At 43.7% G+C, this 115,343-nt stretch carries 103 protein-coding genes, 5 pseudogenes and 1 other annotated feature (1 of these 109 cut by a window edge); of the genes and pseudogenes, 31 read left to right on the forward strand and 77 right to left on the reverse strand.

From position 1 onward, the window contains the following. Positions 1-37: 37 nt before the first annotated feature. The 6 genes from NST16_RS16355 to dptF all read right to left on the reverse strand — a co-directional run bounded on the left by NST16_RS16355 (position 38) and on the right by dptF (position 11,787). Positions 38-919, reverse strand: a complete 882-nt coding sequence (locus NST16_RS16355) for a glycine betaine ABC transporter substrate-binding protein (RefSeq protein ID WP_010332939.1) — start codon at positions 917-919, stop codon at positions 38-40. Beyond that, positions 919-1,767 (reverse strand): glycine/proline betaine ABC transporter permease subunit OpuAB, encoded by an 849-nt coding sequence (opuAB, locus tag NST16_RS16360; protein WP_010332937.1) that lies wholly within the window; start codon positions 1,765-1,767, stop codon positions 919-921. The genes NST16_RS16355 and opuAB overlap by 1 nt, the downstream gene beginning before the upstream one ends. 1 nt (position 1,768) lies before the next feature. Then, complete coding sequence (gene opuAA / locus NST16_RS16365; protein ID WP_229149674.1) at positions 1,769-3,025, reverse strand: glycine/proline betaine ABC transporter ATP-binding protein OpuAA; 1,257 nt, start codon at positions 3,023-3,025, stop codon at positions 1,769-1,771. A gap of 495 nt (positions 3,026-3,520) precedes the next feature. Then, on the reverse strand, positions 3,521-8,647 hold the full coding sequence (dptH, locus tag NST16_RS16370; protein ID WP_340887589.1) for a DNA phosphorothioation-dependent restriction protein DptH: 5,127 nt from the start codon (positions 8,645-8,647) through the stop codon (positions 3,521-3,523). Then, positions 8,628-10,031: a DNA phosphorothioation-dependent restriction protein DptG gene (gene dptG / locus NST16_RS16375; protein ID WP_340887591.1), complete on the reverse strand. Its 1,404-nt coding sequence runs from the start codon at positions 10,029-10,031 to the stop codon at positions 8,628-8,630. Before dptG ends, dptH begins: the two co-directional genes overlap by 20 nt. Before the next feature lies 1 nt (position 10,032). Next, positions 10,033-11,787, reverse strand: a complete 1,755-nt coding sequence (gene dptF, locus NST16_RS16380) for a DNA phosphorothioation-dependent restriction protein DptF (RefSeq protein WP_103031521.1) — start codon at positions 11,785-11,787, stop codon at positions 10,033-10,035. Positions 11,788-11,977: 190 nt separating this feature from the next. Between dptF and dndB the strand changes: the two genes are divergently transcribed. Genes dndB through dndA form a run of 5 tightly spaced genes read left to right on the forward strand, consistent with a single transcriptional unit; the run spans position 11,978 to position 18,162 of the window. After that, the gene (dndB, locus tag NST16_RS16385) at positions 11,978-13,072 is read left to right on the forward strand and encodes a DNA sulfur modification protein DndB (protein ID WP_103031520.1); all 1,095 of its coding nucleotides are present in this window, start codon (positions 11,978-11,980) and stop codon (positions 13,070-13,072) included. Positions 13,073-13,074: 2 nt separating this feature from the next. Continuing rightward, entirely contained in the window at positions 13,075-14,646 is a 1,572-nt protein-coding gene (gene dndC / locus NST16_RS16390) for a DNA phosphorothioation system sulfurtransferase DndC (RefSeq protein ID WP_340887594.1), read from the forward strand. Positions 14,647-14,664: 18 nt separating this feature from the next. Next, on the forward strand, positions 14,665-16,659 hold the full coding sequence (gene dndD, locus NST16_RS16395) for a DNA sulfur modification protein DndD (RefSeq protein ID WP_340887595.1): 1,995 nt from the start codon (positions 14,665-14,667) through the stop codon (positions 16,657-16,659). Next, a complete protein-coding gene (dndE, locus tag NST16_RS16400; protein ID WP_095714462.1) occupies positions 16,656-17,036 on the forward strand; it encodes a DNA sulfur modification protein DndE in 381 nt (126 codons plus the stop codon). The genes dndD and dndE overlap by 4 nt, the downstream gene beginning before the upstream one ends. Before the next feature lie 4 nt (positions 17,037-17,040). After that, on the forward strand, positions 17,041-18,162 hold the full coding sequence (gene dndA, locus NST16_RS16405; protein ID WP_340887597.1) for a cysteine desulfurase DndA: 1,122 nt from the start codon (positions 17,041-17,043) through the stop codon (positions 18,160-18,162). A 184-nt stretch (positions 18,163-18,346) separates the two neighbouring features. Here the strand turns inward: dndA and NST16_RS20895 are convergent, their stop codons facing one another. Together NST16_RS20895 and NST16_RS16410 are read right to left on the reverse strand one after the other, a co-directional pair. After that, positions 18,347-18,529, reverse strand: coding sequence for a hypothetical protein (locus tag NST16_RS20895; RefSeq protein WP_445684612.1), 183 nt, complete (start codon positions 18,527-18,529; stop codon positions 18,347-18,349). A gap of 404 nt (positions 18,530-18,933) precedes the next feature. Further along, entirely contained in the window at positions 18,934-19,092 is a 159-nt protein-coding gene (locus NST16_RS16410) for a hypothetical protein (protein ID WP_340887598.1), read from the reverse strand. Between the two features lie 1,020 nt (positions 19,093-20,112). On the opposite strand from NST16_RS16410, the pseudogene NST16_RS16415 reads away from it, so the two are divergent. After that, positions 20,113-20,898: pseudogene (locus NST16_RS16415) on the forward strand (MFS transporter); the annotation flags it as partial. A gap of 14 nt (positions 20,899-20,912) precedes the next feature. Here NST16_RS16415 and niaP read toward each other — a convergent pair. The 11 genes from niaP to NST16_RS16470 form a co-directional block, all read right to left on the reverse strand. Beyond that, a complete protein-coding gene (niaP, locus tag NST16_RS16420) occupies positions 20,913-22,115 on the reverse strand; it encodes a niacin permease NiaP (RefSeq protein ID WP_229149673.1) in 1,203 nt (400 codons plus the stop codon). Between the two features lie 121 nt (positions 22,116-22,236). Continuing rightward, on the reverse strand, positions 22,237-23,328 hold the full coding sequence (locus tag NST16_RS16425) for a toxic anion resistance protein (RefSeq protein ID WP_010332934.1): 1,092 nt from the start codon (positions 23,326-23,328) through the stop codon (positions 22,237-22,239). A gap of 15 nt (positions 23,329-23,343) precedes the next feature. After that, positions 23,344-24,957, reverse strand: a complete 1,614-nt coding sequence (locus NST16_RS16430; protein ID WP_010332933.1) for a YceG family protein — start codon at positions 24,955-24,957, stop codon at positions 23,344-23,346. 31 nt (positions 24,958-24,988) lie between these two features. Continuing rightward, complete coding sequence (locus NST16_RS16435; RefSeq protein WP_340887600.1) at positions 24,989-25,789, reverse strand: HAD family hydrolase; 801 nt, start codon at positions 25,787-25,789, stop codon at positions 24,989-24,991. Beyond that, complete coding sequence (locus NST16_RS16440) at positions 25,786-26,895, reverse strand: cysteine protease StiP family protein (RefSeq protein ID WP_340887601.1); 1,110 nt, start codon at positions 26,893-26,895, stop codon at positions 25,786-25,788. The genes NST16_RS16435 and NST16_RS16440 overlap by 4 nt, the downstream gene beginning before the upstream one ends. 6 nt (positions 26,896-26,901) lie before the next feature. Continuing rightward, positions 26,902-28,212, reverse strand: a complete 1,311-nt coding sequence (locus NST16_RS16445; RefSeq protein WP_340888402.1) for a phosphoribosyltransferase family protein — start codon at positions 28,210-28,212, stop codon at positions 26,902-26,904. Continuing rightward, on the reverse strand, positions 28,202-29,362 hold the full coding sequence (locus NST16_RS16450; protein WP_340887603.1) for an HpcH/HpaI aldolase/citrate lyase family protein: 1,161 nt from the start codon (positions 29,360-29,362) through the stop codon (positions 28,202-28,204). Before NST16_RS16450 ends, NST16_RS16445 begins: the two co-directional genes overlap by 11 nt. Positions 29,363-29,424: 62 nt before the next feature. Next, complete coding sequence (locus tag NST16_RS16455) at positions 29,425-30,198, reverse strand: TerC family protein (protein WP_010332928.1); 774 nt, start codon at positions 30,196-30,198, stop codon at positions 29,425-29,427. Between the two features lie 51 nt (positions 30,199-30,249). Next, complete coding sequence (locus NST16_RS16460) at positions 30,250-30,828, reverse strand: TerD family protein (RefSeq protein WP_010332927.1); 579 nt, start codon at positions 30,826-30,828, stop codon at positions 30,250-30,252. Between the two features lie 35 nt (positions 30,829-30,863). Then, on the reverse strand, positions 30,864-31,445 hold the full coding sequence (locus NST16_RS16465) for a TerD family protein (RefSeq protein ID WP_010332926.1): 582 nt from the start codon (positions 31,443-31,445) through the stop codon (positions 30,864-30,866). Positions 31,446-31,467: 22 nt separating this feature from the next. Continuing rightward, positions 31,468-32,067, reverse strand: coding sequence for a TerD family protein (locus NST16_RS16470; protein ID WP_010332925.1), 600 nt, complete (start codon positions 32,065-32,067; stop codon positions 31,468-31,470). Positions 32,068-32,352: 285 nt separating this feature from the next. Here NST16_RS16470 and NST16_RS16475 point away from each other — a divergent pair, with 285 nt between their 5' ends. After that, entirely contained in the window at positions 32,353-33,348 is a 996-nt protein-coding gene (locus NST16_RS16475) for an LLM class flavin-dependent oxidoreductase (protein ID WP_010332924.1), read from the forward strand. A 40-nt stretch (positions 33,349-33,388) separates the two neighbouring features. On the opposite strand, the gene znuB is transcribed toward NST16_RS16475, so the two are convergent. The 6 genes from znuB to NST16_RS16505 all read right to left on the reverse strand — a co-directional run bounded on the left by znuB (position 33,389) and on the right by NST16_RS16505 (position 39,826). Next, on the reverse strand, positions 33,389-34,231 hold the full coding sequence (znuB, locus tag NST16_RS16480; RefSeq protein ID WP_010332923.1) for a zinc ABC transporter permease ZnuB: 843 nt from the start codon (positions 34,229-34,231) through the stop codon (positions 33,389-33,391). Next, complete coding sequence (gene znuC / locus NST16_RS16485) at positions 34,189-34,884, reverse strand: zinc ABC transporter ATP-binding protein ZnuC (RefSeq protein ID WP_010332922.1); 696 nt, start codon at positions 34,882-34,884, stop codon at positions 34,189-34,191. The genes znuB and znuC overlap by 43 nt, the downstream gene beginning before the upstream one ends. 57 nt (positions 34,885-34,941) lie before the next feature. Beyond that, positions 34,942-35,916 carry a metal ABC transporter substrate-binding protein gene (locus NST16_RS16490; protein ID WP_340887606.1) on the reverse strand — a complete coding sequence of 325 codons (975 nt, stop codon included), beginning with the start codon at positions 35,914-35,916 and terminating at the stop codon, positions 34,942-34,944. A 192-nt stretch (positions 35,917-36,108) separates the two neighbouring features. Beyond that, positions 36,109-37,794, reverse strand: coding sequence for a glycoside hydrolase family 13 protein (locus tag NST16_RS16495; RefSeq protein WP_340887607.1), 1,686 nt, complete (start codon positions 37,792-37,794; stop codon positions 36,109-36,111). A 24-nt stretch (positions 37,795-37,818) separates the two neighbouring features. Continuing rightward, a complete protein-coding gene (locus tag NST16_RS16500; RefSeq protein ID WP_268506241.1) occupies positions 37,819-38,595 on the reverse strand; it encodes an SDR family oxidoreductase in 777 nt (258 codons plus the stop codon). Between the two features lie 109 nt (positions 38,596-38,704). Then, positions 38,705-39,826: a Rap family tetratricopeptide repeat protein gene (locus NST16_RS16505; protein ID WP_010332918.1), complete on the reverse strand. Its 1,122-nt coding sequence runs from the start codon at positions 39,824-39,826 to the stop codon at positions 38,705-38,707. A 120-nt stretch (positions 39,827-39,946) separates the two neighbouring features. Here NST16_RS16505 and NST16_RS16510 point away from each other — a divergent pair, with 120 nt between their 5' ends. Continuing rightward, a complete protein-coding gene (locus NST16_RS16510; RefSeq protein ID WP_340887610.1) occupies positions 39,947-40,450 on the forward strand; it encodes a M15 family metallopeptidase in 504 nt (167 codons plus the stop codon). Between the two features lie 6 nt (positions 40,451-40,456). Here NST16_RS16510 and NST16_RS16515 read toward each other — a convergent pair whose 3' ends face one another. Together NST16_RS16515 and NST16_RS16520 are read right to left on the reverse strand one after the other, a co-directional pair. Beyond that, positions 40,457-41,818, reverse strand: a complete 1,362-nt coding sequence (locus NST16_RS16515) for a YcdB/YcdC domain-containing protein (protein ID WP_168746868.1) — start codon at positions 41,816-41,818, stop codon at positions 40,457-40,459. 185 nt (positions 41,819-42,003) lie between these two features. After that, entirely contained in the window at positions 42,004-43,395 is a 1,392-nt protein-coding gene (locus NST16_RS16520; RefSeq protein ID WP_340887612.1) for a YcdB/YcdC domain-containing protein, read from the reverse strand. A gap of 345 nt (positions 43,396-43,740) precedes the next feature. Between NST16_RS16520 and NST16_RS16525 the strand changes: the two genes are divergently transcribed. Next, on the forward strand, positions 43,741-44,805 hold the full coding sequence (locus NST16_RS16525) for a DUF4352 domain-containing protein (protein WP_326217629.1): 1,065 nt from the start codon (positions 43,741-43,743) through the stop codon (positions 44,803-44,805). Between the two features lie 37 nt (positions 44,806-44,842). On the opposite strand, the gene NST16_RS16530 is transcribed toward NST16_RS16525, so the two are convergent. The 3 genes from NST16_RS16530 to natA form a co-directional block, all read right to left on the reverse strand. Continuing rightward, positions 44,843-45,775: an aldo/keto reductase gene (locus NST16_RS16530; protein WP_340887615.1), complete on the reverse strand. Its 933-nt coding sequence runs from the start codon at positions 45,773-45,775 to the stop codon at positions 44,843-44,845. A gap of 134 nt (positions 45,776-45,909) precedes the next feature. Then, complete coding sequence (locus NST16_RS16535; RefSeq protein WP_340887616.1) at positions 45,910-47,070, reverse strand: ABC transporter permease; 1,161 nt, start codon at positions 47,068-47,070, stop codon at positions 45,910-45,912. Beyond that, on the reverse strand, positions 47,071-47,811 hold the full coding sequence (natA, locus tag NST16_RS16540) for a sodium ABC transporter ATP-binding protein NatA (protein WP_059292022.1): 741 nt from the start codon (positions 47,809-47,811) through the stop codon (positions 47,071-47,073). It abuts the gene before it with no gap. Positions 47,812-47,954: 143 nt separating this feature from the next. On the opposite strand from natA, the gene NST16_RS16545 reads away from it, so the two are divergent. Further along, positions 47,955-48,656 (forward strand): LytR/AlgR family response regulator transcription factor, encoded by a 702-nt coding sequence (locus NST16_RS16545; RefSeq protein WP_340887618.1) that lies wholly within the window; start codon positions 47,955-47,957, stop codon positions 48,654-48,656. Between the two features lie 12 nt (positions 48,657-48,668). Then, positions 48,669-49,625 carry a sensor histidine kinase gene (locus NST16_RS16550; protein WP_340887619.1) on the forward strand — a complete coding sequence of 319 codons (957 nt, stop codon included), beginning with the start codon at positions 48,669-48,671 and terminating at the stop codon, positions 49,623-49,625. Positions 49,626-49,668: 43 nt separating this feature from the next. Here NST16_RS16550 and NST16_RS16555 read toward each other — a convergent pair whose 3' ends face one another. Beyond that, the gene (locus NST16_RS16555; RefSeq protein ID WP_340887621.1) at positions 49,669-50,748 is read right to left on the reverse strand and encodes a helix-turn-helix domain-containing protein; all 1,080 of its coding nucleotides are present in this window, start codon (positions 50,746-50,748) and stop codon (positions 49,669-49,671) included. A 235-nt stretch (positions 50,749-50,983) separates the two neighbouring features. Here NST16_RS16555 and NST16_RS16560 point away from each other — a divergent pair, with 235 nt between their 5' ends. Next, positions 50,984-51,367: an RDD family protein gene (locus tag NST16_RS16560; RefSeq protein ID WP_340888405.1), complete on the forward strand. Its 384-nt coding sequence runs from the start codon at positions 50,984-50,986 to the stop codon at positions 51,365-51,367. Between the two features lie 37 nt (positions 51,368-51,404). Here NST16_RS16560 and NST16_RS16565 read toward each other — a convergent pair whose 3' ends face one another. Then, positions 51,405-52,043 (reverse strand): esterase/lipase family protein, encoded by a 639-nt coding sequence (locus tag NST16_RS16565; RefSeq protein ID WP_229149638.1) that lies wholly within the window; start codon positions 52,041-52,043, stop codon positions 51,405-51,407. 169 nt (positions 52,044-52,212) lie between these two features. Further along, the gene (locus NST16_RS16570) at positions 52,213-53,346 is read right to left on the reverse strand and encodes a type II asparaginase (protein WP_340887623.1); all 1,134 of its coding nucleotides are present in this window, start codon (positions 53,344-53,346) and stop codon (positions 52,213-52,215) included. A 217-nt stretch (positions 53,347-53,563) separates the two neighbouring features. Here NST16_RS16570 and NST16_RS16575 point away from each other — a divergent pair, with 217 nt between their 5' ends. Together NST16_RS16575 and lmr(B) are read left to right on the forward strand one after the other, a co-directional pair. After that, positions 53,564-54,130 carry a TetR/AcrR family transcriptional regulator gene (locus NST16_RS16575; RefSeq protein WP_340887625.1) on the forward strand — a complete coding sequence of 189 codons (567 nt, stop codon included), beginning with the start codon at positions 53,564-53,566 and terminating at the stop codon, positions 54,128-54,130. Positions 54,131-54,187: 57 nt separating this feature from the next. Next, positions 54,188-55,627 (forward strand): lincomycin efflux MFS transporter Lmr(B), encoded by a 1,440-nt coding sequence (gene lmr(B), locus NST16_RS16580; RefSeq protein ID WP_081720880.1) that lies wholly within the window; start codon positions 54,188-54,190, stop codon positions 55,625-55,627. Between the two features lie 115 nt (positions 55,628-55,742). Here the strand turns inward: lmr(B) and NST16_RS16585 are convergent, their stop codons facing one another. Next, the gene (locus tag NST16_RS16585) at positions 55,743-56,858 is read right to left on the reverse strand and encodes an aminotransferase class V-fold PLP-dependent enzyme (protein WP_268448932.1); all 1,116 of its coding nucleotides are present in this window, start codon (positions 56,856-56,858) and stop codon (positions 55,743-55,745) included. Between the two features lie 80 nt (positions 56,859-56,938). On the opposite strand from NST16_RS16585, the gene pcp reads away from it, so the two are divergent. Then, entirely contained in the window at positions 56,939-57,586 is a 648-nt protein-coding gene (gene pcp, locus NST16_RS16590; protein WP_268448929.1) for a pyroglutamyl-peptidase I, read from the forward strand. Here pcp and tatC read toward each other — a convergent pair. From tatC to NST16_RS16620, 6 genes and pseudogenes are all read right to left on the reverse strand, one after another. Continuing rightward, positions 57,583-58,308 carry a twin-arginine translocase subunit TatC gene (tatC, locus tag NST16_RS16595; RefSeq protein ID WP_010332900.1) on the reverse strand — a complete coding sequence of 242 codons (726 nt, stop codon included), beginning with the start codon at positions 58,306-58,308 and terminating at the stop codon, positions 57,583-57,585. The genes pcp and tatC overlap by 4 nt on opposite strands. A 61-nt stretch (positions 58,309-58,369) precedes the next feature. After that, on the reverse strand, positions 58,370-58,582 hold the full coding sequence (tatAD, locus tag NST16_RS16600) for a sec-independent protein translocase protein TatAD (RefSeq protein WP_010332899.1): 213 nt from the start codon (positions 58,580-58,582) through the stop codon (positions 58,370-58,372). A gap of 13 nt (positions 58,583-58,595) precedes the next feature. Continuing rightward, on the reverse strand, positions 58,596-60,347 hold the full coding sequence (gene phoD / locus NST16_RS16605) for an alkaline phosphatase PhoD (RefSeq protein ID WP_010332898.1): 1,752 nt from the start codon (positions 60,345-60,347) through the stop codon (positions 58,596-58,598). A 54-nt stretch (positions 60,348-60,401) separates the two neighbouring features. Continuing rightward, positions 60,402-60,551: pseudogene (locus NST16_RS16610) on the reverse strand (hypothetical protein). A gap of 78 nt (positions 60,552-60,629) precedes the next feature. Then, positions 60,630-61,361 (reverse strand): vWA domain-containing protein, encoded by a 732-nt coding sequence (locus NST16_RS16615; RefSeq protein ID WP_326226445.1) that lies wholly within the window; start codon positions 61,359-61,361, stop codon positions 60,630-60,632. Positions 61,362-61,455: 94 nt separating this feature from the next. Beyond that, complete coding sequence (locus tag NST16_RS16620) at positions 61,456-61,884, reverse strand: cell wall hydrolase (RefSeq protein WP_010332896.1); 429 nt, start codon at positions 61,882-61,884, stop codon at positions 61,456-61,458. Positions 61,885-62,187: 303 nt separating this feature from the next. On the opposite strand from NST16_RS16620, the gene NST16_RS16625 reads away from it, so the two are divergent. Further along, positions 62,188-62,574: a YndM family protein gene (locus tag NST16_RS16625; RefSeq protein WP_010332895.1), complete on the forward strand. Its 387-nt coding sequence runs from the start codon at positions 62,188-62,190 to the stop codon at positions 62,572-62,574. Further along, positions 62,546-62,608, forward strand: a pseudogene (locus NST16_RS16630) (hypothetical protein); the annotation flags it as partial. The gene NST16_RS16625 and the pseudogene NST16_RS16630, both read left to right, overlap by 29 nt. Here the strand turns inward: NST16_RS16630 and NST16_RS16635 are convergent. The 15 genes from NST16_RS16635 to NST16_RS16705 all read right to left on the reverse strand — a co-directional run bounded on the left by NST16_RS16635 (position 62,606) and on the right by NST16_RS16705 (position 78,663). Further along, entirely contained in the window at positions 62,606-63,301 is a 696-nt protein-coding gene (locus NST16_RS16635) for an ABC transporter permease (RefSeq protein WP_326194431.1), read from the reverse strand. The pseudogene NST16_RS16630 and the gene NST16_RS16635 sit on opposite strands and share 3 nt — an antisense overlap. An 18-nt stretch (positions 63,302-63,319) precedes the next feature. Continuing rightward, positions 63,320-64,009 carry an ABC transporter permease gene (locus NST16_RS16640; RefSeq protein ID WP_340887633.1) on the reverse strand — a complete coding sequence of 230 codons (690 nt, stop codon included), beginning with the start codon at positions 64,007-64,009 and terminating at the stop codon, positions 63,320-63,322. A 14-nt stretch (positions 64,010-64,023) separates the two neighbouring features. Further along, positions 64,024-64,947 (reverse strand): ABC transporter ATP-binding protein, encoded by a 924-nt coding sequence (locus NST16_RS16645; RefSeq protein ID WP_010332892.1) that lies wholly within the window; start codon positions 64,945-64,947, stop codon positions 64,024-64,026. Positions 64,948-65,040: 93 nt separating this feature from the next. After that, a complete protein-coding gene (locus tag NST16_RS16650; RefSeq protein WP_340887635.1) occupies positions 65,041-65,976 on the reverse strand; it encodes a HAMP domain-containing histidine kinase in 936 nt (311 codons plus the stop codon). 1 nt (position 65,977) lies between these two features. After that, positions 65,978-66,658 carry a response regulator transcription factor gene (locus NST16_RS16655; RefSeq protein WP_340888408.1) on the reverse strand — a complete coding sequence of 227 codons (681 nt, stop codon included), beginning with the start codon at positions 66,656-66,658 and terminating at the stop codon, positions 65,978-65,980. 166 nt (positions 66,659-66,824) lie between these two features. Then, positions 66,825-66,986 (reverse strand): tryptophan RNA-binding attenuator protein inhibitory protein, encoded by a 162-nt coding sequence (locus tag NST16_RS16660; RefSeq protein WP_010332889.1) that lies wholly within the window; start codon positions 66,984-66,986, stop codon positions 66,825-66,827. 94 nt (positions 66,987-67,080) lie between these two features. Continuing rightward, positions 67,081-67,330, reverse strand: a binding site (T-box leader). A 56-nt stretch (positions 67,331-67,386) separates the two neighbouring features. Continuing rightward, positions 67,387-68,310: a macrolide 2'-phosphotransferase MphK gene (mphK, locus tag NST16_RS16665; protein ID WP_340887636.1), complete on the reverse strand. Its 924-nt coding sequence runs from the start codon at positions 68,308-68,310 to the stop codon at positions 67,387-67,389. A gap of 278 nt (positions 68,311-68,588) precedes the next feature. After that, positions 68,589-70,121 (reverse strand): galactarate dehydratase, encoded by a 1,533-nt coding sequence (garD, locus tag NST16_RS16670; RefSeq protein ID WP_340887637.1) that lies wholly within the window; start codon positions 70,119-70,121, stop codon positions 68,589-68,591. 93 nt (positions 70,122-70,214) lie between these two features. Next, entirely contained in the window at positions 70,215-70,916 is a 702-nt protein-coding gene (locus NST16_RS16675) for a FadR/GntR family transcriptional regulator (protein WP_340887639.1), read from the reverse strand. A 69-nt stretch (positions 70,917-70,985) separates the two neighbouring features. After that, entirely contained in the window at positions 70,986-72,353 is a 1,368-nt protein-coding gene (gudD, locus tag NST16_RS16680) for a glucarate dehydratase (protein ID WP_326203771.1), read from the reverse strand. Positions 72,354-72,387: 34 nt separating this feature from the next. Continuing rightward, positions 72,388-73,755, reverse strand: coding sequence for a glucarate transporter GudP (gene gudP, locus NST16_RS16685; protein WP_340887643.1), 1,368 nt, complete (start codon positions 73,753-73,755; stop codon positions 72,388-72,390). 84 nt (positions 73,756-73,839) lie between these two features. Continuing rightward, the gene (gucD, locus tag NST16_RS16690) at positions 73,840-75,306 is read right to left on the reverse strand and encodes an alpha-ketoglutaric semialdehyde dehydrogenase GucD (RefSeq protein WP_229149617.1); all 1,467 of its coding nucleotides are present in this window, start codon (positions 75,304-75,306) and stop codon (positions 73,840-73,842) included. 31 nt (positions 75,307-75,337) lie between these two features. Continuing rightward, positions 75,338-76,264, reverse strand: coding sequence for a 5-dehydro-4-deoxyglucarate dehydratase (gene kdgD, locus NST16_RS16695; protein WP_340887649.1), 927 nt, complete (start codon positions 76,262-76,264; stop codon positions 75,338-75,340). Positions 76,265-76,476: 212 nt separating this feature from the next. Next, on the reverse strand, positions 76,477-77,421 hold the full coding sequence (locus tag NST16_RS16700) for a DNA-binding domain-containing protein (protein ID WP_010332880.1): 945 nt from the start codon (positions 77,419-77,421) through the stop codon (positions 76,477-76,479). Positions 77,422-77,430: 9 nt separating this feature from the next. Beyond that, positions 77,431-78,663, reverse strand: coding sequence for a sensor histidine kinase (locus NST16_RS16705; RefSeq protein WP_168749344.1), 1,233 nt, complete (start codon positions 78,661-78,663; stop codon positions 77,431-77,433). A 301-nt stretch (positions 78,664-78,964) separates the two neighbouring features. On the opposite strand from NST16_RS16705, the gene NST16_RS16710 reads away from it, so the two are divergent. From NST16_RS16710 to mmuP, 4 genes are all read left to right on the forward strand, one after another. Then, a complete protein-coding gene (locus tag NST16_RS16710) occupies positions 78,965-79,948 on the forward strand; it encodes a glutaminase (RefSeq protein ID WP_010332879.1) in 984 nt (327 codons plus the stop codon). A gap of 21 nt (positions 79,949-79,969) precedes the next feature. Further along, a complete protein-coding gene (locus tag NST16_RS16715; RefSeq protein WP_168746845.1) occupies positions 79,970-81,406 on the forward strand; it encodes an alanine/glycine:cation symporter family protein in 1,437 nt (478 codons plus the stop codon). Between the two features lie 130 nt (positions 81,407-81,536). Next, positions 81,537-82,484 (forward strand): homocysteine S-methyltransferase, encoded by a 948-nt coding sequence (gene mmuM, locus NST16_RS16720; RefSeq protein ID WP_340887650.1) that lies wholly within the window; start codon positions 81,537-81,539, stop codon positions 82,482-82,484. Positions 82,485-82,606: 122 nt separating this feature from the next. Next, positions 82,607-84,019, forward strand: a complete 1,413-nt coding sequence (gene mmuP / locus NST16_RS16725) for an S-methylmethionine permease (RefSeq protein ID WP_340887651.1) — start codon at positions 82,607-82,609, stop codon at positions 84,017-84,019. Between the two features lie 35 nt (positions 84,020-84,054). Here the strand turns inward: mmuP and NST16_RS16730 are convergent, their stop codons facing one another. The 3 genes from NST16_RS16730 to gamR all read right to left on the reverse strand — a co-directional run bounded on the left by NST16_RS16730 (position 84,055) and on the right by gamR (position 86,401). Continuing rightward, positions 84,055-85,122: a branched-chain amino acid aminotransferase gene (locus NST16_RS16730; RefSeq protein ID WP_168746842.1), complete on the reverse strand. Its 1,068-nt coding sequence runs from the start codon at positions 85,120-85,122 to the stop codon at positions 84,055-84,057. Positions 85,123-85,357: 235 nt separating this feature from the next. Continuing rightward, positions 85,358-85,633, reverse strand: a complete 276-nt coding sequence (locus NST16_RS16735; RefSeq protein WP_286059115.1) for a DUF1648 domain-containing protein — start codon at positions 85,631-85,633, stop codon at positions 85,358-85,360. Between the two features lie 60 nt (positions 85,634-85,693). Then, positions 85,694-86,401 carry a transcriptional regulator GamR gene (gamR, locus tag NST16_RS16740; protein WP_010332873.1) on the reverse strand — a complete coding sequence of 236 codons (708 nt, stop codon included), beginning with the start codon at positions 86,399-86,401 and terminating at the stop codon, positions 85,694-85,696. Between the two features lie 217 nt (positions 86,402-86,618). Between gamR and nagB the strand changes: the two genes are divergently transcribed. From nagB to gltP, 3 genes are all read left to right on the forward strand, one after another. Further along, a complete protein-coding gene (gene nagB / locus NST16_RS16745) occupies positions 86,619-87,377 on the forward strand; it encodes a glucosamine-6-phosphate deaminase (protein WP_340887655.1) in 759 nt (252 codons plus the stop codon). A gap of 12 nt (positions 87,378-87,389) precedes the next feature. Beyond that, positions 87,390-89,285, forward strand: a complete 1,896-nt coding sequence (gene ptsG / locus NST16_RS16750) for a glucose-specific PTS transporter subunit IIBC (RefSeq protein WP_340887656.1) — start codon at positions 87,390-87,392, stop codon at positions 89,283-89,285. 139 nt (positions 89,286-89,424) lie between these two features. After that, a complete protein-coding gene (gene gltP / locus NST16_RS16755; protein WP_340887659.1) occupies positions 89,425-90,669 on the forward strand; it encodes a glutamate-aspartate/proton symporter GltP in 1,245 nt (414 codons plus the stop codon). 38 nt (positions 90,670-90,707) lie between these two features. Here the strand turns inward: gltP and trhO are convergent, their stop codons facing one another. The 12 genes and pseudogenes from trhO to NST16_RS16815 all read right to left on the reverse strand — a co-directional run bounded on the left by trhO (position 90,708) and on the right by NST16_RS16815 (position 100,766). Beyond that, complete coding sequence (trhO, locus tag NST16_RS16760) at positions 90,708-91,676, reverse strand: oxygen-dependent tRNA uridine(34) hydroxylase TrhO (RefSeq protein WP_010332869.1); 969 nt, start codon at positions 91,674-91,676, stop codon at positions 90,708-90,710. Between the two features lie 266 nt (positions 91,677-91,942). Further along, positions 91,943-92,047 (reverse strand): annotated as a pseudogene (locus NST16_RS16765) (AraC family transcriptional regulator); the annotation flags it as partial. Between the two features lie 114 nt (positions 92,048-92,161). After that, on the reverse strand, positions 92,162-93,502 hold the full coding sequence (locus tag NST16_RS16770; protein WP_340887662.1) for an erythromycin esterase family protein: 1,341 nt from the start codon (positions 93,500-93,502) through the stop codon (positions 92,162-92,164). Between the two features lie 102 nt (positions 93,503-93,604). Beyond that, positions 93,605-93,880 carry a hypothetical protein gene (locus NST16_RS16775; RefSeq protein WP_268444155.1) on the reverse strand — a complete coding sequence of 92 codons (276 nt, stop codon included), beginning with the start codon at positions 93,878-93,880 and terminating at the stop codon, positions 93,605-93,607. 57 nt (positions 93,881-93,937) lie between these two features. Further along, positions 93,938-94,729, reverse strand: coding sequence for a phosphatidylserine decarboxylase (locus NST16_RS16780; RefSeq protein WP_340887666.1), 792 nt, complete (start codon positions 94,727-94,729; stop codon positions 93,938-93,940). Next, complete coding sequence (locus NST16_RS16785; protein ID WP_340887667.1) at positions 94,722-95,210, reverse strand: DedA family protein; 489 nt, start codon at positions 95,208-95,210, stop codon at positions 94,722-94,724. Before NST16_RS16785 ends, NST16_RS16780 begins: the two co-directional genes overlap by 8 nt. Further along, entirely contained in the window at positions 95,201-95,740 is a 540-nt protein-coding gene (gene pssA / locus NST16_RS16790) for a CDP-diacylglycerol--serine O-phosphatidyltransferase (RefSeq protein ID WP_010332863.1), read from the reverse strand. The genes NST16_RS16785 and pssA overlap by 10 nt, the downstream gene beginning before the upstream one ends. 187 nt (positions 95,741-95,927) lie before the next feature. Next, complete coding sequence (locus NST16_RS16795; RefSeq protein WP_340887668.1) at positions 95,928-96,824, reverse strand: alpha/beta fold hydrolase; 897 nt, start codon at positions 96,822-96,824, stop codon at positions 95,928-95,930. A gap of 173 nt (positions 96,825-96,997) precedes the next feature. Continuing rightward, positions 96,998-97,402 (reverse strand): DUF2606 family protein, encoded by a 405-nt coding sequence (locus NST16_RS16800; protein ID WP_326196227.1) that lies wholly within the window; start codon positions 97,400-97,402, stop codon positions 96,998-97,000. Then, positions 97,365-98,303 carry a trypsin-like serine peptidase gene (locus NST16_RS16805; RefSeq protein WP_268448861.1) on the reverse strand — a complete coding sequence of 313 codons (939 nt, stop codon included), beginning with the start codon at positions 98,301-98,303 and terminating at the stop codon, positions 97,365-97,367. Before NST16_RS16805 ends, NST16_RS16800 begins: the two co-directional genes overlap by 38 nt. Positions 98,304-98,453: 150 nt before the next feature. Next, the gene (gene purT, locus NST16_RS16810; protein WP_340887669.1) at positions 98,454-99,608 is read right to left on the reverse strand and encodes a phosphoribosylglycinamide formyltransferase 2; all 1,155 of its coding nucleotides are present in this window, start codon (positions 99,606-99,608) and stop codon (positions 98,454-98,456) included. Positions 99,609-99,707: 99 nt separating this feature from the next. Next, complete coding sequence (locus tag NST16_RS16815) at positions 99,708-100,766, reverse strand: iron-containing alcohol dehydrogenase family protein (RefSeq protein ID WP_340887672.1); 1,059 nt, start codon at positions 100,764-100,766, stop codon at positions 99,708-99,710. A 201-nt stretch (positions 100,767-100,967) separates the two neighbouring features. Here NST16_RS16815 and NST16_RS16820 point away from each other — a divergent pair. The 3 genes and pseudogenes from NST16_RS16820 to NST16_RS16830 form a co-directional block, all read left to right on the forward strand. Beyond that, a pseudogene (locus NST16_RS16820) lies at positions 100,968-101,164 on the forward strand (EamA family transporter); the annotation flags it as partial. 58 nt (positions 101,165-101,222) lie between these two features. Then, on the forward strand, positions 101,223-103,400 hold the full coding sequence (locus NST16_RS16825) for a glycoside hydrolase domain-containing protein (RefSeq protein ID WP_340887675.1): 2,178 nt from the start codon (positions 101,223-101,225) through the stop codon (positions 103,398-103,400). 60 nt (positions 103,401-103,460) lie between these two features. Next, positions 103,461-103,889, forward strand: a complete 429-nt coding sequence (locus NST16_RS16830) for a hypothetical protein (protein ID WP_268506184.1) — start codon at positions 103,461-103,463, stop codon at positions 103,887-103,889. A gap of 26 nt (positions 103,890-103,915) precedes the next feature. On the opposite strand, the gene NST16_RS16835 is transcribed toward NST16_RS16830, so the two are convergent. The 3 genes from NST16_RS16835 to NST16_RS16845 all read right to left on the reverse strand — a co-directional run bounded on the left by NST16_RS16835 (position 103,916) and on the right by NST16_RS16845 (position 106,424). Continuing rightward, positions 103,916-105,169: an MFS transporter gene (locus NST16_RS16835; protein WP_340888412.1), complete on the reverse strand. Its 1,254-nt coding sequence runs from the start codon at positions 105,167-105,169 to the stop codon at positions 103,916-103,918. After that, positions 105,166-106,083, reverse strand: a complete 918-nt coding sequence (locus NST16_RS16840) for a bifunctional helix-turn-helix transcriptional regulator/GNAT family N-acetyltransferase (protein ID WP_340887680.1) — start codon at positions 106,081-106,083, stop codon at positions 105,166-105,168. Before NST16_RS16840 ends, NST16_RS16835 begins: the two co-directional genes overlap by 4 nt. Before the next feature lie 92 nt (positions 106,084-106,175). After that, complete coding sequence (locus NST16_RS16845; RefSeq protein ID WP_268444146.1) at positions 106,176-106,424, reverse strand: YbeF family protein; 249 nt, start codon at positions 106,422-106,424, stop codon at positions 106,176-106,178. A gap of 287 nt (positions 106,425-106,711) precedes the next feature. On the opposite strand from NST16_RS16845, the gene glpT reads away from it, so the two are divergent. After that, on the forward strand, positions 106,712-108,046 hold the full coding sequence (gene glpT / locus NST16_RS16850; RefSeq protein WP_286059130.1) for a glycerol-3-phosphate transporter: 1,335 nt from the start codon (positions 106,712-106,714) through the stop codon (positions 108,044-108,046). A 98-nt stretch (positions 108,047-108,144) separates the two neighbouring features. Further along, complete coding sequence (locus tag NST16_RS16855; RefSeq protein ID WP_340887685.1) at positions 108,145-109,044, forward strand: glycerophosphodiester phosphodiesterase; 900 nt, start codon at positions 108,145-108,147, stop codon at positions 109,042-109,044. 19 nt (positions 109,045-109,063) lie between these two features. On the opposite strand, the gene NST16_RS16860 is transcribed toward NST16_RS16855, so the two are convergent. Together NST16_RS16860 and NST16_RS16865 are read right to left on the reverse strand one after the other, a co-directional pair. After that, positions 109,064-110,689: a Na/Pi cotransporter family protein gene (locus tag NST16_RS16860; protein ID WP_340887687.1), complete on the reverse strand. Its 1,626-nt coding sequence runs from the start codon at positions 110,687-110,689 to the stop codon at positions 109,064-109,066. Between the two features lie 215 nt (positions 110,690-110,904). Beyond that, positions 110,905-112,524, reverse strand: coding sequence for an APC family permease (locus NST16_RS16865; protein WP_286059133.1), 1,620 nt, complete (start codon positions 112,522-112,524; stop codon positions 110,905-110,907). Positions 112,525-112,785: 261 nt separating this feature from the next. Here NST16_RS16865 and NST16_RS16870 point away from each other — a divergent pair, with 261 nt between their 5' ends. Then, positions 112,786-113,046 carry a hypothetical protein gene (locus NST16_RS16870; RefSeq protein WP_010332845.1) on the forward strand — a complete coding sequence of 87 codons (261 nt, stop codon included), beginning with the start codon at positions 112,786-112,788 and terminating at the stop codon, positions 113,044-113,046. 40 nt (positions 113,047-113,086) lie between these two features. On the opposite strand, the gene NST16_RS16875 is transcribed toward NST16_RS16870, so the two are convergent. Next, on the reverse strand, positions 113,087-114,340 hold the full coding sequence (locus NST16_RS16875) for a cytochrome P450 (RefSeq protein ID WP_340887690.1): 1,254 nt from the start codon (positions 114,338-114,340) through the stop codon (positions 113,087-113,089). A gap of 159 nt (positions 114,341-114,499) precedes the next feature. Here NST16_RS16875 and blaOXA point away from each other — a divergent pair, with 159 nt between their 5' ends. Then, positions 114,500-115,309 carry a class D beta-lactamase gene (gene blaOXA / locus NST16_RS16880; protein WP_168746819.1) on the forward strand — a complete coding sequence of 270 codons (810 nt, stop codon included), beginning with the start codon at positions 114,500-114,502 and terminating at the stop codon, positions 115,307-115,309. Between the two features lie 30 nt (positions 115,310-115,339). Here blaOXA and NST16_RS16885 read toward each other — a convergent pair whose 3' ends face one another. Next, positions 115,340-115,343, reverse strand: partial view of a YbxH family protein gene (locus NST16_RS16885; RefSeq protein ID WP_168746818.1) — the 3' portion only. Its footprint extends 188 nt past the window's final position; the window shows 4 of its 192 coding nt (coding positions 189-192); its start codon lies off the right edge, out of view; it ends in the stop codon at positions 115,340-115,342.

Below are 115,343 nucleotides of genomic sequence, written 5' to 3' on the forward strand. Positions count from 1 at the left end.
ATCAAAAAAGCAGCCTGCGAACAGGCTGCTTTCTTCATTATTTCTTCAGATCTTCAATTGAGTTGACGTTTTTCATATATTGAGGCACAACAAGACCCATCTTCACGCCAGTGATACTGACGCCTACATCATCATATTTGCCTTTATATTTGACAGCGTATGGTTTATGGGTATTCGGCAGCCATGCGGAAAGAGATGCGTCCGCGCTTCCCGTCGCAATCGCCGTCCACATCGGACCAGCTTCTACCTGAGTGAGTTTCACGTCATAGCCCAAGTCTTCTAAGACTTTGCCCATAACGTTTGTACTTGCAATCTCACTGTCCCACGCCACATAGGCAAGGTTGATTTTGTCTCCCTTCACCTTTTGCACGCCTTTGGTCCACTCCGCGATTTGATCCTTGTGCTTCTTCACATAATCAGCAGCGGCTTTGGAAGGTTTCTCGCCTTCTTCCACCTTGATCATCACTTCACCCATGTCGTCTTGCGTCCATTTAAACTGGCTCAGAAGCTTAACGGCATTCGGCTGTTCTTTGCTGAAGCCTTTTCTGGTGATCGTATGAATCTCCTCAGCACTGCCGTAAGTTTTTTTCGGATCATCAAGATATTTTAATTTATATCTGGAGAACATCCAGTGCGGAGTCCATCCTGTGATAATAATTGGTTTCTTCCGGTCGTATGACTTTTTGAGCGTAGCAGTCATAGCAGCGCTTGACGATGAAATCAGTGTCCAGTCGTTCAGGTTATAATCCTTCAACGCTTGATCAGTCAGGCTCATAATACCTGAACCGGGGTCAATCCCGATGATCGTCTTGTTCACCTGTTCAGCTGCGGACGCATTTTCGTCGTTTTCTGATCCGCAAGCCGCAAGTGAGAGTGCCAGCATGGCGGAAACACCGATACCGATGATTTTTTTAAACATCAGGCATTCCCCCTGCTTTTCTTCTTCACTTTAATATTTTGTGTAATACGGTCGAGCGTAATCGCAACGATAACGATAGCGATACCTGCTTCTACACCGACCCCTGTTTTCAGCTGTGTAACGGCGCTGTATACTTCTGAACCTAGTCCAGGCGCACCGACCATTGCTGCGATAACAACCATTGATAATGCAAGCATGATACTTTGGTTGATCCCGGCAAGAATGGTTTTTGTGGCAAGCGGAAGCTGAACCTTAATCAAACGCTGAGCTGTTGTAGAACCAAACGCTTCAGTTGCTTCAATCAGATCCGCAGGCACTTGTTTAATACCGAGAACCGTCATACGGATTGTCGGCGGCATTGCGAAGATAACAGACGCAACAACACCCGGCACAACACCGATATTAAAGAAGAAAATTGCCGGCAAAAGATATACGAAAGCAGGCATTGTCTGCATTAAATCAAGGATAGGCGTTACGATACGGCGAACCGTTTCTTTTTGAGATGCCCAAATTCCGATCGGCACACCGACCACAATCGAAATAATGACGGACGTGACAACCAGCGCTAACGTTTGCAGCATTGGGTCCCAATATCCTAAATAATCAATAACGAGAAAGCCAATTAAAGTAAACAGCGCAATTCCTCTCGTACTGATCCACCATGCAAGAGCTGCGAAAATAATCGTTAACAAAATAGAAGGAATAAATCCAAGCCCGGTTACAATCCCGTTTACAAAAATGGCCAAGCCATTTGCGATTCCATCGAGGAATCCGCCAAACGTTATCGTAATCCAGTCAACAAAACGGTCAATGATGTCTGCTAAAGGTATTCTAGGCAGTCTATCCAATTTACTTCACCTCCCGTACAGAAGGATCTTGTGTTTGCTCAGCAGTGCCTTCAACATTGATATAATCGTTATTGCCCGCAAGTGCGCCAATCAGCGCGCCTCTTACGACAATCCCTTTCATTCTTTGCTTTTCATCCACAACCGCAATTGGAATATTCGCGTCAGAAACAACGTCAAAAATCTCAGTCAGATACGTATTCTCTGGTACAGTCGTAAATTCCTTATTCAAGATATCCTGAAGGGATAAATCAGACTCGGCTGCTTTTTTCGCATCAGCCGCATAAATGACACCTAACAATTGTTTTTGTTTATCGACTGCATAAATAGATGAAATTCCTAGGTTTTTCATCAGTGTTAATGCAACGCGCGGCCCTTTATCAATCCGCACCGTTTCAGCGCGCTTCATAATGTGGCCGGCAGTTAATACTTTAGACAAATCAACGTCCTCAACGAATTTCTCAACATATTCGTTGGATGGATTCATGAGGATTTCTTCCGGCGTGCCGATCTGAACGATGTTTCCGTCCTTCATCAGCGCGATTCTGTCGCCGATGCGAAGCGCTTCATCCAGGTCGTGCGTAATAAAAATAATCGTTTTTCCGACATTATCATGCAGATCCAAAAGTTCATCCTGCATATCTTTACGGATTAATGGATCAAGCGCACTAAACGCTTCGTCCATCAGAAGGATGTCCGGATTATTCGTCAAAGCGCGGGCAAGGCCGACACGCTGCTGCATCCCGCCTGAAAGCTGGTCAGGGTATTGGTGTTCAAATCCTTCAAGCCCGACAAGTTTAAGCGACTCAAGCGCTTTTTGCTGGCGCTCCTGTTTGTCTACACCTTGAAGCTCCAGTCCGTATTCTGTGTTTTCAAGTATCGTTCTGTGCGGGAACAAAGCGAACTTTTGGAAGACCATACTGATTTTTTTCCGGCGGACTTCCCGGAGCTGGTCTTTAGACATATTTGTTATCATGTCACCATCAATGTAAATTTTTCCGGCAGTCGGTTCAATAAGCCGGTTTAACAGCCGTACTAAAGTTGATTTACCGCTCCCTGATAGACCCATGATGACAAATATCTCACCATCATATACATCAAAATCTGCTTGGTTAACCCCAACGGTTGATCCGGTTGCTTTCAGGATCTCTTTTTTATTTTTTCCGTCGGCAAGCATTTGAACTGCTTTCTTGGTTTGTTTCCCAAAAATCTTAGAGACTTTCTCGACTTTTATCTTAATCGGTTTCTCATCTACACTCATATTTTCCCTCCATATTAAGCAATCTTTATTACCGTAACACTTATGTAACAACACACACAAACCGCATATTCTCTTTTATTCTGTACCATTTCATGATAAACATCCCTGTGACCCCAAGACCTTAATTATGCTTCTAAATACTCTGTAATCCTCCTTTATTATTATATTTTACAGGTAAAATTAAGCCTTTTTTATTGAAAACGCTTTTATTAAATCGAAAATCCTTCTTCCTCTTATGACTTCAAGCTCCTTTACTGGAAAAATAAGTTGCTTTTTCATCTCTATGTATGTATGAAGGTTGCCCGATTGCTGAGCACCAAATATCCTTTATGTGCTGAAACTCCATCCAAGCCGCGCACCTTTTGACCAGTCACAGTAATTTTCATCTGGTCCCATCGCATACATGCATGCTGAGCTAATCATAGTCAGCTGAGACTTTTAAACGAATAAAAACAGCACTGAACAAAGTGTAATACATTTGTTCAGTGCTGTTTTTTAATTTATAAGCTTCCAAAAAGCCATGTCATCCATAAGTTCATACCTATTTTTAGTAACAGAAGTGACTAGACTTTTATGTTTTTGAAGCTGTGCAATCTTGTTTACGATCTGCTCTCCTTCTGCTTGGCTCTCAGGATTAAAGATCGCCTGTACCTCTTTTTTCTTAATTGTAGGCACTCTGTGTATGACCCAAGTTAAGATATACTGTGCATAGTCGTTGTCCGTAGTTGCAAAGTGGTCTAAGAATTGAGTGGACAGAATTACTCCAACACCATATTCCCTTCCCTCTTTCATGATTTTCTTTAAGGAAGAAAAATTTTGACTTAGGAAGTTATCTGCTTCATCAACAAGGATCATTTTTGTTAATTCACGATAATCACCCTGAATCGTACTGTGACCCTTAGTGGACATTTGGGAATAAAAAGTATCTAATGTAATGCCAACGATAAGGTTTTGAATGTTTGGATCGTATCCTGCCAAATGTACTACAGTGACTCCCTGAACCATATCATACAATGATTTTGTATTTTCACTATCTGGTGAAAAAATTTCAAAATCATATATTTGTTTTAAAGCCGCATACATGCTGTCTTCTTTAACATCTTCTCGGTCCATTAGCCGCTCAAAAACACTATTCATAGTAGGAGGCACCATGTCCCAGGTAGACATATTTGCCTTATGAATACCGGCACGTGCATAAGCTTCAATAATTAGGTCATTCAATAATTGTTGTTGTTTTATACCCAAATTAAATGCATTGGCTATTGTTTCTTTTATCGTATTAGCTGTATGAAGAGGCAGTAACGGTTTCGCCTGCTTTCCTCTGTATAAGGCCAATGGATTGAATGGAAGGTGGTAAGGAGCATAAATAGTAGCATTTGTTGCTGCCACAAAGTCATCTTTAATATAGTCACCCTTGTAATCAAAAATCAATATATCAATAGGTGTACCGTTCACGTTAGCGGCTGCACCATCATGCAGCTGTTTGATAAGGGCTTTCGTAAACTGTGTTTTACCCGTTCCCATTGTTCCAATAATCCCCGTATTTGTATGCATGATTTTACTTGTTGTCGTAGGATACCAATTCAATGGTTCATTGTTACTTATAGAGCTTCCAAACAAGATCCTTAAAGGTTCTTCTTCAGGAGGTGGATCAAGTACAGGGATTGGTGGTACAGCTTCAGGTTCTGTCTCCTCCTCCCTATCTTTCTCTAGGTTTGTTATATTTTCTCCAACCTCGATAATGTCCTCTAGAAATGTTTTCAATAAGAGCGTTTCTGGGTGATAGTCTTCTTGAGATTCATGGATTCTGCTAAATAATTTATCCATAGGAAGTGTTAAATATTCATACCCATCTTGTTCGGTCAATTTGATAAGCAAAGTGTCCGATTCTCTTCCCGATTTTCTAAAGTGATTATCTGTTTCAAATGATATAACTGCTCCATTTCCAATATAAGATGATAGTTCATTTGAAAATGTATATTCTTCATTTAGTAACTTCGTTAGTACTTTTTCGCTTAGAAAAACATCCCATTCTTGATGCTCTAATACTCCGTAAATCTTCATCTTCTTTACATTCGTAATCGCTAATTGTACTAAGAAATCTTTGTATACAGAACTTTTAAATCTATTTTCTGATAAGTAGGTTTCTAAAGCATCGGCAGTTTGAGACACTTGTTCCTTGGCTTTCTCAATAATTCCTGTCTTATTTTTACCAATTTTAACTTCTATTGGATATAGATGAATTTTAATTTCCCCATCTAGAATCTCAAAACCCATTAATAGTAAATCATCATTTACTGATCCTTTAATACCTAAATTTTTTGCTGAGAATAAACCGTCTTTTTGATTTAACCCTACAGCACCAGAAACCCTTAAAATTTCTTCTAATGATAGTGGTACCCATATAATATTGCTATGTTGTAAATAGGCGAGTGAGAATTTTACAGCAGACAAAATACTGATCTTCTCACGTGGAAACTGTGAGCGGCTTCCAATCATTCGTAGTAACCAATCACCGTTTATGGTATTAAACAAGTTAATAATGTCTCTTGTTGTTTCCGAACTAACTTCCACTGATTTACTTTTCAGCATTTCTTCAATGATTAGTTTAAATTGATCCGACTTTTTTGTAACCGTGATAGCATCGTAACTACTAGAAGGTGTGTATTGATCACTATAATGAATAATTAATACGTCTTCTCCCCCTTTTGCACCAAAATAGTTTAAGTCAAATTTCGGTTCAATGAATGTAACCCAGTAAGAGGATTCGTATAAATGCTTTAGTTTTTTCTCACCTTGATTTGAGAAAGCTGTAACAATAGCTTTCCCTCTTTCAAAGGTATTTTGTCTTCCTGATGCTAATACTAAACTGTTATATAGCTTAACTACATCTAAACAAACGTTTCCTTCTTCTTTTAAATACTTTGTTCCGAAACCTGTACGATAAGAATCTCCTAAATATGTTGAAGTTAAAGAGGCAAACAGTCCAGATAAAGATAGACCTGTTCCAATCTTATCTGTTTGATCAATTGTCTCGTCTACATTTTCATCTGATTCAAAGAAAGAAATATGACAATAGTCGAATTCAGAGTCATGGTAACTTTTTTTATAAAATTCAACTTTAGTTCTGAAAGCATTTAAAATATCTTCTGCAGCGTAGTTATCGTTTTGGAACTTTAAGCCAAAGTACGATTCAATTTCTTGTATATCATCATAAAATGATAATTCCTCGAAAGCATTAACAGTATTGAAATTATCATAAATAGTAATTTCAATTGGGGTTAAATCTTCCAAACCGCTTTTTTTCAACTCTACCATGTAATAATTAAAAATCCCTAGTAAGACCTCTTTGCAATCTCCTAAATTAATAATATTAATTTTTAAAGGAGCGTTTTTATTTAACATAAATAAGTAATGATAATGCTGTTTAAACTCTTTTATTTTGTCTGTCACAAGCTTAGAAACAAAAGAAGAAGAAAGATTATTTCGAGGCCCTTTGTAATCGTAATAATAAATCCATTCAGGTGAATGTCCTTGATTGACAGCTTTATATATTTTGTTTTCATGATAAATATAAGGAACCAAGTATGTCGCAGATAACCGTCTTAATATTTCTGGTGGAATTTCTGGATCTGTGACCCGCTTCACCAGAAGATATTTGTGAACTACATTAATTGGATGAAGTGGTGAACACTTCACAGCATGTAAGCTGTCTCTATTTTCCAATACACCTAGCTTACTTAAATCTTGATGGCCAGTTGAGAGAGAAAAACCTTCTTCGATCTCATTTAAAATTTCAAAAAACGTCTCAATATATACTCTTGCTAATTCTGTAATTTCATCGTTCCAATAGGTTAAGCTAGGCAGAAGATTCCTTGCTTTGAAATAGCTTAAGTAGTTTAAATAAGCCTTTTCCAATTTTGCCGGTGCGTCTAATCGTTTTTTTGAATATAGTCCATTTTCCTGTTCTAGGCATAAGGCTTCTTCTTCTATGAAGCGCTTTTCCTCTTCTAGGTTACGGAAAAATTCTAGGTCATCAATTATATATTCATCATTCCCTAAAATTACTTTCTTTGTTTCTTGTAAGTAGAAATGTTGCTTCTGTTTCCATTTTAACTGAAAAGCTTTGTTTCCATTAATTTTCTTTGATTCGACTTTCTCACCAAGAAAAGCGATAGGAAATTCTACGTTGTCCACTTTTAACAAGACAATTTCATTATCTCTTTGGAAGTAATCTTCAAGAATATTAAATCTAACTTGTTCATTCAAATTGGTCCGTACCTCTTCGCCTTCACCATCAGCATCCACTTGAATTTCTTTTTCTTGTTCTGCTCCATTATTAAGAACAAGCTTTTCTCCACTGTATAATACTTTAATACACTGTATGTTTCTTTTTGTATCAATTTCAACTAAATAATTTAATCGGATAGAATCTAAAAAATCGCTAGTAAAAGGTACTACTGCTATTTTAAATTCAAAACTTGCTCCCGATTCTTTGTATAGAACTGAAATGAAATTTACTCTTTCAGATTCAAATCGGTGGGAAATTTTGATTTTCTTTCCAGAAATAACTCCAGCATTACCGAGGACATTCTCCAAATTATCTTTCTTTAAGTACCTATCGAAACTAAAACTCAGCGAGATGTCCGTCACTTGAGAAGGGTTGAAAACAATAATATGTCTTTTTCTTTTCTTGGCTTTGCTCTCTCCTTTTCCTCTCTCCCAATACGCTAAGCCCTCTTCTGTTTCTTTGTTGCTTTCTTCTATATATTCCGGCGGTACGACTTTCTTTTTGTTATCATGAAATTGCTTAATCTCTTTAAATTCAATTTTTCTCCAATCATTATTGAGGATTTTATTTATTCCTTCATCATCAAACTCTTTCTCTAAGTCATTAGACAAGTCTCCAAAACTCTCTGTTTCTTGAATAAATTTAAAAAGCTTATAGTTCTCACTTAATCTTTCTTCACGTGCTTTTTGGTCATAGCCCTCTAACGCTGCATCGTAAAATAATCCTAAATCTTGATAAGATTCCGGTTTAACACCAGCCGAAATAGCCGATAGTATATCTTCATATTCAAATATTGAGTAATGAAGATGGTTTATTATCTCTTCAATTTTACTAAAGGCAAACGACAGAACCGATTTCGCAACGTCATCTAAATCAGATTCACTGATCGCTTTTGAAATAATTGATTCAATTGCTTTTCTTGATAAAGGCATACCAGCACGTTGAAGGTCGACTGATCCGCCCACAATGCTATCTAATGTTGTGTGATGGATAAAAAGGATACATGTTTTTTCAAAGTTGTTTTCCGATGTTCCCACTAAATTCCGTAACTTAGTCAAAAAATCTGGAGTGACCCCATTTAGAGTGCTTGCCACAATGACATTAACCTCGTTTGTATGTATAGAAAATGATTGATACGGTTCATCTTCACCCCATACAAACTCATTATAAAGACCTTTTTCAGCTACAACTTTTTTTAATTCATTATATAGGTGTTCTACCTCGCTTAAATGTTCAAACTGTACATGGAACTTATCACCCGGGTTCAATGAGTTATTTTGAAAATAACTAACAATTTGATTCGAAATAAGTTTATAAAATATATTTGACATATTGCGCATCACCACTATCTGATTTTTTCTCTAAAATATTTAAACGCTCATACAGTAAAACTACTTGCTTTCTGGTATCACGATCAAAGTAAATTCCTCTTCTTTGAAGCTCTTTAAATAATTCCTTCAGAGACAGTTTCTCTTTATCCTTTATACAAATTCGAGTCAACAAAATTACAAAGTCTTGTGTTAAATTCAGTGTATATCCTAGAGAACCGCTTTTTTTTAAAAAATATGTTTTAGCTAATTCTTCATACCCTTCGTAATAACCTTCAGCAGCACGACTGCGGTTAGACGCTTTGAATTGGTAAGAAATAGAATGTTGAAGCTTCCTAACTTCTCTTAGTACAGATGACTCTCCTTCTAAGAAAGGCAGCGGGGGCATCTGCTCCCAAATCACGTCACCTATATAACTTTTATAATCATTATGCCAAGCTTCTATATGGTCTTTTAATTTCTCTTGCTGTTCAACCGTTAGCTCCTGTAAAGAACGCTTAAACGATGTATAAGAGACAGGATAGTCATTTAAACCATTTACATGATTTAACATAATCGTACAGTTAATATGAGAAAATAAATTAGGCAGTTTTGATGAAATCATTTTCCACCCTTGCTTAAAACTATCTCTCGTTTTAGAACGTTTCTCCCACTCTAGGTTGTAATAGACTGGAATCACTTGATCATGGCTATTTTTAAATAACTGATCAAGATTTAAAATAACTTGAGTCGTATAAAAAAAGTAATAGTACAGCAGTAAATTTTTAAATGATTTTATAAGTAAATCCTCATGTTTTAATAAAAATAATAAATCCTCTTCAAAAACTTCCACAATTTCTTTCATGTATTTCACATAGCTTCCAGACTTATTATGTTCTTGTTTTAGATCTGGTAAACACTCATAAATAAGTCTTAACAGTACATTCTCAGGTTGCTTTTCAAATGCTTTTTGAAATCCTTCTGTTATATTTTCACTTGAAAAAATAATGCTTAAAAACTCTCCGACTTTTCGTTCAGCATTATCCCCTTCTGGGAGATGGTTAAAGAATGAGGGGTGCGATAATACTAATTGATTATTTTCATCAAAAAACAATTCATTTATGATTACATTCAATTTTTCAATAGAGTCCGTTGTCACTTTTGTCTGGATTTTCCGGAAAAGTTCTTCCTTTTCAAAGACAGTATAGCCTTTATCAGTAATAGACCTTGAATAATTACCTAGGACAGCATCGAAGTTAGAAATCTTATTATTTTTTGTTGAGTAAGGAAAAATTCTATAAGGACTTTGAACTTTTGCATGAGTTAGTCTTACCTTTTTTTCTTCATCCTTTTTTACTGCAAATTCTTTCTCAATACTTTCTCTGTTAAGGTTAACTGTTTCAATCATTTTACTTCTCCTTAAATTCATATCCAAACTCGTCCACTGTTAGGATATACTGTTTGGAATCTTGACTGACTTTTTCTCGAATTACAACATTATCTTGTTGTACGTTTTCTTTTATCATGCGGTCAGCAAAATTGGCGAAATTGATAAAGTTGTTTTTGTCCCTGCTATTTGGACGATAACCATTTTTCATTTTGACAATTAACTCAAAAAGATTAAAATCTATACTTATTGAATAAATTTGATCTGACCCCTCCACTTTAAATTTCAATACCATATAATTCAAGAACCTAGATAATCTTTCATCTAAATCCACTTCTTTTTGTTCTAAATGAGGTTTTATAACAATTTTTTGGCTGATGGCATACTTTAGCTGATTTCTTCCAACAAACATATTGATTCTTTCTGTTTCCGTTTTTCCGTTCCAGTTGTAAATGGCCTCTATAACGTCATAATATAGTGTTCTTAGTTCTTTTACGTTGTGGGTATTCCAATAGAATAAATACGTTAAAAACTTAGGAAATAAAGTACTCTGTTCATCTTCTCTCGCAACTCCAGAAATTGCCCTTAAACGCAGCAGTGTTTTCAGTATTAGTTCTCGACCTTCTTGTTTCTTATCAAATCCACCTACTGAATTGTTTAAATTTAGTTGTTCAAGAAGGCTTTCTGGTACAATATCTTTAGTTAAAGAGCTAATGTTATCTGTAATGAAAAATGAAATGATCCATTTATCTGATAGCTGGTTTCTCTTAGCCAAGGACCCTAAAGTTTCTATAGGTAGAAAAGCTTCCGACCGTTTTCCAAGGTCAAATAATAAATTAGGCAACAAACTTTTGAGATAGCGTTCTCTTATTTCATCTTTGTTTTTATTATCTAACGCTTTACTAATAGCAGAGTCTTGTATATAATCAGGTACCAAAATGCGATAAATAAAGTCTAGAAACATACGTGGTGAAACGATCATTTTATACTTAATCATTAGCTCTGCAAGTAAGTAAACAATACTTTTTTGAACATCGCGATTCATCAATAATTCATAGTTTTTTACAACTGGACATTCATCTTTTAATGACGCTTCCTGACTGCATACCAATTTATATTTTTCATAAAACGGATTGTCTGGTGATTCAGCTGTGATTTTCTCAAATAACGCCTCTAAAAATCCTGATTGGACGCCATCCTTTGCTAATTCATACAAATGGTAATCACTCAAGTTAACAAATTGAAAACGCTCCTCGGATTCTTCACCACTTGAAGTCACACCTTCTTCTAAAATCTTCTTATCTTCAACGTATCTCTGTAATTCCATAAATTCCGAGCCGTACTCCGAGTGCAGAAAATTGTTTAGCGTTCCTAAGTTAATAGCCACAACAACATGATTCATATCATTTTGATCAATTGATAAATTATCATCCGTAAAGGGATTCAGTATGTTACGTAATGTTTCAATAGACGTTTTAGTTGGTGAAAAACTTTCTGTTGCATCATTATGAATAGTCACGTTATGAAATAGGCCTGGATAGTTGTTTTTCAGATATGAAATAAGATGGGACTTCCCATCTCCAACACTGCCACACACCATTACCAAATGTGGACGTTTTTGTTCTCTTATTCTTTCCATTATATGAATAAGGCTTCTTTCAAATGGCCTTTCCACATGCATATATTGTTTAAATTTATTATATGACTCTATATTTTCAACTGCCTCTTTTGACGACTGCTTTAAACGACCTAATTCCTTAATTAGAGAATTCCCCATAAAGCCCACCTTATTATCATTTTAGATAGAAATTTAATAACAAAATTTTATTAGTTTAATAATAACAAACTTATTTGTGAGTCATAAACAAGAAAACCCAGCCACATGCTTTTTTAATATATTTTTCATAGAATTTCTGTTATTCTTTATATAACGCATTAATATTACGTACGTAAAAAGGAGAATGGACGTGGAATTTGGGTTTAGTTACAACTTTCCGGCCTTGAGGGGAAAACAGGGTGGGAGTGAATATTATGTGGTCATGTGTCCTTTGCGTCTTATTCCAAAAATATTTCTATTCGATGAAGAAGAAATCTCACCTGAATATAGAGCACAACGCATTTTAAATAAGATAAGGATTCCCGAAATCACAAACTACATTGTTGAAAATCCGAACGATTACGTATTTTCATCTTTAACAGCATCTATTGATGGAGATATTGAGTTTCATCCTTTTAGTAATAACCTTACAATGCAAGATTTGGGTCAACTCCAGATTTCGTTGGATGCTAAGTTTTTGATTAATGATGGTCAACACCGCCGTGCTGCCATTGAAGAAGCCATTAAGTTATCACCGGAATTAGGAAATGAGACAATATCTGTCGTTTTTTATCACGATTTAGGACTTAAAAAATCCCAACAAATCTTCTCCGATCTTAATCGTCACGCGGTCAATACTACTTCTTCCATTGGGATTTTGTATGATCATCGAGACCATTTAGCACTCGTGACGAAACAGATTGTAGCTGAAAATGAATTACTGACTCGGTATACAGATAAAGAAAGAGTTACGTTGTCAAAGAACTCACCAAAGATCCTAGCTCTTAACCATATATTCAATACCAATTGCCGCTTACTTGGAAAAGTAAAAGGAGACTCTCTGTCTGAAGACGAGATAAGCTTTTTAAAGGAATTTTGGAGTATGCTGTGTGCTACAATTATCGAATGGCAAAGAGTCTTTAACAAAGAACTAAGCCCGAAAGATTTGCGAGAAAATTACATCGTAGGTCATGGTGTCTTTATAGAATCTCTAGGTGTATTAGGCAGATATTTACGTGAATATCATCCTGATGAGTGGAAAGTCTACCTTAAAAATCTTGCGCAGATCGATTATAGCCGGACCAACATAAAAGATTGGCGCGGTAGAGCATTTGGCGCAAACGGCAGAATTCATAAGACGAAAGAGACGGTAACGTTAACTTCAAATAAATTAAAAGAATTTTTAGGTCTTCCACTTACAGAGGCAGAACAAAAAACGGAAGAAAAATTTCAGTTAGGAGTCTGAATATGCTTGATAATTTAATTGGAAATTTATTCGAACAACAAAGTAACCAAATAGAGGAAACAAAAAAGCTTATTAAGGAAGTATACCTTTCTGATAATCGTCCTTGGGTAGTAGGATATAGCGGCGGGAAAGATTCAACCGTTGTTGTTCAACTTGTGTTCGAAACTTTAAGCGAACTTTCTGTTGAGGAGTTACATAAAAAAGTGTATGTGATTTCATCAGATACTCTTGTCGAAACTCCCTTAATTATTAATTCGATTGATACAACTTTGAGACGTATACAAGAAGAAGCCTTAAAACGTGATTTACCTATTGAAACGCACAAAGTAAAACCACAGTACGAGCAGTCTTTCTGGTCAAATATTATTGGGAAAGGATATCCTTCTCCAAATCAGTCATTTCGCTGGTGTACGGACCGCTTAAAGATTGAACCGGCTAATGCATTTATTATGGACAAGGTTTCAAAGTTTGGAGAAGTTGTCATGGTCCTAGGTGTTCGTGAAAATGAAAGCCAAAGCCGTGATAATGTTTTAAAGTCTCATACAGTAGAAGGAAAAGAATTAATGAGACATACATCTTTAACCAACGCTTTTGTATTTGCACCGATCCGCAAGTTTAGTGTCAACGATGTTTGGGACTACTTGCTCTCTTATCCTTCACCATGGGGAAACGATAACCATGAATTAAATAAATTGTATCAAGATTCTAGCAGTGGTGAATGCCCTCTTGTTGTTGACAAAAACATTAAGGAAAGTGCTGGTTCTTGTGGCAATAGTCGTTTCGGCTGCTGGGTATGCACTGTGGTAAATGAGGATAAAGCATTAAACGGCTTTATTATTAGCGGTTCAGAATGGTTAAAACCATTATTAGCTTTCAGAAATTGGTTAGCTTCTATCCGAGATGATCGAGAAATGAGAATGAAGTATCGCATGGGTGGACAAATTTATTTTAATCCGATTAAAACAGAAATTGGAGATGACGGACAAGAGTATGTCGTTATCCCAAAGAAATCACAACGTCCTAAACAATATATTGCTCTAGATAAATACACTATTGTGAAAAAAGAGAATTTAAAATCATATCTCGATGAGAATAATATTGATTTAAGCTCTTCATACGATCCAGCTATCTTAATCGAGGATGAGAACGGAGCTTACGGACAATTAGGTCTTGGCCCGTACACAATGGAAGCAAGAAAAGAAATTTTAAAGAGACTTCTAGAAGTTCAAAAAAACTTGCAACATCCTGAAGAAGAAAATTTTGAACTAATTAAAGAAGAAGAATTGCGCGTCATCCGACGCTATTGGCTTGAAAACGGAGATTGGGAAGATTCTCTTCCACCGATCTTCGAGGAAGTAATGGGTTACACCTTAGACTGGGAACAAGATGATCGGCCTTTATTTGATTCTGAACAACTCACGGATTTAGAGAGCTTATGTCAAAAACATAATGTGGATTTTAAATCGTTAAAAAAGCTTATTTCGTTAGAAAAAAACTATGCAGGATACAAAGTACGACGCGGTCTTATGCAGGATATTGAAAAAGTATTAAAACAGGATTACTTACACCTGTAATGCATCTGGGGGAAACTTATGTTAATTAAGGAATTACATCTAGAAAATATCGGGTCTTACAAGGACCAAAATCATTTTGATCTCTCACACCAATCATCCCAAAAGAATGTCACGTTAATAGGTGGAGAAAACGGAGCCGGCAAAACAACGTTTCTTAATTCGATTAAACTAGGCTTATTTGGATGTTATAGCTATGGTTATAAGACGGAAAACGATGAATATTACAGACGTGTTTATTCTTATCTTAATGCCCAAGCTAGAAAGCAAGAGCAATCCAGCTTTTCGATTACAATTGTATTTAGCGAAACCGAAAATTATATTACCCATACGTACAAATTTAAGCGTTCTTGGAAAACGAAAGGACAAGCTGTAAAAGAATATTTTGAAATTATGAAAGATGGACGCTTTTTGAACGAAGCTGAAACGGACATACAACGTTCCCGTCTTAGAGAACTATTTCCTCCAAAGTTATTTGATTTATGCTTGTTTGACGGTGAAGAAATCTCTAGAATTATTATTGAAAACAAATTGGCATCTTACCTTCGAGAATTGTCTACAGTGGTTTTTAACCTAGACTTGTTTAATAGTTTGGAAGGAGATTTATTATCTTACTTAAAGCAGGAAATTGATGAAAAACAACTTTCTGCTCTAGAACAAGAGATTTTCAATTTACAAAATGAAAAAAAAGAAAAAACGCTATACAATATAAAATTAAAAGAACAAATAAATAAAAGTTTGTTAAGAATAGAAAAACTCCAAGAAACCTACGCTTCTATTAAGAAAGATTTTGAAACACACGGTGGGCTGGTAAAAGAAGAAAGAGACAAACTGAATGAGCAAATGCGTGCAATCGAAGCAGTACGCAAACAAAATTCAGAGAAGATCCGAGATTTTATTCAGACACTGTTACCATTGTATCTAAATAAAGATCTTTTAATGGCAGCAAAACAGCAAATTGAAGAAGAAGAAAAACTAGCCTTATATAATCAACTAGAACAAAAATTGACTGTTGAACGCCTTACTGAAGCGCTCCAAAATTCATCAAATAGTTTAATCAAAGAGCAATCTGCTACAGATTTACAGGAATTACTCCTTAATATGTTGAAACCAAATCAATCTGATGTCATTTATATTCATCGGGTCTCCCCTTCTCAACGGGCTGAAGTGGAAATGGTGCTCAATGCGATTGAAAAAGAAACATCAGAAAAATATATTGACCTAATCGACCAAAATAAAGAAATGCTTGTGAAATCACAGTTATTACGACAACGGATGAATATAAATGACTCAGCTAATGAATTTATCGAAATGTTAAACCGGATGGAACAAATAAAAGCTGAAATCTTCACACTGGAAAAAGCGATCGAAGAAAGTAGAAGTGAATTAGAAGATAAAGAAAAAGAACTCTTAACACTATCACAATTAATCGAAGCAAAACAAAAGGTAGAAGAACAAGGTAATAAAAAACGAAACTCGTTTACCATTGCTCAAAATCTTATGAAGCTAAGTACAGAGTTTCAAAAGTTGCAACACCAAAAGAAATTACAGCAAGTTCAAATAGAAGCGACTCAAATGCTGAACAAATTAATGCGTAAACATCAATATATACCGGTTATCCGAATTAATCCTGAAACATTTGAAGTTACTCTTTATGATCAGGACCGGGAAATAATTTCGAAAGAAACCCTATCAGCTGGCGAGAAGCAGATTCTGTTACTTTCTTTAATCTGGGCTATGTTCAAATGTTCAGGACGGCGTGTACCTTTTATCTTTGACACTCTTCTTGGCCGCTTAGATAAAACACATAAACGAAATGTGTTAGTAGACTTTATTCCTTCTTGTGGAGAGCAAGTTCTCATTCTATCCACCAACTCTGAAGTAGACGAAGATCATTATAAATTACTGAAAAACCACGTATCACATCGCTATCTATTAGAATTTAATACTGAAAAGAGAAAAACAGAGATTTCTCATCAATACTTTAAGTTTCAAGGTGAGGAGCAAATGATATGAGTAATCGTTTAAAGATTTCAAAGAAAACATCTGATAAATTGGCCGAGCTGCAGAGTTATACAAATCATACCCGTAATGTATTAGTTCGCTTAGCTGTAGGGCTATCAACTAGAGAAGCATCAATGCCAGATTTGCCTAATGATAAAGCAGGTGGGGGATTTGAAATAGATCGAAGTGTGTTAACAGGAGATTTTGATTTTGCCTATAAAACGCTTATTGCACAGCACGCTAAAAGAGAAATTTCAGATGAAGAATACTTCCCTATCCTATTTAACGCTCACCTTGAAAGAGGGATCGTTCTTCTTGAAAACGAATATAAACACGCTGGAAATAATGAAAAATTTCAAGTGAATTTACTTCGCTACAACGAGGAGTGAAAAGATGCTTTATTTGGATAACAGTGCTACTACGCAAGTATTACCTGAAGTAAAAGAAGCGATGTTGCCATTTTTACTTGAAGAGTTTGGAAACCCTTCAAGCAAATACTACTCCTTAGCTATCAATGCAAAAACCGCTGTTGAGACAGCACGTCAAAACGTCTCTCGACTCGTTGGCTGCGATGAAGACGAAGTGATTTTTACAAGCGGAGCTACAGAAAGCAATAATTTTATACTAAAGGGTGTTGCCCACTCCTTCAAAGAAAATGGAAACCATATTGTCACGTCAAAGGTCGAACATCCTTCTGTTCTCGAAACATGTAAATATTTAGAAAGCATTGGATTTAAAATAACGTACTTAGACGTTGATGCTTTTGGAAGAGTAAGTACCGAACAGATACAGGATATTATCTTGAATGAGAAACCAATCCTTATTTCGATTATGTGGGGCAATAATGAACTCGGTTCTTTGAACCCCATTTCAGATATAGCAGCGATTTGTAAAGAACATGGCGTATTTTTTCATACTGATGCAACACAAGTAATCGGTAAAGTTGCTATAGATTTATCTGAAATTGAAGGGATTAACTTTGTATCGTTCTCTGCTCACAAATTTCATGGTCCTAAAGGAGTTGGGGTATCAGTTTTACGTAAAGATGATCTTGGTTTACCTATTCAGATCACTCCCCTCCTCCATGGAGGTGGGCAGGAACGTGATATTCGAAGTGGAACTCTGCCGGTCCACAATATTGTCGGTATGGGGAAAGCAGCCGAGCTTGCAACAAAAACTTTAAAGCAAAACATTGAGCAATTACAAAAATTAGAGCAAGAGTTAACTTCTATCCTTTCAAGTAAGTTTGAAGATAAAATAAAGTTTAACAATGATACTAAAGACAAGATTCCAGGCATCTTAAGCATTCAATTTAAAGGGATTAATAATGAAACGTTAGTACGTAATCTTGCACCGGTTGCAGCTGTTTCAACTGGTTCAGCTTGCAGCTCCAGTAAACCAAGTCATGTTTTACAGAATATTGGCTTATCACTTGAAGAAGTACGATCTACTATACGTTTTTCTCTATCCTCCACTATATCACTAGATGAATTAGAAATATTTAAAAGCTTGTAATACACACAGGACATTCTTTCTATTTAGATGAGATGTCCTTTTTTTTAGATATAAGTATCCCTAACTTGAAAAAAAATACACTGAAATTTCTTTTTGAATCAATACCTTATCCTATATCTCTCAAAGTTTATTTTAAGACTTCAACGTCAAATAAAAAGCTGTATTGCTGTTTTTAAAATCTGATTTAATATGGTGTTCTCGAGAAATTCATTATACGGCAAACCATACTCCGCATCATGAGCGTATTTTGCTCCACAGAACCCGTTACATTAATTTTCCCCCGCAAACTGCTCGTAGCTTCCGTTTGAACAAAATAATCTTTGTGTATACCGTTTTTACTTACGCCTTTAATAAAGGTAGCTGCCATCAAGTCATGAAGATTTTTAAACTCTTCCACCTGAATGCTTTTAAAACCTGTTTCATTTAATGTTTAATTAGCATAAACCATTATTATAGATATTTTTAATTTTTATCACAAACAGCATCACAGTTTGCCAGCCCAGTGTTCTAGTTTCGATGGTTAATTGAAACAATATTATTGAACAACGGTATTAATTCATATTCTACAACGTCTGACAGCCAGTCATCTTCCACATCCCCGCTGGTAGAAAAATAACTGTGACCAATGAAGAACCCCCTTTCCTAATGAAGGATCTTCTTCAATAACGTTATTCAAAGCCATTACGGTATTTATCAAGCGATCAAACTTTTCATTCGCTAGACTTGCTTGATATTGCTTAAATCCTTAACTTTCAAAAGCAGGTTCAAACTCTAAAAAAGCGAACCGGCGGCGCAGTGCGTAATTAAGTAGGGCAAGACTTCTGTCTGCTTCATCATGCCGATAATATAGACGTTGTCAGGAACGGAAAACTGCTCACCTGAATACAGCAAACAGAGTTCTTTTCCGCGTTTGTCGTTTTCAATTAACATTGATAATTTACCAAAGATCTAGCTCAGGTTACCGCGGTTTACTTCATCAATAAAAAAGAAATAGGGCCGGTCATCAAGCTTTGTGTCTTTGCAAAATTGATAGAAAGTGCCGTTGAATAAAGAAAATCCTTTTTCGGTAGGGCGGTTCCCCTTCAAAAAAACTTCATAACTATAACTCTAGTGAAACTGAACCACCATTACGCGGCTTTTATCTTTATCACCCATCAAAAATCCAACGCCAGGTACACCCAGCAAGATAAGATTTTTCTTTTTAAGTAGCAAGTTCTTAAGCCTGTTGTATTTATCTTTATTCAAGTATACATCAGATAAAAAACTTCTGCCGTATAGCTTTCATAAGACACATCTTTGTCGTCTGGAACAAGGGCTTGATTATTCACTTTACTTTGATTACGAACAGCAACTTACCTGTTCGTAGCTGCCGTTTAAGATACTTTCAATCACCGCTTCTTCCTCTTTTTCCACTCGAAAATTGGTTGCACCTAGATATGTTAAGATCTCCATTCGTTCGCTCGCCTGTAAGCAGGGTGGTTCTTTTTATAATATCATCCAGAAGTTTTACCTGAAGTTCAATCTCAACTGTTAAATAAGATTCAGTGTTTAAAGCACCCTTTTAGTAATAAAGATCATCAGGATTCGAATGCATCATTTCGGGATCATTAAGAACCTTGCCGGAAGCAATGACGCCTCCATCTGAACCTAAAAGCCAGATATAGGCTTTGTCCCCTTTTTAATTTGTTACTTATACTGGTTTACAGCCCATGTAATGGCCCAGATCTCTTACAGCATTAATTACATCATAGTAATTCAGATCCTGAAAAGAAATCCAACAGGAGGGTTCGTCAATTCTTTTAAAAACGTAAAATAATACTCCAGATCTATAAAATACGCGCCATTTCCATTAGACAAATCTATGCCTTTAAAATTAGGTGCAGATCAAATAGTCTGATAGACAGCATCCGTTTGTTAAAAATAGAAGGGGGGGAATGACGTCATTTCCCCGCAAGATTAGCTGCTTCACAAATGCTCGGGCTTCCGATCGGCGGATTTTTGGCTTCCTTTACTTGGCACACACCCTTTTTTGTACTGTCAGCAGGCTCGCTGGTTCTCCTGTTCATTTTGGCGGCGGCCATGCCAGACATTCATCCTGCAAAATCGGCAGCACACCGTTCATCTATATTCAGCCCTTATCGTGAACTGTTTTCACTGCCAAAGACATCAATGATCCTGCTTGCCTATTTTCTCTTTCAAACAGGAAATTTCGCCTCGTTCAGCTTTCTCGGCACCTGGCTTTCTGCAGATTATCATTTAACCGTAGCCCAAATCGGGGCCGCTATGCTTGTACTGGGGCTGGGAAATATGCTTGGAAGCCTTATAGGAAACAAAATTGCATCAAAGCTCGGAACGTGTAAGACATTAATGAGCGGCATGCTGCTGATGGGTGTGCTCTATTTTTCTCTTCCTTTCTTCCCTACCTTATTTATTGTAGAAACCAGCTTTTTTCTGACTTTCTTTACAGCAGGGATCATTTTCCCGTTAATGATGGGGATATTCCAATCCATTTCACCGAACGCACGCGGAACAATTGCATCTCTTTCCAATGCGGCTATGTATGCAGGAACCACTGTCGGCACATGCCTTGCCGGACTTTTATATCAAAACACGCATCATTTTGGAGCTGTTACGGCGTTTACAGCGATTTTATTTGTCCTGTCTATGGCCCTTTATCAAACAAGCAGAAAAAACAAACCGAAAGCTGCCGGTTTCCATGTAAAAAGCACCTCATGATGAGGTGCTTTTGTTTATTCAAGCTCAGTTTGTTTCGTTTCTTTCCCCATAATCAAAATACACACGACCGCCAGTAAAATGGCAATGCAAAAGATTGAAAAAATCACTGAAAACGAAATATGGCGGGCGGCGAGTGTTCCGACGAGCAGCGGGCCGAAAATGCCGCCGATTCTTCCAAACGCCGCTGTGGTTCCTGAGCCTGTCGCGCGAATCGCTGTTGGGTATTGCTCCGGTGTATAGGCATACAGCACGCCCCACGCGCCAAGATTAAAAAAGGATAACAGCATTCCAGCCGTCAGCAGCAGACCTAAGGAATCTGCCGTTCCGAAGAAATACGCGCTTCCCGCTGTTCCAATCAAATAAATGACCAGTATCCATTTCCGGCCCGCCTTTTCGATCAGCCACGCAGCCGAAAAATAGCCCGGAAGCTGAGCAAGCGTCATCAGCAGAACATATTCAAAGCTTTGAATCATACTGAATCCTTTTAACAGCATCACACTCGGCAGCCATAAAAACATGCCATAATAAGAAAAGACAACGCAGAACCAGACGATCGACAGCATCACAGTCGGCCGTACATACTGTTTCGCCCAAACGCTTTTAACGTTCTCCCACACCGATTTCTTTTTCATAGAAAGCGATTCGTACTTTGGCGAATCAGGCAATCCTGTCCGCAAGTACAGCGCATAAAACGCCGAAAGTGCGGTTAAAAGCAAAGCCGCCTGCCAGCCGAAGCTTGGAATGACAAAATAGGAAATAAGCGCCGCTGCCAGCCAGCCCACAGCCCAAAAGCTTTCGAGAAGCACAATGACCCGGCCCCGCTTTTCAGGCACAACCGCTTCCGAAACAAGTGTTGAAGCGACAGGCAGTTCGCCGCCAAGTCCCATCCCAATCACAAAACGGAGAATGAGAAATGCCGATAAGCTTGTGACGAAAGCTGATATCCCGCTTCCGATTGAAAAGCATAAAAGGGTAATGATAAATACTTTTTTACGGCCGATTCGATCAGCCAGCAATCCAAATAAAAACGCACCCACAGCCATGCCGATGGAATTCACGCTTCCGATCCATTTCATTTCTTCGGGCGAAAGATTCCACTCCACGTGGAGCGCGGCGATAATAAACGATAATATTCCGACATCCATTGCATCAAACAGCCACCCTAAACCGGCGACACCCAGCAGCTTACGCTGGGATATAGGCTGTTGTTTTCCCATAGCCAACACCTCTGATATGCAAAATGATTACCGTTTAAGTTTACACCTGTCTTTACACATTGTCATTACCTAATTGATGTCAATCAAAAACCCCGCTTATGATTCACAAGCGGGGGTCTTTTTATTGCTGTAATGCTGCTTTTTTAATATTATCCTGCAGCTGGGCAATTCGTCTTGCGCCCTCTTCCCGGAGGCGTTTGTTTTCTTCTTCGATTTGTTTTGTTTCCTGCATGCCGCTGACAATCGTGTTCCAAGAGGATTCGATCGTTTCTATATCAATGCTCGGTCTGCCGGCCATTCTGGCAATTTCAACACTCTGATTCGAGATGTTCTCCGCATTGCGTTTCAGCATCTCGTTTGTCCGGCGGTCAAGCTCGCTCATAGAGTCAGCCACAAGCTTTTGGCGTTTCACTGTAACGGCCTGAATAATGCCATTTTTGAAAATCGGAATCGTGATAATAAAAGCAGAGTTGATCTTGCCGATCAGCTTAGCATTACCGCGCTGAAGGAGACGGATCTGCGGTGCGGTTTGAAGCGCCACCATTCGCGCCATATCAAGATCATACACGCGTTCCTCAAGCGCCTGAATGCCGTTGCGCAGCGTATCGAGCTGCATTTGCGCAAGCTGGTTTCCGCTTGCCGCTTTTTCTTCATAGGAAGGAAGGATTGACTGCATCTCTTCCAGCTTCATTTGACCGGCAACAACGTATTTTTCAAGCTCCATGTAGTAGTTGATATTGTTTTCATACATTTCATCGAGCGTGTAGTTTGTTTTTGTCATCTCATCTTTATATTTAGAAATCTCAACGTTGATTTTTTCAATTTCTCCGCCAAGCGTCTGATACTTTTTAAAGATTTTCTCAATCATGCTGCCGCCGCGTTTAAAGATTTTGGCCATCAGTCCCTTGGGTTCGTCAAAATCATTTTTGTCAAAGCGGTCCATGATTTTTCCAAGCTGAGTCAGCATCGTGCCTGAATCTGTCACGCTTGTTGTTTTCATCATCCCCAAGATGCGGTCAGAGAACTTGGAAATTTCAACAGCCGGCTCCTTTCCGTACTCCAGCAGCTCCATTTGGTTTTTCACGTCAATTTGCTGGGCGAGGCGCTGCACCTCTGGTTCCTGGCGGAGCTGCAGGCGGATATCGTCTGCCTTTTGCTGAGAAATTTCTTCGTTTTTATCGAGAACAAGCGGATTTTGATTTTCTGTTGTCATGCTTTTTTTCTCTCCTTACTTTTGGGTAATCGTTCTGAACAGCCTTTTCACGAGCGAGGGCTCTTTATAGTCCTGCTGAAACACCATGTCGTCCAGCCAGTGAATATCATACTGATCCTCTTCGATATAATGCTCAATGTCTTGATGTCCGGGAGGATTATAAATGACGATATCAATGCCGATTTCATTCAAAAACAGCAGGGCTGCGGCGTCTGAGCGTGTGAGCTCACCGTTCATTTCCGTATGATACAGCACCAGTTTCGGAACGGTCTGCGCATAGTCGAACATTTGAATCAATTTCAGCAGGTTAGCAGGAAGGTTTGTTGTTTGTTTAAACAAGTAGATCTGAACATCCTTGACCTGTTCCTGATGCAATGCCTTCAGCCGCGGGTGTCTGCACATTCTCGAGATCGTTTTGGCGATCGCGGTCTGAATGCCTGCCGGAAGCTGTTTGTACTGCCATACATTGCTTGCGATCAGCTTTTCCGGATCAATGTTTCCTTCATGATCAAGCGCGTGGCTGTAATGAAATTGATAGTTCGATCTGATTTCTTCTGTAAGCGGAAAGCTTCGAACCATTTCTGTTTCCGGATAATCCGCCATTGTATGAAGTCTGTTCCAATATTCTTTATTGTCCTTCGACACGCCCATAATTTTGGCAAACACATTCGGAATGTCGATTGAATGTTTATCGGCTTTGAAATTCGGGCGAATAAACGCACGTTCTTTCGCAATTAAAAACAATTCATCATAGGTCGTTTTCAGCGTCACGGAAACCGGTGTGTGATCTCTGAACTGCCAAGGCTTGTACAGCATGGATTCCTCGTGATTCAGCACATGCTCAAATTCCTTTGTCGATCGATACGCCACCGTTGATTTACGGTCAGGTTTTTCTTTCGGGAATGGCTGAAGGTCTGAGACATCCGGAAGCTTTTCCGTGAAGCTTAGCTCCTGCTTAGGATCAACGAGCGTCAGCTGATCGGTTCCCGCGGGATGGAACAATAGGACATCACAGCCGACAAGCATCAAGTAATATAAGAAATACAGCTGACTTTTCGTCGCGTCTCCATACCAGACCACCTTCGGCATCTCCCGCTCTATATCGGCTTTTTCCAGCCAAGGATTCAGGTGGTTCAAGGAAAACTTTGAAACATCAAGAAGCACTCTGCGAAAATCAGGGTGATTCAGTCCCTGCTCATGATTTTCGGCAAAGGTATGTAACAGCGTCATCAGTGCTTTTCTTAAATGGCGGTGCAACATGGGATTGGAATGCTTCGCAATCAGCTGTTCCCCGTCCAGAAAGGCGACAAAGCGGCTGACCGAAAGGCCTTTTTCCTGCTGATTGATGGAATGAATATGCTGAAGCGCCTGAAAAGTTTCAGGTGCAATTGTTTTATCAAGCGTTTCGCTCAGGACATAAATATGATCGTTTACAGAAAGATCATACAGCTCGTTAAAGTAGTCGGTCTCATCAATGGGCGTGCCCAGTATTTGCCCGGCAAGCCGCGAAAAAGAAAGACCTTGTTCATTCTCATAGTGATCCCGCTCCGGCAATGGCTGAAACAGCATACTTTTCCAATCGCCATGAGCCGGAACAGCTTTATGGATGGTTAACTCTTCTTGTCTCATCATATCCTCCTTTCTGGTTTTTTTTTGTGTTTTATACGTGTTTTAATTTGGATATTTGCGATAAAACTAACGCTGTGATTTCTTCTCCCGCCAGCATGCCGCTTGCAGCCGTTTTGTGAAGTTTCGGATCGTGACTTAATACCTCGCCGTGCGCGGGTGCGATGCCAAAATCGGCTTCCCGGATCAGTTCAAGGTCAAGCAGAGAATCTCCAGCCGTATAGATTTCATCAAGAGAGAGCCTGGATTTCAGGTATTCGACCGCTTTCCACTTATTAAGCGGATTGGGAATAAAGTAAAGCTTTCGCCCCTGCAGGGATACTTGCCAGCCCTTATCGGCTCCCCACTTTTTCACAGCGGATATATCGATGTACGGTATTTTTTCCTCATGTAAAATGAGATACACAAAATAGTGATGGGCGATTCGGGTTCTTTTTACCGCATCTGATAACGAGAGACCTGCAATTTCCCGCAGCATGGCCTCGATCGGCAGACACGACGCCAGCTCCTCTTTCATCAGCTCGTCCCACTCTTTCAGAGGCTCGCCGTCCTTTAAGATGCATCCGCCATTTGTTGTCACCGCATATTCCGGCACAATGTCCTGCTGGAAACATAGGATTCTCTTATACTGTTCGTTTGTACGCGTGGTGACGGGAATAAAATAGTGATCCTTCTGAATCTGATTTATATGTTCTTTTACGGCTGAGGAAATATAAGAAAGCTCCCGCCCATTTAATGTTTCAATCAGCTCAATCCCGGCCTCCTTATCGGGCGTGCCGATCATGCGCCTTGAATAAATTAATGTTCTGTCTAAATCGCTGGCAAACGCGTTCATAGGCTTTTCTCCGCCGGACGAATCAGCCCGCAGCAGCTGTAAGACATGTTCTCGTATTCTTCTACAGGCACTCCCCGATCCTTTGCCAGTAAAAGAATATGTTTCAGCGTTTCTTCAGCGCCAGGCTGAATTAGTATTTTCCAAGGCACTCTGCGAAGAAGCACACGGGTCGTTTCTCCGACTCCCGGTTTGATCAGGTTCGTATTGTTGATGCCAAATTGCTCTCGGATCGTCTCAATGGAAACCAAGCCGCTCCAATCCGGTTTCATACGTGCGCGCTGCAAGCCAATCGCCAGGCGTTCTGCTTCTTTAAAAATAGACGGAAATTGCTCGGCTATCGTTTCAATATAGAATACAGAAACATCCTCTTCGCTCAGCTCACGGTAATATTTCGCCCCGTGAAAATCATCCGGCCCGATCCATTTTTCATTTAAGACCGTGCGGCTGACAAGGCCCGATACTGTAGAGTTCAAGCAGGCACTCGGAATCAGAAAATCCTCCTTCGTTCCGTAGATGTCCGCGCAATCACCCGGATCGGCAAGCACCGCAATTTCTGAGGAAAGTCTCGTATTCCAGCGCTGGTTAAACTGTTGGATGGATCGGTTCAGTTCTTTTGTAATAGCGCCTTTGCCTGTCCAGCCGTCGATAAAGGCGATCTTTCCGTCTGGATGATGCTCCAGCATATGCTGCAAGGCGTTTTCATCAATTCCTCTGTCCCGAATAATCGATATGCTGTAGTGCGGAACTGAGATGTGATACTTCATTTTGATGTACCGTTTAATCAATACACCGATCGGCGTGCCCGCCCTTGCCAGGCTGCACAAAACCGTATCGTTGCCGTGTTTGGCGAAAAGCTGCTCCGCCACAGCTCCGGCCGCCAACGCAACCTTCTGTTTACTGTCTTCAAGCGAGGCATAAAACAGTTTCATATACTCATCTGTCGGCTTATATTCGATCGGCAGCATCTCAGAGTAATGGGTGCCGCTTTGAATCGACCGTTCCCGTTCTTCCGTGCTTTTTTCAATCGAAACGGCGGACAAATCTTTTAATAGAAAGGTGACATCCTCCTTCGGATAGCTTCCAATCCGGTCAATTATCTCTGTCAATTCAGATCACGCCTTTCCTGAAAGGGTTACAATGTGGATATGCGGCACTTCTTTTTCTTTGAATATATGAAAAATCGGCTGTAACGTCTCATCCGAAACGGTCTTTTCAAGACAGAAAAAGACTTCGTCATACGCTCCGGCGGGGAGGTTATAGATAAAATGGCGAACCCCCTCATCTTCGGGATTCATAAATGAATATCCGTTCTGCACAGCATAGCCCTCTTTGGCAACAGGGTGAATCGGACTGCGGGTAGTAGAGTGATAAGAAATAGAGCCGTGAAGATGCGCTGCGATGTTCATAGGGATGTACATCAGCTCTCCCGTTCCGAGCACAAGCGTTCTTCTCCCCTTCCGATATTGTTCTACATGCTGCGCAGCTAGGCGGCAGGCCTCGTGAACGGCCTGCCTGTCACTCGCCTTTAAGCCAAATCGCCCTGTTTCTTTCACATAAAAATGCTCGTCTGCGAATGTGGCCGGCTGATAGGGTAAGGATGCAAAGAAGCCGGACAAGTCGATGTCTGTTCTGTTTATTGCTGATTCCTGCGGCTTCGGTTTGTAATCATAGATGGACTCTGACAAAAGCTCTCCCTTAAAGGAAATGCGCCCAGACAGTAAAGCTGTTGTTGATATGGTAACCCCTAATTCCCGTTCCGCTTCAGCATAAGCTTGTTTGTGCTCCTCAGTCCGCCAATCCAATAAAGACAAAACAGCGTATTCTTTGCGGGGAAATTTCGATTGTATATCCCGAATGATATGCAATGCCGTTTTTCCTGTTGTGATTTCATCATCCACGAGAATCACCGGGCAATTGTTGTTGATCGTATGAGGTTCCGCATAGCACAGCTGGTCGGTCGCATGGGAGTGCTCCTCGACAAATGTAATGGAAGGCTCGTTGTTTCGTATTTGTTCACGTGTTGTATGGACATACGACGCATTCTCAATGCAGTCATAAACCGCGTGTCCAAGTGCTGTCGCCGTTTCCGCAAACCCGATCACAAGCGGCGCCTCCTCTAGTGCCACGCGCTGCTTTTGCAATGTTCGATAAGCATTCCGAAGGCCGCTGTCCGTTCCTGAAAGAAACCCATTCAGAATGTCAGCCTTCTCCTTCAGCTCACGGCTCGTTTTTCGTTCAGCGTACTCCAAAGCAAGCAGCCCTGACGCCAAAAGCGGCTTCAGCGGATGAACTGGAATATGCTTTCCCAGCACTTTGCTGACAAATAAAAAACCCCTTTTTTTGTTCACTCGCGCCGCCATTTCAAATAAGACTTGCTCCGGAATAGAAAGCGGATTGTCAGTGACCGACAGATCAACCGCCATATTGTCCAATATTTGAAGTGTTTTGCTGTTCGTTGAGCAAATCGGAGAAAGATCGGTTTTCATGATACACCCCATAGATTTCTGATTTTATTATGATGTTCTCAGCCCATTTCATATGGGGCTTCATTTCATTCATTTTGTTGGAAAAATGGCTTTTCATCACACCGATTGAACCGTTTCCGTGATGAATAATGCTTAAGGCATCCATATAGTCTTCCTTTGATACAACATACAGGCTGTTTACCGCTTTAAGCTGAGACGGGTGAATGACCGTTTTCCCGTGAATCCCGTTAGCGATATCAAGCTCTGTTTCCTTCACCAAACCTTTGACATGCTCATTCAGCTCCGAAGGCTGGTGCGCTGACAGAAGGTGAGGCTTTTGCGCTGCCTGGAAATATTCCCAGACCGGTCCAGAAACAACAAACGTCCGGCCGAAATAATTGATGACATCTGCCATAAAATCAGCAATCAGGCGAATATCATAGATGGTTTGCCCCGGCTTTCTCCGGATGCCGTATAACCCGCACAAATCAGTCGCACCGATTCGCACGTTTAAAATCAAGTCCTGATATTGATGCAGTACCGCACTCAGCTCTCCGAAAGCCTCTGTCCGCGTCTCTTTTGAAAGCAAATCGGGCGTTTCTAAAATCGGCATTCCATAAATCGGCGCTCTCCTATCGCGAGAGATGTTTTTCAGCGTTTCCGCATAGTCACGGGCGTTGACTCCTGAACATTTCGGAAACACAAAACCGGTTAACAAATGGAGAAGGTGCTTTAAGCGGCCAGCCAGCTCCTGCATCTGCTTCGGAGAACGCACCCTTATAAACATGAGCGGAAGATTTTCCGGTTCTATTTTGTTTTGCTGAATTGCCTGTTCTATGCGCTCAAGCTGAATGTTGAGATTATGTTCAGCCTGCTCGACTTCATGATCCCCAATCGCATCCTCTAAGCAGAAAACAACGGACGTTAGATCCTCGTACTTTTGTTCAGTAATCATAGCGGCTATGTCGTGGCGGGTTGCAGGCATATATAATAGGGCTCCCAGCGCTTGTTCAAGCCATTTTTTCGGCGCCTCTTTCGTGACCTGTTTCGGCACTTGATAAAATACATGCTCTTCTTGACGCGCTGATAAATAGTGGAAATACCGCAAACCAGTCACCCTCTTTTCTGTAACAAAAAAGGAAGGACATGAAACTCCCTCCTTGTTTTGTTTTATTCTTCTTTTGACGCAGCTGTTTGTTCGCGCACCTGCTTTTGTTTGTTGATATAGTGAATGATAAATGTTACCGCAAATGCAGCGATAATGATAATGAAGAATACAGAATGCGGCATTTCATAATGGAAAGCGCTCCCTGCCATTTTCAGCGCGATAATTCCGATTAACACGAATGCTGTGTTTTCAAGCTCAGGGATTTTATCGATCAGCACAAGGAATACTTTTGCGACTGTACGCATCATTAAAATACCCAGCATACCGCCGATCAAAAGAACCCATACTTTTTCAGATACCGCAAACGCGGCTAAGATGCTGTCCACAGAAAAGGCAAGGTCCATCAGTTCAACTGAAATAACAGTTGCCCAGAAGATACCGAATGTACGGACCATCCAAGAATTTTTCTTAATACCGTCTGCTTCCTCTTCTTTTTCTCCGATCCAAAAGTGCTTAATGACGAGCCAAGCCAGGTAAAGCGCGCCAAGCACCTTGATCCACCAGAATTTAATGAGAAGCATACCGAGTCCGATGAAAATAAATCGGAAAATATATGCTCCGAATAAACCATACGTTAACGCTTTTTTACGCTGTTTTTCCGGAAGGTGTTTCACCATTACCGCAAGAACTAACGCGTTATCGGCCGATAAAAGGCCTTCCAGCACAACAAGGGAACCGATCAGACCCCAAGAAACCGGATCAGTCAGAACTTCCCCCCACATTTCCCAATCGAAAAATGAAGCATACGTAGACATGATGTGATGTAAAAATTCCAAGTTTTTTCCTCCTATTAATTCAAAACGGTGACTGCTTTATTTGTCACTCGCTTACACCTGCAAACCGTAGTTCCGGCATAATGAAGCAAGGCCGCCGGAAAAACCGCTGCCGATCGCATTGAACTTCCACTCGTTTCCGTGTCTGTACAGCTCACATACGACAACGGCTGTTTCAATGGAGAAATCTTCCCCCAAATCGAAGCGAAGAAGCTCATTTTGAGTCTCTTCATCTGCAACGCGTACAAACGCGTTTGACACTTGTCCAAAGTTTTGGCTGCGTGCTTCCGCGTCATGAATGGTAACTGTGATGCCGATTTTCTCAATGTGAGCAGGTATTTTTGAAAAATCAACGATGATCTGCTCATCATCTCCGTCGCCTTCTCCGGTGCGGTTGTCACCCGTATGGATGACACCGCCGCTCGGATGCTCAAGGTTATTATAGAAGACGAAATCGAGATCATTCACGCAGTTATCATGCGCATCCACTAAAAAGGCTGAAGCATCCAGGTCAAAATCGTGTCCGCCTGAGTACTTATTTGTATCCCAGCCTAAACCGATCACCGCTTTTGTGAGTCCCGGATTTGTTTTCGTTAAATCCACACGCTGTCCTTTTGCTAATTGAATGGCCATACTGCCTCTCTCCTTTCTGCTCTTCGTAATATGTCTTAACCGACTTGCAAGCCGTAATCTGTTGCGATGCGGGCAAGACCGCCTTGGTAGCCTGAGCCGATAGCGGAGAATTTCCATTCGCCGTTGTGTCTGTAAAGCTCTCCAGCGATAATTGCCGTTTCAATAGAGAAATCTTCCGCAAGATCGTAACGAATAAGCTCTTCATTTGTTTCTTCATTGACAATGCGTACAAACGCATTTGACACTTGTCCAAAGTTTTGGCTGCGCGCTTCCGCTTCGTGAATCGTGATAACAAATGAGATTTTGTCGATATTGGCAGGTACGGCGCTGAGATTGACTTTTACATTCTCGTCATCACCCTCGCCAAGACCTGTCAGGTTATCGCCTGAATGAACGACTGAACCGTTTCCGCCTTCAAGCTGGTTATAGAAAATAAAATCGTTTTGAGATGCGCATTTTCCAGACGCATCTAAAAGAAACACACTTGAGTCAAGATCAAAGTCATGTCCGCCGTCATACTTATTCGTATCCCAGCCCAAACCGACAACAACCTTTGAAAGACCCGGATTCGTTTTTGTTAAATCTACTTTTTGTCCTTTTGCCAATGAAATTGCCATGTTTCATCCACTCCTTTTTCTTTTATACGTATCGGTTGACAATATCTTCTAATCTCGTATCGTTTGTGCCTTCGCCGACCGCCGCGAATTTCCACTCGCCGTCCTGGCGGTAGATTTCAGCCGTAATCAGGCTTGTTCTGCCGGCATAATTGTCTTTCAAATTGTATTTGAGCATTTCTTCATGATTTGATTGGTCAACAACACGGATAAAAGCATTTTGAATCATGCCGAAATCCTGTTTTCTTCTTACGCAATCATAAATATTCACAACAAATACAAGCTTATTAATGTTGGCAGGCACTTTCGCCAAATCAATTAAAATCTGCTCATCATCGCCCGCTCCGTCGCCTGTCAGGTTGTCACCTGTGTGCTTGACACTGCCGCAGCGGCTTTTCAGGTTTCCAAAATAAATGACATTTTTCTTATCAGTGAACTTGCCGTTTTCCAGCATCAGCACTGATGCGTCACAGTCAATATTTGGTCCGCCTCCGCCGAGCAGCTTTCCAAAAAAGCCGCCGCCTGATGAAACAGGGTCCCAGCCGAGACCGACCATCAATTTTGACAGGCCCGCTTTTCCTTTTGTTAAATCAATTCGCTGACCTTTTTCTAAAGAAATTGCCACACGATTCACTCCTAATCATCGAAATGTGAATATAGTCACATTTATTTTTACGTACAAACGTAACTTGAATGCCGTAAATTATTAATATATACGTTTTTTATTATATCAAAGTTTCGTAAAAGTTTAGAATAATTGACGAAAATCCTCGAAAAAAATCTCCCATATTTGATATATCTTTAGCAAATCATATGAATGACGGATCTTAAACAAACCATTTGACGTGAGCGAGTCATTTTGCCTATTCTTGTATCACATTCTAAAAAGCAACGGAAAGGAAGCGGCCTTTTGATTCATTTAAGCATACTTGATCAGGCACCTGTTTCTAAAGGAGAAAGCCCCGTGACAGCCCTTCAGCATTCGGTTGAGCTGGCCGGACGAAGTGAAGAGTGGGGCTATAAGCGTTATTGGTTTGCCGAACACCACAGCACGAAAGGACTGGCAAGCACGGCACCGGAAATTATGATCGCACGCATCGCGGCTCACACCAACAAGATTCGTGTCGGGTCTGGCGGTGTGCTTCTGCCTCAGTACAGCCCGTTTAAGGTGGCCGAAACCTTTCGCCAGCTTGAGGCCTTGTATCCGAACCGGATTGACCTCGGCCTCGGGCGTTCGCCGGGCGGAACGACGAAAACCCGGCTCGCCTTAACCGACGGCATCAAAAAAAGCTTAACCGATTTTAACAGACAGCTTCAGGATGTCTCTTATTTTCTGACCGATTCGCTTCCCGCCGGGCATCCGTATGCCGGGATCAAAGCAGCGCCTCTTATTGATACAGTGCCGGAGCTTTGGGTGCTTGGATTGGGGGAAAACAGCGCAAGGCGAGCGGCCCATCAGGGAATCGGATATGTATTTGGACATTTTATCAACCCCGAACGAGGGGAAAGCGCGTTTCGCGTTTATCGTGAAAACTTTCAGCCATCAGCCCATTTCACATCTCCAGCCGCACTGTTTACGATCTTTGTCATTTGCGCAAAAACAGATGAAGAGGCAGAGGAGCTCGCGTTAAGCCAAGATTTGTGGCTTCTTCGCGTCGGGAAAGGCTTGGACAGCAGGGTGCCAAGCATTGAGGAAGCGAAAGCATACCACTATACCGAATCAGATAAAAACCAAATACGAGAAAACAGAAAGCGCATGGTCATCGGTTCTCCAAGCACTGTAAAACAGCAGCTTCTAGAGCTGGCTGACCGCTATGAAACAAATGAAATGATGGTTCTTTGCAATGTGTTTGACTTTGAGGCGAAAAAAGAATCATATGAGCGTCTTGCAGAGTTATTTCTATAAAAAAAGCAGTTTTTCCTGAAGGAAAAACTGCTTTTTATTTTTACCTGCGTCCTTTTTTACGCTGGGTTTCTTTTTTGATAAACGTCCATATCCCTTGAACTGCAAATCCGATCAAGAGCAGAACAATTAACAGCAGGGTAATGGAAGGCCCTGGCGGTGTGCCGAGCTGATAAGATGATGTCAGCCCCATAAATACACTGAATAAGGAAATGAGGATGGCTGACATAAATACCATATTAAAGCCTTTGGCGATTCTAATGGCGAAAGCTGCCGGCAATACGAGCAGTGCCGATACGAGCAGTACGCCGATAATCGGAATAATAACTGAGATCGCAAGACCAGTGACAATACTGAATGACATCGACAGAATGTTTGTATTGATTCCGGACGTTTTGGCTGTTGCTTCATCAAATGTCAGCAGGTAGAGCGGCCTTTTTAATACGATAAAATAGAGCAGGATCAACAATGTAATGATGCCGATAATATAGACCTGCTGCTGGTTAACCGTCACGAGCGACCCGAATAAGTACTGGTCAATGCTCATAGTGGCCGCGCCTTTCGAAAGGCTGATTAAAAACATCGCGAAGGACAGACCCGCCGCCATTAAAATGGCAATCGATACTTCCGAGTATGTCCGATATGCCCGCCGCATGTATTCAATTCCGACCGCGCCGACGGTCACAACGACTATGCTCGCCGCGGTAATATTGGTGCTGAGGAAAAAGCCGATGGCCACACCCGACAGTGAAATATGCGAGAGTGTGTCAGCCATTAAGGCCTGCCTTCTAAGCACAAGGTATACCCCTAGAATCGGGGCCATGATGGCGATCATGCCGCCTGCTAGAAAAGCTCGTCGCATGAATTCCAAGTCAAACATTTCCATCCGCCTTTTTCTCCTCTCTCTAATCGAATCACTTTATCTAAAAACTGCTGTACTTCATTTTGTTCATGAGTGACCATCACAACTGTGCGATTGTGATTTTTCACCAAGTGGTGCATGAATTCGTAAAACCCTTTTCTGCTGTCATAATCAACCGCTGTGGTCGGTTCGTCCAGCATTAGGAGATCGGGATTGCTGGCAAGCATTCTGGCAATACAGATTTTCTGTTTCTGGCCGCCCGACAAGTCACCGATTTTCCGATGGCGAAGCTCCCACATTTCCACCATTTTCAGGGCTTTTTCTACTTCGATATGATCTTCTTCATTCAAACGTTTAAACCATTTCCCTTTTGTGTACCGGCCGGATTGGACAAGCTCAAGCACGGTGCTCGGAAAACCTGCATTAAATGAAGAAATTTGCTGCGGGACATACCCTATAGTCAGACGTTTGCCGTCTGCATTCTTTTTACTGATTGTTACTGTGCCTTCCCACGGTTTCAGCATGCCGAGCATCACTTTTATCAGCGTTGATTTAGAAGCGCCGTTTGGACCTGTAATGCCGACAAACTCGCCGCTTTCAATATCAAGAGATACTTTATCCAACACAGGCGTGTGGGAATAGCCAAACACGATATCTTTCAATGAGACGAGATTCATGTCAATCTTCCTTTCTCACAAAGAAATAGTGTGCACCCTCCGGCGCACACTATCTTTTTATTTATCCAATAGTGAATCTTTCAGGGCATCGAGGTTTTGTTTCATGATGTCGATGTACCCTACACCTTTATCCTGTTCTTCTTTGCTTAAGCCTTCCAGCGTATTCAGCACTTCTGTTTTCGCACCGATTTCACTGGCTAGCGTATCTGCAACCTTGGAGGATGCAACTTCTTCAAAATATATGATTTTCACGTCATGCTCTTTGGCATACGTTTTCAGTTTTGCTAAGTCAGCTGCACTCGGCTCTTGGTCAGGAGAAAGCCCCGCAATCGGAACCTGAGTCAGGCCGTATTCTTTTGCCAAATAGCCAAAAGCTGTGTGCTGTGTGATAAATTCTTTTTTCGCCGCTTTTTTTACGGTTGTACGATATAGTTTATCAAGATCCTGCAGTTTTGCAATATATTCTTTACTATTTTTCTCATAGTATTCTTTGTTATCTGGGTCTTGCTTCACGATTTGCGCAGTAATATTTTCAACTTCCTTTTGCGCTAAAACAGGGCTGAGCCATACATGAGGGTCCATTTCATGACTGTGTTCATGCTCTTCGTGATCTCCGTGTTCGTGTTCATGCTCATGTTCGTGTTCTTCTTCAGAGCCCTCCATTAAATCAATGCCCTTGCTCGCATTTACGAAAACTGCGTGATCTTGGCCCATGCTTTTTTCGGTTGAAGGAACCCAGGTTTCCATGTATTTGCTATTATAAACGAACAAATCTGCGTCCTGAATGCTTGCAATATCCTTCGGCGTCGGCTCCCAGTCGTGCGGTTCGACTGAAGATGGAATTAATAGATCTACATCGCCCTTATCTTTCACAATTTGTTTCGTAAATTCATACATCGGGTAGAACGTCGTGACAATGTGCAGTTTATCACTCTTTGAATCCGTTGACCCTTTTGTTGATGAGTTGCCGCATGCCGCGACCAATAAGAAGCACGCTGCAATCACAAACAAACCGCTCCATTTTTTAAACATAACGAATATCCCCTCTTTTTCACAATGACTTTAAATCAAAATGATAACGATTTTGTAATCCTATATAATAATAAACCGAAGTCATTACGTTTTGCAAGATTAATTTTATGTTAACGTTATGTTTTTATTATTTCCGTTTGCAGCGCAAATATATGTACTGAAAAACCCGGCAAACTGCGCCGGGTTGACTTCTTATTCTCTTTCATTCAAAAGATATACTCTGCTCTCGTAAGGCTGAAACACCATTTCATCAGCAATATCACTGTTTTTATAATTGCTGAGAAGAAGGGACGCCTGGTCCATGCTGCAAAGCTCCGGCCAGTGGAATTCAGCCTGCTCTTTTGAAAAATTATTTACCACCAAAAGCTGCTGGTTGCCATTCCCCCTAACGTATACAAACAGCTGCGGATCATCTGGGAGCAAGAGATCGTAGCTTCCTTTTATGAGATCTGCATACTGCTTTCTCAGGCTGATCACCTTTTTGTAATAGGCTAAAATGGAATCGGGGTCTGCCTCCGCTTCCTCAGCATTGACGGATGTATAGTTCGGATTGATCTTCAGCCATGGCGTACCATCCGTGAATCCGGCATTCTTCCCGCTGCTCCATTGCATCGGCGTCCGGGCATGATCCCGGCTTTTGGCCAAGATAGAGGTCATCACTTCTTCAGGATCATAGCCGTTTTCAAACACCCGTTTATGATACATATTGATCGTTTGGATATCTTTGTAGTTCTCAATTCTCATAAACGGCGCGTTTGTCATGCCGATTTCTTCTCCTTGATAAATATACGGCGTGCCTTTCATAAAATAAAGGACAGTGGCAAGCATTTTCGCGGACTCTTTGCGATATCTCCCTTCATCTCCGAAACGGGAAACAATCCGCGGCTGGTCGTGGTTGCACCAAAACAGTGTATTCCAGCCTTTATGTTCAAGCGTCTTCTGCCACTTTGATAATACGGATTTTAAATCAGATAGCTCCAGGGGCTTCAGATCCCAATGTGCTTTTCCCGGCTGCTGGTCAAGCTCCATATGCTGAAAGTGAAAAATCATATTCAGTTCATGCTTATCAGTTCCCGTATACGTCAAGCCTTCCTCCGGCGTGACAGAGCCAACCTCGCCGACCGACATGACATCGTATTGTGAAAATACTTCATCTGTCATCTCTTTTAAATAGTCGTGGATACGTTCGCCGTTCGGCTGGAAGGGTTTCGGTTCTGCGCGCTGATTGACGTAGTCCTCATATGAAGGAAGGAACTCTCTCTTTGAGATCAGATGAAGTTGGTCTATGCGCAAGCCGTCGACCCCTTTATCGAGCCAAAACTTCATCATGTCATATACGGCTTGGCGAACGTCAGGATTTTCCCAGTTTAAGTCAGCTTGTTTGACGGCGTTCATGTGCAAATAATATTCGCCAGTGTGCTCCTCATATTGCCAAACCGGACGCCCGTAGTCTGACATCCAGTCCGTTGGCGGACCGTTCTTTGTGCCGGGGCGCCATAAGTAATAGCTGCGGTACTTGCTGTTTTTGTCCAGCTCCGCTTCTTTAAACCACGGATGCTCGACTGAAGTGTGGTTTAGGACAAAATCCATGACAAGCTTTAAGCCGCGCTGATGCACCTCGTCAAGCAGATCATGAAAATCCTCCATCGTGCCGTAAGAATCCATAATCGTCTTATGGTCAGTTACATCATAACCGTAATCAACATTTGGAGAAGGATAGATGGGACATATCCAAATTACATCTGCCCCAAGCTCCTTTATGTAGTCCAGCCGGGAAATTATTCCCCGCAAATCCCCGATCCCATCTCCATTACTGTCCTGAAAACTTCTTGGATATATTTGATAAACGACTGCATCCTTCCACCAGTCTTTTTTCATCCCGCACTCCCCCTGTTTTTCTTTCTACTCGAGCTGAGACGGATAGAGTGTCATTCCGCCGTCGACAAACAGTGTTGTACCGGTCACATAACTCGCTTCTCCCGATACGAGCCAAGCCGCTGCAGCCGCCACTTCTTCCGGTTGTCCAAAGGCTCTCATCGGAATTTTTTTCAATTGCTTTTGTCTGTTTTCTTCTTTTTTCGTGTCGACGTTGGACTCTGTGGCGATGGTGCCCGGTGCTATTGCGTTGACGCGAATTCCCTTGTCTGCATAGTTAAGCGCCAGCGTTTCCGTCATCATCTTGATGCCGCCTTTAGAAGTTGAGTATTGAATATTGACTGGGCGCGGAATCTGCTGATGAACACTTGAGATATTGAGCACGTTTCCTTTGATATTGTTCTTCATCATGTGATTGAGCGCGGCTTTTGCCCCCATAAAGGTTCCCGTTACGTTTACATCAATGACTCTTTGCCAATCTTCAAGGCTCATCTCATGCGGCATAGCTTCTGCACCGTTGAAGCCTGAATTGTTCACCATTACATCAAGCGTGCCAAAGTGCTCCAAAGCGGCATCCATTAGCGCCTGAATCCCTTCTTCCTTTGACACATCCGCTTCGACTACGACGGCTTTTCCTCCGTTTTGCTTAATGATGTCCACTGTTTCATCGGCTCCTGACGGGTCGCTGTGATAATTCACAACCACATTCATTTTCTCCTGCCCAAAGCGTTCCGCAATGGCTCTCCCGATTCCTTTTGAAGAGCCTGTTACGATGGCTGTTTTCCCGATTAAATCTTTATACATAAATGATTTCCTCCTCTGATTTTCCTTTGTGTACTGGAAAATACCCTGTTTTCCCGGGTTGAAAACAGCATAAAAAAAGCAGAGAACCTTATCGGTTCTCTGCCATCTCTTATTGGAAGCGCTGCTCGGCAAGTGTCTTTTTTATGTCCATCAGCCTGCGGTAAAAGAAAGCGGCGGACTCATAATTTTGCTGCTGATTGAAGCGTTCTGCCGCGTCCTGCATCAGCTCTTCTGCATCAGCGAAAAGCTGGCGGGATTCCAAAAGGTCAAAGCATTCTTCGAGCACCTTCCTGTCGCCGCTGCCAAGATAAAGCTCATGAATAAGGCGGAATTTTGTTAAGTACATGTCATCTGCCCATTCTGCCGCGCTTGTAACCCCGTGTTGATACGTCTCTATTGCTTTGTCGTATTTTCCTTCTTTACAGTAGATATGTGTCAGTGAAAATACAGCTTGAACGGTCTGCTGAAATTTGTGCTTTTCAAAAATGGCGGCGGCCTTCTTAAAATAGCCCTCCGCTTCGCTAAGATCTCCCAAGCTGTACTTACAGTGGCCTACGTTATAATGAGCCGCAGCAATCATGTATGCTTCCTCAAGCTGACTGGCATAATCCAAAGCGCTGCACAGGTGCTTGAGTGCCTTTTCGTGATGATAGACATCCGTCAAATTTCCGGCAATGATAAATTCACACTGCACGCGGCGGCGGCCGTACAGTTCGTATTTCGTATAGATATCAAGCGCCTGGCTTGCATAATTCATCGAAAAATACGTTTGTTTGATGTGATAATAGACTTCTGCGACCTTAAAAAGAAATTCAGCTTTTTCAATCTCATCTTCCACATACTCCAGCTTTTCCTCGGCGTGCTTATAATGATCAATGGCTAAAATGAAATTTTTCTGCTTAAATTCGTACATCCCTCTGAAATAGTAAAAATAATATTCTAATAAGCCCGTCAGTTTTTGCTGATTGCTTTCAATTTCATTCAGCATGTCAGAGAACGGAGGCTCGGTGTCGCTGTCTTTCACCGGCATCAGCTTGTCCAGCATGATCCGATGCCGAAATTCCATCAAAGAAAAATATAATAGTAAATCCTGATTTTCTTCCATGTCTTCTAATTCGTACTCGATCTCCTGCTTTAATGCTTCTGCTTGATCTGCTTCAAACGCACGAATGTGTTTATACCATTCGTTTAGTTTTACCGCCACTTCTTCAGATGGAATCTTTGCTCTCAATGATCTGCCTCCTTCCTCCTGCTACTATTTATGTTATATTTTATCATAGCTATTCTCTTTTAGAGAGAGTCAATGGCTTAAAACATAACATTCAGCAACTCATGAGAAAGTGAGACCGGTATGAAATTAATAGCAAAAACATCGTTCATCTTATGCCTCCTGTTTGTGGCGGACCTTTGTTTTTCATATGTGCGGCACGCATGGCACTCTCAAACCGCTCTGCAGGACAGGCCTGTTCCTTCCGCTCTTGATCCGATTGTGAAGCAGAATGCCGACACCCTCAAGGCTGCCGCATCAAATAAAGGCATCTCGATCGTGGTTACTGAAGGATTCAGATCCTTCAAGGAACAAGACGAATTATATAAGCAAGGACGCACAAAAAAAGGGAATATTGTCACCTACGCAAAAGGAGGGGAATCGTATCATAATTATGGTTTGGCGATTGATTTCGCTCTTCAGAAAAAGGATGGCAGCATCTTATGGGATATGGATTACGACGGCAATCAAAACGGGAAATCAGATTGGCTGGAGGTCGTCACCATCGCTAAAAAACTCGGATTTGAGTGGGGCGGGGATTGGGAACGGTTCAAAGATTATCCCCACTTGCAAATGATACCTGACTAGACACCCTCACAGCCTCTTCTTTTTTCTTTTATGCGCGTCAATATATGGAGGATAAATCGGCTTATACACAAGCTTATAATGCTGATGGCTGCCTGCTGAAAAATCAGGCTGCCACTCCAGCCTCACATCAAACGCAGATAAAAATGCTTCTCTCGCTTCGTCGGCTGAAACATCCGGTTTATGGTTGATTGTTTCTAATAGCTCTGGGTCTATATCCGGAGCCATAAAAGCGTCAATTTTTCCGGTTTCCGGGTTGACGATGATGCGGGCAGCACCGAACCGCAGCGGTATTCCTTTATACCAGACAGAAAAGTGATTGCGGACCCTGCCTCTTTCATCGATTCGGATTGGGTTCACTCTGAAAAACTCATCTGCTCTTGGATAGAGCGCGTACAAAAACTGAAGCGCTGTCTCTTGGCATTCTTCCGTTGAGTATTGGCCGGAAACTTGATTGTCCATGAAGGAAATAGCTGCTTTTAATTTCCCTGTTTTTTTATCAGTCTTCATTTTGATTGTATTTTTATTTCTCGTTGCAAAATAGCTTCCTATGCTTAAATCCTTCCGCTCGGGTGCAGTACCTTTGCGCCAAGTGCTTCCAAGTTCATCTCCGAAGTCCCTTTCACCGACTTTTTTCATATCAGAAGTAAGTCCCAGCATTTCATATATATCGGTTTCTTCTTTTTTTTCAAGCGGCGGGAGAGGCGCCCCGTTTTCCGTTCTTTCATCCGATATGTGCTGGTCAGGCACAATTTCGTCTACATCCGCTGGATAGTTGTAACCCGGCAAAATCGGTTCATAGACGAGTCTGGGCAATTGTTCATCATCAATGACGTCATACATAAGCCGTAAAGACATTGTATTGACGTAATGGGAAATGACCTTCTCTTTCTCTACGAATTCCTTTGGGATGTCGGCTTTGTTCCCTTCTCCGTAATATAAAAAATGGACAATCTGTCCGCTGCGTGTGATATCTATTAAAAATCCTGAATTGGGGAGCGAGAGGCCCAGCTGTTTTTTTGTATAAACAAACCGGATGTGATGCCCTCGTTCTTCCTTGGCTTGAAAATGAAATTTCATAAATGTGGCCGGATGGTGGGCTGCGGCAAACTGAAGAGCTGTCAGTTTCAGCTCGGCATCTGGGAGCTTTTTGTCCTGCTCGAGGCCGGCGGCTGTTGAAAATGTGAGCAAAGCGCCGTCGCTCGCGAGTTCTACAATAATTTGCTTTTCCGGATCTTCAGGGTCCTTCCAAATGAAGTATGCATGCCCCTTCTTCTTTTGTTTTTGAGCATAATCTTCTATCTCAAGCTCATAGTGCGGCGGTACATTTCCGATCTCTTGCGCCTTCTTTTTCAGCTGTTTGTTTACCAATGAAGTCATCCTTTCAAAGAGTCTACGACAAAGAGAACCTTGTTTATTATATAAAAAGACCCTTCTTCTTTTAAAGTGAAGAAAGGTCCTTTTCTATTAAGGAAACTGGATTTCCACATTCTCTCTATTACTTTTTTCATGCATCAGCCAGTACACACGCCGAAAATGTGTGACTTTTGGCTGTTTTACAATGCACTTATGACAGCCTCACCAGTATGGGCATCAATCAATCTCGGATATACCGGCTTGTAGACGAGACGATAGCTGTTTTCTTCATCTTCTCCGTATTCTCTCTCCCAGCCAAGCTCCACTTTAAAATAGCGCCAAAAGATAGACTTGGCTTGTTCCGGTGAAATGGATGGAACTGGGTCAACAGCTTTGAGCACTTCAGGGTCAATGTCCGGTCCCATATAAACGGTAATGCGCCCAGTCTGGCGGCTGACGCAGATTTTGACCTGCCCAAACCGAAGCGGAACTCCGTTACAGTGCACGTCAAACGTAAAGCCGGCTGACGAACCTTCTTCACCCTGTTTATCGTATTTGATCTTAAAATATTGATCAGCATTCGGGAATAACGCGAACAGAAAACGAATGGCGATTTTTTCGCACTCTTCCTCGCTTACGGTATTCGGCCCTTTTTCGTCTATAAACGACATAACACCTTCGAGTTTTCCGGATTCTTTGTTATGGATGGTTCCAATTACATTGTTAAGACGTCCTTCAAACCAGCTGTTAAGACTCTTGTCAGCTTTATCGAGTTCCTGCTCATCCTTGTCCCGCCATACAATCTTTTTTCTGCCGTCCCCTATATCTGCTTCCCTTACTTTTACCAGTCCGCTGCTCAAGCCGATCATGCTGCCAGGGTCTGCATTTTCGTGAATACCTTCGAATAAGGGAAGGGGAAAGCTTTCTGACTCCACGTAATCATCATCACATATTTCTTTCTCTTCACTTACATCTGCAGGTACAGCAATGCCCGCCTTTTCAAACTCATACACCAAATGCGGCTGATCGTCTCCGTTTTTGTAGACAGAGCGATGAAGGATCTCAAATAGGAGAGTGACATCTACATCTTTCTTGAAATAAGCCATTGCTTCTTTTTCATCTGCGACCTGTTCCGACTTGATTATATTGCACGCTTTTCCGTAATACCGAAAATACACCACCTCCCCTGATAAGGAGACATCAGCCATAAACCCGCTCATAGGAAGCGGCAGTCCGTCTTCCATTTGAACATATGAAAACCTTACTTTATCATCATACGCCTCATCATTTTCTTCACGGACAAACGCAGACGGAGCTTCAGGATAATGAGAGTTCACGAACTGAATCAAGATATCCTCTATTTGGTCTTCGGACAGCTTCTCACTGCTTTCAGGCTCAACATCTCGAGAAAGCCCTTCCAGCTGTCCGTCCGGTCCAAGCTCTACGATGATCCCTTTGTTTTCATCCTGCGGATCTATCCAGCAAAAATACGACCTTTTCTGTTCATCTCCATAATCTTCAATTTCCAGCTGTAAGTGTGTCGGCACACGGCCGATTTCCAGTGCTTTTTGTTTCAATTCCTCTTTTTTCACCAAAGCAGCCCCTTTCTTCGTTCGAATGTCACCCTTCAACTGATTACAAAGTAGTAGTCTAATATACACAAATTTCTGTGTTTTCCAGTTTTACCAGAACATTTTTCACCAAAAATAGTAAGATGAACCTATTCAATATAAAAGCTAATAATCTTAAAATTAATTCCGTTGCAACTTTTTATAGGTCATCAATCGCAAAGAAGGACGGAGTTTCCAGAAATCTGGGTAAAACCATGAGAAAAGAACCGATTTTTTTGGCTGCATCATGTCAATCCATTCAAAAAGATTCAATTCTCAAAGACAAAAGACTCCCCTTTCCCAAAACCATTTGAGGAGGAAAAATGAATGTTTCAGAAAAAAACGTACGCTGTTTTCCTTGTTCTCCTGCTGATGCTGTTTACAGCTGCTTGTTCCGGAAGTAAAACAAGCGCGGAGAAGAAAAGTTCAGAAACAGAAAAAAGCGCAGATATAGCTCAAGTTAAGATCAAAGATGTCTCTTATACACTTCCGTCTCAGTATGATAAGTCAACTTCAGATGATCAGCTCGTGTTAAAGGTAAATGTCGCTGTGAAAAACACAGGGAAAGAACCGCTTAATGTAGACCATATGGATTTCACTTTGTATCAGGGTGATACCAAAATGTCTGACACAGATCCTGAAGACTATAACGAAAAGCTGCAGGGTAGCACGATTAACACTGACAAATCCGTTGAAGGAAATCTTTTCTTCGTTGTAGATAAAGGCGAAAAATACGAGCTGAATTACACGCCGGAATCTTACGGTGATAAGAAGCCAAAATCAGTTACATTCAATATTGACGGAAAAGACAAAAAAATCCTTGCGACAGCAGATCAGCTCCAAGACTCTGCGAAAGCTTTATCGGCATATATAGATGTCCTTCTTTTCGGTAAAGATAACAAAGATTTCGAAAAAATCACCGGCGCGAACAAAAATGAAATTGTGAACGACTTTAACGAGTCCGCAAAAGACGGCTACCTCTCAGCTTCAGGCCTTTCAAGCACATATGCGGACAGCAAAGCGCTTGATAATATCGTGAACGGCATTAAAGCAGGATTAAGCAAAAACTCATCGATTCAAGCGAAAACAACTTCCATCTCAAAAGATGAAGCCATTGTAGAAGCTACAATTAAACCAGTCGACGCTTCTTCTCTCTCAGACCGCATCGAGGACAGAATGAAAGACTACTACAGCAAGAATTCAGGTGCGAGCTATGAAGATGCTGTAAAATATGCGCTTCAAGTCTATCCAGAAGAGTTCAAAAAGCTTGGCCCGGCTTCAAGTGAAAAAACGGTTGAAGTGAAAATGAAGAAAAATGACATCGACCAGTGGCAGCTTGATATGGACGATTACAGAGCAGCAGAATTAGTTGAAGCATTCATTAAAGAATAAACATCAAAAGGAAATAGCCCAAGGGCTATTTCCTTTTCTATTTAAAAATCCCGCTGATGAAATCTGCTTCATTATCCGTCAATTCAACATCTAAGGTTTTCAGGTTATCCTTCAGCTGTTCCGGGCGCTTAGCACCTGGAATGATGGCGTCTACAGCCGGTCTCGTTAACAGCCATGCCAAGGCGACATGAGCCGTCTCTGCTTTCTTTTCCTCAGCTACCGCTTTGAGCTTGTCTATTTTTTTCAGGTTTCGAATAAAGGTTTCTCCCTGGAATTGCGGGTTGTTCTTTCGATTGTCGTCAAAGGCATCATCTTTTGTAAACTTTCCGGTCAGCAGCCCGGATGCGAGCGGGAAATATGGAATAAAAGAAATCCCGTGTTTTTCACAGTATGGGAGCAGCTCCTTCTCAGCATCACGCTGAATTAAAGAGTATTCTGACTGAAAGACCTCCAAGTAGCCGTCCGCATTAAATTCCTGCAATTGCTGATAATTGAGGTTCGAGGCTCCAATCGCTTTGATTTTCCCTTCATCCTTCAGTTCCTTCAGCGTGCCCGCGACTTCCGCAAGAGGTGTCTTGCCATCCGGAAAATGAACATAATACAGATCGATGTAATCTGTCTTCAGCCGCTTTAGGCTCTTTTCCACCTCGCCGCGAAGAAAGTCCCGGCTGTTGTCTAATTCAATGCGGCCGTTTCCTTCTTTATGGGCTCCTTTAGAGGCGATCATGAGCTGATCCCGGACACCGCGTTCCTGAACGACCTCACCGATTAATTCTTCGGATCGCCCCAATCCATATATAAAGGCGGTATCGATAAAGTTTACGCCGCCGTCCAAAGCCGTGCGAACCAAGTCCTTGCCAGTTTCATCATTCAGATTCGGAAACAGATTATGCCCGCCGACCGCATTTGCGCCGAATCCGATCCGTTTCACCTGTAAATTCGTTTTCCCAAGTGCACGTGTTTGATCCATGTCCCTTCTCCTTCCGAAATGATTTGATGAAAAATAGCGCAGGTTCCACTTTTTGTATTAGATATCCTTTTTCTATTTTCCTTCTTTTTTCAGCATACACAAAAAGGAGAAAGTGTATTTCTCCTTTTGCAAGTTTATTTTGGCAGAACCCATTTGTCTTTCAAGAAGCAGGCTCTGGCCAGTAAAAAGAAAATGGCGGTGAGCACGACGATGGTTCCGCACGTATATAGAATGGCAGCCGGATTTATCATCCCGAATAATAGCTGTTTAAATAAGGCGTGCAGATTTAGGAACGGGATGAAAAAGTAAGATAGATCGATTTGATTCGGCGCCTTATTGAAGATGAAAAACATCGGGAATATAGGCAGAAAGACGACAAGAGACATATAGCTCTGCGCTTCTTTTACCGTGCCGGAAATGATGCTGGTCAAAAGCTCCATTGCGGCGATCAGCATGGCAGAAAGCACGATGATCAAGGCTGAGGCTCCGATAATGACCCATAAGTGATCTCCCAGCTGAAAGGCTGTTCTTAACTTTTCCGTAAATAAGACGGTGCACAGAATCAGAAAGATCAGTGATAATACGCCAGAGGCTATTCCGAAGGTAGAAACCGCAAGCCACTTGCCGATTAACACTTTGTTTCTGCTGACCGGTGTCAGCAGCAGCGCTTCTATGGATTTCCGGTCCTTTTCTCCGGCAATAATGTCAAGAGCGATTGGCATGGCACCGGAAACGATTGATGTTAGAAGCAGCATCGGAAGAATGGCAGAAAGCATGATCGCAGAAACGCCTTGCTCTTCATCTGCTTCTTTTTGTTGAACTGAGAACGGCTGGATCACCGAATGGTCAATATGTTTACTCGTTAAACGTTTTTGCACAATTTCATTTTTGTACTGCTCTAAGGCAGATTGCACAAGCTGCATAGCATTTGATGACCCTTGATCGACCGAGCTGCCGTAAACGTCAACCTTAAAAGTTGTCATACTGGTGATATAAGAATCAAACTCTTTCGGGATGTTCAGATACACATCCGCTTTCCCGTCATCGACCGCCTGTTCAGGTTTTGCGAATGTCTTTACACTGATTTCCTCAATCGCATTCAGCTTGTTTTCCAGCTCTGAAGGCAGGGAGTGGCCGACAGCGATCGTGTACTGCTCCCCTTTGTCCGAAAGCATGCTTTCGTAGAAAAACACAAGGCCCAGCATCGTAATCATCGGAACTAAGATCGTCAGTAAAATTGTTTTTCTGTCCCGTAAAGCGTCGATCATCTCTTTTTTATAAATCTGTCCTACCATTTATGAAATCCCCCTGACCAGCTTAGACATAAAGATGTAGTTCAAATCGTCGCTGCGTTCGCTCTCGTATAGTGTTTCAAGTGCTCCTCTGTAAATGACCTCTCCGCTGTGCATCATAATGACACTGTCACAGAGCGCCTGTACCTCCTCCATAATGTGGCTGGAGAACAGGATGGTTTTGTGTTCTCTTTTCAGCTGCTGAATAAATTCACGGAAGATATTGCTTGACGTAATATCTAGTCCTGTCGTCGGCTCGTCAAATAAAATGATATCCGGATCGTGAATCAGCGCCCTGGCAATGGCGACTTTCTGCCTCATTCCTTTTGAAAACCCGCCCACTCTCCGGTCCATATAATCACGCATGCCGAACCGTTTTGATAAATCTTCTATTCTCGCTTTGATTTCGTGGCGGTTCAGCCCGTACAGCCGGCCAAAGTACTGTAAATTTTCTTTTGCAGTCATCCGGTCATAGAGTCCTGTTTCTCCCCCGAATAAGACGCCGATTCGTTTCTTGACCTCCGCCGGCTGCTTGGCCGTGTCAAAGCCGTCTACTGCGATCGTGCCCTGTGTCGGTTCAAGCAGGGTCGCGATCATTCTCAGCATCGTTGTTTTGCCGGCTCCGTTTTCTCCGAGAATGCCGACGACTTCTCCTTTTTGAATCGTTAAGCTTACATCACGCACAGCTTTGACTACTTTTTTCTTATCTGTAAACCTGCGGCTGCAATCCGTCAGTGTAATCATGTCACAATCTCCCTTTTTGTTATTTCTAGTAATGACTATATACGAAAAGCTGGATTTGTTGGATAAAGTTGTCGCGAAGAGTTCTTTTTATGTCGCGAAATGGGATAAAATAAAGGTGATTCTATTTAACTAGGGGAATGATAATGGTAAAAGTCGGACTAGTCGATGATTATCGAGTAGATTTAGAGAAGCTGGAAGCAATCGTGTCCAGAATGCAGGATGTCGAAATTGTCTTTGCCACCGATTCGGCGGAGGAAGCTTACAGCCGGGTGAAGAACGGGGACATTGATCTTCTGCTTGCCGATATTGAGATGCCTCACATGTCAGGCTACGAGCTGGCGGATTTAATCAGATCTCATTCGCTGGATGTGGATGTGATTTTCGTCACCGGCAACAGCGGCTATGCGGTTCACGCATTTGATCTGAACGTCCACGACTATATTATGAAGCCGTACCACGCCGATCGTCTCAGCTCTTCCTTCGAACGTTATTTCACAAAGAAAACGGAAACGAGCTTGAACGGGCGGATTTTGATTAAACAAAAATCTAAAATGCATGTGCTGCAAAAGAAGGACATTATTTTCGCCGAACGCACAGGACGGTCAACGACGATTGTGACAACATCTGAAGAAGTGCAAACGTATCAAACATTGAACGATATTAAAGGCGATCTGCCGGAGAAGGATTTTCTTCGTTCGCACCGCTCCTTTATTATCAACATTCATTACATTAAACACTTTTCCGCTTATACGAAGCATTCGTTTACGGTTTCGTTTGAGGGAACATCTAAAAAAGCGATGATCACCAAGCAGCAGCTTGATTATTTTCAAAACTATTATTTTTGAGGAGCGCAGGTTGTGATGACTCTGTTTCAATGTCTTTATTTGTTTTTATTCAGTTTCATATTTTATCAGTCGGCGTCCATTCTTTCACACAGCACATCCGTTTCTTGGCTCGCCGCTGCTTTAGGCGCGGCGGCATCGGTTTTATACATATGGAAAACGAAGCCTATGCAGGATCGCTGTCCCCTTCAGCTCTATTTATGTATCGCCGTGATTCACATTCTGTCGGCGGTGTTTTTGCTGATCGTCGCTTCTGGATTGGCGGTGCTGCTTGTAATGATGATATTCGCGGCAGGTGAATGGCTCCGCATCGGGCTGTGCCGCTCGCTGACAAAGCTTTATGAACAAATCGATTGGCTGACTCAGGCTGAACAGCACGCCAATCGAATGCTGATGGATGTCAGGAGCCGGAATCACGATACAATGAAGCATATCACAGCGCTCAGCTCGGCGCAGTCAGAGCCGGACACACAAACATACATAAACCATTGGGAAGACCAGTACAGTCAATATGACCGTTTTTTAAAAGGAGAGAATGCGTACCTTGCAGGAGTGCTGTATGACTTTCTGGAAAAAGCAAAAGCTTCGAATGTGAACGTTTCACTGCATTTGCATACGCCGCTTTCTTCCCTCCCTTTCTCTCCCGCTGATCAGGTCAGCCTGGCCGGCAACCTATTAGAAAATGCGCTCGACAGCGCCGCAGAGGCCCCCGAGAAAGCGGAGATCAAGCTGGAGACATCACTGCGAAGCGGGCTTTACGTGCTGATTTGTGAAAATACAACACCCGGCATGGAACCGAAAGTGCTCGATACACTGTTTCAGTCATTCGGCCATACGACGAAAAGCGGCACTCATGAAGGAATCGGCACTTATGTGATCCAAAAGCTGGTGAACCAAGCTTTTGGCAAGCTTGATTTCACATATCGCCACCCTGTCTTCCGTTTAGAAATCAAAATTCCGTTCCAAAAATAAAAAACCTTGAAAAGCTTGGCTTTTCAAGGTTTTTTGTTCGTCATTACGATGTTAATGATTGTGCAAAGCGATCCGCTTCATCTTGAAGCGTGCTTTCAATTTCTTTGTAGCGGCTTGAAATCGTTGATGCGCTTACGCCGTATTTTTTCGCCAGTTTGGCTTGGGAAACGGTTGCGCCGTTAAGTGAGATTGCATTTACATAATATTCAACTGCCGCCGCAAAAGCTTCCGGCTTTCTGATGACAGGTGATTTTTTCTCGCAGAACGATTTCCAAATGTCAATGACTGCCGGAATCAGCTCATTCGGATATTCATCTCCGCTCATGCCTTTTTCGATCGCCGCGGCTGTTTCTTTCTCCATGTCGTTTGCCCACTCAACGCTGCTTTCTTGAACAGCCTCCGCTTGCTGCGGCTGTTCATCTTTTTCCGCTAACAGCGCGAAAAGTACGTTGTTGAACTCCTGCTTCATGAAGTCCTCCGGCGTTTTGCCGTTTTTCACAGCAGCATCCGCATATGTCTTCACCTTGCTGATCAGCTCTTCCGTTCTCTTCACTGGGAAGATTGTGAACTGCATGAAGAATTCCGCTTTTTCGGCTTCGTGGATCGGATAGCCGAGAATCAAGCTTCCTACTGGCGGGAGGTCTTGATTCGTGACGTCCATTTCCACGTCGAATTGCTTTTTCGTAATGACATCTTCAAAATGAATGACTGCTTCTTTCATATCCTTCAGCAGCAATAAAGCAGGCGTCATGCTCTTCCAGGATTCAACGATCTCACGTGTTTTCGGGCGGGTGATCGAATCGCCTTTTTTCTGAAGGTACTCTTCAAAGATTGTTTTGTCACCAGCGAGCGGGTGGAAGAAGATTCCCCAGATTCCCAAATTAAATACACTGATGTCCTTTGTCTGCCTGTCCATAGTAGAAAGAAAATCATGCTGGTTGATAAAACCCGAAATGCTTTCTCTATGTACTGTGAAGGCATACTCCACTAAGTCTTCCTGAATTTGTTTTGCTTCTTTTGCCGCTAATTCTGTCGGGAAGTCGACAACTTTATTTCCGCAGCATTTTTTATATTTCTTACCGCTGCCGCATGGGCAAGGGGCATTTCTTTTCACTTTTCCCACAATAAACCCTCCGAATTCTGTTGTAACTTTTCTATTTTAACAAAAATAACTTCTGAGGGCTTGGTTTCGGGCTAAAAAAGAATTTGGTAATGTGACAGCCTGGTTCATGATGTAAATTTACCTATGACTTTTTCATCAACTTTTGTGATTTAAGACTTATAACCTATTCCCACTTTAGGCCCTTCTTTTTACAATCATTAGGTATTTATCTAAAATTTTTAAGGAAGTGTTTATGTTGGAACTAGCTGGTTTTATGCTGCGCGCCTGCGCTCTTGTGCTTGACGTGATCATTGCGGCCGCAGTGATTTTAGCATCCGGATTTATGTTTGGCGACGGGTCCGCTGGCGTCATCGCTGTCGCCATATTGATGCTGCTTGTGTATCCTTTGCTGATGCCGCTGACAAATTGGAAGGGTACGCTGGGCAAAAAAATCATCGGCCTGCAAATTGTAAGAGACGAAACACACGAGAAAATCTCCCTCCCTCAGGCCATTATCCGTTACATGATAGCATGGGTGCATGTGTTTTCCCGCCTGATCTATTTAACAGCCGCATTTACGAAGAAAAAACAAGCCGTTCATGATATGGCTGCGAAAACAATTGTGCTGAAAGCAGAATAACCTTGAAGAATAGGATTCTTCAAGGTTATGTTTCTCATTAGTTCGTATTTTGTCCGCCGCCGTTAAGCCCTTCTTTAATCAGGCTGTTGACTTGGCTGCTGTATAGAAGGCCGATATGTCCGACACCATGAATTTGAACATTTTTAGCCCCGTCTAATTTTGATAAGTAATTCATAACAATCATATCAGCACTACTGTAAACGGATGTGTACAAGATCTTTTGGTTGGGATCAGTACCCGGAAGCGCCTTGCCTGTCACAAGACGATTCGCGCCGCCAAGTGTTACGACGTTTTCAATTTTATTACCGCCATCCAGATTTTTTATGTAGTAAAGCGTGTTAGCGCCGCCCATGCTGTGAGCGACAATATCCACTTTTTTCGCACCGGTTTCATCTAATACCTTTTGCACAAAACGCGATAATACTGGTCCGTTGTTTAAGTTATTGCCTGTCTTGTCCCAAAAATCTACAGCATACAGCTTGTCCCGTGACCAGCCCTGTGATACCAAATAAGTTTTAATACCGGCAAAGTTAAAAGAAGCTCCGCCAATTCCATGAACCATTACCACCGGATTATGTTCAGCGGCTTTCGCTGACGGCTGCATCGCAAACATGGATGTAACTGACAGCACAACAATTGTTACAAGTGCAATGATCTTACCTCTTAAAAGTTTCATAATTTCCTCCTTTTTTTGTAACAAATTCTTAAATTATAATACTTTGCCAAATTAATTAAGTAAAGGGTAAATTTGACTTATTTTTAAAGAAATTTTAAGGTTGAGAGAACATTTCAGCTGTTTCGATCCCGAAAACGCACAAAAAGAAGGCTTTTCCGCCTTCTTTTCTTTAATATTCATTAAAATAGTCTTGGATTTTCCTAGGATCATCTGTTTTGGTGAGCGCGAGCATTAACAATATCCGGGCTTTTTGCGGATTTAAGGAGTTTGATGCCAAAAGGTCGTTTTTCACATAGTCGCCGTTCGATGTGACGACACCATTTCCCGTACGGGTTGAGCGAACCACTGTGACGCCTTTTTTAACCGCTCTGACTGCCCCCTTTTCGGCTGCGTCAGATAAAGATCCGTTGCCTGATCCCGCGAAGACTATGCCTTTTGCGCCAGCCTTTACAGCCGCATCAATCAGATAGCTTCCGTCATTTTGGTAGCCGTACAGAATGTCTACTTGCGGCAGTTTATCAAGGCTGGAAATGGAGAACTCCGAATCCTTTGTATGCTTGCGTGTGATTTCATTATGAAAATAAATGTCATCGGCAATCGTTCCGATGTATCCCATTTCTTCTGATTTAAAGGTATCTGTTGCGGTTGTGTTGGTTTTTGTAACATACCGTGCTGAAGCAATGCGGTCATTGAGAACGACGAGCGTCCCTTTCCCTTTTGCCTCTTGTGCGCCGGCCACTTTAACTGCGTTGTACATGTTGGACGGGCCATCAGCACTGATGGCTGTGGACGGCCTCATCGAACCGACAACAACAATCGGTTTATCACTTTTTACAGTGAGATTCAGAAAATAAGCCGTTTCTTCTAATGTATCTGTTCCGTGGGTCACAACAATACCGTCGACATCTTTTGAAGAAAGCAGTTTGCTGATTCTTTTTCCGAGCTTCAGCAATGTTTTGTTATCAATGTTTGTGCTTCCGACATTAACCACTTGCTCGCCGCTGACATTCGCGATGTCCTTCATCTCTGGCACCGCTTCGATCAGAGACTCAACGCCAACGACACCTGCTTTATATTCAGTTGTAGAGGTTTTTGATTTATTGGCTCCGGCAATCGTACCTCCTGTCGCCAGTATTTTAATAGTTGGAAGGTCATTCTTTTTGGAAGCAGAAGCTGAAGAAACTTTTTGTGTCTGCGTTTTTTCTTTTGGGGATTCTTTTGCTTCAGGAGATTGAGAGCATCCGGTAAAAACAAGCAATAGTGCGGTAAAAAGGATCAGTAAGAGGAATCGTTGTGTTTTCATGTTTTTCTCTCCTTTGGATGGTAACGTCTTTATGCCTTTTAATGATTGAATATTTCATTTATTCAGTCAAAATGTGCGTCAGGTTATCTCTCAGCTTTTTTATATGCTTATTTTATTTTCTTATTCGAGTTTCTTTATCTTGACATTCGATGGGTGAATCATGATAATAGACCAGTCACTATATTTTATGATAGCAATTCAGTAAGGTGGGAATGTTATGAGCTATGGAGATGCTCGTGAGAAAATCCTTTCTGCAGCTACCCGGCTTTTTCAGCTGCAGGGGTATTACGGAACGGGACTGAACCAGATTATTAAAGAAAGCGGTGCACCTAAAGGCTCTCTTTACTACCACTTTCCCGGCGGTAAAGAACAGCTGGCAATTGAAGCCGTAAATGAAATGAAGGAATACATCCGCCAAAAAATCACAGATTGCCTGGACGTGAGCCCTGATCCAGCAGAAGGCATTCAAGCCTTTTTGAAGGAGCTCTCCTGTCAATTCTCATGCACAGAGGACATTGAAGGCCTGCCCGTCGGCTTGCTTGCAGCAGAGACATCATTAAAAAGCGAGTCTTTGCGAAAAGCCTGTGATGAAGCCTACAAAGCGTGGTCCCTTGTGTTTGAGAAAAAATTGCAGCTGTCAGGTTACAGCGAGAGCCATGCCAAGGAAGCAGGCATCGTCATTAACGCCATGATTGAAGGCGGCATTCTTTTATCATTAACAGCAAAAGACAGCACACCGCTTCTTCATATCTCCAGCCGCATTCCAGCACTGTTGAAGAAATAAATAAAGAGACATACTACTACAAGCTGAATGAATACATTCAGATGAATGAGAGGAGAAATACATTTGGAAACAGCAGCTAAAGCATCTCAGCAATATAAAGTGATGCCCATTATGATATCTTTGCTGACCGCCGGTTTTATCGGCATGTTCAGTGAAACAGCGCTGAATATTGCGTTAACTGATCTTATGAAGGAGTTACACATTACAGCGGCAACCGTTCAATGGTTAACAACAGGCTATTTGCTTGTCCTCGGTATTCTTGTTCCTGTTTCAGGTCTGCTATTGCAGTGGTTTACAACAAGACAGCTTTTTACTGTGTCACTGATCTTTTCAATCATAGGCACCCTGATTGCGGCGCTTGCGCCTAGCTTTTCATTTTTATTAGCGGCGAGAATCGTTCAGGCACTTGGAACGGGACTCCTATTACCGCTCATGTTTAATACGATTTTGGTGATTTTCCCGCCTCATAAACGGGGAGCGGCTATGGGAACAATCGGACTTGTCATTATGTTTGCGCCGGCAATCGGCCCTACATTTTCCGGATTGGTTCTTGAGCACCTTAACTGGCACTGGATTTTCTGGATCTCTCTTCCGTTCCTTGTGCTTGCGCTCATTTTCGGTATCCTCTACATGCAAAATGTGTCTGACATCACAAAACCGAAAATTGATGTCCTGTCTATTATTCTGTCGACGATCGGCTTCGGCGGCATTGTGTTTGGATTCAGCAATGCGGGTGAAGGCTCTGGCGGATGGTCCAGCCCGACTGTGATCGTTTCACTTATTGTCGGTGTTATCGCCCTTATTCTATTTTCAATCCGTCAGCTTACGATGAAGCAGCCGATGATGAACCTGCGTGCGTTCAGATACCCGATGTTTATTTTGGGCGTCATTATGGTCTTTATTTGCATGATGGTCATCCTGTCATCCATGCTGCTTCTGCCGATGTACTTACAAGGCGGCTTAGTCCTAACAGCATTTGCCTCAGGACTTATTCTCTTGCCGGGCGGTATTTTAAACGGATTTATGTCACCTGTCACAGGCCGTCTGTTTGATAAATACGGACCTAAGTGGCTTGTTATTCCGGGATTTTTGATTGTCACTATTGTTCTGTGGCTCTTCTCAAATCTCACGACAGCTTCCACAGCAGTGCTGATTATCGTGCTGCATACCTGCTTGATGATCGGGATCTCCATGATTATGATGCCTGCTCAGACAAACGGTTTAAACCAGCTTCCGCGTGAGTTTTATCCGGACGGCACTGCCATTATGAACACACTTCAGCAAATGGCGGGCGCGATCGGGACAGCGGTTGCGGTCAGCATCATGGCTGCCGGTCAGCATGACTACATGAGCAGCGTAAAAAATCCAGCCGATCCAGCAGTCATTCCGCAGGCGTTGACAGCAGGCGTTCAGCATGCGTTTGTCTTTGCGATGATTGTTGCGATTATCGGATTAATTGCCGCTTTCTTTTTGAAGCGAGTAAAGGTTGATCAATAAGAAAACCCCCTGATCTTGAGGTCAGGGGGTTTTTTATGCCTATATTGGACAACACACTCAAGCAAGACGCGAGCGGCGCTGAAGAAGGTGAACATCTATTTTTAGGTGATCGCTTTTAACGTGCGGATAACATCGCAGCCAATTCATCAATCGCATAACGCAGTTCGCCCTTCGTATTGTAAAAGTGAGGAGCGAGACGGATGACATTGTCCCGCGGAGCGCAAATCACGTTTTTCTTCTTTAGTAACGCCGCCGTTTCCGATGCCCGTTCATCCCGAATGGAAATCATGCCCGGCTGTGGTCCCGATGGCGCCCCCGCAAGCTTCATCCCTTTTTCAGCAGCATATTGACACGCATCGGCAATCACCGCTTTTATATGATCACGGATACGAGATATTCCGATTTGATTCAACAGCGATAAAGCCGCAGCCGCTGCATACACGCTAATAAAAGCAGGGGTTCCTGTTTGAAAACGCCTCGCGCCTTCTGCATAAGACGACACCCCAAACCCGTTTTCCCGCCCGAACCAAGCAGATGCTTTTGGCTTCAGCTCGTTCGCCAGCTCTTTTCTCACATAAAGAAATGCCATCCCCGGTATGCCGAGCATATACTTTCTGGTGCCTGCCGCCAGCATATCAATGCCCCATTCCTTCACATCAATGGGAATATGCCCTGCAGATTGATAAGCATCCACAAATAACATCGATCCCTTTCTCTTGGTGATGGCAGCGATGGCTTTTATATCCTGAATGCAGCCGTCACGGTAATGAACGTGCGGAACACAGGTCAGCACCGTCTCTTCCGTGATATATGTTTCATATTGTTCGAGCGGCTGCTCACCGTCTATTGAAGGGATCACAGATACATTATAATCAGATTGCGCCTGCCAAATATGAGACACCGCCGGAAAATCCATCTCCGTGTATACAACATGCTTCTTTTTAACAGCAGACAAGGATGATGCCACGGAAATCAGTGCATCAGAAACTGACGGCACAATCGCAATCTCATCCGGCTCTGCACCTATCAGCCTCGCAAACTCGTTTCTGGCGCTCTCTGTCTTGTCAATCGCTTCATTCCAGTTCGTCCCCCTATGCAGCAAGCTGTCATGATAATCTTGTATCGCCTTTGACACCGGCTCTGCCAACGCGCTCTGTGAGCAGCTGGCAAGCATGATGCGGCTCTGCACGGTTGGGAACAGATGTCGGTACTGCTGCGGCAAATGTTCCATTCTGATTCACTCCTTTTTATTATTTTGATGAAAAATCCAGAAATAAACAATAGAATAATAGAAAAAAGGAGATGGTAACCATGAGAAAAAAAGTGCTCTTCACAGGTTTTGACCCTTTTGATCAGGAAACTGTCAATCCATCGTGGGAAGCGGTGAAACGGCTGAATGGCTTTGAAACGGATCAGGTGATCATCGCTTCAGAACAAATTCCAACTGTGTTCAGAACCGCTCTCGACACTTTGCGGCAATCGATTCATAAGCATCAGCCGGACATCGTGATCTGCGTCGGGCAAGCCGGAGGCCGGATGCAGGTAACACCGGAACGGGTCGCGATCAATCTTGCAGACGCGCGTATCCCGGATAATGAAGGAAACCAGCCGATTGATGAGGAGATTGTTCCCGGCGGGCCTGCCGCTTACTGGACAGGACTTCCGATTAAACGCATCACATCTCAAATGAAGGAAAACGGCATTCCGGCAGCTGTTTCCTATACGGCCGGCACATTTGTATGCAACCATCTGTTCTACGGGTTAATGGATCACATTCACCGTATGTCTCCGCACATTCACGGCGGGTTTATCCACATTCCGTACATTCCGGAGCAAACAATCGACAAAACAGCGCCGAGCCTCAGCCTGGACATGATCGTCAAAGCATTGAGGATCGCCGCTGTTACGGCCGCACAATATGATCAGGATACGAAGTCACCCGGCGGCGCGCTGCACTAAGCGGCGGCCGCTTCACTGGTCAGTCTCTTTTTGTATACAAACGCTGATAGTGTGACGCTCACTTCAAACAGGACAAGCAGCGGAATCATGACGAGAAAATCAGAGATAAAGTCTGGCGGGGTAATCAATATGGACACCACGATCAGCAGAAAATAGGACAGCTTTCTCGCTTTGGCCAGCCGGTATGGATTTAAGATGCCTAACCTCGTCAAAAACATCACCACGAGCGGCATTTCAAACAGAAAACCAAACGGCAGGCTCAAATTCACCATAAACCTGAAATAGCGGTCAGCGGTAAACATCGTTTCAAAATGTCCGGCAGATAAATGGGTCAAAAAGCCGAGAACGATCGGAAATAACACAAAATATCCGAACGAGATGCCGGCCAGAAACAGGGCGAATAATCCCGGTATGTACATCAGTGTCACTTTTCGCTCCGTATTTGTCAGCGCCGGCGCTACAAAACGCCAAAGCTGATAGGCGGCAACGGGGATGGAGGCGGCAATCGCACAAATGCCGGCAAGCATCATATATACCCAGAGAATTTCACTCGGTCCGAGAACAGCTAATTTTCCGTCAAAATCTCTGATCAGCCAATCATAAATGTCCTCCACAAACAAAAAAGCCGTAATTAAAAACAGAAGAAAAGCCGCAAGTGTGAAAATAATCCGACGGCGAAGCTCTTCTAAATGTCCGATCAGATGAGTTTCTTTTTTATCCATATAAAAAAGCCCTCCCTTTCATGAGAAAAAGAGGCAGACCATGCGTCTGCCTCATCAGCACTCAGCCTGCGTTTTTGTCCTGCTTGACCGCTGACAGCTCAGCTGATTTTTCTTCTTTTTCATCACCAGACACAAGTGATTTTGTGGCGCTTTTGAATTCCAGCAGAGTCCGACCGGCGGCTCGCCCGATTTCCGGAAGCTTTGAAGGGCCAAAGATAATGAGGGCGATGACAAAGATCAGAATCAAGCCGGGTATTCCAATATTTGAAAACATCATGTATCACTCCTTAATGCGTAATTTTTGCCCGCTTTTTGATCATTTGTTTTTCATGGGCTTTGTTGTGCTCAAAGAAACGATCCTCTTCGACTTCATTGGATTGTTTCACTCCGCCTTGAACCATTGTCGAGGATACCTTTCTCAATCCGGTTTGGTCTTTTTGATAGACGAATGAAGCCCGTGTGGAAATGGCTGCTCCCGGCTCTGTCACAAAAGGCATTACCCGATAATCAGCTTTCCACTGGTGAGGCGTCACTGTACAGCGGACATATCCGCGGTAATCGTTAAAGAACTTGATATGTGGATTTTCCTTTAAAATTTGATCGGTATCCGCCCGCTTATCCGCTCCGTTTCCTCCTGATGTGATGGAGGTGCCGACAAATTCAGCCCCGAAAATTTTCGAGCTTGTTTTATTAAAATCGACATGCAGATTCGATGCCCAGCTTGCGTGTACATCTCCTGTCAGCACAACAACATTATTTAAATTTTTGCTTTTAATGAAATTGACGACCCGTTCGCGCTGAGCCGGATAACCGTCCCATGAATCCATGCTGTAGATCGGGCTTGAGCTTGTCCCGAAATTCCACTTTGCAAAGAAGATTTGCTGTGCCAGCACATTCCAATATGCAGTCGAGCTGTTTAAATTGTTGAAAAGCCACTGCTCCTGTTCTTTTCCTAACAGGGTCCGATTCGGATTGAGCGATTCATCAGATGGCGGCTTATTGCCGTCGTTATTGGCTTGGTCATCTCTGTATTGGCGTGTATCCAGCACATTAAATGATGCCAGATTTCCGTACGTAAAGTGGCGGTACAGCTGCATATCCGGACCATTTGGCAGAGAGGAGATGCGGAGCGGCATATGCTCATAATAAGCCTGATACGCCGCCGCACGGCGCAGTACAAACGCATCAACCGACTGCCCTTTTTCCGGGATTTTATTGGCATAGTTATTTTCAACTTCATGGTCGTCCCACGTGACAACCCACGGAAACGCCGCATGCGCCGCTTTTAAATTAGCGTCTGAACGGTATTGGGCATGGCGGTTTCGATAGTCCTGCAGCGTAATGATTTCTGCGCTGTTGTGTGTACGGACATTGCCTGTTTTCGATACATATTCATTTGGCCCGTACTCATATATGTAATCACCAAGATGGAAGACAAGGTCCAGCTTTTCCTTCGCCATATGCTTGTAGGCTGTATAATAGCCATGCTCATATTGCTGGCAGGAAGCGAAGGCAAAGGTCATTTTCGGCACATTGGCACCAGGGGCGGGCAGTGTTTTTGTTTTTCCGACAGGACTTAGCTCATGTCCGGTTTTGAATCGGTAATAGTACACTTTGTTCGGCTCAAGCCCGTCCGCTTCCACGTGAACAGAATGAGCGAGGCTCGGTTTGGCCATTTCAGTGCCCTTTCTTACGATCTTGCGGAAGTGCTCATCCTTTGCCACTTCCCATTTGACAGGCACAGCCTGGTTCGGCATCCCCCCGCCATTCAGCGGATCTGGCGCCAAACGCGTCCAGAGCACAACGCTGTCAGAAAGCGGATCTCCTGAAGCAACGCCGAGCGTAAACGGATAACTAGAGAACTTAGGTGCAGCATTTACTTCAAATGCTCCGACTGACTGAGCAATGGTTAACCCAAGAGAAAGCCCCGCAATTTTTCCAGCCCCCTGAATAAATTTGCGGCGGTCAAACGTATTGTTCTGAAAGCTTTCGTCTTTCAATTTCTTTACCCATTCGTCAAAACGACTGTCATATGCCATTCCAGATCCCCTCTCTTCTCATTGATCGCTTTCATTATAGGAAACTATTGTTAATTAGCTGTGAAGAAGTGTGAACGGTTTGTAAGCACTGAACATGGGAAACAGGACTTCCTTCACAGCCATTTAGCCGAAACATGCCGATAGCTGGCAAAACGGCGTATTTTCTGCAAATCCTGTCGTTTGCAAGCCGCCCTTTTTACCTATTTTTCTTCACATGATCTTAAAAAAACAAAAACACCGAGCGATTTTGCATAATCACTCAGTGTTCGGGAAGGCTGTCTGTTATTTAGAAAACAATCTGCTGAAAAAGCCCTTTCTTTCCGGTTTTACAGCAGCAGGCTCTTGTTCTATTAAAATTCCTTTTTCCTTCACTTCTTTCAGCCAAAATGGAAATTCAGTAAGCAATGCATCATAAAGCTCATCATCAGAGATGCGTTCAATGTCTTCGATATGCAGGAAGTTTGCGTTATCAACAACACGTCCTTCTAGCGTATCCAGTTTATTAAGAAAATCGAAGTTGCCGTTACCGATGCCGACAAACTGCCAAAACACCGGTTTATCAGAGGCCGCTTCAATAAGGGGTTTGATCGTTTTTTTACACCCGCCATCATTAATAAAAACGATAAAAGCGGGATATGAACTCGGTTCTTCCACAACATATTTATGTAACACATCCTTCATGACCGGCGGCTCATCATTTCTCCCGAATTTATGCAAGAGCTCATTATTTAAAATTTCGCGATCAACATAGCCTGAAAAATCGATTTCAGAGACTGGCTTTAACCGGGAGAATTCATTATCATAAACCCATACATCCAGCAGGCCGTTATCATCAAATTGATCAGCCACTGCCAAAATCCGCTCCACCACTTTTTGAACCGTCCCGTTTTTGTACAGCGTTCTCATTGAACCGGTAATATCCAGCACCAGTCCGACACGAGCCGTCACCTTGGTTAACTGCTTTTTCTCCAGTACGATTTTTATGCTCTTCTTTTGCAGGTCAATTGTCGCCATTTTGTCATCTCCTGTAGTTCTTTTCTACGATTATCTCACAGAAATATTTTCCAATAAAGAAAAAACACCGTTCAAATGCGAACGGCGTCCTGCCCTAAAAAGTGTTATATACGTTTTCACATGTTTCGGCCGTCGGCTGATAAAAACAATGTGACTTGTATCTGGCTACAAACGGCTGGTTATACCAGGTTGACGGGCAGTTTCCTCCCGGCTTGAAATACCACAGGCTGAATTTTGCCGGCCAGAACCTCTCCCCGTTTATCGTCCGGCGCGCCAAGGCCCGCTCGCTTTCCCGCGGTCTTTGATAAAAGTATCCATGGGTCACCGCTTCAAACGCATGCGGCTGAAAAATCATCTGCCTGATGGTGCGGAGGCCTTTAAAATCAGAGCAATTGGCCCTCAGCCGATTAATCCCAACATTGCCGACAAGCAGCATTCCCTGCTTACCTTCACCTTCCGCTTCCGCTCTGAGCAGCCGTGCCATCAAGTTGACATCAGCACTTGTTGCTCTCACAACCGCCATCACGTCACCTCCCCTTTTTCTCCTTTCATCATATTGCAATACCCAAAGAGTGATGACGAAGGGACAGGAGAAGTTTTAAAATTTATTCTCGGAATTGTTAAAGAGGCCAAATATCAGTGCGATAAAAAACGGACGGGTGAGCGTTAGGGAACTTCCGATAAAAGCCCTGGTTTCACGGACCGGCCAGTCCCCTGTTTGCAACCGCCGCCAATATGCTTTATGAAAAACACAAAATAATGTTTAACTTTCCGTATTTGAGGAATCATACATAACAAATCAGACAATAGAAGGAGGTACCTTATCATGACACATGTGAAAGCGCTCGCGATTAAAGGTATTATGACGATTATTGTTTTGTATTTGGTGCTGGGTCTTGGCTTTGGTTTCACGTTTGGTGATACGCTGCTGATGACAGTTGTGTTAGGGGTTATTTCTTATTTGCTTGGAGACCTTTATGTCTTGCCCCGGTGGAACAATATGATCGCCACTTTGGCTGATTTCGGTTTGGCATTTCTCGTGATTTGGCTGATGGGCATGCCGCTTTCTATGGGAATGACTGGCGGAGAAATTGCGCTGGCGGCTCTATTTGGAGCAATCGCCATGGCCATCGGGGAATATTGCTTCCATTTCTATATGATGAGCAAAGAAATTGGCAAAAAGCATTATCTTGAAACAAGAACAGATTCATAATCAAAAGGCCGGTGCTGACAGCATCGGCCTTTTATAAAACGTCTTCCCGGTCTATGTTTCGGACAGACCAAATCGCTATCAAGATGCCGATCGCACCTAAAGAAAGCGGAATATAGATAATCGTTGCCAACGAAAACTCGGGGCTTTGCTGACTGATCAGAATCGTCAATATAACCGAAGAAATGATGGCAGCCGGAACAGAGCGTTTCCTCATCCCAAACCATAAAGGAATGAAACTCAAGCACGCAGCCGAAGCAGCATATATCGCCATACTGCCGATCTCTTGTCCGATAGTCTGGACTGATAACATCGCAGGTGTAAGTTGATAATATTGATTGATTTGCGCAAAGATGAATGCAAGCACAATTTCAGACACCATAATGGTGATAAACGTCAGTCCGCCTGTAATCAGCAGCTTGGCAGCAATCAGTTTTTTCCGGCTGATGGGATATGTAAACATGACGGTTATAGTTTTATTTTTGTACTCGCTGATAATCAATTTGGCAATCAGCACACTGGCAAAAACAACAAATACAGACCTTACAAACGTTCCAAGTAGAAATAACGTGGATACCGCATCAGTCATCACCTCTGGCTGCGGGAGTTTTTTTTCTTCTGAAGCAATCAAACACATAAATCCGAGGATGCATAGATTTGCAATAACGGCGCCTCTGTAATACCAGCCTAATTTTATTTTTTTCAATTCAAGTTTCATTACATTCAACATGTTGTCTCAACTCCGTATTCAGGCATCTTGTTTGTCTGCTTTCCTGACTGCCATGTATGAAAAAAACAAACCGACAGCCGCAAGAGATAATGGAAGATATACAATGGAAGAAAGGGACAGGCCCGGGCTTGTTGAACTCATCAGCATGACAATCACGACAGATGAAATGATGGTTGCCGGGACAGAGTGCTTACGCATCCCAAAAAAGATGGGAACTAAACTGGTTCCAGCGGCGCCAAAAGCGAAAACCGCCATTTTTACCGAATGCTGAGACATGACATCGGCGCTCAATTCTCCCGGAATGACATGGTAGATCGGGTTCAGCATATAGTAAGCGGCTGCTACGAACGCATTTGAGACCAACATGGTGATAAACGTCAGCCCGCCTGAGATGCTAAGCTTGGCAGCGAGCAGTTTTTTCCGGCTGATCGGGTACGTGAACATCACTTGAATCGTTTTGTTTTTATATTCCGAAATGACTAATTTGGCGATCAGCACGGCGCCAAAAACGATAAACACCGCTCTGACAAAAGTGCCAATGACGACAAATGCTTCATCCATGCTTTGGAACGACTCGGTGCCCTCCGCTTTTTCTGTGTAACTGACCAACCACATAAAGCCAAGGATAATCAGGTTAGCAATGATGACTCCTCTTACATACCATCCCATCTTCATCTTCCTTAATTCGATTCTGATCAATTTGAGCAACGATCCCGTCTCCTTTACGCACTGATGTGATTGCCATTGATCAGGCTGATGAAGTAGTCCTCCAGTGACGTATACTTTTTGTTCATTGATTCGATGTCTACATCATTTAAAATCAGCGCTTTTGATATGGCACCCTGTGTTAATTGAGCGTCATAAATTCGGATGGTTTTGTCATTTAAGATTTTAAAGTTGGCAATGTGAAGTTCTTTCTCAAGCACAAAGCAGGCTTTTGTCTGATTCGTCGTAACGAGTTCAATGTATTCTGTGTTTTGTCCTCTGACATCTTCCATCGACACCTCTTCCAGCAGCCTGCCGTCACGAATGACGCCGATTGTATCCGCAATTTGTTCGATTTCACTCAGCATATGGCTGGAGATCAGCAGTGTCATTCCATACTCCTTGCTTAATACTTGAAATAAGTTTCTGATCTTTTTAATGCCGACAGGATCAAGGCCGTTTACCGGCTCATCCAATATAAGCAGTTCAGGTTTGGTGAGGATGGCCCGCGCTATGCCGAGCCGCTGTTTCATTCCAAGCGAAAATGTTTTGACGGGTTTCTTGTCGATCTGTTTTAAATTCACCATATCGAGCACTTCTTGAATGGCTTTTTTATTGTGATATCCCATATATGCACAATGCAGCTCTAAATTTTCGATAGCCGTCAGATTTTCATAGAAAATCGGATATTCAATCATGCTGCCGATCTTGCCGAGCACCTCATATGACGTATGGGTAAAATGGTTTCCGAGGATATTGATTTCACCGCTTGTCGGTTTAACAAGACTTGTCAGCATTTTCATGATGGTTGTTTTCCCCGCTCCGTTCGGGCCGAGAAAGCCGTAAATTTCACCTTTTTTGATATGCATGCTGACATCTGATACGACTTCTTTGCCTTGAAACGTTTTGGTCAGTCCGGTTGTTTGCACAATGTAAGTCAACGTTGTTGCTCCTTTCCCCTTGTTCTTGTTTCCTATTGTAACGGCAGGCCCTGTCTTTTTTATTTCTTCATTCTTAAGAAATTCTTACGATTGTTAATAGGTCATTCGTTTTAATGTAATCGTAAACGCTGTCCGTTCATACGGGTTGCTATGAAGAGAGATGGAGCCCCCCATTTTTTCCACAAGCCTTTTCGTGATCGTTAAACCGAGACCGCTCCCCTGGAATGTTTTGTTTCTTGATTCTTCAAGTGTGTACAGCCTTTCAAATACCCGCTGCTGATCTGTTTCACTGATCCCTTTTCCGCGGTCCCATACAGAGATGGCGATACTTGTCTCATCATAAGAAAGTGATAATCCGATAACCTTGCCATCCGCGCCATATTGAATCGCGTTGGATAATACATTTTGCAGGATACGGTCCAGCGCTTCTTCATTTGCATGCGCGTATACCGGCGTATCCGGTATATCAATCTCCGTGTTAAAACCTTTTGCCTGAACGGCATCATAGTAATGCAGGATATTTCGTTTGCATACTTCGTTGATATGTATTTTTGTGATCGGGATTTGTTTATCTTCAGATTCCAATTTGGCTAAATCAAAAAAAGAGTGGATCATTTGTATGAGTTCATTTGTTTTTTGGTGAAGCTTCTCAAGCAGCCTTTCCCGCTCTTTGTCCGGCATATCCCGGTCACTTTGGATGGCTTCGATATAACCGAGAATGACCGTCAGAGGTGTTTTGAGATCGTGCGACATATTGGTCAGCATCCGTCTCATGGAATGCTCTGTTTTTGCAAACCGGGCGTTGATATGCTGATGATCCTCGGCAAGCAGATTGATGTTGACGAGCAGGTCCCTGAGCGCACGGTCATCTGTATGCAGTAAAACCTGATCGGCCGATTCATTGTCAAGCATGGCGCTAAGCTTTTCTGCCGTATACGTCAAATTCCTGTCCCGGTTCTTTTTCATCATATATTGAATGACATTCAGACACGCCAAAGCGATGATAGCAGCAATCGTTAATACTGCCATTCTAAAACTCTCCCCATTTATAGCCGATGCCCCATAATGTTTTGATATATTGAGGAGACGATGGATCATCTTCAATCTTTTCTCTCAGCCGTCTCATATGTACATTAATGATGTTTTGGTCGCCAAAGTACTCCTCATTCCATACGGAACGATAGATTTGTTCTTTCGTAAACACCTTTTTAGGATTTGCTGCAAATAGTGTCAGCAGCTGCCATTCGGTTGACGTCAGCTGAAGCGGTTCGCCGTTTTTCAGAACGGATACATTGTCTATATCGATCGTAAGCTGGTGAACACGAATCACCTGATGTTCAGCCGGTTCATTCGACGAATATTGCGTCGCCCTCCGTATCGCTGCTTTGACTCTGGCTGTCAATTCAATCATCGAAAACGGTTTGGCGATATAATCATCCGCCCCGAATCCCAGGCCCAGTGCTTTATCAACATCTCCGTCTTTTGCTGAAATCATTAAAACAGGGATTTTGCTTTTTTCCCGGATGATTTTCAGAAAATCTATGCCGTTCAGCTTCGGGAGCATGATATCAAGCAGAATCAAATCGTACGCCTGCTCTTGAAACCTCCGAATGCCCTCTTCACCGTCGAATGCATGCACGATGTCAAAGCCTTCTTTTGTTAAATAATGATCCACCATTTCACTGATTGAATGGTCGTCTTCTACTAGCAATATGCGCTGCATCTTCTCACCTCACCTTTTCCTAGTCAAAAAAACACACATGTCATTACGCTTATTGTAATTGAAAAACATGTGTGTTTTACAAAATTTATTCTTTTTTCCTGTTTTCAGCTTTCTCCTGCAGCCGCTATGCTCATCTCAGTTCAGTTTTTCTCCTTTACTTGTTCATATGTTTTTGGATAAAATCCAAAAGCGTATTCCCTTGTGCAGTGAGAATGACCCCCTTCCCGCTGCATGCCGGACAAGGTTTGCCTTCTATTTCACCGGCTCTTTCACAATGCGGACAAGCAATCTCCAGATCATCAGTTGCGATTACCATTTGAATTCCTCCTTTCCCATTGATCAAACATGGACCACCAGCCTACTTCCATCGGCCGTCACCTCCTTTAAGAAACACAAAAACCCCCATCCTATCAAAGGACGAGGGTCTCGCGGTACCACCTTTATTAATAGCTAAAAAGCCATTCGCTCATCAGTACAGAAAACGTCAGTTTCGATACTCCTCTCTTGGTAACGGGGAGAGAATCCCGGCATTGCCTACTATCTATTCAGCAAAGCAATTCAGAAGCCCATTCGGCATCAGGGGAGGATCGGTTCACACCTGCCACCGACTCTCTGAACCCCGCTCACTGATGCTTACTTGCTCTTCCTCACAATTGTTAATCCGTTCTTTCTTTTTTAAAATTTATAATACTCCGCCAATTCAAGGAAGTCAATTCTTAATCCAATTTAGATTGGCCAAGTGCTTCCAGAGCCATATTTATGTGCTCCTCCTGCTGTGTCTGAAGAGCGAACTTGGCAATTTCCAGCGGATACGCCGCCTGCATCTCTGAGATGTGATCCTGCATTTTTGACCATACACGGCCGCCTGCCTGATCATAGCATTCAAGCAAACGGGCTGTTTCTTTTTCTCCAAAAATCATGTGGTAAAAGACAAAATCCTTGGCTGGATCGGAGACTTTCGCTTCTGTCCAATCCAGAAGGCCTGTGATGTGTTCGGTTTGATCAATAAGAATATGCGCCGGATGGAGATCGCCGTGTATCAGCGCGGAAAAACCGGGCCAGTATGCATCATCATTGATCCACGTTTGCCATCTTTCCCAAAGCTGCTTAGATACGCCAAGCTTATTCTTTACATCATCCATAGATTCAGCTGTCATTTGCCTAAAATCTTCTGGCTTCACCACTTCTATTCCTAATAGGCCGGCAGATGTTTGATTCATGCCATGTAATTCTGCCAGTATTTCGGCAAGTGTATGAATAAAGCCGTCTGACGGCGGCTGATGATTCATATTCCATACATACTGTTTCTGTTCCAAATCAATCCAAGCAGCAGGCGTTCCGCTAAGCTTCGGGTAAGCGATCAATTCCGGCGTATGAATTTTCCAATCCGGCACATCAGCTGTAAGATTCGCGCGGAGAAAGGCAAGCGTTCTGCCTTCTGAAGCTGCTCTTCCAACAACATCGCTTCGTCGCGGTTTTCGCAGCACCCATGGCATACCTGAATCATCCTCAGCAAATACAACATGAAAATCCATTCCCGTTTCATTCAGTTGAGCGTTATCAGAGTGAACCGTCAAACCTTGATTGCGCGCAAGTGCGACAATTTCAGTGATAAGCTGCCTTTCGATAGGGTTTGTCATCTCTTTTCCCCTTTCTCATATTCCGCCTGTCGTTAGAGAGAAGGGATGTTTTTAAGGAACAAAAAAAGAGGGCAGCATCGCCACCCTCTTTTCATGACCATATAAGGGTACATACATAGGCAGATTCATCCCGATCCCCGCATCCAGGCGAGAGTCGTTCACTATTGAATTCGTGTCAATCGGAATCTAATGAATGCCATGTCAGAACCCCTCCGTTCATTGTACGTTGATTTTCATTTTACATCATATTCCAGTGTTAATCTACTATAAAAAATGAATCAAGTCACAGGCGCGGGATTAAACAAACACAAATCATTGTGAAGGCCCCAATGGTCCGCCCATGTTTGTTTCCTGCCGCTCGCTACATCTAAGATCATCCGAAAAATTTCCCAGCCGACTTCTTCGATACTGGCCTCTCCGGTAGCGATTCGCCCGGCATTGATATCGATTAAATCCGCCCAATGCTCTGTTAATGAATGGCGTGTAGATACTTTCAGCACCGGCGCAGCAGCCAATCCATATGGTGTTCCTCTGCCTGTCGTAAAGACCTGCAGATTCATGCCTGCCGCCAGCTGAAGGGTTCCGCACACAAAGTCGCTTGCCGGCGTCGCCGCAAACAGCAACCCCTTTTTCTCTGCCTTTTCTCCAGGCCCGAGCACACCCGAAATGGGACTTGTGCCTGACTTTGCTATCGATCCTAACGCTTTTTCCACCACATTGGATAAACCGCCTTTTTTATTGCCAGGTGACGGATTGGCGCTTCTGTCTGCTTCCCCCCGCCGCAGATAGCTGTCATACCACTTCATCTCATCGATCAGCGAACGTCCGACCTCTTCGCTGACAGCCCGCGGTGTTAATAAGTGAATCGCATCCCGCACCTCTGTCACTTCAGAAAACAAGACCGTTGCGCCTGCCCGAACCAACAAATCAGCCGCATATCCCACTGCCGGATTCGCCGTCACGCCGGAAAAGGCATCACTGCCGCCGCATTGCAAGCCAATTACCAGGTCAGAAACAGGGCAGGTTACACGGACTCTGCTGTTGAGTCTGATCAACCGCTCCTCCGCCATTTCCATGATCGAATGAATCATTTTCGCAAAGCCTCGATGATCTTGAAGTGAAATGATATGATCTTTTTTCTCAGGTGCAATCCGTGCCGGGAGGAGCTTTTCACATCCTAATCCGACCACCATCACTTCCCCGCCGAAGTTCGGATGCTTTGCCAGGTTTTGAATCGTGCGGATGGGAATAACAGCGTCTGGGGCATTGATGGCCACGCCGCATCCATATTGATGATGAAGCGGCACGACATCATCGACATTAGGATATTTAGGGAGAAGCTCTTCTTTTATCCGTTTTACCGCATAATCCAGCACACCGACGACACACTGAACACTTGTGGTGATACCGAGAATGTTTTTCGTCCCCACACTGCCGTCAGCATTTCGATATCCTTCAAACGTATAGCCTTCAAGAGGCGGCAGCGGTTTGGGCACTTTGTTTGCGATAGGGAGATCATGGAGTTCGGGAGGGGCGGGCATTCTCACCAATGCTTCCCTCACCCAGCTTCCGCGTTTGATCGGCTGATCTGCAAATCCGATCACTTCTCCATAACGCACAATGGCCTCCCCTCGATTCAAATCGGTTAAGGCCACTTTATGGCCTTGAGGAACATCTTCTTCAAGCATCAGCCCGCATGGAAAAACAGTGCCCTTTGGCAGTCCTCCGTCATTGACGATAATCGCCGTGTTATCTGTAACATTCACTTTGATGTAAAGAGGCGTTTGGTTTTGCCTGAGGTTCATTGCCATAAGAAAATCACTCCTCCTATCTTAGTAAGCGTTTTCTAAATCGGTTCAAGAAAAGCCGCAGATCTTACGTTTCAACTGCGGCTGTTTCAACAATTATTGATCATCCATACCCTTCAAAATTTTGTCACGGACAAATTTCAAATGCTCATACATGTGGTAATGAGCCTGGTAAGGGTCTCTTTTGGCAAGAGCGTCATAGATTTTTTTGTGGTATTCGACCGTTACATCCCTCTCCCTATACGGAATCTGGCTGTCGATTTTCGCATGGGTGATCAGCAGGGATTGAATCATGCCTTCAACAACGGGATTATTGGCACTTAACGCTATAATTCGATGGAATTCTTTATCGGCTTCTCCATAATTGTTGTCAGTGCTGCTGGAGATGTCATCGATTGTTTTCTGTAAACGCTCGAGCTCATCTTCATTTATTTTTTCTGCGGCGATCGTCACCAGCCCGAGTTCTAACGCCATCCGCGCTTCAATAATAGCCGGAAGATTATCTGTCGCCAAAGCAAGCATGACGGAAAAAGGCTGCATCCCGATTTTGTCGTTGAAATACGTGCCGCCGCGGGTTTTTCTCGTGATAACACCCAGCGTCTCTAGTGAGCTAAGCGCCTCGCGAAGCACCGGTCTGCTGACATGTAAGATATCCATTAGCTCCATTTCTGTGGGCAATTTGTCTCCGGCCTTTAATTGTCCGCTTGACAGTAAATGGACAATCCGTTCAATGACTTGTTTAGCTAATGTTTTCCGATTGACTGTATCCACCTTCAGATCTTCTAAACCTTCGTACACGAACAACTCTCCCTTCAGTTGTTCAATTGTAAGACAAAATATTCGTTATGACAATATTTAGAATAAAACTTATCGCACGAGACACGGGCGCTTGCGGTCAAACTCCCAATTGCTGATCAGAAACTGCATAGGGATTGCATCATTCCGTGCGCCTAACTTCATTTTTCGATAGAGATCATGCGCTTTTTCCACTTGTTCCATATCAATGTCGATGCCAAGCCCAGGCTTATCAGGCACCTTCACACAGCCATCAACAATCTCTAAAGGCTGTTTGGTTAAACGCTGTCCGTCCTGCCAGATCCAATGGGTATCAATCGCCGTGATTCGTCCCGGAGCAGCGGCCGCGACATGGGTAAACATGGCAAGGGAGATATCAAAATGATTATTAGAATGCGAGCCCCACGTCAGCCCCCAATCATGGCACATCTGCGCAACCCGCACCGATCCCTGCATCGTCCAGAAATGAGGATCAGCCAGCGGAATATCGACCGCATGCAGCTGAAGCGCGTGCCCCATTTCCCGCCAGTCAGTCGCTATCATGTTTGTCGCGGTCGGCAGGCCTGTCGCGCGGCGGAACTCAGCCATCACTTCACGTGCGGAATAACCATATTCCGCCCCGCACGGATCTTCTGCATACGCGAGCACATCATGCTTTCCTTTGCACAATGCAATGGCTTCCTCTAATGACCACGCCCCGTTCGGATCAAGGGTGATTCTTGCCTCTGGAAAACGTTTTGATAATGCAGTGACAGCTTCGATTTCATCCTCTCCTGACAGCACCCCGCCTTTCAGCTTGAAATCCTGAAAGCCGTAGCGCTCCTGTGCGGATTCGGCAAGACGTACAATGGCCTCAGGCGTCAGCGCTTCCTCATGGCGGAGGCGGAACCAATCGCAATCTGACTGCTGATTGCTTTGATACGGCAATGTCGTCCGCCTTCGGTCACCGATGTAAAATAGGTAACCGAGCATCTTGACCTCATCCCGCTGCTGTCCTTCGCCCAACAAGGCCGCGACTGGTTCCTGAAGAAACTTTCCAAGCAAATCTAACAAAGCAGCTTCCAGCGCCGTAACGGCATGGACTGTAGTGCGCAAATCAAACGTCTGGATTCCGCGGCCTCCCCTGTCCTGGTCCGCAAACTGCTTTCTGACTGTTTGCAAAATCGACTGGTACGCGCCGATCGATTTACCGACAACAAGCGGCTCTGCAAGCTCCAGCGTGCGGCGAATAGCTTCTCCGCCCGGCACCTCGCCCACTCCCTGATTCCCGCTGCTGTCTGTTAAGACGACAAGATTCCGGGTAAAAAACGGGCTGTGGGCGCCACTTAAATTCAGCAGCATACTGTCATGCCCCGCGACTGGAATCACTCTCATTTCAGTAATTGATGGAATATTCGATCTTTTCTCTTTTTGAACCTGTTCTTGTATGGATGAACTCATGTTTTCTCCTCCTTATAAAGCGCTTTCATAAATATTAGACAGGCAATGATTGATCGGGGTCTTGCTGTTGTTTCTTTAATACGACCCGTTTGATCGGCCCGACCAGCAGCAAATAGCTGAGAACTGCTGCAATCGCATTAGCGCCGACAAAAACGAGCGCGCCATTAAAAGATCCTGTGGCATTCACGATGTAGCCGATAATAATCGGAGTCGTAATCGAGGCGATGTTTCCGAATGTATTGAACAAACCGCCGCTTAATCCCGCACACTCTTTTGGCGACGTGTCCGACACGACAGCCCAGCCCAATGCGCCAAAGCCTTTTCCGAAGAACGCGAGTGACATGATCACAACGACGAGCCACGCTGAATCTGTATAGTTGCAGATAATCATGCTGCAAGACAGCAGCATGCCGACAATGATCGGTCCTTTTCTCGCAAAGGTGAGAGAACGGCCTTTTTTCAGTAAAAAATCAGACACGATGCCTCCAAGCACGCCGCCCGCAAATCCGCACAACGCCGGGAGGGAAGCCACAAACCCCGCTTCAAGAATGGACATTCCGCGGGCCTGAACCAAATATACCGGAAACCATGTGAGAAAAAAATAGGTGAGAGTTGTAATGCAATATTGTGCGATGTACACGCCAATCAGCATGCGGTTGGTTAATAACTGTTTGATATACGGCCATTTTGATTCTTTTTCCTGCTTGTTTTGACTATCATCCATTGAAATCAGCCCGCCGCCTTCTTCAATGTACGCAAGCTCGGCTTTGTTAACCTTCGGATGTTTTTTCGGTTCATATACCGTTTTTAACCAGATAAAAGCCAGAAGAATTCCCGCGGCCCCCATCACTACGAAGACGGAATGCCAGCCAAAAGAGTGGGTGAGCCAGCCCATTAAAGGAGAAAAAATGACAATTGCGAAGTATTGAGCTGAGTTAAAAAAGGCTGAAGCTGTACCGCGTTCGGAGCTTGGGAACCAGGAAGCAACCACTCTGCCGTTTCCGGGAAATGAAGGCGCCTCAGATAGCCCGACTAAAAAGCGCAGCGCAAACAGCAGGATAATCGCTGTGCCAGCAGTAAAAAAACCAATCGCCCCTTGCAGCAGCGTGAAAAATGACCAGAAAAAGATGCTTAACGCAATAACCGTCTTTGAGCCAAACCGATCCAGCAGCCAGCCTCCGGGAAGCTGCCCGATGACATAAGCCCAGCCGAAAGCAGAAAACACATACCCCATAGCGACCGAGTCCAGTCCAAGGTCATGCTGGACGGAATCTCCCGTAATCGAAAGCGTCGCACGATCTGCGTAGTTAATAGACGTCACAAGAAACAGCATAAACACGATGAACCAGCGTACAGAGGTTTTTTTGCCCGCCGGCGAAACATTCGCATGGTCTTTTTTCATAATATCTTCTCCTTTGTCAAAGTAGAGAATCATATGCTGGCTGGATAAGGATCGGAAAGAGACAAGCGCCTCTTTCCAGCACCTTTATTGCTTCACAAACACGGTTTTGATCGCCGTGAAAAAGTCCTTCGCAGCCTCACCCTGTTCGCGGGAGTGAGAGCTTGATTGCTTCATGCCGCCAAATGGCGCCTGAAGCTCAACCCCGGCGCTTTCTGCATTGACCCGAACAAGCCCGGCTTCAATCTCATCAACGAATGAAAGCATACGGCCGATGTTTTGCGTAAAAATAGATGCACTTAATCCGAACTTCACATCATTGGCGAGGTCTAAAGCCTCCCCCATCGTATCCACCTTTAACAGAGCGATGACCGGCCCGAAAATTTCCTCCTGGGCTATCGCCATGTCAGATGTCACGTTGTCAAAAATGGCAGGCTGCACATAATATCCGTTTTGATACTTTCCATCCTCCAGCTTTTCTCCTCCAATCAAAAGGGAAGCGCCTTCTTGTTTGCCTTTTTCAATATACGATAGGCAATTATCAAGCTGATTTTTACTTGCGATCGGTCCCATCCAGACGTTTTCGTTCAAGCTGTCTCCAATCGTAATCTCCTTTGTGCGCTGCACCAATTTTTCTTTAAAGCGGTCATAAATTCCGCTTTGGACAATGACACGGCTCGTTGCGGTGCACTTCTGGCCCGTTGAACGGAAAGCGCCTGTCACCACGGCTTCCGCTGCCGCTTCAAGATCAGCATCATCCGCTATGATCACCGGGTTTTTCCCGCCCATTTCAAGCTGATATTTGGCGCCTCTCGCTAAAGCGGCTTGCCCGATGATTTTCCCAACCTGATTCGATCCCGTGAACGTAATGGCATTGACCCCGTCATGTTCGGCAATGCCTTGGCCGACAACTGACCCTTGGCCAGTCACCAAATTGATGACTCCCGCCGGAAGTCCCGCTTCTTCAAAACAAGCGATGATCTTCGCACATGTAACGGCAGTTTCTGTTGCCGGTTTGATGACAACAGTATTGCCGTACACCAATGCCGGCGCCATTTTCCAAATCGGGATCGCGACCGGGAAGTTCCACGGCGAAATCACACCGACGACACCGAGCGGGACACGGGTTGTAAACATCAGTGCGTCTTTGTCAGTGGACGGGATGACATCGCCTGTTTTGCGCATGCCCTCGCCGGCGTAATAGCGAAGAATCGCAATGCCGCGAGCGGTTTCTCCTTTTGCTTCCGGCAGGGTTTTTCCCATTTCACGCGTCGCACATGCGGCGATGTCCTCTAAGCGCTGTTCCATAATATCGGCAGTTTTGTACAGCAATTGGCCCCGTTCTGCACCCGTCAGCTTTCTCCATCCCGTTTTTGCCTCATGAGCGGCGGCGACGGCCCGGTCCACATCATCAGCCGTTGAATTCTGCACATAGCCGACGATGTCGTTCACATCGGCAGGATTTTCCGACTTGATCATATCGCCTGATTGAGATTTGACCCACTCTCCATTAATAAAATTGAGATATGTGTTTTTTTCCGTGATTACAGTCATGCCCATTGCCCCTTTCAGTTTTTTATGTTCGTCAAACCGTCGCGGCCTTCTTCGGGAAACGATCCGCCGCTTGCTTTAAAATGGCTTCTAATTGCTGATAATGTTCTTTTTCAACCGGCCCGACAGGCGGTCTGGCTGTATTTCTCACATTCATCCCCATAATCTCCATGCCGGCTTTGATCAAGGATACCGCGTACCCTTTCCGCTGCTTCCGAATATCGTTGATCGGCAGAATGACATGCTGATAGAGTTCCTTCACTGCATCGTTGTTTCCGTTTTTCAAAGCTTCATAGAACATCCGGGAAATATGCGGAATATAATTCGAAATGGCTGAAGAATAAGAGTGAAAACCGATTGGCAGGTAGGACGGCATCGTCACTTCAGCCATCGGCATTCCGTTAAGCCATCCCAAGCGGTCACCGATTGTATAGGCGAGGTTGATATTCAAATCCATGTTCCCCACTCCGTCTTTCACACCCACAAGCTGTTCAAGCTCCGTCAGCCGCTTGATCTGTTCAAGAGAAAATACGGCATTGTCGCGCTGATACAGAATGGCATTCAATTCTGTGCTTTCAATAATCGTTTTGGCGTACTGATACAGCCCCTCCTGTTCGCCATGCACCAAATACGGAGGAAGGATCAAATAGCCGTCAGCGCCTTTTTTCTCCGATAGGCGCGCCCAATCAAGCGCGGTGCTGAGATTGCCGCCCACGCCCGTATAGACCGGGACCTTTCCTCCCGCAGCCGAAACCGCGACTTCAACCATGTTTTCGTATTCTTTCTGGCTAAGGGACTGAAACTCCCCTGACCCACAGGCGATAAAAATCGCTTCCAAGCCTTCTTCCAGCAAAAACTCGATATTTTGAAACAGAGCTTCTTCCTCCAGCTTTCCTTGTGTATTAAAAGGCGCAACCGGAAAACCTAAAATCCCTTCAGGTGCTTTTCTTATACGGCTCATGTACAAAACCTCCTGTCATTTGTGTAAACAGCTCATTTGAAAGCGCTTTAAAAATGTGCGGCTGTATATCCTCTCCTTCCCGTATATCCTTTTGTTTTATTGTAAGACAAATAAACAATAAGTCAATAACTTTATTTTCTGACTCTTCATAAAAAAGTCAGAAAGCCGCGTTTTCCGCATAAAAAAACAGCCGTTGGTATCCGGCTGTTTTTTCACATACTTCTTTCTTTCATCGTTTCGTTCAAAAGCTTCGCTTCTAAAAAAAATACGTGGATAAATTTTTTCATATTCACTCTGGCAGGGGCGAGGGGTTTCGCATCTTTGGATTGAATTTCTTTCATTTTTTGGCTGACGACCGGGAAATCAAAGAATTTTGATGCGTAGGTTTCGAATTTAGGGTTCGAAAAATCAGTTGTGCCCAATGAGGCAAAATGGTCCAGCGAATGAATGATGGCCCTGCGGATTCGCTGTTCCGAGGCTTTCATTTCACGATTGATTTCCGTTTGTGATGCCGCAGCTCCAAGCTTTCGTTCCGCTACTTGTGTGAAAATTTGTTTTAAAGAAGGGATATTTTTTTCGTAAGGCTCAGATTGTTCATGCTCAGCTAAATACTGAAGGACCGCCATCATATCATGAGCGCCGCCTTCACCCATCATGCCGAGCTCGGATAGCAAGAATGTTCCCGCTTCTTTTAAGCTGTTGTCATTTTTATACTGGGACCGTGCTTTTCGTTCGGTTCGGTTGACCAGCCGGCTTAAAGAGTTTTGGATATCTCCGATCGAGTTTTCAAGCTGGATCCGTTCCTTCACCTTTTGCAGAACAGTTACAATTTCAATACGGTTTATCGGTTTATGAATAAAATATTCAATGCCGAGAGAATACGCTTCTCCGACCATTTCTTTAGCTTCCACTTGTGAGATCATCACGATTTTCCCAGAATAATAGTCCTTGATTCGGCGTATGGTCTCAATTCCGTCCCGCCCGGGCATTAATAAATCGATTAACAAAATATCAATCTGCTTAAATTGCAATATATGCCCTTCCACTTGGCTTCCGTCTTCCGCTTCACCCGCAGCCTCTCCAAGATCCTCATCCTCTATGATCTGCCTTAAAATTGACCGTACCGCACGGTCATCATCAGCGATAAAAAAACGCATATTATCTGTTCATCCTTTCTGAATCAAATGCCTGGCAGGCAGCCTGATGGTAAAGACCACTCCTTGCTGCTGATTGTGAAACTTGATGTTTCCCTCAAGCTCTGTCACGATTTCCTTGACGTAGGAAAGCCCAATTCCGGTTGAAGGCGTGCCAAACTCGTCATACGTTGAGGTAAAGCCCGGATCAAACACAATATCCCCTATTTTCTCCGAAATGCCGGGACCATTGTCTTCCACCTGGAATTCTATCATACTCTCATCTGGCTTACGGAGCCTCAGGCTGACCGTTCCCTCATCCCCCATTGCCTCAACTGCGTTTGCCGTCAAATTATTAATGATAGAAAGAACGATAAATACATGATAATCATCGTGCTCCCCCTCTATTGAACAATGAAAATTGATCTGTTTGCCTAATGATTCAGCGTACTTTTCATTCATTCGAATAACAAGCCGGAAAAGATCCGAGGCATTCATATAATCTTTAAAACTTTCATTGGAAATCAGTTTCGAAAGCCCGGCGAATATCCTCTGGTTGTCCTTTTTCACTTCATGAATTTCCCCGGCCAGCCTTAAGATCCTGCCGCCGAGCTGATCGTCCTTGCCCTTTACTTCCCGGTAGAGCTGATAGGATTCGTTTGTCACATGCTCTGTCGTTTTCAGCGTCTTTTTTAAATGCACTGTTTCTTCATATAAATTCGACACGATCATCAGCATGTGCTCATTTTGCCGCCTTGTCTGCTTTTCTCTGGACTGCGTTTCATACAGTTTCAGCACGTTAAAAAAGCTGATCACAATAAATGTATGAGAAATCGCAACGACCGCGATATCCGTTATTTTCTCAGGCGTCACCACTGTATGAAAAATAAGAAACTGAACAACCAGCTCGACGCTATCGGAAGCAATTTCAATCATAAATCCGTAAAAACCGAGCATAACCGGCCGATCACGATAGCGGTTCGCCCGCAACACATAAAACAGACATGCAAACGTCATGTAAAAGAAAAAGCCTGACGCTTGATCATACAGGATTGGTATCAGTCCAGCGTGTCTTCCGTCCCATAATTCCAATAAGACACGAAATACGAAAACCGATGTTCCAGTCAAAAACCCCGGCAATACAGCGGACACATGCCGCAGCAGCACTAAGAAAAAGAAAAAAGCCGGCGCGCCGAAGCTGATTCGGAACTCTTCATTGAGGGGATAAAATTTCAGTTCGCCTGCAAGCGGCACAGTAATCAGCATGAGCGCCAGTATATATGCGTCTTTCTCAAAAAAACGTTCCAGTTTAATTATGATCACATCCTCATTTTTATTTTGAGGAAAGGACAAAAAACCTGCAAATTTCTTTCGACCCAGTATGTAAGCTTTTTATAAAACCAACGGCTTATTTTCGAAAATTTTTTGTCGTATTTTGTATGATTCTGTAGTCTCTATTATACAGTTATGATACCTTACCGCACTCATGAAAGCGTTTAACGCCTCGTCTGTCTTTAATTATACTCCGCCTCAGTCCCAAATAGCTAAAACAGATAGGAGGAATTTGATGAAAGAACTGATAAAAGAACGCCCGGAAGAAAAGAATCTGGCGTCGCAGCTGTATGAATGGGTAGAACATTACCGCCCCTTTTCCGCCAATGGACAAAGCGCAAATTATATCCCCGCGTTAGGAAATGTCAATGACTCACAGCTCGGCATTTGTATATTGGAGCCTAATGGAGCAATGATACATGCCGGCGATTGGAACGTCCCTTTTACCCTACAAAGCATTTCAAAAGTCATCAGCTTTATCGCTGCGTGTATGAGCCGCGGCATTCCCTATGTGCTTGACCGCGTCGATGTCGAGCCGACAGGTGACGCCTTTAATTCAATCATCCGTCTCGAAATGCACAAGCCCGGAAAACCGTTTAACCCTATGATTAACGCGGGTGCCATTACAATTGCCTCGCTTCTTCCGGGAGAGACAGCCCGCGATAGGCTGGAGTATCTGTACTCTGTCATTGAAACATTAATAGGGAAACGGCCCAGAATACATGAGGAAGTTTTCCGGTCTGAATGGGAAACCGCCCACCGCAACAGGGCACTGGCCTACTATTTAAAAGAGACAAACTTTTTAGAAGCCGATGTGGAAGAAACGCTCGAGGTGTACCTGAAGCAATGCGCCATGGAAGGCACGACAGAAGACATTGCATTGATCGGCCTGATCCTTGCTCATGACGGTTATCACCCGATTCACCGCCAGCAGGTGATCCCGAAAGATGTAGCAAAGCTCGCCAAGGCTTTAATGCTGACATGCGGCATGTATAACGCCTCCGGCAAATATGCGGCATTTGTCGGGGTGCCGGCCAAAAGCGGTGTCTCTGGCGGCATCATGGCGCTGGTTCCCCCAAGCGCCAGAAGAGAGCAGCCTTTCCAAAACGGATGCGGCATCGGCATTTACGGGCCTGCGATTGATGAATACGGCAACAGCCTGACTGGCGGCATGCTGCTGAAGCACATCGCACAGGAGTGGGAACTCAGCATTTTTTAAAATAAAAAACGAGGTGATTGTATGCAGCAATTCCTGGAACATATCGTCGGTTTCGCAAATGATTTTTTGTGGTCAAAGCTATTAATTGTATTGCTTCTTTCTCTGGGAATCTATTTTACGTTCAGGCTTAAATTTTTACAGGTTCGCATGCTGAAGGAAATGGTCAGGGTGTTAAAGGAAGGCGCTGCATCCCGCTCTAAAAACAGCATCTCTCCGTTTCAAGCGTTTTGTATCAGCATGGCAGCCCGTGTCGGCACCGGAAACATTACGGGTATTGCCATTGCGATTGCGCTGGGCGGGCCCGGTGCGATTTTCTGGATGTGGATTATTGCCATTATCGGGTCAGCGTCAAGCTTTGTCGAAAGTACACTGGCTCAAATTTATAAGGTGAAAGATGCAAACGGCTTCCGTGGCGGTCCTGCTTATTATATGGAAAAAGGACTGAACAAAAGATGGATGGGCGCCTTGTTCGCCGTTTTAATCACGCTGTCGTTCGGTATTGTCTTTAACTCGGTTCAATCAAATACGGTCAGTCTCGCGTTTGAAAACGCGTTCGGCACAAACCGCCTGACACTTGGACTCATTTTAATTGCTGTGTTTGGAACAATTATCTTTGGCGGAGTCAAACGCATCGCAAAACTGGCTGAATATATTGTTGTTGTTTTGGCTGTCCTGTATATCGGAGTCGCTTTTTTCGTGATTCTCACAAACATCACCCAGCTACCTGCCGTTTTTACGCTAATTGTCAAAAACGCGTTTGGATTTGACCAGGCGGCCGGCGGCGCTTTGGGAGCGGCTTTAATGCAGGGTGTCAGACGGGGGATTTTTTCAAACGAAGCGGGAATGGGAAGCGCACCGAATGCCGCTGCCACCGCGACGACAAGCCATCCTGTAAAACAGGGGCTGATCCAGGCATTTGGTGTGCTGACTGATACGCTGGTCATTTGTACAAGCACGGCCTTTATCATCCTGTTTTCAGACGCCTATCATACCCCGGGACTGAGCGGAATCGCCTTAACTCAAGCCTCTCTCAGCTCCCATATCGGACCATGGGCATCAGGCTTTCTCGCCATCCTGATCCTCTTATTCGGATTCTGTGCCTTGATCGGCAACTATTATTACGGGGAAACCAATATCGGCTTTTTGAACAAAAGCAAAAAACTGATATTCGTCTATCGCATCGGCGTGCTTGCAATGATCGTGTTTGGCTGTGTGGCCAAGGTGCAGCTTGTATGGGATTTGGCCGATTTGTTTATGGGCTTGATGGTCGTCGTCAACTTAATCGCCATTTTCTTATTATCGAAGGTGGTTTTTGCGGCTCTCCAGGACTATACCCGGCAGAAAAAAGCGGGCAAAGACCCTGTTTTTTATAAAGATGTCATAAAAGATCATGAGCGGATTGAATGCTGGGAGCTTTCAGAAACTTCTGCTGATCCTCATAACAAACAAATATCGTAATGCATGCAGAAGGTGTTCAGATCAATGGAATCTGAACACCTTTGTCTTTCGGTTGATTGACAAACGTTAAGACGTCCTTTACCATTTTCATATCTTTTCAAAAAATCAGAAAGAAGGGTCCGAACAGCCTATGAATCCAATTCAGCATCTATTAGATACATACCCGCTTATCGTGTTAGACGGCGCGATGGCAACCGAGCTTGAACGCAAAGGCTGCGACTTGAATGACAGTCTCTGGTCGGCAAAAATCCTGATGGAGCAGCCGGAGCTGATCAAACAAGTTCATGCCGATTACTTCGCTGCAGGCGCCGACTGTGCGATCACCGCCAGCTATCAGTCTACGTTTGAAGGCTTTGCCGCACGCGGGCTCAGCGAAGCGGAAGCCCGCCGGCTTATCCAGGTGTCCGTCAGTATCGCTGCCGAAGCCCGTGATGAATTTTGGGCACAGAAAGAAAACCGTTTAAATCGGCCAAAACCGATCGTTGCGGCCTCTGTCGGACCATATGGCGCCTATCTTGCGGATGGCTCCGAGTATCGAGGAAACTACGGAATCTCTGAGGATGAGCTGGCTGAATTTCACCGCCCCCGCATGAAAGCCCTGATTGACGCCGGTGCGGATGTCTTGGCATGTGAAACGATTCCATGTCTCACTGAGGCAAAAGCAATTGTCAGCCTGTTGAAGGAATTTCCTGACACATATGCGTGGTTCAGCTTCAGCGCAAAAGACGGTCTGCATATCAGTGACGGAACCCCTGCCGCTGACTGCGCGTCATGGCTTGATCAGCACAGCCAAGCGGCGGCGGTCGGCATCAACTGCACTCCGCTTCAGCATATCTCTTCATTAATAGCTGAGTTAAAGAAGAACACATCTAAACCGATTATCGTCTATCCGAATTCAGGCGAACAGTATGATCCGGACACCAAAACGTGGAACGGCGCAGCATGCGGCGAGCCTTACGGACAAAGCGCGCGCATCTGGTTTGAAAACGGAGCAAAGCTGATCGGCGGCTGCTGCCGGACAAAACCGGAGGATATTAAAGAAATCGCCGGCTGGGCCCGGACTTTAAAAACCACTTGACTTATCGGAATAGTTTGTATATTCTAACTTAAAAGCCGGCTTGCCGGAATCTCGTGTCCCCCGCTGACATGAGATTTTTTATTAGGAAGACATCAAATCGCCGTATAGAAAGTTGGAAAAAGATGAAACCCGCTCACAACAAGAATGAGACAAACTTTCAGAGAAGTATGAAAAGCAGACACCTCTTTATGCTTTCATTAGGAGGCGTCATTGGAACCGGTCTGTTCTTAAGCTCAGGCTATACCATTCAGCAGGCAGGCCCTGCCGGAACCATACTTGCGTACTTAGTCGGCGCGGGAATTGTCTATTTGGTCATGCTGTGCCTTGGCGAATTGTCTGTAGCCATGCCAGTGACAGGCGCGTTTCATACCTATGCAGCAACATACATAGGACCGGGCACAGGTTTTACGGTCGCTTGGCTGTACTGGCTCACATGGGCCGTTGCATTGGGATCTGAATTCACAGCGGCAGGCCTGTTGATGCAGCGCTGGTTCCCCGATACGTCTGTTTGGATGTGGAGCGCCGTTTTTGCTTTGTTGATTTTCCTGCTGAACGCGTTTTCGGTCAAGTTTTTCGCTGAATCAGAGTTTTGGTTTTCCAGCATTAAAGTATTAGCCATCGTATTATTTATTCTTTTAGGCGGCTCCGCAATGTTCGGCATCATCCCGATCAAAGACGGGGGCGCTGCTCCGATGCTGTCAAACTTCACAGCGGAAGGCGGGCTCTTTCCGAATGGATTTGTCCCCATTTTCATGACCATGCTGTCTGTCAACTTTGCCTTCTCAGGAACTGAGCTGATCGGAATTGCCGCGGGAGAAAGCGTCGATCCCGACAAGACCATACCAAAAGCGATTAAAACAACGGTCTGGCGTCTCTCACTTTTCTTTATCGGAACCATTTTTGTACTCTCAGGGCTGATTCCGATTCAAGAAGCGGGCGTTATCAAAAGCCCATTTGTTGCAGTCTTTGACAGAGTCGGTGTACCGTACGCAGCTGACATCATGAACTTTGTCATTCTGACAGCCATCCTGTCAGCCGCTAATTCCGGACTTTACGCATCGTCCCGTATGCTTTGGTCACTGTCAAAAGAACAGACGCTTCACCCAACATTTGCAAAGCTGACACCAAAGGGAATTCCGTTAAACGCGCTGGTGTTCAGCATGATCGGCGGCATCCTGTCACTACTGTCCAGCGTATTTGCGCCAGACACGGTGTACGTTATACTCGTGTCGATTTCCGGCTTTGCCGTCGTTGTCGTTTGGATGGGCATCGCCGCTTCTCAATTCATGTTCAGAAAACGTTATCTGGAAGCGGGAAACAAGATCACGGATTTGAAATACCGAACGCCTTGGTACCCATTTGTGCCGATTGCCGCATTTCTTTTATGTCTGGCATCCGTAATTGGCATTGCCTTTGATCCAAATCAAAGAATCGCGTTATATTGCGGTGTGCCGTTTATGGCCATCTGCTATGCGGTGTATTACGCGAAAAACCGCAAAAGCCGTCCGGCCGCCGATATGACCCATTCAAAATAAAAGAACCTGCCCCAAGGCAGGTTCTTTTTCTATCCTCATACTTCCACTGTCCAATGAAACGGATCTTTCACTTTTCCAAGCTGAATGTCGGTTATCGTTTGATACAGCTTTTTTGAAATTTCTCCTATTTGCCTGTCGTTCACAATCACCGTTCTTCCATGAATATTGAGTTCGCCGACAGGCGTAACAACTGCAGCCGTACCTGTGCCGAATACCTCTGTCAATTCCCCTCGTGCGGAGGCTGCATAAATATCATCGATCGATATCTTTTCTTCCCGGACCGGAATGCCCCAGCTTCGGATCAGCTCAATAGCAGAAGCTCGTGTAATCCCGCTCAAAATGCTTCCGCTTAATGCAGGAGTCACAACCTCTCCATTTATGACGAAAAAGATATTCATGCTCCCTACCTCTTCCGCGTATTTCTTTTCAATGGCATCCAGCCACAGCACCTGATCATAGCCTAATTCATTCGCCTTCTGCTGCGCCTGAAGACTCGCCGCGTAATTTCCTGACGTTTTGGCATTTCCGACTCCGCCATTGACTGCCCGCACAAACTCATCTTCCACATAGATGTTAATCGGCTGCAGCTGATCGCCATAGTAAGAGCCGACAGGCGAAAGCACGATCATAAATGTATAGTTTTTTGACGCCTTTACACCGAGACTCGGTTCGGTGGCAATAACAAACGGACGAATATACAGCGACGTTCCCTTTTCCCTTGGAACCCACTCTTTTTCCAGCTCGACCAATTGCGTCAGTGCCTCCAGCACCAGCTCTTCGTCTAGAGGAGGCATACTCATTCGCTGACATGATCTGTTCAGCCTTTTGATATTTTGCTCCGGCCTGAACAGCAGCACCCTGCCATCTTCAGTTCTGTATGCCTTCAAGCCTTCAAAGACAGCCTGGCCGTAATGAAAAACAGAAGAAGACGGATCGAGCATAATCGGTGCATAAGGAGTAAGTCTAGGATGATGCCAGCCCTTTTCCTCCTCATAATCCATCACAAACATATAATCTGTAAAATATTTGCCGAACCCTAAAGATGATGGGTCTGGTTTTTCCTTCTTTGATGTGATTTTCTCTCGTTCAATAAGCTTGTTCACTGATAAGCACACCTTTCCAGATGAATTTGTTTAAATTTTCTGTCAATTTTGAGATGCAGATCGGTAATGCCTTTCTTTTTTTACAGGCGGTTTTCCGTTCTTATTTGATATAAGAGGGCTCAATTATAAATGTCAGAATATTCTCTATCGTCTTCAGCTATTATACACTACATTTCGTGTAAGATGAAGGTGAAGTTAAAGAAAAAACAGCCAGAGATTTTTCCGGCTGTTTTCGTTAAACTGCTAAAAACAAAATGACAGCATGACAAATCAGCAGAATATAAACCGCGATCCCTAACTGCCAGTTGACCTTCCGTGCCAATGCAAAAGCAATCATCAAGGCCGGCAAGATCGCTGTTCCAGCCAGCTTATTGACCGTCGAATCCGGGCTGTTCGTTGCATCATAATGAATCGGCATATCTGCCGGAAGAAATGGATAAAAGACCATAGAGAGTATGACAGCTGCAATGACAGACCCCCACACCACTTTTTCATTCATCAATAGAAACATAGAACCATTCCTCCTCATCACATTCCTAAAACAATAAAACGTTCTTTATCTCCCATTGCTTTACGATTGATATGACTGTTCTACGGTGAATTTCGTTCGGTCTCCTCTTGTAATAATTTGAGCATATTCTACTACTTCTTCATTTTTATCATAGGTGAGGGATTCCGATAAAAACGCAGGCGCTCCAACATTGGTTAACAGGTGTCCGCTGATCGTTTCATCCGTTAAAATCGGTTCTATCGATTCCGTACCCCTGCTGATTTCAATATTGTATTTTGTTCTTAATAATTCAAACAGAGATCCGGTGCACTCTTCCTGCACCAATCCCGGTGCCGCTTTCCAAGGTATATATGAGGTATGGTATTGCAAAGGTTCACCCTCGGCGTATCTGACTCTGACAAGCTTGTTGACAGGCTCATTCTCTTTCATTTTCAGCAGCTCGGCTATGGAATGGTCAGCAGGGATCACCACAAGTTCAAGCACTTTTGACTCAGAACGCAGCCCCCTCATTTGTTCTGCAAAACTCGTAATCTTATGCGGAATCGGCGTTTGGATTTTAGCTGCCGATACAAAAGTTCCTTTTCCCTGGATTCTCTGAATATATCCTTCAAGCTCAAGTTGCTGCAAAGCCAGCCTTACAGTTGTTCTGCTGACATCATATTGTTCGCAAAACTCACTCTCTGTCGGCAGCTGATCATTCGCCTGATACTTGCCCGACTTGATTAATTCAATGATTTTAAATTTGATAACAGAATATAAAGCTGCCATTTCATCCTCCCCATTCTGTATGTAAACCGATCTTTTTGAATGAAACCATAATACCATCTGCTTTCCTATTTTGAAAGATTTGTATTCTCTTTTGTAACAAATTTTCAGAAAATAACGTTGACAATTTTATGATAACGGTGCTAAATTCGTAATGACAAATATCATAAATTGATCATAACAAATATGATGCTTGTCTATTCCATTGAGGGGGTGTCAGATGAAGATCATCGTTGCTGATCATTATGAAGATCTCTGTAAGTTAAGCGCTGTCATTATTAAGGAATGTGTGCAGGCTAAGAAAGATGCCGTTCTCGGCCTAGCAACAGGAAGCACGCCGGTCGGCTTGTACAAGCAACTGATTTCAGACTATCAGGCAGGCGAAATTGATTTTTCAAAGGTTATAACATTTAATTTAGATGAATACGCGGGCCTCTCTCCATCTCATCCACAAAGTTATAACAAATTTATGCACGAGCATCTTTTTCAGCATATCAATGTTCAGCCTGACCATATTCATATCCCGCAAGGAGACAACCCGCAGCTTGAGGCTGAGTGCAAAGTGTATGAGGAGCTTATTCGCCAGGCGGGAGGCATTGATGTGCAAATCCTTGGCATCGGCTCGAATGGCCATATTGGTTTTAATGAACCCGGCTCTGATTTTGAGGAGCGGACACGAATCGTCCGGCTGTCTGAAAGCACGATACAGGCAAATGCCAGATTTTTCGGCGGCGATCCTGTCCTTGTGCCGAGACTTGCCGTTTCAATGGGCATCAAAACGATCATGGAATTCAGCAAACACATTGTGTTATTAGCAAATGGCGAGGAAAAAGCGGACGCGATCAAAAAAATGGCTGAAGGCCCTGTGACACCGGAGGTACCAGCCTCGATTCTTCAACAACACAATCACGTTACCGTTATCGCCGATCCAAAAGCAGCTCAAAAACTGAAGAACTTATCATACTTATCAAACAAATAGAAGGAGACTGTTATGTTTAAAAAGGCATTTCAAATTCTGCAACAGCTTGGCCGCGCCTTGATGACTCCGGTTGCCGTCCTCCCGGCAGCCGGTCTGCTGCTCCGTTTCGGTGACAAGGATTTACTGAACATTCCTATTATAAAGGATGCGGGCGGCGTTGTATTCGATAACCTGCCGCTGATTTTCGCCGTGGGTGTTGCGATTGGTTTAGCGGGCGGCGAAGGAGTGGCCGGACTAGCCGCTGTCATCGGATACTTGATTTTAACCGTCACCCTGGATAACATGGGAAAATTACTCGGCCTTCAGCCTCCTTATGAAGGGGCCGAGCATCTGATTGATATGGGTGTATTCGGCGGCATTATCATCGGGCTGCTTGCCGCATATTTGTACAAGCGTTTTTCATCAATAGAGCTGCACCCCGTCCTTGGATTTTTCTCTGGAAAACGGTTTGTCCCGATTATTACTTCAGTCAGCTCATTGGTCATCGGCGTTATTTTCTCATTTGTTTGGCCGCTAATTCAGAACGGAATAAACGCCGCCAGCAGCTTAATTGCCGATTCAACGGTCGGCCTGTTCTTTTATGCAACAATCTATCGCTTACTGATTCCTTTTGGACTGCATCATATTTTTTATACACCTTTCTATTTTATGATGGGGGAATACACAGATCCATCAACAGGCAATACCGTAACCGGCGATCTGACAAGGTTCTTCGCGGGAGACCCGACTGCGGGACGTTTTATGATGGGGGATTTCCCTTACATGATTTTCTGTCTGCCGGCAATCGCGCTTGCCATCATCCATACCGCGCGGCCCGAAAAAAAGAAAATGATTTCCGGCGTCATGATTTCAGCAGCGCTTACGTCTATGCTCACTGGAATTACCGAGCCAGTTGAATTTGCTTTCTTGTTCGTCGCGCCTGTGCTTTATTTAATAAACTCTATTCTTGCCGGTGTCATCTTTGTCGTGTGTGATCTACTCCATGTCCGTCACGGCTACACCTTCTCGGGCGGAGGAATTGACTATGTGCTGAATTACGGGCTTTCGACAAATGGCTGGGTCGTCATTCCTGTCGGGATCGTCTTCGCCTTCATTTATTACTATTTGTTCCGTTATGCGATTTTGAAATGGAATCTGAAAACACCCGGCCGTGAAGCAGATGAAGGTGACCAAAGTGAAACCAAATCTCCTGTTTCAAAAGACCAGCTCGCCTTCCACGTATTGCAGGCGCTGGGCGGCCAGCAAAATATCGCTAACCTCGACGCATGTATTACAAGGCTGCGTGTCACCGTTCATCAGCCAAGCCAAGTGAACAAGGACGAACTAAAACAGCTTGGGGCGGTAGGTGTGCTAGAAGTGAACAACAACTTCCAAGCGATTTTCGGCACAAAGTCAGATGCTTTAAAAGACGATATCAAAACAATTATGGCTGGAGGCGTCCCGGCTACCGCCGCGACGCTTGATGCTGAAGCCCCGCCCCAGCAGGAGCCTCCTGCCGAAGAGTCTTTTATCTATCCGGTACAGGGAGAAATACTCTCCCTATCCGACGTGCCTGATCCAGTGTTTTCAGAAAAAATGATGGGTGAGGGTTTTGCGATTGATCCCACAGAAGGAAAAGTCGTTGCCCCCGCTGACGGCGAGATTGTATCCATATTTCCGACAAAGCACGCCATTGGCTTTACAAGCGCTGGCGGCACGGAAATATTGATTCATGTCGGCATTGATACGGTGAAGCTGAACGGTAAAGGCTTTGAAGCTCATGTCACGAGCGGCCAAACCGTCAAACAAGGCGAACTGCTTCTAACCTTTGATCTGAATGACATTAAGCAGCATGCCGCTTCCGCCATAACGCCTATTATTTTCACCAATGTATCTGAGGAAGAGATGAACCGTATGAACATGAAGTAAAAAAGCCCCCCGCATCAGGGGGACTTTTTAGCCAACATAATGAAAGCGCTATTAAAATAAATTTTTAAAAAAGGGGTTTGCATTTGATTCACGAATGGTATGAATAAGCCTCATCATATCATTCTAAAGGGGGATTCATTTGAAAAAATTTATCGCGTATCAAATTTTAATCGCATTGGCTATCGGCGCTGTGATCGGCCACTTTTTTCCTGATTTCGGAATGGCGCTCAGGCCTGTCGGTGACGGGTTTATCCGCCTGATTAAAATGATTGTCGTGCCGATTGTATTTTCTACCATTGTCATTGGAGCTGCTGGAAGCGGAAGTATGAAAAAGATGGGCAGCCTCGGCGTAAAGACCATAATCTGGTTTGAAGTGATCACCACTTTGGTGCTGGGCCTGGGACTTTTATTGGCAAATGTCTTAAAACCAGGTGTCGGGCTGGATCTTTCTCACTTAGCGAAAAAAGATATTCATGAGCTTTCCGGCTATACAGAGAAAGTCGTGGATATCAAACAAATGATCCTCGATATTATCCCGACAAACATTATTGATGTCATGGCCAGAAATGATTTACTCGCTGTCATTTTCTTTGCGATTTTATTCGGTGTTGCCGCTGCTGGTATCGGCAAAGCCTCTGAACCAGTGATGAATTTTTTTGAATCAGTCGCTCAGATTATGTTTAAACTGACGCAAATCGTCATGGTGACCGCTCCTATCGGCGTGCTTGCCTTAATGGCCGCCTCTGTAGGCCAATATGGCATCGAACTCCTCCTCCCCATGTTTAAATTAGTCGGTACTGTTTTTCTTGGTCTGTTTCTGATCCTCTTTGTCCTCTTTCCGCTTGTTGGTCTCATTTTTCACTTTAAGTATTTTGAAGTGCTGAAAATGATATGGGATCTGTTTCTGATTGCGTTTTCCACAACCAGCACCGAAACCATTCTTCCTCAGCTTATGGATCGAATGGAGAAATACGGCTGTCCGAAACGGGTGGTATCATTTGTCGTTCCCTCCGGCTTATCGCTGAATTGTGACGGATCAAGCCTATACTTATCGGTTTCCTGTATTTTCTTGGCACAGGCCTTCAATGTAGACATGACGCTGTCACAGCAGCTTCTCATGATGCTTGTGCTTGTCATGACCAGCAAAGGCATCGCCGCTGTTCCGTCGGGCTCCCTTGTCGTTCTTTTGGCGACTGCAAACGCTGTGGGGCTGCCTGCTGAAGGCGTCGCGATTATTGCAGGCGTGGACCGCATCATGGATATGGCCCGAACAGGTGTGAATGTGCCGGGACACGCGGTCGCCTGCATCGTGGTTTCTAAATGGGAAAAGGCCTTCCGTCAAAAAGAATGGGCCGCCGCAAACGGACAAACAGAAAGCATGTAAAAAAAGAACACCTCTGCATAAGAGGTGTTCTTTCCATATTATTCAGCAGCAGCGTGCTCTTCTTTTTCAATCGCTGCAAGTCTGGCGCTAACTTCTTCCGCCGTCATATTGTGTTCTTGTGCATATAAGTTTCTTGGGTTCGTGCGGCATTCGTGGCTGCAGCTGCGCATATATTTGTACTCATTTTCCGGTGTACATATGATTTTCTTATTGCATGATGGATTTGCACAGTTGACATACCGTTCACACGGTTCACCCGTAAAGTAGTCTTTTCCGACAATGACATGCTCGACACGGTTGACCGGCACGCTGATTCTTTCATCGAATACGTAGCATTGGCCGTCCCAAAGCTTTCCTTGCACCTCAGGATCTTTTCCGTATGTGACGATTCCGCCGTCAAGCTGTGATACATCTTCAAAGCCTTGCTTCATCAGCCAGCCTGAGAATTTTTCACAGCGCACGCCTCCCGTACAGTATGTCAAAATCTTTTTGCCTTCCAGCATCTCTTTATTTTCTTCGATCCACTCTGGCAATTCACGGAACGCCTCGATATCAGGACGGACAGCTCCTCTAAAATGGCCGAGATCATACTCATAATCATTACGCGCATCGAGGACGACTGTATCAGGATCCTGCATCTTTTCAAAGAATTCTTTAGGCTTCAAATGCTTTCCTGTTGTTTCATTCGGGTCCACATCATCCTCAAGGCGAAGCGTCACAAGCTCTTTTTTATGACGGACGAACATTTTCTTGAACGCATGATTTTCTTCTTCATCAATCTTGAACACCATATCCGCAAATCGTGGATCAGCTTTCATCGCTTGCATATATTGTTCAGTCTGCTCAAACGTACCTGATACCGTACCGTTAATCCCTTCAGCTGACACAAGAATACGGCCTAACAAACCAAGCTCCTTACAAAAAGCCAGATGCTGCTCTCTAAACACCTCCGGCTCTTCAATCGGAACATATTTATAGTAAAGTAATACTCTGTATTGTTTTTCCATGATATAAACACCCTGTTCAATGATATAGTTAGTTGTTATGCACACTCTTACTATATCATACAGGAAAACATCTCAAAGATGAACACATCCGCCCAGACTGATAAAAATATCCAAACTCTTACAAACCCAGGCAGCGAGTGGGTTCGCGGAAAAACTATAGTATTTTCCATTCATTTACTAATAAATACACCATGTATTTTTCAGATAACTACACTTATAATTCTTCCTCAAACGATAAATTAACAGGCTCATCTAAAAGCTCTTCGTTTAGAAAAGCCTGAAACGTTTACAATATCCTTGCCAGATATCGGCTCATGCAAATGTGATTCAAGCCAATCAATGGTTTGCTGAACAGCTTTTTCATAATACATGGGACAATTTAATCTCCTTTCTGTTTCAGAATAAAAGATCCCGCCTTACATGTTTTGATTATGTTTGCGGTATGTAAAAATCCCCTGTGTGTTTACACAGGGGATTTACTTTCCTCACTTTATAATAACAGAAGGCGTTATATGCTCCAGCCAAATCACACCGTCATATTGTTCCTTCAATATCATTTGCTCCTCCATGAAACCCCAATACAGCGCTGTACGCGGCGTATACATCCATGAAGTTCCTTTGCTTTTTTTGGTATGAAGAAAATCAACAAAGACCGATGGATGGTTCGCAGCTTTCAGCAAGTCTTCGAGACTTCCAGCCGGCGGCGGACTTGTTACCGGATTAACGGTCTTATTATCGGAGCTATCCAGACTGGCTCCAGAGTACGCATAGATTCCAATGGTATAGGTCTGTTTTTTCAGCCGCTCAGGCAAATAATCACCCATGTTAGGTCCGTTTAGCTGTACCCAGTCCTTTATCATTTTGGTATTCTGTTTGCGAAGATGGTAATTGTGACCCCAGACAATGATCTTCTCTTTTGGATAAAGCGTTTCCGCAACCCACTGAAATTGTTCAGCCATCATGCGGTCTCTCATAAAGAATGAAAAATCCTCCACATTCTCCGGATAATCCATTAGCTTTTCTTTCATTTCTTCCAGCATGTATGTTTCCATTACGTCAATTCTCAGCTGAAGGGAATGCACAAAGATCTCATAAGCTTTCGGCTCTTTCGGAAGGTGCGCTTTTAGCGTTGAAGCATGTGTTTCAGCGAACTTGATCAGCTCCCGGTAGTTTTTCACAAGCGCTTCCTTCTTTTGCGTAAATTCTTCCAGCGTTTTGCTGTTTGACACTAAGCTGAAAAAATCATGTTCTGATTGGGAAAGCAGCTCGGCTTTTTCAGGGTCCACCGCCTTTACCCATTGATTCGCAGCACTGTCGAATGAATTTTTGAGGCTTTGAATATCAAATCCAGTGAGAATAAGCGGATCGCCTTTCTCTTTTTGCTCTTTCATATAATCAAACAGTTCAATCACATCTTCTGTGTGCCATACGGGGTAAATGGAATTTTTCATTATGCTCTTCGGGGTTAATTGATCCATGTGAAGGTAGGATGCATTTGCTTCGGGAAAGCCAGACTCAAAGGCCAGTACATCATATCCCAGTTCTTCGTGGAGGTATTTGATCATGCGGACCTTTGTTGCGTTCATCTCACCTGAGCCATGTGTGGTTTCTCCTAACTGAACGATTCGTTTTCCTTTCAGCACTTTCTTCAGAAATCGCAGATCTTTGTTTGAAGCATCGGAAGAATCCAGTGGATGGGCATTCCGTTCAATCCAGCGATCCCAATGTTTTTCTTCAGAAGCAGCACGGGCGGGCACCGCAAAAGAAGAGAACGCCAGACAGACGATCAGCAGCGGCAAGGTTATTTTTATTAACTTACGTTTCAAATCTATCTCCCCTTTTCTGTTAGGTTCTCTAGTAGTTACGAGATAGATATAGAAAAAGTTTCCTTTTCGGTTATAAAAAAAAGCTTCTACTGATAGAAGCCGTTAAGAGCCTTTCATCGCCTGATGAAAATAAAATCGGTATGTATTTCTCAAAAACGTTTCAATTGGAAGCTGCACATCCGATTGGTATTTGCTGATGATGAATGGAAACCGCTCCAATCCTTTGTGGCGCAAATCGTTCACTTGCTCTGCATCACTTGCCGCCTCTTGCAGAACTATTTCAACAATCGGCCAGCACGCTTCCTGCACCTTGTGAAGAGCCGCTCCATCTCCGGTTTGCTGATAATGTGTGATCCAGCTGACGATTTGTTTTTCCATCACTCTCACCTTTCTTCAAAAAAAGAGGCGCCGCTTTCATTTGCGAGCTCCTCTTCTTTACTCTCCATAACCTATCAATTGCCCGACTTGGACTTCTTGGCCTTGTGTTAAATCAGCGGAAGGCTGGAACGCGTCTTTTTCAAAGATCAAAATGACGGTTGAACCAAATGAAAAGTACCCCAGCTCCTCGCCGATCTTCAATTGATCACTTGTGCTGGTCTGCACGATTGAGTTAATATTCATCGCGCCGACAGGAATCATCAGCACGTTTCGATTGCCGCTATTCAACCCATAAACAACTCGGTAATTTTTCGACAGTACATCTTTTCCGTATTTTAACCCAAACTGATTCACCGGGTATGAACGGTTTCCGAGTTCTGCCAGCTTTTGATATGTGCAGCTGATCGGCGAATGAAAGCGGTGGTAATGCCGCGGGCTTAAATACAGCACAACGAAATATCCACCGTTGTATTGATGATCAGCGCTTTTACAGCCGGTCAATTCAGCGAATGAATAGTCTTTTCCCTTTACCGTAAAGGTTTGATTATGATTGATTGTCCCTATCGTCTGAACGACACCGTCAACGGGGCTGACCACAGCATGCGCCTCATTTGAAACAGGGCGCCGCTCCAAATTAATATTCCGAATAAACAATTCTGAAAGCGAACCGTAATCAGCGGCCGTTCCGTCTACATCATTCCAGTTAATCTGAAAGTGTTTAGAGAAGAGCGGAATGACAGGCTTACTGATTTTCGATTCACAAAATCCTTTGATCAGGCAGGATGATAATCGATGGTTCGTCAGTTCTATCAATGATCGGTACAGAATCTTTACAGCCGTATTAAACATGAATAATCCCTATCACCCTTCCGATTGTAATAAAAACAAAGCACCACAAAAAGGCGCCGATCGCTGCATATGCAATATACGTTTTCAGCTCCATTTTGCCGATTCCCGAAAAGTAACACGTCACATGCCGGACGCCTGGAATAAAATAACCTAATATAAGAGAATACGGTCCGTATTTTTTCATCCATTTTTCTACTTTCAGCATTCTTTTTTCCTTCAAACCGACCCATTTGCCATACTTATCGATAAACGGACGCCCGGCCTTTCTGCCGATTATGTAGCTGATCACCATGCCTAACAGGGCTCCAACAAAGCTGATAAAAATGGCAAGCTCATAATTCAGCACATCAATATGCGTAAAATAACCGACGATTGTCATCATGACTTCGTCGGGTATCGGCAATCCTATAATCCCAAGAACAAGCATCAAAAAAATAGCGAGATAACCATAATCCGCTATCAGCTGCTGCACTAATTCCATCTTTCGGACTCCAGATTTTCTGCTTCTGCTGCGTGTTTTTTAAAATGAGGAAATTTCACTTTGCTCACCATGAGATAAGACAGTCCGCATGTGCCGAGCGCCAGCAGAATCGGGTTATTCACAAAGCATAAAATGACGAGACACATTGCCGCAAATGGAATCGGCATTCCGATAAACGTCGGAAGCTTGCTTTGTTCAACATTAAATTTAGAGAGCCGAAGCATTCCGCAAATACTGTAAGCCAGCGCGCATAGTATCCCGATAAAGGGCAGAGCATATAAAGCGACACTGTAGGCGAGCATGGATGGCGCCACACCAAATGTAACCAGATCCGCAAATGAATCCAGTTCTTTCCCCATATCAGATACAGCATTCAGCTTACGAGCAGCCATTCCATCGAAGAAATCGAGAAACATGCCGGTAAAAATGAAAATCACTGCTGAATGGATGTTGTGAAATATTAAAGAATGAACCGCCAAAAGCCCGCAAATAAAGTTTCCTATCGTAATCATACTGGGTATATAATTCACAGTGTAACCAAACCTCCAATTGAAAAAAACCTTATATCAACACGACGTTGTATATCGAATCAGCGTTACAGGAAAAATCTCTCTATTAAACATGATAACATAGACTGCCAGAAAAAAAGCAGCACTCAAATTCTATTATTATACAACATTTGTTACCTTTTGAACAATGAATGCCAGTCTTTTCAATTTATGTACTCATTTCATTTTCGCCTAAAAATGACATTACACGTTTATTGACATAGTCCGGCTGCTCCAGAGGTAACAGGTGTCCCGCGTTCTTGACCATTTCCGTCTGAATCCCCGCGACTAATACAGAAGCTCTTTCTAAAGCCATTTGCTGATGGTACATCACTTCATGCTCGCCGAACATCAGCAGTATCGGAACCGTGATTGACTTTAACTCCGCGTCTGTGAACACGTAGGGAAAGCCATTTTCTTTTGGTGTCAGGCTTCTTTTCTCATCCTGCCACTTGACTCCAGCCTTGATCTGCTTTTGCAGCTTGGGATGAAGCTGATAGCGGCCGGCCGTCAGCCACTTGATGTAAGCATCAGCCCCGTTCGGCTCACTAAGGCCTGCGGCATATTTATAGACATCCGGATGAAATGATATAAACGCTTCAGCAGGACTGATGACCACTGCCCTCTCCACTCTTTCAGGCATATCAAGCAGAAAATTTACTATATGAAGCCCGCCAAGGGAAAATCCGGCCAGATGTGCGGTCTGAAGTCCAAGGGAATCAAAAACGTCTTTCAGCCAATGAACGCAATCAGCTCTCGTATCCAGAGAGGCTGATGGTATACTTTTATTTTTGTCTCCTATTATATCGACTGCATATGTACGATATTGACCGCTCCACTCGGCGATATTCGGATACCACATGACAGAGCTGAAGAGCCCTCCGTGAAGCAGTACAAGCGAAGGTGCGTCCTTTGGCCCACTTGCCATGATATGTGTTTTTCCGAAACGAGTAGAAACATAGTAAGCTTCCGAATCAATCGGCCACAAAGAAAGGCTTTCATCATAAGCCTGGTAAAAGCATGTACCGCCTTCAGCCGCGGCAAGCTGCATTGAATCCTGTTTCATCTTTTTCTTTTTCCTCCGACTTTCATTTATAAATAGAGAAAGGAGTCTGCCCTTTCTTGTAAGAAAAAATACCCATTCTTATTATCTCATATAACAATTTTCCAGTATATAGTTTGATCGTATACGAAGATTAATAAAAAAAGACGCTCTTCCTAAACTTGAAGGAAAACCGTCTACTCTTTAAAGATTAATGGAATAACCTTATCTTTTTTGTCCTTTGTTAATGACACTTGATGCGTCACAGACGTTTCATTCTTCGTCAAAGCGATGGAATAGTCACCCTTTTTGCCGGTATCCCATGTGATGTCTCCGTTTTTGTCTGTTAAACCGAGAATCTCACCGATCTCTGTATTCGGCTCCTGATCTGATGCCGGCGCTTTGACAATTGTCACTTGAACGCCTTCCATCGGTAACCCGGCATCGTCTTCCACATGAAGGGTCACAGGGATCGTTGTTTCTTTCGAAGCAGAATCTGAATGCGCCTGAGAGCTGCATCCGCATAAAAATAAAATAGAAATGAAAACGGCCAGTTTGCCGTATTTATTGATTTGCCCAATATTGAATATTATTGAATACATCATTCGTCACCCTTGTTCCCAAGTTATATGACGATCCTCCGTTGGTATGAATTGCAATGGCCGTCTGCCCCGTATCACTATAATTGCGGTAAACAGGCGAGCCGCTTTGGCAGCCGTACGTATCAGTTGTATAGGTCAGCTTATACGTTTCCGCAGAGCGAATCGGCTTTGTATCAGACCACATGGTGCCGAAAGTCTTGTCACACGGATATCCTGTAACTGATGTAGAGAGGCCGACGGGGCTGCTGCTGTTTGTTGTTCTATACCCATACCAGCCAACCGTGTTGCCAGGAGAACCATTTAGTTTTATTGCACCGTAATCATAATTGGTATCTTTGCTTTCCGTCCATCCTTTAACGGAGTAAAACATCGTGCCGGAATAAGTGCCGTATGGATACGATGAACCATTGCGGCCCGGCGCAGCAGTTATCGAAGAAGCCCACCCGTGATCCTGGCTGTACACACAATGTCCGGCCGTTACCACAGTATTCGGGTTTACTAAAAAGCCTGTGCACCCATAAGTGCTTGAGGTATTGGGATATTTGATAGATAGCTGAACCGTTGCTCTGTAAGGAAATGACGTAGTGCCTGAGATTCTGACGCGTTCATCAGATCCGATGACACTTGAAGGCTTTAAGGATTTAATGTTTTTTTCTGATTCTATGAGACCCTGTAATGTTTTGCTTGTTTTTCCGGTTCCTTCATAAGGATCAGAAACCAATTCCGCTTTCGATGTCTGGTTATTGCTGACTTCAGCTTCTTTTCCAGTATTGGAGACAGAGGTTTGCGGGTTCTCTGCCGCTTTTGCCGGCGTTCCGAAAGATACTGCCGCTGCCGTTCCCAAACACAAAATCGTAAAACCTGCAATGCATTTTTTTCTGAATCTTGAGACTACTCTCATTTTAGTCATCCCCCTCCTTTTATGTCAACCAGCCTTTCGTTGGAAGACTTTTACATTATAATCAGGAATCCGATTCTTATGATAAAATTTTTGGATGTGATGATAAAAAAAGCGGGCCATGTATTAAGACAAGGCCCGCCCATTTCATTTCTATTGAATCGATAGTTGATCCAGCGCTTTCTTCGCGTTTTCTCGCGCTTTTTCAACGGTGTCAGCCGCAGAAAGCGCAACCGCCATACGGCGTCCGATCTTCGTTATCGGCTTTCCAAACACGCGCACTTGTGTCTTTGGCACTGCCAGCGCGTTTTCCAAACCTTCAACAGTGTAGTCCGCTGACTCTTCCGGTGCTTTGAGGGGCCGGCTGGCGCCTGGAGAAAGCTGTGTGATTTCTGTAATCGGAAAGCCGAGAATCGCCCGTACATGCAGCGCGAATTCCGACAAATTTTGCGTCACCAGCGTCACAAGACCTGTATCATGCGGTCGAGGAGACACCTCACTGAAATACACCTTGTCTTTCGCAAGGAAAAGCTCAACGCCAAACAGACCGTACCCGCCAAGCTCATCCGTAACGGCTTTCGCAATATGCTTCGCCTCTTCAATTTGCTGCTCTGTCATATGATGCGGCTGCCATGATTCGATATAGTCTCCATCCTTTTGCACATGGCCAATCGGCGCACAAAATACCGTACCGTTCACTGCACGCACAGTTAAGAGTGTAATTTCTGATTCAAACGGGATAAACTCCTCGACGATCACGCGTCCGTTCTTCACGCGTCCGCCTTCCATCGCCGTCTCCCAGCAGCTCTCCAAATCCGCTTCAGAGCGGCATACGCTTTGGCCTTTTCCCGAAGAACTCATCAGCGGTTTGACGACACAAGGGAAGCCGATATGAGCTGCAGCCTGTACAAATTCTTCATATGTATCCGCAAATTCATAGCCTGCCGTCGCAAGCCCGAGCGTTTCTGCCGCAAGCCGCCTGATGCCTTCCCGATCCATCGTCAGCTTTGCTGCACGCGCATTTGGGATCACGTGAAATCCTTCCTCTTCAAGCTTCAGCAATTCATCCGTCGCGATCGCCTCAACCTCAGGCACAATCAAATCAGGTTTTTCTTTCTCAATAATGTGTCTGATCTGCTCACGATCCAGCATGTCAATGACATAGCTTTTATGCGCCACCTGCATCGCCGGAGCATGCTCGTAGCTGTCTACCGCCACCGTCTCTACCCCAAGACGCTGGGCTTCAATCACAACCTCTTTCCCCAGTTCACCTGAGCCTAACAATAAAACCTTCTTTGATTGATACATCTTTGCCCCTCCTATCTGTTCAAAAACCATTATAACTGAAATATTCAAAAAATAAATTTCGCAATAAAAAAGCTAAAATAAGAAAACCCTTATTTTAGCTTATGATTCCAATACATTGATTGCCGCCACAACATCCGCTTCACAATAAGAACCCATTAAACATAACGATTCTTCCGGCTTGCACGCGTGAGCCGCAACAACTTTCTTCGCATGCTCTTGATTCTTATAGATGCCTAAATCACTCAGTTTCACCGGGAAGCCAAGCTGCTGATAAAACGGAATCAGTTCTTCAATTTCCTCATTTCTCTTCTCAAGCGCAAGCTGAATCAGTATACCGTACGCCACCTTTTGTCCGTGCAGTACATGATGGGTTTCCGGTATAAAACTCAGACCGTTGTGAACCGCATGGGCACCCGCCATCCTGCCGAAGCGTCCGGCATAACCGCCTACAGTCCCCGCCAAAGTAATAATGGTTTCTGCTACAGCTGTGAAAGAAGCCGAGGCTTCCCCTTTCTCAAGGCTTTCAACAGTCTTAAGGCTTTCTTGCAGCAAAAGATCACGAATATAGACAGACTGCCTAAGCCCCGCTTGGACCATTAATGAAACAGGCTCCTTCGTATTTCTGATAATCGCTTCCGCTTCATACCACTTCGCAAGCGTGTCGCCAATTCCGCTTTTAACATACTCAATCGGAGAAGAAAGCAGCAATAACGGATCAACAAGTGTCAAATAGCTGGAACGTTTATGATAACCGACTCGGATAAAGTTGCCTTCTTGATCATAGATCACACTCAGCGGCGTGCTTGCCGCGCAAGTTCCCGGGATTGTCGGAACAGTTATAACTTCAATATCCAAACGATCTGCGACAGCTTTTGCGGTGTCTAACACTGTTCCGCCGCCAATCCCAATAATGAGATCAGCAGATGCCGCTTGTTCCGCAATCTCCCTTATTGCTTCAGGCGAGCTGTACCCTTTATGCTGAATCACTCTCCACTCCGACGGAATCGCAGCATACGTTTGAAATGCCTCATACGACTTAATGCCCGTTACAACAACAGGATGCTTCCATTCCTTCACAAATACCGGCAGCTCTTTTACAATTCCTTGTTTGCATATGTATTGATTCGGACCGCTTCGGACAATATCTTCTGGCTGCATTTCCATCTCTCCTCCATTTTTTCATCAATCATCTCACTCTCCTTCAAATGGTGTCAATCCGCTTTCCCCGCAAACCAGCCGCCTATGGCATAAGCGTCGAAAAATGGAGCAACATCGGTAAATCCTGCCTTATAGAAGTTCCTCTTCCTGTGATGCGGGAAGAGTAATGACGCCTATGGAACCCGCAAATGTCTCCGACCTGCTCTCTCTTTGAGCGCTTATATTTACATGATGCCAATATCACAATCATCTCTTCTATCTTGATTTTGTAGAAAAAAATGACATGGATTGCTCTTCTGGGAGGGGCGCTTACACTGTTAGGACTCTATTTTTCAGAGCTAAAAGAGCGAAATGGAAAGATGAACGGGTTTAAAAGATGCCGTATCGGCTTTTTTTAAACTCGTCCTACGTTTGCCACCTATAGATGAACGCGATCAAAAGAATGGAGGAATCGAAATGGATGAAATGGTTTTAATCACACAGCAGTGGCTGAACGAGACGTACAGGGGCAAACATGGGTATAACCCAGTAGAAGAAAGCGGGAAAACTGGGTGGGATACGATCTACGGTCTGACTCGGGCGCTTCAAATTGAACTAGGTATCTCAGAGCCAGCTAATAACTTCGGGCCAACAACGCAGCGCTTATTTAAGCCTCTTAAACGCCAAGCTCCAGATTCAAAACCAAGCAACATGAATTTTATTTTACAGGGGGCTTTATGGTGCAAAGGCTTCAATCCCGGCGGTTTTACAGGCGTCTTTTACGAAAAAACAGAAAATGCGGTGAAGGAGTTTCAGAAAGCTGCAGGACTGACAACTCAGGACGGAATTGTCACCGCCTTGATTATGAAAGCCTTATTGGACATGAGCGCTTTTAAGCTAGTGTCTGGGGGCGATTCAAGGATCCGTCAGATTCAACAAAACTTAAACCGGGACTACAATGACTATATCGGTTTAATGCCTTGTGACGGACTGTATGCCCGCGATACCAACAAGGCCCTTATTTATGCTTTGCAAAAAGAAGAAGGTATGAGCACAAGTGTCGCCAATGGATTTTTCGGAAACGGCACAACAAGCTTATGCCCTACTTTAACTCCCGGTGATTCAAGAACAGGCTTTGTTTTAATTGTTCAGTACGCCCTTTATTGCAACGGAAAATCATTCGACCCTGGTGAGTTTGACGGCAAATACGGCGTCGGTGTTGTTTCAGCCGTTAAAGCATTTCAAGAGTTCATGTGCCTGCCGCAAACAGGTTATGCAGATATGCCGACCATTAAAGCTTTATTATCAAGCTCAGGAGACACAACACGCGCCGCTTCAGCTTGTGATACCGCTACTATTATAACTGCAGAAAAAGCTCAAACACTGCGGAATAACGGTTATAAAACAGTTGGCAGATATTTGACCGGAAATGTGCGGACAAGCAATGGCCTCACATCAAAAGCCCTGACGTCTGAAGAACTTGCGGTTATTTTTGATGCCGGATTAAAGGTCTTTCCGATTTATCAAGACGGCGGCTATGAATCTTCTTACTTTGTAAAAGACCAAGGAACAAGAGATGCTTACAGTGCGGCATCAGCAGCTCGCAGACTAGGCTTCCCATCCGGAACGACCATTTATTTTGCTGTCGATTTTGATGCCTACGATTATGAAGTAACAGATAAAATTATTCCTTATTTCCAGGAAATCAAGTCAGCTTTTGCGAAAATGCAGACATTTTCTACTGCGCCTAAATACGAAATAGGCGTATACGGACCAAGAAATATTTGTATCCGAACCCAAGAAGCAGGACTCACAAAGTATAGTTTTGTGGCAAATATGTCAACTGGCTTCAGCGGCAATCTCGGCTATCCGATGCCAAATAACTGGGCCTTTGATCAATTTTATGAAGGAACAATCGGAAGCGGTTCTGGAAGCATCGGGATTGATAAAGACGGCTTTTCAGGAAAAGACTCTGGAGTAAGCCATGTAAATCCACCTTCTGATCCGGTATATGATGCAAGACTGCGTACACTGACAGACATTTTATCTACCATTCCAGCTTTAGAAAATCTATCAGGTCTCGCAAACGCGATGTTTGAATTTGACACGACAGAAACCATTTTCACATCACCAGAGTTGGATATTATTCTATCCACATCACTTCTGGCAACCATACCAAGTGAAGGCTCACCAAACACAATTACCATTACAAATGGTAAACCAGGTGCCTATATCACGGGTTTATTGGGCGATACCCAAACGTCTCTCACTGCGTCACAAATTGATTCTTATCAAAACCTTTTAAACAGTCTCAGCTTGTCAGTACGTAATGGATTTTTAGAAATTTATGTGAACCCGACAGCTCAATCATTAAATATTCAATTTAAAATCTATACGCCTGATATTCCAGTAGGTGACAGTGCTACAACTGGACTTACGACTACGATTACGTTTAAAATAAAACAGAAGCACTTTAGATTACCAGATTCGGAAGAAGAAGTATACACACCAAATTGGGATACTATTGTAAACAACATGCTGCTGGTAGGTACAGGTATTATTGTAGTTGTAGGTATTGGTGCTTTAGTACTCTTAGCACCTGAGGCAGGAGCAGCGGCAGTACTGTTCGGTTCGTTATTAGCAGCTTTTAGATAGTTTTATAATCCATGAATACTCTATGAGTATTCATGGATTTATTTTCAAGGAGGATTCTACATGAAATTTGATATGCAAATTTATAGGAAAACAGTCAAAAAAATTGAAACTGAATTGTTTCCTGTCAGAAATAATGATAATGAATTATTGACATATCTTATGAAACAAGATTCATTGACATTAAACCAAATGAAAATGTGCTTAACTGAACCTGAACTCACCTTCAAGCATTCTATTAAAATCGTATTTTGCGTCACATTAATAACTCTATATATATTTTTTTTCAGCACTCATTATAATGACTTAATAGCCATGTCTATACAAATGTTGTTTGTGCTAATCGGCTTGTTATGGATTGTTGCATCTTTTCCAAATGCTAAAAGAATTCAAATCTCCCAAAACTTCAAACAAAAATCCGAAAACACCCGCATTGTCGGTATGATCGACTTCGTATTAGAACAAAAATACAAAAAAAGCATCTCTGAATAATCCTCTCCAGAGATGCTTTTTCTCACTTACACCTTCTCCGTCACAGCCGCATTGTCACGATTCATCGCCGCAGGCTCCCTCAGCATCACGTTCATCACGCTCGCAAGCACAAGCATTCCAATCGATACATAAAAAGCCAGCGTATACTCACCTGTTACGGTATAAATGACGCCGGGCACATATGCTCCGAGGGCAGAGCCGATTTGATGGGCAAGTGACAGCCAGCCGATCATGAGGCCGATCGAGTAATTTTGAAAGTACTGGGTGGCAAGCATTTGCGTCGGCGCTACCGTTGCAAAGTCCACTAATCCAAACAGAACCGCAAAGCCTAAAAGCAGGTAGGGTTCGTGGCTGTAAATCAGAATTACAATCGACAGCGCGCGCACCGCATATAAAAAACACAGGATTTTCCGGCTGCTCCACCGATCCGCTATGATTCCGGACAGTAAGATACCAGCGATATTAAAACCGGCCAGCAGACTGACAGCGGCGCTCGTAACAGTCGTAGAAAAACCGTGATCATGAGAAAAGGGAATCAAATGGGTATCCATCAGCCCGACGGTCGTAAAGCCGCAGATTAAAAACGGAAGGATCAACAGCCAAAACTGCCTCATACGAAACATCGCAGTTACTGAGCCTGCTTTGGTTTTTGATCCTGTTTCTACCTCCTCCTCAGCAGCTCCGCCGATCGGCTCTTCATTTTTCTCTGAAGGATGATTTCGCAGCAATAAAAGGGCTGCCGGAAGGACAATGACCATTAACAGCAACCCCAATGCCACAACCGTCAGCTTCCAGCTAAACCAATGGATCAGCATAAGCGAGCCGGGAACCAGCAGCATTTGACCCGCTCCAAAGCCCGCTTCCATGATTCCAAAGGCAAGGCCGCGCTTTTTGCTGAACCAATTCACCACCAGCACACTTGTTGCTACATTCGACGCTCCGCCAACTCCGAGTGACACCCCCAACCCGTAAAGCAGAAAGAGCTGCCACGGTGAAGTGATAAAACATGTCGAGAAAATGCTGATCCCGGTCAGTAACGTGCTCCATGATAAAACCGCCCGCGCGCCCCATCTGTCCACAAGCCGCCCGATCACAGGCTGGGATATCCCGTAAACGACAAAGCTCAGCGTTGAAATCAGCGAGATGGTGCCCCTATCCAGCGAAAACTCCCGCTCCCAAGGCTCGACAAACGCACCAAACGACAGGCGCACACCTTGTACGGCCAGTAAAATCAAAAAGGTGATAAAAACAATGATCCAAGCATAGTGGAGTCTTTTCATGACAGCTCTAAATCCCACCGCTCTTCTGTCAGATGCTGTCCCCATAATGACGTTTCTTCTTTCACTTCACTCAGTCTGAATCCAAATTTCTCGTAAAGCGGACGGGCTTCAGCCATACTGCTCACTGTCCAAAGATAAATCCGTTCAAACTTCATCTCTCTGCTATATGTAACGAGATGCTCAAGCAGTTGTGTGCCCAGCCCTCTGCCCCGAAAAGCGGCATCAACCAAGAACCATCTCAGCTGCACCGTCTTTTTATCTTGTTTGACCAATCCGACACAGCCTGCAAATTTTCCGCCGCTTTCCGCGATCCATATCTTTTCAATTTCCGCGTCAAATGTCTCATGGAGATAAGCTAAAAATGTATTATCCCAGCCATGAGCTTCTGCATAAAATTGCCTTTGCTTTTCGATGAGAAGGTGAATGTCATCCGATAGATAATAATCTCTGATTGAAATACCCGATGTCTTGGATGAGAGCGACTGAGACAATATGGCTTCAATCTCCTTCATAGCTGTCGCAAGCTTGTGCTGCTTTTCGTCATCGATTTCCTTCAACATCAGCTCAACCTGTTCATTTGCTTTCTTCTCAAGCTTTTTATAAATGGTTTCCCCCGTTTCCGTCACATATATATAATGGTGGCGGGCATCAGCTTTGCTCTTCTCTTTATAAATCAAATCTTCTTTTTCAAACTGTTTTAGCATTCTGCTGACATATCCCCGGTCAAGCCCCAGCTTATCCTGAAGATCTTTCGCCGTACAATTCGGCGTATTGTAAATCTCAAATAGAATCCGTGTCTCCGTTAAGGAAAACGGGCTGTCATAAATGTGTTCGTTAAGGAAGCCAAGAACATTCGTGTAAAATCGATTGAACTTTCTGAATTTTAATCCCACAGCTGATTCATTGATTTTCAAACTCATCCCCACTTTCTTATATCGTTGATTAAAGCAATTATAGTCACATATAGTTGCTATAGTCAACGATATATCAAAAAGCGGGCGAAATTTCATTTTCCAGATGCCTTCCTCTTCCTCACCACCATCAATGTAATATACGATAAAATCAGCGAAAACAAACTATAGACAACGACCCATCCCAAAAATGATTGATTGAAAATCGTAAACGTAAGCACGAGAGAAATGATCAGACTAATCAACGGCATCATATACACGTTTTTACAAACATAAGTCCCGGCGACCGATAACACAATAATCGCTAACGGTAAAATGCCGAATGCGATATCTAATTCATCCACCTGGCAACAGCCTCCTCCCAGATTTTTATGCTACTTGTAAAAAAACATAACCCCAATGACTAAAAGGATAATATTTACTTTTTTCACTCCATTTAAAATTACCCGTTTACATTCACTCCAGACTATGATAATTTAAGAAAGCGCTATCATGATAAGTTAATAGCTTGGATGGAGATGAGGAGAGCCAGGAATCCCACCCCTTTTGAAGGGGTGTTTTCTGGCTCTTTTTGTTTGTCAGAAAGGAGGCACGTCACACATCCAACACAAACAGCAAAGGGGATGATTTGATGTTTCACCTATTTAAACCGGCTCCTCACATTGAGAGACTGGATGAGTCAAAGACGGATGCGGCTTATAAACGGCTAAGGCTGCAAGTATTCATAGGTATTTTTATCGGCTACGCAGGTTATTACCTGCTGCGGAAAAACTTTGCCTTTGCCATTCCTTATCTGCAGGAACAGGGGTTTTCAAAAACCGAGCTTGGATTGGTGCTGGCCGCGGTATCCATTGCGTACGGCTTCAGTAAATTTATTATGGGCATGGTGTCCGATCGCTGCAACCCGAGATATTTTCTCGCGACAGGCCTATTTTTATCTGCAATCGTTAATATTCTTTTTGTTTCTATGCCTTGGGTAACTTCAAGCGTCACCATCATGTTTATTTTTATGTTTATCAATGGATGGTTCCAAGGGATGGGCTGGCCTCCATGCGGAAGAACAATGGCCCATTGGTTTTCTATAAGTGAACGCGGCACGAAGATGTCGATTTGGAATGTCGCTCACAACATTGGCGGCGGAATTCTGGCTCCGCTTGTCACTCTTGGAATTGCTATGTTTGTCACTTGGAAAAGCGTGTTTTTCTTCCCTGCCATTATTGCGATACTGATTTCATTTTTAATTGTCCTTTTGGTGCGGGATACCCCTCAATCTTGCGGGCTTCCGCCAATTGAAGAGTACCGGAATGACTATCCAAAACACGCTTTCAAAGATCAAGAAAAAGAATTAACGACAAAAGAAATCCTTTTTCAATATGTACTTAATAATAAGTTTCTTTGGTACATCGCATTTGCAAATGTATTTGTTTACTTTGTGCGATACGGCGTAGTGGACTGGGCGCCTACTTACTTAACAGAAGCCAAAGGGTTCTCTCCGGAAGACTCCCGGTGGTCGTATTTCCTTTACGAATACGCCGGCATACCGGGAACAATCCTGTGCGGCTGGATCAGCGACCGCTTCTTCAAGAGCCGCCGCGCACCGGCAGGCGTTCTGTTTATGGCGGGTGTTTTCATTGCCGTATTGGTGTACTGGCTGAATCCGGCCGGCCATCCGCTGGTAGACAACATCGCTCTGATCAGCATCGGCTTTTTAATTTATGGTCCTGTGATGCTCATCGGTCTGCAAGCCATTGACCTCGCACCGAAGAAAGCAGCCGGAACGGCGGCTGGATTGACCGGGTTTTTCGGATACATCGGCGGATCTGCTTTCGCAAACGCCATTATGGGACTTGTCGTTGACAGATTTGATTGGAACGGCGGCTTCATCATGCTGATCTCATCTTGTATACTGGCTATCGTGTTCTTGGCCTTGACATGGAATACGGGAAAACGAGCGGAGCATGTATAAGAAAAGATTATAAAAGATTAATATTTTCCCAACACGCCATTTACATCCGTTATCTAACATAAAAGCTGTTACTGCTTGTTCATAAGGAGGAAGAAAAGATGCGAAAAAATAGATTACTAGCTTTGGTTCTGCTATCTTTTGGTTTGCTGTCGTTTATGGTTACACCAGTTTCGGCAGTCTCAAAAGGAAACCTGCTGTCTCCTGACCGGATCCTGACAGTCGCGCACAGAGGGGCTTCCGGATATGTGCCTGAGCACACCATTCTGTCCTACGAAACCGCTCAGAAAATGAAAGCTGATTATATTGAGCTGGATTTACAGATGACAAAAGACGGGAAACTCATTGTCATGCACGATGAAAAACTGGACCGCACCACAAACGGAACGGGCTGGGTGAAGGATCATACGCTCGCGGAGATTAAGAAACTTGATGCCGGCTCTTGGTTTAATGAAGCTTATCCGGCAAAAGCAAAGCCGCAGTACGCCGGCCTTAAAGTTCCGACATTAGAAGAGGTATTAAATCATTTTGGCAAACATGCTAACTATTACATCGAAACAAAATCGCCTGACACCTATCCAGGCATGGAGGAAAAACTGATCGCTTCCTTACAGAAGCATAAACTGTTAAGCAAGCATTCAAAGCGCGGCCAAGTCATCATCCAATCGTTCAGCAAAGAAAGCCTGTTAAAAATTCATCAATTACAGCCTAACCTGCCGACTGTTCAATTGTTGGAAGCAAAACAAATGGCTTCCATGACAGATGCTGCTCTGGAGGAAATCAAAACCTACGCTGTCGGCGCGGGTCCGGATTATAAAGCATTGAATGCAGAAAATGTCCGCATGATTCGCAGCCACGGTCTGCTTTTGCACCCTTACACAGTCAATACAGAAGCAGATATGCGCCGCCTGCTCAACTGGGGAGTTACCGGCGTGTTTACCAACTATCCGGATGTATTTCATCATGTGAAAAAAGACTACAAAAAAAGCTTTGAATCCTAGGATTCAAAGCTTTTTCTCATCATTTTCCCTCAAGTACAGCCTGCGCAATATTTACCGCATGATCGCCGATACGCTCCAGGTTACTGATCATATCAACAAATACGATACCCGCTTGCCCTGTACACAGTCCTTCATTTAGACGGATAATATGCTTTTTGCGAAGCTTTCGTTCCATCTTGTCAATTTCATCTTCTTTTTCAATGACATGAGCAGCAGTTTGTTCATCATTGTGGTGCAGAGCCTCCATTGATGCCTTCACAGTGGAAATTGTTAAATCCATCATGTCCGTTAAATCCGTCATGGCTGATTCGGTAATAACGACACGGTGTGCCTGCTGATACTCAATCAATTCAATTACATTTTCAAAATGATCGCCGATTCTTTCAATATCTCTGACAGTATCCATCAGCATATGATGCTCCTCAGATTCATGATCTGAGAGGGAGCTCGATGAAAGCTCAATCAAATAATCGGTAATTTTCCGGTCGAGATTGTTGACCGCATCCTCTAACTGATAAGCATTTGCCGCGTATTTTGTCTGTTTTGTCACTAAGAATTGTTTTGTGACTTCCAGCCCCTGAACCGCAAAGTTCCCCATCTGCAGCACTTCTTCCTTCGCTTGTCCGAGAGCAATAGATGGAGACTGCTCAATAAAAATCGGATCAAGATGCGACTTGTATTCCATCATTGAATCCTTGCCCGGAATCAATTTTGTCACAATCAAAGCCAATAGCCCGACAAAAGGTAGCTGTATGATCGTATTTGACGTATTAAAGATTCCGTGAGCAAATGCAATCGTCATTTTAGGATCAAGTCCCATCGAAGCCTGGAGCCATAAGATCAAAGCTGTAAACGGCTTGAGCAAAATCATGAAAATCGTTGTCCCGATTAGGTTGAACAGTACATGAGTAGCCGCAGCACGTCTCGCTGCAACAGATGCTCCAAGAGACGCAAGCACCGCGGTGATCGTCGTCCCGATATTGTCCCCGAATAACACTGGCAGCGCGCCGTTAATATCAATCAGACCATCTGCGAATAAACCTTGCAGAATACCAATAGTGGCACTGGAGCTTTGCACGAGAACCGTAAACAAAGTGCCGATGACGACACCGAGAACCGGATTTGAACTCATATTGACTGTTAAATCATGAAAGGCCTCGAGGGAACGGAGCGGTTTCATGCCGCCGCTCATTAACTCCAATCCATAAAACAAGGCCCCAAACCCAAACACAATCTGACCCACATTTTGCACATTTTTATGCTTAAAGAAAAACAATACAAATCCGCCGACAGCAATAATCGGCAACGCATAGGCTCCTATATCGATTCCGATAATAAAAGCGGTAACCGTTGTACCAATATTGGCGCCCATAATGACCCCAATCGCCTGCCGCAGTGTCATAAAACCTGCGCTCACAAGTCCAACGGTAATAACCGTCGTTCCAGAGCTGCTTTGTATCAAAACCGTCACAATCAAACCCGCTAACACGCCCATTAGCGGATTGCTTGTAAAACGGTCTAAAATATTTCTTAGTCTATCTCCAGCCGATTTCTGAAGTCCGTCTCCCATGAACTTGATCCCAATCAGGAAAATACCAAGGCCTCCCAGAAATTCGAACAGTAATGTTTGTACATCAATCCCCAACGCTTTCACCCCTGTTTACGACATCTTTCAGCAAACTCTCTACGATTATGTTTCAAGTTCATATGATTGTAAATGAGTCACCTGTCAAATTTACAATAACTTAACAATGAGTAGAATAGACCTTGATCACATTTACATGGGTGTAATATTTCGCGTTCACCATAACAAGTTGACTATAAAAAACCTTGTGCTCTCAGCACAAGGTTTTTCTCCATTTATTCTTTTCCCGCAGCAGCTTCTGACTGTGCGCCTGCCAGCTGACTATTAATTTCCTTCGCATCTTTCAAATACTCTGTCTTGAATCCGCTCTTCAGCGCCCACACATAGAAACCGAGTGATACAAAGGCAATCAAGGCCATATCCCAGCCATACGTAATGACGTTCAGACCGCCGAATTTGTCACTGCCCAAATAGGAAATCATCATCATGACAAGCAGGTAAAACACCATCCATATCCCAGCTTTAACGTTTTGGCCAAATCCTTTCCATTTCGCCTTAGCCTGATAATAGAAATAAATCGGAAGTCCGATCAAAATAATAAACAGAACCTGCCCTGTTAATGGCCAGCGCGCCCAATACAGCACAAGCGACGCAAAGATAAATCCAAGCGGTGCAATTACGCTTAAGCCTTTTAAACGAAGAGGCCTGTACAAATCCTTCCCTGTCCGTCTCAATGTCATCACTGTAACCGGGCCTGTAATATAAGAAATTAATGTGGCTACAGAAATAATTTCCGCTAAAACACCCCACCCTCTGAACAGGAACAAAAAGATAAACGAAACAATCAAGTTAAAAAACATCGCTTGCCGCGGAACGCCGTAAATCGGATGAAGCTTGCCAAACACGCTCGGCATGTATTTGTTCTTCTCCATTCCGTAAATCATGCGGGAAGTCGTCGCCGTATACGTAATACCAGTTCCGGAAGGTGACACAAAAGCATCCGCATATAATACGATGACAAGCCAGTTAATATTTAATGCAATCGCCAAATCAGCAAAAGGAGAATTAAAATTAAGATGGCTCCAGCCGTGAGCGATATCAGACGGATTCACCGCTCCGATGAAAGCAATCTGCAGCAGCACATAAATGACTGTCGCAACTAACAGAGAACCGACAACTGCAATCGGAATCGATTTCCCGGGATTTTTGGCTTCTCCCGCCATATTGATCGGGCTTTGAAATCCGTTAAACGCAAACACGATACCGGAAGTCGCAACCGCAGTCAGAACACTTGCCCAGCCATTCGGTGCAATGCTCTGGCCCGCTGTAAAGTTTTCTCCATGAAATCCGACAAACAGTAAAGCGCCAATTGTCAGGCCTGGAATAATGATTTTAAAAATTGTAATTAATGAATTCGCTTTCGAAAACAAATTGACTGTCCAGTAGTTCAGCAGAAAATAAATCAGAAGCAAAACAGAAGCAAACACCAATCCTTCTCCTGTCAGCGTTCCGTTTTTCACCAAACCGCTTGTCCATTTCGCCCATTCCCATGGCCATGAACTCATATATTGAACGGAGGCCACAGCTTCAACAGGAATAACAGATACAATCGCAATCCAGTTGGCCCAGCCTGCAATAAATCCGATAAACGAACCATGTGAATATTGCGTATATTTCACCATTCCCCCTGCCTCAGGGAACATAGAACCTAATTCACTGTAAGAAAGAGCAATAAATAAAATAACGATCATGCCGATAACCCATGAAATAATGGCAGCCGGCCCAGCAATTTGGGCAGCGCGCCACGCCCCAAATAACCAGCCTGACCCGATCATCGACCCGAGCCCGACCATCATAAGGGCAAACGTCCCCATTCTTCGATGTAACTGATTCATATCGTAAACACCTTTCATGTATGATGACATTCTGTTGCTAAGTTATATTATTATTCTGATTACTTCACTTTGTCAATATTTATCGAATTTTAACTAAAATAATATAAAATCAATGTATAGTGCCTTCCAATATAGGAATGAAGTAACTAGCTTCACCTAAAATAAAATGTACTGTTGATAACATACACAGAGGTTTAGCCTTAAGCAAAACGGGAATGATACAGGAAACATTACTTTTTAAAATAGAAAGGAGTTATTACCATGAAACAAAAGCTGTTATTTTCCGGTCTCGCTGTTTCAACTGTCGGCATCACTTCTTATCTATTAAAAGACCCGTCAAACCGCCAAAAGGCAAGAGAATTCATTCACAGCATGAAAATGAAGTTAACAAAACAACCAGACATGGAAACGTTCCCAGTCGATAAGGCCGGTCACCCGCACCCGCATGACATTGAGGACAACAAAATGGTATCCGAAGGCTCCATGTACCCTGTTCAATACTACGATGAAAAAAAGAAGTAATCAAAAAAGCTCTCTTCGAAAAGGAAGAGAGCTTTTATATTTACCTTTTCCGTCTAATGCCGCTCATCACAAATCCACTTTCAGGCAATGACGGCATTCTGGCAAGACTGTAATGCAGCGATTGTTTTGGCACGTCATATTCAACCTGATTCACGAGAAAATTCAGGCTCGCTTTCATCACTTCAATGGTAATCCCTTCCCCCGGACAGCGATGGCCCTTCTCCGCGTTGCCCCCGCCTTGAGGGATGAAATCAAACGGATTTTCCTCCCGCTCTTTAAAACGCTCAGGCCGGAATTCATCAGGATTGTCCCACATACGGGGATCATGATTCGTTCCATACACATCAAGCAGCACTGATGCCCCCTTCTTAAACTCACAGTCATTCCATGTAAAATCCTTTTTGACAACGGCTCCTAAAAACGGCCCAAAGGGATAAAATCTGCGCACCTCCTGCACAAACATTTCTCTTTCCTGACTGCCTCCAGAACGAAGCCATTCCTTATACTTCGGGTGTTCATGCAGCGCCAACGCTGAAAACGAGATAAAGTAAGCAATCGCTATAATCGGACGCAGCACATTAATGAGCTCGATGGCTGCCATGCGGGCATCAAGCCGGCTCCCATTCTCTTGCGTATAAAAAGCCATTTCATGCAGCGCTGATCCATGTTCTGTTTTCAGCCTGCCGCCGCGGACATCTTCTATCAATTTTTCAATCCACTCTTCCGTCCGAGGTCTTGCCCTTCTTCCCTTCCAATGCCGCGGCCCCACAGCACCAAACGCGTCTACCATATCAATGAAATCGTCCGCTCTCTCTTTCACTTCCGTTTCCTTCAGCGGAACACCCGCCCAATAGCAGGCCACCCGGCATAAGATTTCTTTTGCTTCATCAAACAACACCACCTGATCCGCCATTTCCCATCTTGTTACAGCCGCTTCCCACTGCTCTGTCATCAGATCAGCGAGCCGTTTTTGATGCGGAGGTGTCATCAATGACAGAAAAAGCAGCTTTCGATGGATATGAGCGTCGCCATCCATTGTCTGGATCGCATTGACGCCAAACAGCGATTTCTGCACTCGTTTCGGGAGAGCACCCTGCCGCTGAAACCGTTCAGTATCATAAAATACCTTCGCAGCCTCCGCCCCGCTCATACAAATAAATGTTTTTCCAAGCAAGCGTGCCTGAAACAAATCCGAATGGTAATGTTCTTTTCTATTCTTGATAAACAAATATCCTTCCCGCATCAAAGCCACACTGTTATCGAGGCTTTTGTCATGTGGAATCTGCTCATTCATCCCGCAACCCTGCCTTCCTTTTTTACTTCTGTTTTCACTTTATCTCACGAAGATAAACCCAATGACAGTATTTGCTTCCAAGCAATTTTTCATTACTTTTAAAGGTAGAAACACAGAAATGGAGAAAAGATAGATGATCAAAACAAAGGGGAGATCAAAATGAAGAAATGGATATATGCTTTTCTTGTGCTGGTCATTGCCGGTTCAGGAGGTTTGTCCCTCTATGCAAAAGCGCCCGCCAATGAAACAAAAAAGCACCTGAATCTCAGCCGAATGAATGTGGATAAGGAGTTCAAGGATACTGACGGAACCTTCATCCTTCATGATTTAGAAAAGGATCAGACATTTGTCTACAACAAGAAACGGGCCAACAAAAGACAAACTCCGCAATCTACCTTTAAAGTGACCAATGCCTTAATCGGCTTGCAGGTAAAAGCCGTCCGGGATGAATATGATGTCAAACGCTGGGATGGCGTCAAACGCGAATTCGAATCATGGAACCGCGACCATACACTTGGCTCAGCCATGCGGGAATCTGCCATCTGGTATTACCAAGCATTAGCGAGGGACATCGGCGAGGAAAGAATGAAAACCTGGCTTCATACCCTGTCATACGGAAACGAAGATATCAGCGGCGGAATCGACCAGTTTTGGCTGCAAAGCTCTCTGACAATTTCTCCGTTGGAACAAGAAGCCTTTATGGAGAAGCTTTACAAAGAGAAGCTCCCGTTTGACAAAACAGTCATGAAAACCGTCAAACGCATGATGATTCAAGAAGAAGGAGATCATTATACGCTTTACGGCAAAACCGGAACTCGCCTGACAGACATGGGATTAGGGTGGTTTGTCGGATTCATCAAAACAGAGCACGGCTCCTATACGTTTGTCACCAATGTTGATGACTCCGGTACAACAGCCAAAAACATCACAATTGATCTTCTAAAAAAATATGGCCTGATCACTTCATAAATGAATGAGCCCTGCAAACGCACAGGGCTCTTAA

Origin of the sequence: Bacillus sp. FSL K6-1005 (genome assembly GCF_038000225.1) — a bacterium.
Classification (GTDB): Bacteria; Bacillota; Bacilli; order Bacillales; family Bacillaceae; genus Bacillus; species Bacillus mojavensis.

Coding starts and splice junctions, on each gene's coding strand:
- NST16_RS16355 (WP_010332939.1), bottom strand. CDS start 919: ATGTTTAAAAAAATCATCGGTATCGGTGTTTCCGCCATGCTGGCACTC.
- opuAA (WP_229149674.1), bottom strand. CDS start 3,025: ATGAGTGTAGATGAGAAACCGATTAAGATAAAAGTCGAGAAAGTCTCT.
- dptH (WP_340887589.1), bottom strand. CDS start 8,647: ATGTCAAATATATTTTATAAACTTATTTCGAATCAAATTGTTAGTTAT.
- dptG (WP_340887591.1), bottom strand. CDS start 10,031: ATGATTGAAACAGTTAACCTTAACAGAGAAAGTATTGAGAAAGAATTT.
- dptF (WP_103031521.1), bottom strand. CDS start 11,787: ATGGGGAATTCTCTAATTAAGGAATTAGGTCGTTTAAAGCAGTCGTCA.
- dndC (WP_340887594.1), top strand. CDS start 13,075: ATGCTTGATAATTTAATTGGAAATTTATTCGAACAACAAAGTAACCAA.
- dndD (WP_340887595.1), top strand. CDS start 14,665: ATGTTAATTAAGGAATTACATCTAGAAAATATCGGGTCTTACAAGGAC.
- dndE (WP_095714462.1), top strand. CDS start 16,656: ATGAGTAATCGTTTAAAGATTTCAAAGAAAACATCTGATAAATTGGCC.
- dndA (WP_340887597.1), top strand. CDS start 17,041: ATGCTTTATTTGGATAACAGTGCTACTACGCAAGTATTACCTGAAGTA.
- NST16_RS20895 (WP_445684612.1), bottom strand. CDS start 18,529: ATGGCAGCTACCTTTATTAAAGGCGTAAGTAAAAACGGTATACACAAA.
- NST16_RS16410 (WP_340887598.1), bottom strand. CDS start 19,092: ATGTTAATTGAAAACGACAAACGCGGAAAAGAACTCTGTTTGCTGTAT.
- niaP (WP_229149673.1), bottom strand. CDS start 22,115: ATGGGAAAACAACAGCCTATATCCCAGCGTAAGCTGCTGGGTGTCGCC.
- NST16_RS16425 (WP_010332934.1), bottom strand. CDS start 23,328: ATGACAACAGAAAATCAAAATCCGCTTGTTCTCGATAAAAACGAAGAA.
- NST16_RS16430 (WP_010332933.1), bottom strand. CDS start 24,957: ATGAGACAAGAAGAGTTAACCATCCATAAAGCTGTTCCGGCTCATGGC.
- NST16_RS16435 (WP_340887600.1), bottom strand. CDS start 25,789: ATGAACGCGTTTGCCAGCGATTTAGACAGAACATTAATTTATTCAAGG.
- NST16_RS16445 (WP_340888402.1), bottom strand. CDS start 28,212: ATGGCGGTTGATCTGTCGGTCACTGACAATCCGCTTTCTATTCCGGAG.
- NST16_RS16460 (WP_010332927.1), bottom strand. CDS start 30,828: ATGGCCATTCAATTAGCAAAAGGACAGCGTGTGGATTTAACGAAAACA.
- NST16_RS16465 (WP_010332926.1), bottom strand. CDS start 31,445: ATGGCAATTTCATTGGCAAAAGGACAAAAAGTAGATTTAACAAAAACG.
- znuB (WP_010332923.1), bottom strand. CDS start 34,231: ATGGAAATGTTTGACTTGGAATTCATGCGACGAGCTTTTCTAGCAGGC.
- znuC (WP_010332922.1), bottom strand. CDS start 34,884: ATGAATCTCGTCTCATTGAAAGATATCGTGTTTGGCTATTCCCACACG.
- NST16_RS16490 (WP_340887606.1), bottom strand. CDS start 35,916: ATGTTTAAAAAATGGAGCGGTTTGTTTGTGATTGCAGCGTGCTTCTTA.
- NST16_RS16495 (WP_340887607.1), bottom strand. CDS start 37,794: ATGAAAAAAGACTGGTGGAAGGATGCAGTCGTTTATCAAATATATCCA.
- NST16_RS16500 (WP_268506241.1), bottom strand. CDS start 38,595: ATGTATAAAGATTTAATCGGGAAAACAGCCATCGTAACAGGCTCTTCA.
- NST16_RS16510 (WP_340887610.1), top strand. CDS start 39,947: ATGAAATTAATAGCAAAAACATCGTTCATCTTATGCCTCCTGTTTGTG.
- NST16_RS16525 (WP_326217629.1), top strand. CDS start 43,741: ATGTTTCAGAAAAAAACGTACGCTGTTTTCCTTGTTCTCCTGCTGATG.
- NST16_RS16530 (WP_340887615.1), bottom strand. CDS start 45,775: ATGGATCAAACACGTGCACTTGGGAAAACGAATTTACAGGTGAAACGG.
- NST16_RS16535 (WP_340887616.1), bottom strand. CDS start 47,070: ATGGTAGGACAGATTTATAAAAAAGAGATGATCGACGCTTTACGGGAC.
- natA (WP_059292022.1), bottom strand. CDS start 47,811: ATGATTACACTGACGGATTGCAGCCGCAGGTTTACAGATAAGAAAAAA.
- NST16_RS16545 (WP_340887618.1), top strand. CDS start 47,955: ATGGTAAAAGTCGGACTAGTCGATGATTATCGAGTAGATTTAGAGAAG.
- NST16_RS16565 (WP_229149638.1), bottom strand. CDS start 52,043: ATGAAACTTTTAAGAGGTAAGATCATTGCACTTGTAACAATTGTTGTG.
- NST16_RS16570 (WP_340887623.1), bottom strand. CDS start 53,346: ATGAAAACACAACGATTCCTCTTACTGATCCTTTTTACCGCACTATTG.
- NST16_RS16575 (WP_340887625.1), top strand. CDS start 53,564: ATGAGCTATGGAGATGCTCGTGAGAAAATCCTTTCTGCAGCTACCCGG.
- NST16_RS16585 (WP_268448932.1), bottom strand. CDS start 56,858: ATGGAACATTTGCCGCAGCAGTACCGACATCTGTTCCCAACCGTGCAG.
- pcp (WP_268448929.1), top strand. CDS start 56,939: ATGAGAAAAAAAGTGCTCTTCACAGGTTTTGACCCTTTTGATCAGGAA.
- tatC (WP_010332900.1), bottom strand. CDS start 58,308: ATGGATAAAAAAGAAACTCATCTGATCGGACATTTAGAAGAGCTTCGC.
- tatAD (WP_010332899.1), bottom strand. CDS start 58,582: ATGTTTTCAAATATTGGAATACCCGGCTTGATTCTGATCTTTGTCATC.
- phoD (WP_010332898.1), bottom strand. CDS start 60,347: ATGGCATATGACAGTCGTTTTGACGAATGGGTAAAGAAATTGAAAGAC.
- NST16_RS16615 (WP_326226445.1), bottom strand. CDS start 61,361: ATGGCGACAATTGACCTGCAAAAGAAGAGCATAAAAATCGTACTGGAG.
- NST16_RS16620 (WP_010332896.1), bottom strand. CDS start 61,884: ATGGCGGTTGTGAGAGCAACAAGTGCTGATGTCAACTTGATGGCACGG.
- NST16_RS16625 (WP_010332895.1), top strand. CDS start 62,188: ATGACACATGTGAAAGCGCTCGCGATTAAAGGTATTATGACGATTATT.
- NST16_RS16635 (WP_326194431.1), bottom strand. CDS start 63,301: ATGTTGAATGTAATGAAACTTGAATTGAAAAAAATAAAATTAGGCTGG.
- NST16_RS16650 (WP_340887635.1), bottom strand. CDS start 65,976: ATGGCAGTATTAACGATTGCTGCTATCATCGCTTTGGCGTGTCTGAAT.
- NST16_RS16660 (WP_010332889.1), bottom strand. CDS start 66,986: ATGGTAATCGCAACTGATGATCTGGAGATTGCTTGTCCGCATTGTGAA.
- mphK (WP_340887636.1), bottom strand. CDS start 68,310: ATGACAAACCCTATCGAAAGGCAGCTTATCACTGAAATTGTCGCACTT.
- garD (WP_340887637.1), bottom strand. CDS start 70,121: ATGGCAATGAACCTCAGGCAAAACCAAACGCCTCTTTACATCAAAGTG.
- gudD (WP_326203771.1), bottom strand. CDS start 72,353: ATGAGTTCATCCATACAAGAACAGGTTCAAAAAGAGAAAAGATCGAAT.
- gudP (WP_340887643.1), bottom strand. CDS start 73,755: ATGAAAAAAGACCATGCGAATGTTTCGCCGGCGGGCAAAAAAACCTCT.
- gucD (WP_229149617.1), bottom strand. CDS start 75,306: ATGACTGTAATCACGGAAAAAAACACATATCTCAATTTTATTAATGGA.
- kdgD (WP_340887649.1), bottom strand. CDS start 76,264: ATGAGCCGTATAAGAAAAGCACCTGAAGGGATTTTAGGTTTTCCGGTT.
- NST16_RS16700 (WP_010332880.1), bottom strand. CDS start 77,421: ATGCGTTTTTTTATCGCTGATGATGACCGTGCGGTACGGTCAATTTTA.
- NST16_RS16705 (WP_168749344.1), bottom strand. CDS start 78,663: ATGCTGATTACTGTGCCGCTTGCAGGCGAACTGAAATTTTATCCCCTC.
- NST16_RS16710 (WP_010332879.1), top strand. CDS start 78,965: ATGAAAGAACTGATAAAAGAACGCCCGGAAGAAAAGAATCTGGCGTCG.
- NST16_RS16715 (WP_168746845.1), top strand. CDS start 79,970: ATGCAGCAATTCCTGGAACATATCGTCGGTTTCGCAAATGATTTTTTG.
- mmuM (WP_340887650.1), top strand. CDS start 81,537: ATGAATCCAATTCAGCATCTATTAGATACATACCCGCTTATCGTGTTA.
- mmuP (WP_340887651.1), top strand. CDS start 82,607: ATGAAACCCGCTCACAACAAGAATGAGACAAACTTTCAGAGAAGTATG.
- NST16_RS16735 (WP_286059115.1), bottom strand. CDS start 85,633: ATGTTTCTATTGATGAATGAAAAAGTGGTGTGGGGGTCTGTCATTGCA.
- gamR (WP_010332873.1), bottom strand. CDS start 86,401: ATGGCAGCTTTATATTCTGTTATCAAATTTAAAATCATTGAATTAATC.
- nagB (WP_340887655.1), top strand. CDS start 86,619: ATGAAGATCATCGTTGCTGATCATTATGAAGATCTCTGTAAGTTAAGC.
- ptsG (WP_340887656.1), top strand. CDS start 87,390: ATGTTTAAAAAGGCATTTCAAATTCTGCAACAGCTTGGCCGCGCCTTG.
- trhO (WP_010332869.1), bottom strand. CDS start 91,676: ATGGAAAAACAATACAGAGTATTACTTTACTATAAATATGTTCCGATT.
- NST16_RS16775 (WP_268444155.1), bottom strand. CDS start 93,880: ATGGAAAAACAAATCGTCAGCTGGATCACACATTATCAGCAAACCGGA.
- NST16_RS16780 (WP_340887666.1), bottom strand. CDS start 94,729: ATGTTTAATACGGCTGTAAAGATTCTGTACCGATCATTGATAGAACTG.
- NST16_RS16785 (WP_340887667.1), bottom strand. CDS start 95,210: ATGGAATTAGTGCAGCAGCTGATAGCGGATTATGGTTATCTCGCTATT.
- NST16_RS16795 (WP_340887668.1), bottom strand. CDS start 96,824: ATGAAACAGGATTCAATGCAGCTTGCCGCGGCTGAAGGCGGTACATGC.
- NST16_RS16800 (WP_326196227.1), bottom strand. CDS start 97,402: ATGTATTCAATAATATTCAATATTGGGCAAATCAATAAATACGGCAAA.
- NST16_RS16805 (WP_268448861.1), bottom strand. CDS start 98,303: ATGAGAGTAGTCTCAAGATTCAGAAAAAAATGCATTGCAGGTTTTACG.
- purT (WP_340887669.1), bottom strand. CDS start 99,608: ATGTATCAATCAAAGAAGGTTTTATTGTTAGGCTCAGGTGAACTGGGG.
- NST16_RS16815 (WP_340887672.1), bottom strand. CDS start 100,766: ATGCAGCCAGAAGATATTGTCCGAAGCGGTCCGAATCAATACATATGC.
- NST16_RS16825 (WP_340887675.1), top strand. CDS start 101,223: ATGGATGAAATGGTTTTAATCACACAGCAGTGGCTGAACGAGACGTAC.
- NST16_RS16830 (WP_268506184.1), top strand. CDS start 103,461: ATGAAATTTGATATGCAAATTTATAGGAAAACAGTCAAAAAAATTGAA.
- NST16_RS16835 (WP_340888412.1), bottom strand. CDS start 105,169: ATGAAAAGACTCCACTATGCTTGGATCATTGTTTTTATCACCTTTTTG.
- glpT (WP_286059130.1), top strand. CDS start 106,712: ATGTTTCACCTATTTAAACCGGCTCCTCACATTGAGAGACTGGATGAG.
- NST16_RS16855 (WP_340887685.1), top strand. CDS start 108,145: ATGCGAAAAAATAGATTACTAGCTTTGGTTCTGCTATCTTTTGGTTTG.
- NST16_RS16865 (WP_286059133.1), bottom strand. CDS start 112,524: ATGAATCAGTTACATCGAAGAATGGGGACGTTTGCCCTTATGATGGTC.
- NST16_RS16870 (WP_010332845.1), top strand. CDS start 112,786: ATGAAACAAAAGCTGTTATTTTCCGGTCTCGCTGTTTCAACTGTCGGC.
- NST16_RS16875 (WP_340887690.1), bottom strand. CDS start 114,340: ATGAATGAGCAGATTCCACATGACAAAAGCCTCGATAACAGTGTGGCT.
- blaOXA (WP_168746819.1), top strand. CDS start 114,500: ATGAAGAAATGGATATATGCTTTTCTTGTGCTGGTCATTGCCGGTTCA.